Origin of the sequence: Hymenobacter cyanobacteriorum (assembly GCF_022631375.1) — a bacterium.
In the GTDB taxonomy this organism is placed as follows: Bacteria; Bacteroidota; Bacteroidia; order Cytophagales; family Hymenobacteraceae; genus Hymenobacter; species Hymenobacter cyanobacteriorum.
This window is the reverse complement of record NZ_JALBGC010000004.1, coordinates 115,343-229,033: the sequence shown is the minus strand read 5'-3', so window position 1 is coordinate 229,033 and position 113,691 is coordinate 115,343. Positions and strand designations below refer to the sequence as shown.

Here is a 113,691-nt window from a genome sequence, read left to right as displayed (position 1 = left end):
GAAAAACGAGTTGGCCGTGTAGCCCACGTATTGCAGCCACGGAAAGCCCTGCCAGGTGTGAGCCGTCGGATTTACGGCCCAGTACAGCAGTGTCACCAGCACCCCGGTGAGGGCCATGCTACCCACTGCTACCAACAGGTTGCCCAGCAGCAGCCGGGGCAGCAGGGCCGCCAGCGGCAGACGCGTCCAGCCGCGCCGGCGCAGGTACAGCCGCAGCAGGTGGCTGCCCAGCAGCATCGCGCCCGCCACGATGATTTCGATGGGAATAACTATCGGCCGGAACTTGCCAAACACCGTCGACAGCACGCCGCCCAGCAGCCCATACGCTCCCCAGCCCCCCACCTGGAGTATCCAATACAAGCGCGGGCGGGCCGAAGAGCGGGGCATGACTTAGAATCGATAAAGCGGGAAGCGACGGCCAAAGGTCGCGCGACGGCGCTACTTTTTTGCCACCGCCGCCTGCTTCAAAAACGCGTCGGCCTGGGTCATAAACCAGGCGGTGTCGTCATACATCAGGAAATGGCGGCCGGCCTCCGACATTTCGATACGAACCTGCGGCAGCTTGGCGTACTGTTGCGCGAAAATAGCGCGGGTGCTTTCCTTGGTCGAGCCGTACTGGGCGTAGGCCGCCCAGGACCCGAGCACCAGCACCGGCTGCTGAAGGTGGCTGATGTCCTGGCGCAGGTCGATGGTGTACATGTCGTACATGGCCTGGGCCGTGGTGGCGAGGTCCGAAGCCGTGCCCCAACGCGCTATCTGGGTTTGCCGGGCGGTGTCGGCCACCATCCCGGCCACCATCTGGCGCTGAGCGGCGGGGGCCATGTGGCTTTGTCTCACCTGCTGGCGCAGGGCGGTGGCCTGGGGCTTCACCGTTTCCACGGTGGCGGCCGGGCTTTGAATGGCCGACAGGAAGGGCAGCGAATCCACAATCACGAGCGGACCCACCGCCTCGGGCTGGACTGCGCTCATCGCCAGGGCCATAAAGCCGCCCAGGCTGTGGCCCACCACCACGGGCTTGTGCAGCTTCTGGGTTTTGATGTAGGCCAGCAGCTGGTCGCGCACGGCCGGCAGCAGCGGGTCGGCCACGGCCACCGGTGCAGTGCCCCCAAAGCCGGCCAGCGAAATCACATGGCACTGGTACTGCTTCTGGTAGTGGGCCACGGTTTCATCCCACACCGCGCCCGGGCAGTTCAGCCCCGGAATCAGCAGCATGGGCTGGCCCTTGCCCACCACCCGCACCGTGAAGGCGGGGTGCAGGGCCGGGTTGTCGGCTACTATTTTGGTGGCCGAAGCAGCAGGACCGGCGGCAAATGCCGGCGCGGCGGCGCCCAGCAGCAACAGCGAAAAAGACAGGCGGCGGGCAAATGCAGAAGTTTTCATGCGGCAGCGGCGAAGTGGGTTGGTGATTGAATGGGCCAAACTTACCGGCCCGCCGCAGGCAGCAAAACCACTTTCCCGCGAACGGTAACTGGGCCGGCTGAATGGCATGGCCAGCGGCTGAATGGCAACCCCGCGCTGCCCCCGCCCGAAACTATTTGGCGGCCGGCGCATGTAACAGATTCGCCCGGCTGCCGTTGAGGAGCTGGTAGTCCGCCCCGGCGGCATGGCAACGCTGCTGGTTTTCCTTTCGCCCCTTCGCCCTCGTTTCTATGCGTATTCTACTTACTTCCCTTGCCGTGGTGCTGGCCTGCGCCGCCCGGCCCGCCGCCGCCCAGGGCACCCGCGCCACGGCCGCGGCCAACGCCCAGAACCGGCTGGCGCTGTCCGAAAGCCGCCCCGAAGCCAGCCCGCGCCGCATGCGCCTGGCCTGTGCGCCCCTCACGGGCCAGGTGTTCGAAGCCAACGGCCGCCCGCTGCTCGGAGCCACGCTGCTCGTAAAAGGCACCCACCAGGTGTACGTCACCGATGCCGAGGGCAAGTTTCGCATCACCGATGTGGTGTACCAGGGCCAGGAATTAACCATCGGGGCCGCCGGCTACGTCACGCAGGACGTCGCCCTCGAAGACTGTACCCTGCCCCGCTTGGTGCTGGCCAAAGACCCCACGGCCCACATTCGCCGCAACGGCAAGCGCGCCGGCCAGCTTATTCGCCTCGACGGCAAAAGCGTCGACATGAAGTAAGGTCTGTCATTCCAGGCAAAGCGCGGAATCTGGAGAAATCAGACGCGAGTAGTCGCTACGTTATTCGCGCGGCCTGAAATGACAGCCTGTTCATATGAAATTTTATTCATACATTTGCTGCCGTAATGAGTACCTCCCCCGCCGCGCCACTGGTTGACATGGGCCTTTCCATCGAGAAGATGGAAAAGGTGGCCTTCATCCTCAAAACCACGGCGCATCCTACGCGCATTGCCATCGTGCAGCTACTGGCTGCCCACGACAGCCTGTCGGTGTCCGATATCAGCGAGCGGCTCAACGTGGAACAAAGCCTGCTTTCGCACCACCTCGCCGGCATGCGGCTCAAGGGCATCCTCAGCAGCACGCGCGACGGCAAAAACATCAACTACGCCCTGAAAATGCGCGAAGTCATCGACGTAATTCAGTGCCTGGCCGGGTGCACGTTTCTGTAGCGGCGCGGCTTTTTTTTGACCAGATACATGAACAACCCTTCATAAATTCATACGTTTCATGCTGCACTACCTGGGCTATTTCGCGGCCATTTTCATTGGGCTCTCGCTGGGGATTATGGGCGGGGGCGGCTCCATCCTCACGGTGCCCGTGCTGGTGTACCTGATGGGCGTGAGCCCGGTGCTGAGCACGGCCTACTCGCTGTTTGTGGTGGGCAGCACGTCGCTGGTGGGCGCATCGGGCTACTTCCGCAAGGGGCTGGTTTCGCTGAAAACCGCCCTTGTGTTTCTACTGCCGTCGCTGCTGGCCGTGTTTGCGGTGCGCAAGGTGGTGCTGCCGGCCATTCCGCACGAAGTGCTGCGCGTGGGCGCGGTGGTCGTCACCAAGGATTTGCTGGTGCTGGTGGCCTTCGCGGTGCTGATGGTGGCGGCCGCCACTTCGATGATTCGCAGCCGGCAAGCCGATGCGACGCTCGATGCGGAATTGCACGCCCCGCACGCCTGCAACTACCCGCTGGTGCTGGCCATCGGGCTGGTGGTGGGCACGCTCACGGGCTTCGTGGGCGCGGGCGGGGGGTTTCTCATCATTCCGGCGCTGGTGCTGGGCGCCCGCCTGCCCATGAAGCTGGCCGTGGGCACCTCCCTGGCCATTATTGCGCTAAACTCCCTCATCGGTTTTAGCGGCGATTTGAGCGCGGGCACGCCCATTGCGTGGCCGTTTCTGCTGGGGTTTCTGGCGTTTGCGCTCGGCGGCATTGTGCTGGGCACCTACCTGGCGCGCTTCATTCCGGGGGCGCGGCTGAAGCCCGCGTTTGGCTGGTTCACGCTGGCCATGGGCACGTTTATTCTCGTGAAAGAACTGCTATTTCACCACGCCTAGCGCGTGGGCCGGGCTTTTCTGCCTACCGTTTTTCCATCCGTTTTCCTGTTGATTGCCATGAAAATAGAACAGTTTGAAGACAAGGGCCTGGCCCATTTCTCCTACGCCATTCTCAGCGAGTGCGCCCGCGAAATCGTGCTCATCGACCCGGCCCGCAACCCACAGCCCTACTACGACTACGCGGCCGCCCACGAGGCCCACATCGTGGCCGTTATCGAAACGCACCCGCACGCCGATTTTGTGTCGTCGCACCTTGAAATTGCGCAAAGCACCGGGGCCGTTATCCGGGTAAGCAAGCTGCTCGGGGCCGATTATGCCCACCAGAGCTTCGACGAGGGCGATGCCTTTGCCGTGGGCAAGCTCACCTTTCGGGCTCTGAACACGCCGGGCCATTCGCCCGATTCCATCAGCATTGTGCTGGCGCGCGAAGGCCAGGACGTGGCCGTTTTCACCGGCGACACGCTCTTCATCGGCGATGTGGGCCGGCCCGACCTGCGCGAGAATGCCGGTAATATTCAGGCCCGGCGCGAGGAATTGGCCGCCCAGCTGTACCATTCGTTGCGCACGAAACTCATGCTGCTGGCCGACGCCGTGCGGGTATACCCGGCCCACGGCGCGGGCAGCCTCTGCGGCAAGGCCCTGAGCGGGGCCAACAGCAGCACCATCGGCGCCGAGCGCGCCGGCAACCCCATGCTGCGGCAGATGAGCGAGGCCGATTTCGTGCGCGAGCTGCTGGCCGACCAGCCCTTCATCCCCAAATACTTCGGCTACGATGTGGCCCTCAACAAAGCCGGCGCGCCCGCCGTGCGGCAGGTGCCGCGCCTGGCGGCCGGCGCGGCGCTGGCCTCCGGCGTGCTGGTGGTGGATGCGCGGCCCGAAGCCGAGTTCAAGAAGGGCCACGTGGCGGGCGCGCTCAACATCCAACAGGGTGGCAAGTTCGAAACCTGGCTGGGCTCGGTGGTGGGACCTACGGAGCGGTTTTACCTCATTGCAGCCGATGAAAAGACGCGGGAAGACCTCATTCAAAAAACCGCCAAAATTGGCTACGAGCCGCTGGTGCTGGGCGCGCTGGTGGGCGCGCCGGCTGCCACCGCCACCCTGCCGGGGCTGGACGTGGCCCGGTTCCGCCAGCACCCGCACGCCTACACCATCGTGGACATCCGCAACCCGGTGGAGCATCGCGACGAGCCGCTGTTCGCCGGGTCGCTCAACATTCCGCTGCCCGAGCTGCGCGAGCGCGCCGGTGAAATCCCGACCGATAAGCCGGTGGTGGTGCATTGCGCCGGCGGCTACCGCTCGGCGGCGGGCAGCAGCATTGCGGCGGCAGCACTGCCCGGCACGCCGGTGTTCGATTTGGGCGAGGCCGTGAAGACGTTTCAACCGGCGGCAGCGGCGGTTCAGTAAGCACTTTTTCCAGCGTTAGTATTCTCCTTTTTCTCATCATTTCTGATTAATCCGCTTTTTATGGCTGCTTTGCCCAAATCCACCTCCACTTACCAGAACCTCACTTCCGAGCAGTTTGCCGAAGGCCTGCAGGATGGCCGCGCCGTGCTGCTCGACGTGCGCCGCCCCACCGAGTTTGCCCAGGGCCACCTGCCCGGCGCCCGCAACATCGACGTGCAGGCCCCTGATTTTGCCCGCCGCGTCATCAACCTCGACTCGACCCGGCCCACCTACGTGTACTGCCGGAGCGGGGCGCGCTCGGCTGTGGCGGCCACGCAGCTCAAAGCAGCGGGCTTCGGCCACGTCTTCAACCTGGGCGGCGGCATCCTCGACTGGCCCTTCTCGGTAACGCGCTAACCAGAAATGCCCGGTGTTTTTCTGAACCTCAATCTGGTGCTTGATTTTTTGCGCCAGCCCTGGCCCTGGTACGTGGCGGGGCCACTCATTGGCCTCACGGTGCCTGCGCTGCTGCTTATTGGCAATAAAGCCTTGGGCATCAGCAGCTCGCTGCGGCACATGTGCGCGGCCTGCCTGCCCGCCGGCATTCCGTTTCTGCGCTACAACTGGCGGGCCGAAAGCTGGAACCTGTTCTTTGTGCTGGGCATCACCATCGGCGGCTTTCTGGGCTACCGGGTGTTGGGCCACCCCGCAGCCATTGCCATTTCCGCCGCCACGGTGCACGACCTCAAAACCCAGCTGCACCTCACCGATTTCACGGGCCTGCTGCCGCGCGAGCTGTTTGCGCTCGATAACCTGGGCAGCTGGCGGGGCTGGGTGTTTCTGGTGCTGGGCGGGTTTCTGGTGGGGTTTGGCACGCGCTACGCGGGCGGCTGCACGTCGGGGCACGCCATTTCGGGCCTGTCGAACCTGCAATGGGTGTCGCTGGTGGCCGTCATCGGCTTTTTTGTGGGTGGGCTGGTGATGACCTGGCTGGTGTACCCGCTGCTGTTTTAATCGGGCTTTCGAATTATGAAAAACTTCAAATACCTGGTGCTGGGCGTGCTGTTCGGCATCATCCTCACCAAAAGCGAAGTCGTGAGCTGGTTCCGGATTCAGGAGATGTTTCGGTTCCAGAGCTTTCATATGTACGGCATCATCGGTTCGGCCATCGCAGTGGGGCTGGTGTCGATTCAGTTCATCAAGCGCACCCACCTGCGCACCTTCAATGGCGAGCCCATTGCCATCGCCGACAAGAAATTCAACCACGGCGTGTGGATTGGCGGGCTAATTTTCGGTCTCGGCTGGGCCCTCACCGGGGCCTGCCCGGGGCCCATGTTTGCGCAGCTGGGCAGTGGCAGCAATGCAGCCGTGGTGCTGATTCTGGCCGCGCTGGCCGGCACCTGGACGTATAGCGCCCTGCGCGAAAAGCTGCCACACTGAATAGTAGAGAAAGTCCGTCGTGCTGCGCTGGTCGAAGCATCTCTACTGCTGAAGTAAATACTTAGTATTGCGGCCGAGATGCTTCGACCAGCGCAGCACGACGTTCTCAACGACTGATACTCCCCACCACCTCATTCCATGAAAACCCCGGAAGAACGGGTGCGGCAGCTGCCGCAACTAATGCGTCTGCTGGCGCTACTGGCGGTGGCCGTGGCGTTGTGGGCCGTGGTGGTACTGGTGCAACTATACGGCCCGCCGGCCCCGGCGCCGGTGGTGGCGGCCGACGAAGCCCACGAAGGGCCGCCGCCGCCCGGCAGCTACCACCGCCCCGCTACTCCGGCCCCCGACACGGCCACAATTCCGCGCACGGCGGCGGGCCGCGAAATCCGCTACGGGCGCGAGTTGGTGGCCCGCACCGCCGCCTACCTGGGCCCGCAGGGCCGCGTGGGCCACTACACCAACGGCATGAATTGTCAGAACTGCCACCTGCAGGCCGGCACCCAGGGCTTCGCCAACAACTACTTGGCAGTAGCCGCCACTTACCCCAAGCTGCGTGCCCGCTCGGGCACGGTGGAGGGCATTGAAAAACGCGTGGCCGACTGCATGGAGCGCAGCCTGAACGGGCGCGCCGTGCCGGCCAGCAGCCGCGAGATGCGCGCCATTGTGGCCTACATCCGGTGGCTGGGCACGGGCATTCCGAAGGGGAAAAAGGTGTATGGCACTGGCTTCGTGAAGCTGCCTTATCTGGCCCGGGCCGCCGACCCGCGAATTGGCCAAGCTGTATTTGCTACCAAATGCCAAAGCTGCCACGGCCCCGAAGGACAAGGCCAGGCGCTGGCCGACGGGCGCGGCTACCAGTACCCGCCGCTGTGGGGCCCGGCCAGCTACAACGACGGCGCGGGCCTGTTTCGGGTATCGAGCTTTGCCCGCTACGTGAAGGCTGCCATGCCTTTCGGCGCCAGCTTCGACCATCCGCAGCTCACCGATGCGCAGGCCTGGGACGTGGCGGCCTTCGTGAACTCGCAGCCGCGACCGCACCTGCCCACCCCGCATGACTGGCCCGACATCAGCAAGAAGCCAGTCGACCACCCGTTTGGGCCCTATGCGGACAATTTCCCGGCTACGCAGCATAAGTTCGGCCCTTTTCAGCCGATTGAGGATGCGCACCCGCAACTGAGGCCGCGCTAGTTTTTGGTTATTTTTTCTGTTTTTCTCCCTTCTTCAATGACTTTATTTCGCCCCTGCCTGACCGCACTGCTTCTCGGAACTGCCCTCGCTGCTTCCGCCCAAACCACTCCAGCGGCTACACCTACCCCGGTTGCGGCTGCCACGCCACTCACGCCGCCCAACGCGGCGTATGCCGCTAAAGCGGCCTCTTTCCAAGGCGCGCCGGCCACCAAAAGCCACTACCGGGCCGTGTATCAGCTCGACAGCGACGACCCCAAGCTTATCAACCAGACGCTGCACAACATGAAAAATGCCCTCGAAGACCCGCGACTAAAAGGCAAACTGGAGTTGGAACTGGTCGTGTTCAGCCGGGGCACGACCGTATTCAAAAAAGACCAGCCCTACGAGGCCGACGTCCTGGCCCTGCAACAAGCCGGCGTGGTGCTGGCACAGTGCGCCAACTCGATGAAAGCGTTTAAGCTGACCAAAGACGACATGCTGCCCTACATCTCCATCGTGCCCACCGGAAACGGCGAGTTGATTTTACGCCAGGCCGAAGGCTGGGCCATTGTGCATCCATAATTTCCCGCTTCTCCCTACCTGGCCCGGCATAAAGTCCGCGCTATTGTCTGGTTATCTTGTCATTCATGCCACGCTGAAGCAATGCGTGAGCACAGCCCATCCTTACCTCTTCTACTCTTGGCCCGTATGGCCTGAAAACAAAGAAACCCGCCGGTTATCGGCGGGTTTCTTTCGTTGTAGCGCTCCCTCCTGAGACCGCCATACCCCTTAAATAACTCCCTAAAGGCATTTTAGGCGTCGAATTGTCCCGGTTTATGTCCCGGTATCAGCGTGTGTCCCGGTTTTGTGCTCTCCCGAAATTTAAATCACGTCAGCGTAAAAAATTCTCACTACGCGCCACATGAAGCGGATATCTTCAGCGGCTACCGGCAAGCTACCGGCATTTGGATTATCGGCGTGCAGCATCAGAATACCCCGCTCCAGAATGTCATTGCTCTTCACCCGCTTAATGGTAAGCTGGTTGCCAAAGGCCACCACATACACCCCGCTAGTGGCATACTTTACATCGGCCAGCGCCACCCGCACTCCAACCACCTTCATGCCTGAGCGCAGCTGCGGTTCCATCGAGTCGCCGTCAATCTCAAAGCCCTTCGTACCCGGCTTGCGCATCTCCGGCGTCGGGTCGTAGATGCGCACGATTTCCGGACTCTCGAACTGGCTCACTTCCCCGCCATCGTCCATCAGGTCTAGGAAGCTGCCGCGCACTTTGCAGCCGATGAACTCTATGTCCAGGTAGTCGCCCTCTTCCAGGCCAGCCAACACTTTTACGTTGCCGCCCAACGGGCTGAACTCCTCCATCGGCCCGCTGCCAAACCATAGCCAGTTGCGGCTGATGCCCAGCTTGGCCACGATGGTTTCCAGCGCCTCATTGCTCGGCTGATGCCGGCCAGCTTCCAGTTGCGCAATAGAGGGGCGCGAGGTTCCTATCAAATCGGCCATCTCCTGTTGCGTCATGTCGCGGGATTGGCGCACCACTTTCAGCCGCTCATTCATTTTCAGCGACGGCAGCGGAGTCGTCTCGCTGAGTTTTTTCCGTTCAAGCGTTTTCATTTTGCAACTTTTGGTAACTTTTACCTACATTTGAGCGTCATATCGTTTTCAAAGGTAACAAATATTTGACCAAATGCAACAATCTGAAACCACGCCTACGCCGAAAGACCTGCGGATGTTACTTCCGCACGGAGCCATTTCGGACATCGCCCGCTCATTGAAACTGTCCCACGCGGCTGTTTCCAAGGCCTTGCAGAAGGCCCGTCCGGCCCACCCTGCCGTGGCCGAGGCTATCCGCCTCATCAAGGAAACCGGCAGCCAGGCCGTGCAGCACGACCTCAACCTTCTCAATCATTAAGTCCACTCACGCTAACGCGCCCCCTGATTATGATGCTCCTTATTAAAGCCGACCAGCACTATCCCCGCCGCCCCCTGCCGCCAGGTCCTTACCTGCTCGAAGAGCCCCGCGCAGCTACCGCAGCCTTGGAAGCCGCCATCCGGGCTTGCCCCAAAAACGACTTCACTTCCGGCTACCCCCGCCCGTCGTATGCCCAACGCTACGATTTGGGCGAGACTATCGACAGTCCCTATCTAACCTACCGCGAAGCCGTGTGGGTGGAACTGTGGCGCTACGAGTTCGACACTGCCACCGCCGCCCAGGCACTTACGCAGCTGCAGCTCATCATTACCCACCGCAAGGCATCCGGCGTGGCCCCAATGCCCTACAAGGGCGGCTGCTTCTTCCCTGAACTGCCCCCGCAGCTATGACCGAGCTAACCACTACCACCGCCGACGGCCTGCAAATCACCGTGCGGATGCCCGACAACCACGCCTGGGTGCGCGAGTCGCTGGAGAAGGCCTGCGCCGCCGAAGCCCGCCGCCAGCTGGCCGACACCCCTACTCCCGACCCGGCCTACGCCGTGCCCCGCGCCGCCGACCTGCTCGACCTGCACCCCGAAACATTGCGCGACTATATGCGCCTGCCCGACCACCACCCGCGCCGCCTGCACTACATGCCCGGCGAGTCCAGCCGTGGCGACCGGGTGTTGCTTTCCCAGATTAACGACTGGCAGCGCCGCAACCGCACCGATGCGGCCCTGATAGCCCCGGCCGGCCCCCGCACGCGGGGCCGCCGCCCACCGGCTCAATAGCGCCCCCAAGCCTCGCGCCATCGGCCGCCGCTTCCCATTGCACCTGTCTTAATCCGCTACCCGAAACGGTGGCCCCACCCGCTGCCGGTACAGGCGGCTCAATTCCCCGTTCCCCAATGTCCCAGCTACTCCCAATTGTGGGCCCGGATAGTCCGGAGGCCATTACTTCCATCATCACCATTCAGAAAGTCAAAGTCAAAGACCAGCACCTGACCTGCGAATTCACCGAGCAGCGCACGCAGGAGGCCCCACCCCGCGCCTTCGCTTTAACATGCGCCGAGCAGGTTCACCCCGACCTGACCCACGCCCTGAACCGTCTAGTCCCGCACCTCTGCCTATTGGCTGAGCAGTTGACCGAGACGCCCGATTTCTGGCCCGACGAGTCCGAGGAGCTGCCCGCGCTGTTCGAGCCCTTTACCGTCACCGGCTTCTCGATGGGCCGCAGTCAAAGCGGCGTCACGCTCATCGGCCAGCGCGAGCTAACCGGCGGTCGGGTGCTCAACCTGACCACGCCCTACCAGTCGTTCGACGACGAGCAGGCCAGCTACCCCTACACCGGCCTGCTGGAAACCACCCTGGCCACAGCCCTCACCGAAGTCGAAGCCGCCCTGCGCGGCAAATGCACCGACTACCGCCAGCTTGATTTATTCGAGCAGCCCGCCACCACCAACGCCCTTCTGGTGCCCACGCCACCGCGCGCATGAAACTCCCGGCCATCCAATTCTACCCCGGCGACTGGCACAAGGACCAGGGCGTCCAGGCCCTCGACCTCGCGCAGCGCGGGGCTTGGTTCGAGCTGCTGCTGATGATGCACGACAGCGACGAACGCGGCGTGCTCCTCGTCAACGGCCAGCCCATGCCAGATGCTGTCATTGCCCGCCGCCTCGGTTTGGATAACCAAACGGCCAACCAAATTCTAACCACCCTCCTAACCTACGGCGTGGCCAGCCGCCGCGAGTCCGACGGCGCGCTGTTTTGCCGCCGCATGGTCAAAGATGAGAACCTGCGCCGGGTACGCACGGAAGCGGGTAAAAAGGGCGGTAACCCCAATTTACTTAACCAAAAGCCCAAGCAAAAAGCAACCACCCGGGTTAAGCAAATTCCAACCCCTTCATTTTCATCTTCAATTACAACTTCGGTAATAGAGAGAGAGGCGGCTGACACCGCCCCACCCGCGCCCGCCGCCGAAAAGAAAGTTGAAAAGCCGGCCGGCAAGCGTCCCAAGGGTAGCGTGCCGCCCACGCTGGCCGAAGTCCAGGACTACGCCGCCGCGCAGTACCCCGCCAGCGCCGACGCCCAGACCGAGGCCGCCACCTTCCACGACCACTACGAAAGCAACGGCTGGCGCGTCAGCGGCAAAACCCTGATGGTCGACTGGCGTGCCTCCTTCCGCAACTGGATGCGCCGCCGCCCACAATTCCAGGCCACGGCCGCCACCCGAACCGGCACCGGCCCGCCAGCCCCGGCCCGCGCCCGCACCGCCCCCAAATCCACCGACCCTGCCCGCTGGAGCTAACCCAAACCCACCATGCCCGAAGACCGCCCCAAACCCTACTCCGCCCGCCGCCCCGGCATTTCCGCCCCCACCACCGGCCAGCTGCCCCCGCAGGCCCTGGACCTCGAAGCCGCCGTACTCGGCGCCGCTCTCCTCGAAGCCGACGCCCAGCGCGCCCTGCTCGTCACCCTGCCCACGGAGGAAGTATTCTACTCCACCGCCCACCAGCAGGTCTACCTGGCTATCCGCGACCTGGTAACCCGCGGTGACCACGCCGACCAACTCACCGTGGTGCAGCAGCTGCGTCACCGGGGCACCCTGCAGCGCATCGGTGGCCCCGTCTTCGTGGCCCAGCTGACCATGCGCATCAACTCGGCCGCGCACTTCGACACTCACTGCCGCATTCTGCAGGAGCAGCACGCCCGCCGCGTCGTTATCCGCGCCGGCACCGAGCTGGCCGCCCACGGCTACGACGACACCCGCGACCCGCTGGAACTGCTGGCCACCGCCCAAACTCACCTCACCAGCCTCAACCGAACGCTCGAAACCCGCCCCGGCCAAACCGCCGCCGCCGCTTTCAGCCCCACGTTCGACCGCCTTGCCCAGGCCGTGCAGCAACGCGGCCTCACGGGTGTCCCCACCGGCCTCACCCAACTCGACGGCCTCACCGGCGGCTGGCAGCCCGGCGACCTGGTTATCCTGGCCGCCCGCCCCGCGATGGGCAAAACGGCCGCCCTGCTGCACTTCGCCCGCACCGCTGCTCTCGACCATAGCCACCACACCGCCATTTTCAGCCTCGAAATGCCTACGCTGCAACTCATGCAACGCATGGTGGCCAGCGAAGTCCCCGGCTACAGCAATTCCGACCTGCGCCGCGGCAACCTTCCCGGCGGCCTGGAGCAAGTGGCCCACATCCGCCACCAAGCCCAGCGCCTGAGCACCCACGGCCACCGCCTCCACCTCGACGACACGCCCGGCCTCAGCATCCAGCAGCTACGCGCCAAGTGCGCCCGCCTTCACGCCCAGTATCCGCTGAGCCTGGTCCTGGTCGACTACATCCAGCTCATGCGTGGCGACACCAAAGGCAACCGGGAGCAGGAGGTGGGTAGCATCAGCCGCGGCCTCAAGGAACTGGCCAAGGAGCTCAACGCCCCCGTCATTGCCCTTTCCCAACTCTCCCGCGACGTGGAAAAACGCGGCGGCGACAAACGCCCCATGCTCTCCGACCTGCGCGAGTCCGGCAGCCTGGAGCAGGACGCCGACTGCATCGTCTTCCTCTGGCGCGGCGAATACTACAACATCGCCGAGTACGAAGATGGCACCGCTACCGCCGATACCATCCTGTTCGACATGGCCAAACACCGCAACGGCGCCACCGACGAGGTAATAGCTGCCTGCAACCTCCGCCGCGGCACTTTTCAGGACCTGACAGCAACACCCGTCAGCTTCTGAATACCCTAGTGGAAGCGGCCCAAATTCCGAAACCCATTCCGAAATCCAATGCACGCTAAACCAATGTTTTGGCGCACGTTTCAAGAAATCAATTCCGATACCATTTCCGCCATCCTTCATGCCTACCCCCATCGTCATCAGCTGCTTCGACCTCACCACCACCCTGGTACAGCCATGGGCCGATGCCGGCTACCTCTGCTACTGCGTCGACCTGCAGCACCCGCCCGGCGAAACCCGCGAGGGCAACATCATTCGCGTTGGCATCGACGTGCACGAGTGGCTGCCGCCCTACGGCCCCGTAGCCTTCGCCGCCTTCTTCCCGCCATGCACCGACACCGCTATTTCCGGACGCGCCCACTTCCGCCGCAAGGGCCTCGGCAGCGTCATCAAGGCCCTGCAGCTGTTCGAATGGTCTGCCCGCCTCGCCGCCTGGTGCCAGTGTCCCTACTTTATCGAGAACCCGGTGAGCACCGTCAGTACCTATTGGCGCCCCCCAGACTTCCGTTTCGACCCCTGCGACTATGCTGGCTACCTGCCCGCGGAGCGCCAGCTCAGCGAAGCTTACACCAAACGCACCTGCCTGTGGACCGGCGGCGGATTCCAGCTACCTGAGCACAAGGCCGTAGTCCCTATCCTCGGCTCCAAAATGCACAACCTGCCCGACTCAAAGAACCGCGCCAATCTGCGCTCTGCCACGCCCGCCGGCTTCGCCCGCGCCGTGTTTGAGGCTAACCAAAAGTCAGCTAATATTTTCGACGTAGTTCCATAAGGTCCTTGGAGCCCCAAATTTCTCGGGGTGAGAGACATTGCGAGCATCATCTAATGCTCTCCGACCTACACAAATCTGGCAGCCTGGAGCAGGACGCCGACTGCATAGTCTTCCTCTAGCGCGGTGAATACTATACTATCACCAATTATGAGGACGGCACCCCACCGCTGATACCATCCTTTTCGACGTAGCCAAGCACCGTAATAGCGCCACCAATGAGGTAATTGTAGCTTGCTCTATGCACCGTGGCAGCTTTCAGGACCTCGCTGCCGGCCCAGTCCACGCACTTCCCACCTCAACCTTCGAGCACCCCACTTTCTAACCCGCTGCCATTCCCGTAGCCGCCCGGCGTCATCAAATCCCGCGACCAGCTACGCCGAGCAAAGGCAGTTTCTCGATGAGTTAAAAGCCGGGGGCGGCTTTGCATTAATAGCCCACGGCTTCGCGCAACTTCAGCAGCCGTCTGAAGGCCGCCAATTAAGCCATTTGTCAGATAAAAAGGCTTTATGATTGTTTCTGAGCCATTTTTGGCCCGAAACCGTACATACGAGAAGTTTCTCCAAAATTCCCGACATTTGTGGCAATTCCTGACAAATGTTCGCTAAGAACTTGACTTCGTTGCGTAAAGAGCGTAAGCTCACACAAGAAGCAGCCGCTAGTGCGCTAGGGCTGAAAAGGTCTACTTACGCCTACTATGAAAATGGAAAATCGGAACCATCGGCTAGCATCCTGTTAAAGCTGGCGGACTTTTTTCAGGTGAGTGCCGAAATGCTAGTTCGTGGCCAACTAGCTGCACCACCACTTTTCCGGCAGTCACCGGAGCCCCAACCTGCGTTGCAGAAAGATGTGCGCGTGTTGGCCATCACGGTAGGAGAAGAACAACAGGAAAATATTCAGTACGTGCCAGTAGCAGCTGTAGCAGGTTATGCCAGTGAGTTTAACCAAGCGGAGTTCATCGAGCGGCTGCCCCATTTTCGCTTGCCTAAGTTAGGGCCGGGTACCTACCGCGCCTTCGATGTGCAGGGTGACTCGATGCCACCCATCCACGATGGATACATTCTAATTGGTCGCTTTGTGGAATATGCCCGCAACCTACAGGATGGCAACCGATACATACTCGTGACTAAAAATGCCGGAGTCGTATTCAAACGCATCACCCGTGATGCCGCCCGCCCGGCCCGCCTCATTCTGACATCTGATAACCCCACCTTTTCCCCGTACAGCTTGGACTTGGCCGAAGTGCTGGAGGCATGGGAGATGGCAGCTTTCGTAGGATTTCCCACCGTGTACCAAGACAGTTTTCCGCTACTCAACGAGCGTCTGCAAGGCATTGAGCAACGATTAGACCGTTTAATTCCTAAGTCATGACCACCTACTTCTCCGTTGTTGACCAACTAGGTTTCAAGGATGGCCTCATCGACCGACGCAACGACCGGGCCAACCTAACGGCCTTACAACGCCACTACCTCAAGCAGGCCGACCGGTTCAGCGCCGATGCGACCGGCGCGGACGGCGTTGATAAAATCTACTTTTCAGGAGAACAGCCCGCTATCTACTTTAAAGCTGTTACCGACTTTTTGCCCGAAACGATAAAGGCGGTGGTTAGGCTCCAGCGCAAGGTATGGAACCAAGGCAAGGTACCGTTTCTCTATGTGGAGAGCCCTACCGAAGTGCGGGTATACAACTGCTACGAAACGCCAAAAAGCCCCACCGACACCCAAGCAGAAAAAGAATTACAATTGTTTCATGCTTCTGTGGAAGCACAGGCAGCCTTAAAAGAGCTGTCCGAGGTATTCGGTAAGATTGCTATTGAGTCGGGGGCATTTTGGGAAGAGGAGAAGTTTGCCAAGCAGGTACAGTCCAAAACCCGCGTCAATGAGCAGCTCGCCGCTAACCTCAAAACCACTCGTCAGCTCCTGCGCATGGCGGGCTTGGATGTGTCCATCATTCACGACCTGTTGCTACGCTCACTTTTCATTTTGTATCTGGAAGACCGTAAAGCCACGACCCCAGAGTTTTATCGGCAGTATCATCCCGCAGCAGACTCGTACTTCAAAGTCCTGACTGATAAGAATGCTACTTACGCGCTGTTTGAAAAGCTGGAAACGGTTTTCAATGGTAATCTGTGCCCGGTAGCGCCCAATGAACGGGAAATGGTTACCCCCGAGCATCTGACTGCTCTGCGAGCCTGCTTCTATACCGAATTGCCCACCGCCCAGCAGGTTTTGTTTCCCGATTGGCGCATTTTCGACTTTGAAGTAATTCCTATTCAGCTCATTAGCGAAATCTACGAAGATTTCCTGCGGCAGGAAGATGGGGCCGAGCATATGAAGGAAATAGGGGCTTTCTACACCCCGCATGCCCTAGCCGAGTTTGTGCTGAATGAGGTGTTGCCCTACCCCTCAAGCGGCAATGCTCGCTACGACATCCGCACCTTGGACCCGACTTGTGGGTCGGGTATCTTTTTGGTGGATGCCCTCAACCGTTTGCTTGACCGCTGGGAGTTCACTCATCCGTCAAAAACCCTGTCCTTTGACACCGTACAGCAGTTGGTGCTAGATAACATCTTTGGGATTGAGATTAAAGCGGAAGCCATCAAAGTGGCCGCTTTCAGCATCTACCTCGCTATGCTAGACCGGCTGAACCCCAAAACGCTGTGGCACGAGGTTCACTTTCCTTATCTGATTTACCGCCCAGGCAACACTGACACCAAACGGCAGGGCCGGAACCTGTTTCTGATGAGCAGCTTGGAAGCAGGGCCGTTCGAGAAACTACCCTTCGACCTAGTGGTGGGAAACCCGCCATTCACAAACAAGCCCTCAGCAGATGTCAAAGCATATCTGAAGCCATTGAAGTTTGCGAGTGAAATGGTCCTGGCTTTCCTGCACCGCGCCACCGTGCTGTGCCCTGATGGTCAGATTGCACTTATTGCTACCAGCAAGATTCTATTCAATAACCACAGCACTTCCAAAAATTTCCGTCGATTTCTGTTCAATGACACCTACGTCGAGAAGGTGTATAACTTTTCGGCGTTACGGCGCGTGGCGAAGAAGACAGGGGGACGCAACTTATTCGCCTCTGCTCAACGACCGGTGTGCGTTTTAGTGTATCGCAAGCAGCAACCAGCTGCTGTTTCGTCACAATTAGTCTATTACACACCCACCACAACGGTTAAAAATCGTCTTATCGATGGCATTGCAATTGACCCAATTGATGTAAAACACTTGCCTCGCACCGAATGCCAGAACCCCGCAACTAACATTTGGAAAATTGCTATGTGGGGGACTGAGCGCGACTTTCGATTGATTAAGCAACTGACAAGCAGACCCTCATTGGACACTTACTTAACCAGCGAAGGGTATGTAAAAGCTGTGGGTTTTGAAACCTCTAAAACGAAAGCTAAGAACAAGTACCCGAGCGACATACTAGCCTCAATGCCTTTTATTGATGCCCAAGGATTAGACCGTTATTATACTCCTAAAGCTTACACTGCTGATAATGCTCGTGACAGGGCAACAGGCTTACCGATTACAAAGGTCTTGTGGCCTATAACCAAGCCAGCGCTTTATCGTTCTCCTCATCTTTTAGTAAAAGAAGGACAGTCCGATAAAAATTTCTGTGCCTCTTACTTAGACTATGACTGTTCTTTCCGTCGCACCATTTACGGCATTTCTGCCCCCGGTAAAGATGATGAGTTGAAGCTACTCACGGCTTACCTCAATTCCTCACTTGCGGCCTACTTAATGTTCCTGACCGCTTCGGATTGGGGCGTGGAACGCGAACGGGTATCACCCGGTGAGATGCTTAATATACCGAGTCTTTGCTTTGACCTGCCAACTGCTACCAAGGAGCATATTGTTGCCTTAGTTGATGAGATAATTGCTTTAAGTAAGCATCTCCTAAAGCCCACGATTGAATTGAAACGGGCCGAGCAAGCCATTGAAACGCTGCTCCGTGACGGCTTGAACTTGTCAGCTACTGACCGTCTGCTCATCGACAGTGTACTAAAATACCGACTGGGTGCTTTCCGAGACCGCAGCAAGTCCGATGCCTTCGCTCCTTCCGTGGAGGCCGAGCGCCGCGAGTACGCCGCCCTGCTTTGCCAAACCATCAACCAATTCCTACAAGCTGAAGACCTGCAAGCCAGCGCTGCTTACTTCACGTTGGCTCCCAAAACGCCGCTGCAAGTAGTGGCGCTGTATTTGGACGGCCGCCCAGCTACTGACCCCGTTACCGAGCTGCCAGCAGGGGACTTGGGTGAGTTGCTACGCCGCATTGAAGCCCACACGTACCACGAAAAGGCCGAAAGCATTTACTACCGCCGTTTCATCAAGTACTACGTGGCTGACACGGTGTATTTGGTAAAGCCGAACGAAAAGCGCTTTTGGTCACCAGCTAGTGCGCTTAACGATGCCGACGAGGTGATTGCCGAGATTCTGGCTGAAATGGCATGAGCCAGGGAATCAGTTCCGCCCTTTTCGCCCGCTTTCGAGCCCGTTTCATCCAGCAGTGCTTGGAGGCAATATGCGTGGGCTATACTAAGATGCTTGCTGACAAACGATACCAGCTGTATTGGAAAGAAGACAACCTGACCAGCTGCTTGATAGATTCTATCGAACTCACGCGTGTACTGCACAACAGCCAAATTTCAGTCAACCCACAGGCCCTGATTATTAACGAGGAGATTACCTATGAAGGAGCTGATTTTTTGAGCGCACCTAAAGTTGATTTTAAGTTCTCTACTTGGCATGGTACACGCGAAACGCACTATTACGCCGAAGCTAAAAACCTTTCTGAGTTTGATTGGCAAAAGCCTGACGGAGCGCTGGTGAGGGCTTCTGAACAGCGAGGGCGTTACATCGATACCGGCATCGAGAACTTCCTGACCGAGCGCTACCCCCAGGGCTGCCTCGTAGGCTACGTTGTTAATGGCCAAGTCGCATCCATCGTATCGGGCATCAACCGCTTATTAGTGCTTCGGGGGGCGGGACCCAGGGTTGGAGCTATTGACAATACTCCCAACGCAGTGATGGCGACGCACTATCAGTCAACTAATCAATTGGCTCACGGGATGATGCAACTCGACCACCTGCTACTGCAGTTGGCCTGAAAGCGACCATGCCGTTTTTCACACCCACCCTCATCGTCATCAGCTGCTTCACCCTGACCCCACTACCGCTGATGCCCGCTAGCTCTCGGTCACCTTCGTGCCCGTGGCCGCCCTACCACGCCCGCTCCCTCTGGCCGAGTTGCGCACAGTTCCCGCCCTGGTAGGCCTAGGCCTGCTGCGCCAGCCTCGCTTGGCCGTCATGCCCCTCACCGAAACCGAGTACCTTGCCTTGCTGGCTCTGAGCGAGCAACCCATCGCCAATTCCTGATTCTCTGCTAACCGGCTCCAACAATATTTAGCGAGCAGAAGGCACAGTAAGCTTTATTATTATCCTCATGAGTGTCTTGCTTCGCGTCCGCATTCTGCATTCCGTTCCCACACACGTCCCAGTGCTCTTGCCAGGCGATGAGCCCACCCTATCAGCCAACGAGGCCAATCAATTGATTGCCGACGGCCTCGCCGAACTGGCCCCCTTACCCGACCCCGTACCCGCCAGCCGCGGCGACGAAGCCACTGCCACCGATACCACTCAGGCCGGGGTCGAGCAGGAAACCATCGAGTCGGACTCCCCGACCGACTCCACCGACCCGGCTGCCATTACCCAGCCCTTCGACCCGGCCAAGATTGACATCCAGACCCGCCAGGGCAGTATCGATACCATCCTCAAGCGCCTCAAGCACGGCGAAATCAACCTGCAAACGCCTTTCCAGCGCCAAGCCGACCTCTGGAAAGACCGGGAGCAGAGCCGCCTCATCGAGTCCATTCTCATCCGCTTCCCGCTCCCCGCCTTCTACTTCGACGGTTCCAACCCCGAGAAGTGGCTCGTTGTCGACGGCCTGCAGCGCCTCAGCTCGCTCCGCCGCTTCGTCATCGACAAAGACCTCAAGCTACGCGGACTAGAGTACCTTAAGCAGTTCGAGAACATGGGCTACGACGACTTGCCGCGCCCCTTGCAGCGCACCATTGAGGAGACTCAGATAACCCAGTACATCATTCAGGCCGGCACGCCTGAGCGTGTTAAATTCAACCTTTTCAAGCGCATCAACACTGGCGGCCTCACCCTCACCTCTCAGGAAATTCGTCACGCGCTCAACCAAGGTGTCCCGGCCGATTTCGTGGCCGAGCTGGCTGAGTCACCCGCCTTTCTCACCGCTACAGGTGGTTCCATCAGCCCCCGTCGCATGGACGACCGCGACTTCGTCATGCGCTTCATCGCCTTCTACCTGCGGCCCTACGAAAAGTACGTTCCCGAGCTCGACACCTACCTCAACGCCCAGATGGCCACCCTGGCCACGCTAGCCCCCGTCGAACGAGCCAGCCTCAAAGCAGATTTCGAGCATGCCATGCTCCTGGCGCACGATATCTTCGGTCGCCAGGCCTTCCGCAAGCTCACTACCCTCACGCCCAAAGGCGTCAACCCCATCAACAAGGCTTTATTCGAGGTGTGGAGTGTCTGCCTCAGCCGCCTCACCCCCGCGCAGGGCAAAGCTCTCATCGACCGGAAGCGCGAGGTACTTAAAGCCCTAGTGCGCCTCATCAAAAGCGACCAGTTCCTACGGGCCATTTCCGCCGCCACCGGCGACCGGCGCCGCGTTATAGAGCGCTTCAGCGCCGTTGAGCACCTGATAGTGGCAGAGTTGCGCGCCACTGACGTGGATGCTTTCGTGCCTGACTTTGTGATGGCTCCGACTACCTCTCAGCAACTACCTCCTTTCATTGATACCCTGTGATAACGCATCTTAAAATTCGCAATTTCAAAGCGCTTCAGGAAGCCGACGTAGACTTGCGCCCGCTCAGCCTATTCACAGGCCTTAACGGCATGGGCAAGTCCACGCTTATGCAGGCTATTCTGCTACTGCGCCAGTCGTATCAGCAGCAAACCATCGTTAGCCAGGGCCTGATGCTGAACGGGGACTTGGTGGAAGTTGGCACTGCTCAGGATGCGCTCAATGTAGGAGCAGAGGAGGATAATATCTCAATCGAAGTGAGAGTTGATAAAAGTAAAAGAATGTATTTCTGGCAATTCGATGCACGTAGTAAAGAAGCAGATATACTTCAGCTTATCGGCTATCATCCTGATAAAAAAGTAAGTGAAGTTCTCGACCCACTTAATTTTAGTGAGGTTGATTATTCAAACTACTCTTCTGAGGAATTCACCACCTTACCTCCTGAGAAACAGCGCCGGCTCTTACTCAATTCATCTAGTCGACTTCCATTTAATGGGCCGCTATTTCAGTATTTGAATGCCGAGCGAGCCGCCCCACAGACTGCATATCCGACTTCTGCTTCGGAAGTAATTCAACATCGTCATTTGGGCAAGCACGGTGAGTATACAGCCCATTTTCTGGCCGCCTTTGGCGACGAGCCAGTAAAATCCGAGAACCTGCTTTTTCCAGGTACCACGACCGAGGAATTAGACTTAGAAGATAAGAGCGATAAAACCAGCCTGCGAAATCAAATCAGTGCCTGGCTTGGCGAAATCAGTCCTGGCCTGCGAATCGATGCCACCGCTCATCCTGATTTCGGGCTGGCCCGTGTTGGGTACAAATTTCCGACTACGCTGGGTGCTACGCGCGCCTTTCGGCCCACAAATGTCGGTTTTGGCCTTTCATATATTCTGCCGGTACTCACCGCAATTCTATCAGCTAAGCCTGGCACACTGTTATTAATTGAGAATCCAGAATCACACATTCATCCACGTGGTCAATCGCGATTGGGCGAGTTGTTAGCTCTGGCTGCTCAAAACGATGTACAGCTGCTGGTCGAAACGCACTCAGACCACGTGCTCAACGGCATCCGAATAGCTGTAAAGAAATATAAGCTTGACCCCGCCAGTGTGGGTCTGTACTTCTTTGAGCGTGCCCCACTGGCGCAGGGTGGCCACCATTCTATTATCCGGCAACCCCAAATTGACCAGGATGGGCGTATTGATGACTGGCCCGAGGGATTCTTTGATGAATGGGATAAGAACCTTATCGATTTGTTATAAGCCCTTTACGCTTGCTCACTCGTGGACATTATATTAAACGAACTCTCAGTAAAAGAGCACTATCTGCCAGCTACTGCAGAAGATGCAAATAAGCTTCTTGACCAATGGCTTGAAATCGTCGAGAGTATTGTGAGGCAACATCGTACTACTCCTCAATTCCGACCTCCTTTTAAAACAGCAACTTCTTTCAGCAACTTGGTAGTTGCTGCTGATGGCCATGTTTTTAGCCAATGGGTAAAGAATATGCCAATCGAGCGACGAGCATTAGCCTTGTCGGCGACAAAAGCAGGATGGTTTATTCGAGAGAGTTATCCTGAATATCGTTTTGGGTCACCTGTCCCATCTCATTGCCAAGATTCGGAATGTGTAGGCTTTGCGTACGCTATTGAAAATAACTGTCTGACCTGGAGTCTAGATGCAAATCAAGAATGGACTGATTATCAGTACGATTTAGTTCGCTTAGTCATAGACGAAGATGGAGGAGATATTGATGAGGAAACGATTAGCGCTTGGCACATTCCTGCTTCTGGATTAAACGCTACTCATCAGCTCTATTTTGACAATCTTCTTTCTGCTGCGGAGAAACAAATAGCACAATCCTGCCGCTCAGGACAGGACTTATTAGATAATTGGGAAAATTGGTTTTCTGTGTTACGCCTTACCTCGGTCGCAGAATACGGTTTGCGAACCTTGCCCGGCGCAATGGTTCAACCAATTGCTGAGAGGCTCATAACACTGCAACGCTATTTCAAGCACTGGGACGGAGCTCCTGCTGACTATTCTTTCTTAGGGTTCCATACAACGCCTGAGTCCCCTCGACGCCAGAAAGAATTGATAAGTCTTACCCTTACCCTACCAGATAGGACTGATGTTCTAATGGATTGGCACATGCGTTACCCTTTAGGGCAGAGAGGAGCAGGACGTTTATTCTTTGTGCCTGATTCAACCACATTGACGTGTTATATCGGCTACATCGGTTCTAAAGACGGTGTGACCTAATACATAAACTAAGCTCCTCTTCCTATTTCAACGGTTACCAATAGTATAATTCTTACCACGCTCCTCCATGCCTAAGCCGCTCAATCTCCAGGGCCGTCCTCTTTACAAACTTTCCATGGGCACGTTTTCCCGTTCCCCAGGAGGACGCAAGCTTTTGCAAGAGCTAGAGAAACGCAGTTGGCTTTCGATAAACGAATACTGTGCTGGTGGACAAGGTGAATTATTGATGTCCGGCGTGCAAATCGGTGACTATATCTATGCCTGCGCTGCTTCTACCAAATTGCTGGGTATCTACCGAATTATAGGACCATGGAGTTATTTACCTGATGAGTTGGGCGACTTGATTGACAACGGAGATGAGTGGGGGTACCGGCCGGCCGAGTTAGTAGCTAGGCCTGTCCGTGAAGATATCTGGACCCTTAAAGATGAGAAGAGTTGGTGGGCTCCTAGCGGCTACCGCACCATCACCCGCATCCATGACTTGCGCACGGCCAACCGTGTGCTATTCGAGCCCTTTTTTGATATCACAATCATGTCAACTACCCCAGCCGAGCAGGCTCGTAAGGCTGCGGCATTTGCCGCTAAATTCCCCAACCCCAATATTATCCTCTACGGCCCACCCGGCACCGGCAAAACCCACCATACCCTGGAGTTAGCCTACGAGCTACTGACGACTGAGAAGCCAGCCTCGTATACCGTGGCGCAGCAGCTTTTTCAGGAAGAGCAGGGCAAGCGCATCGAATTTGTCACCTTCCACCAAAGTTTCTCCTATGAAGATTTTGTGCAGGGTATCAAGCCCGAAGTAAACGCCAACGACCAGTTAGTATTCAAGCCTCGCAACGGCATCTTCTACGAAATTGCCCGCCGGGCCCGCGAAGAATATCAGCGCGAGCATCCCGACCCAGAGACTCCCGCAACGGTTCCATTTGCCGACGTATTTAACTACCTGCTCGAACCCCTAATTGAGCAGCAGCTGCCAGCGCTTCAAATCAAGATGAAAGACCCTGGCTCGTCTTTTCCCATCACGGATATCGGTAATGGCTTTATTACGTTTCGCCGGGGCCAAGAAGGTCAGTCAATCAATGTGCAGAACACATTCCTGCAAAACCTGTACGAGGGAACTACTACGCTGGAAAAACCCACTGGCACCCAGATTTACTACCTGTACATTGTACAGCGCCTCTGGGCGTTGGCCCAGGAGTTAAGCACAAATTCTGGACCCGCCCACCCGCAGACGGACCTATTATTACACTCCGACCGGCGCAAAATCGGTGAAGCGGCTCCCGCCGCGCCCCAGGTCTCAGAAGCCCCGCGCAACTACGTCCTCATCATCGATGAAATCAATCGTGCAAACATCTCCAAAGTCTTCGGCGAGTTAATTACCCTCCTCGAAAAAGACAAGCGACTCGGCGGCGATAACCCCCTGTCCGTCACGCTGCCCTCTGGTGAGGCCAAGTTCAATGTGCCCGCAAACCTCTACATTATCGGCACCATGAATACCGCCGATAAGAGTATTGCCCTACTTGACATTGCCCTGCGCAGACGCTTCGATTTTCATGCACTTTATCCGATTTATGCCCAGGCCGATGGCACGCCCTTTCAGCATGCTACGGTGTTTAAGCAGCTCAACCTGAATATCAGTGAGCAAAAGTCGCGTGACTTCCAAATTGGCCATGCCTATTTCATGGACCGACCTAACAAGCCAACAGAGCCATTAGCTGATATTCTCAATAAAAAGGTGATTCCGTTGCTTTATGAGTACTTCTTGAATGATGCTAAGAAAGTACAAGCTGTTTTCAAAGACACCGGTGTAGAAGTCATGGAAGACTCCGCTACTGGCCTGTTGCGTTATAGCCCAGTTGCGTAACGCCCATGCAACATCACTACCTCTACGAGCACCGTACCCGTATAAAGTTGCTTGAGCTAGGTATCGACGTAGGTGCTCTCAATCAACACTTGCAACAGCTGTGGGATAATAGGCCGCGCACCCCATCCTTCTGGCGTGCCCCCGATGATGACAGCTCTACCGTCCAGCGCTTCCTGCGCTTCCATGCCGAAGACGGTACCGTGAGTGCCCGCAACTACGTGGGTCAGATTCATTTCGAAGGGCATATGCTGCATCTATTGCCCAAGGTGTTCTACCCCGGAGAGGAGTTACCCGACACCATCCCCGATGATGACCCGCGCTTGCAGGCCATGCACGCGCATCTGTTCTGGTGGTTGAGTTATGCCCACAAGTTGCGCTTCCCCCGCTCGCTGGCCACCTTCTCGGCGCTACCCACTAATCTGCTGGAGGTTCTAATCCTACTCTTTGCGCAGTATACCCACGAGCTGCTAAGTCGCACGCATTATCAGCACTACCAGGAAGTTAGCGAAGACCTCGGCACCCTGCGCGGCCACCTCAATTTCGGCACCTATGCCACTTATTATGCTACAGGCCAGGGCCACCGATTGCCTTGCACCTTCGATTCCTTCCAGCCTGACAACCGTTTCAATCGCATTCTCAAGTACGTCGCTTACCAGCTACTCAACCACACCAAGCAAACCCATACTCAGCAGCTACTTCAGGAAATCCATTTCCAGCTCGACGAAGTAGCCGACCAGCTAGCTGTCCTCAACGACTGCGACCAGGTCCAGCTTTCCCCGCTGTTCGACGACTTCCGCGTAGTGCTCGACTACTGCCGTCTCTTCCTTGCTGATAGCGGCCCCCTGGCTGCCCACACCGAAGAAGTACGGGTCTTCGCCATCCTGCTGCCTACTGAAGTCATCTTCGAAGAATTTATCGAAGGCTTCATTCGCACTCATCTTGCTGCTGCATTCCACGTAAGCGCCCAGACTCGCGACCTTTACCTAGCCACTGCTACTCCGCACCAAGGTAAGAAAACCAGGTATTTCCAGCTTCGCCACGATTTACTGCTGAGTCGCCTGCCCGCGCAAGAAAAGACCAAGCCGCTTGTCATCGATACCAAATACAAAACACTGCCTGTTACCGCCAGTGGTAGTATTACCCCCGGCAGTGTGGCTCAGGCGGACATGTACCAGTTGGTGAGCTACGCCCTCCGGCGCGGCACTCCCTACACTCATTTATTTTATCCCGATTCCCTACGTCACCCAGCCGCCGACATACCTTTTAACCGTCTTGACTATCTGGTGGAAGACAAACTAAGTGGTGTTAGCTCCTCAATATCAGTGTCAGCGCACCGGTTACCTGTCACAGCTCCAGAGGCTTTTGTGTATAATGCTATTACCACAACCAGTATTAGCAAGGCCATCCACACCCAGGAATCGATTCTTATGAGTCGATTAAACACGGTTCTATCAGCTCACTAGTCACGTCAATATATGGTGTGAGCCACGTTGAGCCGCCAGGTTCTCCGCCTTGGGCCACCACGCTCGCATCTTCGGCAGCCGCAGCGGTTGCCCATTGAACCGCTGCACGCCATACTCGTGCCCGCCCAGTTCTCCGAAGCCCTCGGCCACGCGTACCCGGTAGTCTTCATCAATCCAGAACAGGTGCCGGTCAAAGGCTCGGTGCAGGTTTGGGCATAGCGCCAGCCCGTTCCCAATCGTGTCATCTCGACTCACCGACCACGGCACAATGTGGCAGGCATCCAGCAGCGGCGCCGCCCCTGTGGTGCTCACCAGCTGCAGCCCCGACACCGCACACGTCGACTGGTAAGCACGCAGCACTTCCCGAACAAATACCCCACTGCGTTCCGCCAGGGTCGTTTCATCGGCTACTTCTACCGCGCGGTTGTACACTGCCGCCGGCTCCTCCAGCATCTGACGCCCCATTTCATCCAGCCGCTCCAGGCCCGCCCGCGGCCGGAAGTAGTGCCGAGTCAGCGGAAAGTAGCGGGCCAGCAACGCCTGCCTGATTTCTTCGCGGGCCACTGGTTGTAACAGCAGTTCCCACAGCGCCGCATCCAACGAAGCAAAGTCAATTACGTCCCGCAGATGCCCAAAGCTGCGCACCGACTTCGACGCCGTTAGCACAAGCTCTCGTCCTGGCCGGGCGTGCAGATGCCAAGACCCACTGCTCCGCAAATGGAAAAACGGCAGCTGGAACGGACACCCACCGTACTCCGGTCCCGGGCTCAGCAACTGGCAGTACGCCTTGAAGCCCGCAATCAATTCTGGTGTAATGGCAATGCGGTTATCTCGAATAGCTTGTTCCTCGATGCCTTCCAGCACGGCCAGCAGCAGTGCCGGCTTGTAAGGCGACTCCAGCCGTACCCCTGCCACCGTGCGGGCATCTACTTTGAGCTTGGTAAGCCGAGCCAGGTAGTAGGTTAATGTGCTCAAAGCGGTAATGGCGGCAAGGATGATGACAGATAACTATGGCCGCACAATACTACCACCTTTGGTAGAGTAGTCCGGGAACGTCACATTTATTGAGGGCGTGCCTACTTGTGCAAGTGCCGCTTGCACGAATTTGCAGGTCCTCCTCTCAATCCACCATTGTTATGCTAGGCCGGTGGTTGAGATTGCGCTGGAGCCGGCTCAGCTGCAGCAGCCGCCAGCTCCGCTTTCCGTGCCTCCCCCCTAACCCGTAATTCAGCTTCGTAGGCTTCCTTCTTGGCGGCTGCCTCTGCGCGCTTGGGCGCATACACTGCCTCCTTAAAGTCCCGCACGCTGACCACAAAATCAACGATAGCATCCAGCAGGTCCTTCTTTTCTGGCAGCCGCAGCCGGTCCAGGTAGGTAGTGGAAAGCCGGGGTTTATAATCACCGCTGACCATTGAGTAATAGCCCGGCGCGCCTTGGTTAACTTCAACCTCAAATTGAGGATTGGTGAAATACTCTGCCTTAAACTTCTCGAAAGCATCCGCTTCCGCCTCCGATACCACCCCCGAAACAGACAACCGGTTTGCCCCTTTGTCCAGGTGCAGGTAGAAGCTATTGCCCACCGACTGAATCTGCAGCTCATTGTTTTTGAAAAACACCCGCGAGCGGCTGTCGGTAGCCTCGGCCAGGTCGTTTTCCAGCACCACCGAAAACTTCTCCTTGCTCAAATAAAGGTCGTCTTCACTCGGCCGCTCCTTTTCCTCGAGCGGAATGATATACCGCTTCACGAAGTCCTTTAGCTCCTGTAGCTCTGCCTCCGTATCCAGCTTACAGCCAATTTCCAGCGAATTGGCGTTTGAACTGCTGAGCAGATTCAGCGAAGAAATCAGCCCACCCGTCTCGTTGAAATAAAACTTGGCGTGCAGATTCGCAATCAAGCGGGGCTTAATCCCGATGGCTTCCAACTCTTCCCAACTGCTAGCATTGTCCAGGTCATGGCGCACGAAAGCCTTGATATTAACTCCCCGCTTTTGCGCGCTGCTAAGTGCTGCAGTCAGGCGCACCCACTGCCCCATGCGCACGTAGGGCGACACCAAAACTAGGTACTCATTGGCAGAATGGATAAGGTTGAGCAGTTCGCTGCTGATGCTATCTGGTGGTAGAATTTTCATCGATGGTGGCAAGAAGGCGGATGCAATTAATCAGTTTGACAATTACCTGACAATAGCTGTGCTAAATATATCATCGACGAGGTCTGTCCTTGCATCTTGGATAGTCTTCGTTCGCAGTTCTTCATAGCTGCAGCCCTCATTTCATTTCTAAAAGATGTTATCTTTAACAACTTTTAGAAATGAACTACCTCGCCGTCCGTTCCCGCTTCGCCGCTCAGGGCCTCGTTTCCAGCCACGAGCTCCGCCAGGCCTTCCCCGATTTCGACAAGCGCCGCCTGGTCGAGTGGCAGGCCCGCGGCTACCTGCAGCGCATTGTCAACCGCTGGTACCGCTTCACCGAAACGCCCGTTGACGAGGCCCTGCTGTGGTTCACTGCCAACCGCATCTACCAGCCCGCCTATCTCTCCCTGGAAACGGCCTTTTCCTATCACGGCCTCATCCCCGAAGGCGTCTACACCCTCACCTCCGTGAGCCCGCGCAAAACCCAGGAGTACCACACGCCCATTGGCACGTTCCGCTACCAGCACCTGCTGCCCCGCCTGTACTTCGGCTACGAAGTGCTGCGGCCCGCCGGCAACCGGCCCGTGCTCATGGCCGACCTTGAAAAGGCCCTGCTTGACTACTGCTACCTGCACCCCGAGCTACGCACCGCCGACGACTTCGCCGGCCTGCGCCTCAACACCGACGTGCTGCGCGACAAGCTTAACCCCGCCCGCCTCGCCGACTACCAAACCCTGTTCGCCCAGCAGCGCCTCAACCAGCGCATCGAAGCGTTGCTTTCCCTCCTCCCTGTTCATGCTTAGCCTCGCCCAGATTCAGGCCCATTACCCGGCCGCACTCCGGCCTTTCAGCCGCTTCATCCTGCGCGAGTATCTCCAGCACAAGTTGCTCCAGCTCATCTACGATAGCCCGCTGGCCGACCGTTTTTTCTTCCTCGGCGGCACCTGCCTGCGCATCGTGCACGGCAACAGCCGCTTTTCCGAAGACCTCGATTTCGACAACACCGGCGTCACCGCCGCCGAGTTCGGCGAGTTGGCCAACATCGTAGCCCGCGGCATGGAGTTGGAAGGCTACGAAGTCGAAATGAAGATGGTGCTCAAGGATGCCTACCACTGCCACGTTCGTTTTCCCGAGTTACTGTTCAAAGAAGGCCTGAGCGGCTACCGCGAAGAGCGTATCCTCATCCAGCTCGATACCGAGCCCCAGCACTTCGCTTTCGAGCCGGTACCCTACCTGCTCAATCGCTTCGACGTCTTTACCCAAATCCAGACTACGCCCCCCGACCTGCTGCTGGCCCAGAAGTTCTACGCCATCCTCAACCGCGTCCGCAACAAGGGCCGTGACTTCTACGATGCCGTCTTCCTGCTCGGCCGCCAGGTCACGCCCAACTACGCCTACCTCGCCCAGAAGCGCGGCATCGAAACCCCCGCCGACCTCAAAGCCCAGCTGCTGGCTCACTGCCAGACCCTCGACATGCAAGCCATGGCCGACGACGTGCGCCCCTTCCTCTTCAACCCTCGCGAAGACCGCCTGGTCACCATGTTCCCCCAATACATCCAGCAGGTATTGAACTGAGACTTGCTACACTCCAAAAATGAGATAAGTGGCCCATCTAGCCTCCTAACTTCGTTTCATACAGTACGTGTGTAATCAGTCCTTATGCCGCATAATCAAACGGCACTCCTGAAACGGCCGCAACAGCCTTCTTAGTGCTTGCTTCGGCATTCTAGCCTAATAGAAGCAGAGAGTGGCATTCGTAGCAGTTAATTAAAGATGCAAATTTCGCCAGAAGGGAGTAACTAGTGCTCCTGCACCGGCTGGTTATAAAGTGCGGATGTAACTTCCCCAACTTTTATCCTTTACGCCTCAAGTCGTGCTATTAGCGCAGATTGATACCCTCCAGTCCAGCGCTTCAACAGCGCAGAACGCCACATCCGGCTTCTCACCAATTTACATTACCCTTCTGGTTGCGGGATTTGTCTTAGTAGCCTACTGGCTGTTTCGGTCCAAACCTGCCATATCAGAGCCAGCTCCGGTACCAGTCCGGCAATCCGCGCCCATAGCCAAGCCTGAAGCGGCTATTTCTCCTGAGGTTACCCGGTCCGAACCACGTCCTTACGCAAAGCCCACGGAGAGTAAGCCGCCGTTTGTAGTCTCGGAGCCAGCAGCCACGCTTAACCCAGTTCTTCCCCTCCGGGCAGTTGAGTCCATTGCACCAGCACCACGAGCCCCGGCAGTGGTCCGTACCGCTCCTATACCACCGACGGTAAGTACAGCAACCGCGCAACCACGACAGCCTGTAGCGTTGCCCAAGCAGGACACATCAGCCCCCGCAGTTCCGCGCCCGGCCCCCACGCGTCCGACTCCAGAGCAAGAACAGATACCTGGTGAAATCAAGTACATCGGCTACACCCCACTTCCAGTTCGGACTGCCAACCGCTACCCCTTGATGCGCATGCCAGCTGTTGGCAAACCTGTTCCCATTAAGTTTCCCCGCGCTGGTCGCTCCGCCCAGCGGGGTTACTGTGAGGACGTTTTTGTCGGGCATCTTCGCCGGTACTTTCCCAAGTCCGGCCCCATCAAAATATTCGACAACCACCACTTGCCCACCGGCAACGCAACCCGCCCTTATGAGCCGGACGTTGCCTTATTGCATGAGCGCAATGGCCTCAATCTCTTTCTGAACATTGAGATTGACGAGCCTTACGATGGGGTTTTCCGCCAGCCTACTCACTGCCAAGGCGACGACGACAGCCGTGACCTTTTCTTTACACGTCGCGGTTGGGTGGTGCTACGCTTCGCTGAAATCCAAGTTCACCAGCAGCCTGAGGCCTGTTGCGCTGTCATTGCCCACCTCATCGCCCGGCTCGACCCCACTTATCAGATTCCGGCTGACCTGCAAGCTGCAGGGACCCCCACGGGCCTTCCTGCGTGGAATGCTGTGCAGGCTCGGAAGTGGGAGAAGGCCCGCTACCGGGAATCATACCTTGGCATCGACAGCTTTGGCCGCTATGCCGAATCAGGTGTGTCGTCAGCTTCTGAGCAGTTGCCTGTTGAGGCTGAGATTGAAAAGCTTGTTGACCAGGTAGCCGCCCTGCCCAAGCTGCCCAGCACTGGTCCACTTTCTAAAACCAACCCCGACACCCGCCACCAGGCACTGCGCTTTGACGCTACTGCCCATCAATACTACATTAACGGCCAGCCTGCGACCGCCGTCAGCACTATTGTAAGCCGGTTCTTTCCGGAGTTTGATACAGCTTACTGGTCAGCCCGAAAAGCCTCCGAAAACGGCTGCACCGCTGAAGAGCTGGCCCAACAATGGGCCGATAAAGCGGCCGCCTCTTCCAGCGCTGGCACCGCCCTGCATCAGCAAATTGAGGAGTTCTATAACTATGGCACTTCAGGCACAGGCTCCGACTTCGTCCACTTCCTGAACTTCCATCATGCTCACTCTCATTTGGTGCCCCACCGTACAGAGTGGCAGGTTTATAACGAAGAGTTGATGCTGGCCGGCACGGTAGACTTTGTAGCCCGCAACAGCGATGGAAGCATGTCCATCTATGACTGGAAGCGCAGCCACAAAGTGGTGGACGCCAGTGGCCAAATTAAATCTAATTCCTATCAGCCCAAAGAGGGGCCACTCAAGGACCTTCCAGACTGTTCATTTAGTCACTATACCCTACAGCAGAACATCTACAAGTGGTTGCTGGAATCAAGCTATGGGTGCCGTGTCCGGGATATGAATCTGGTAGTGTTACACCCTGACTTGGACCGCTACCATGTAGTTCCGGTGCCGGAACGCCCGCAGCACGTTGCTCACATGCTCAATGCAGTTCGGGCGCAGCGCTAACCTTTTTGCTTTATCCCAGCACCAGTATGTCGACCATTTCCAACCAGCTCGTAGCACTGTCTCAGCAATTTCGCAGGTTTCACGAAGCTGAACACCAAGCTCAGCAAAAAGCCATACGTGAGGTGTGGGCCCTGCCACTCGCTGCCAGAGTGCGAAAGGGCAGTGCTATTGCCAATGTCAGCCTTCAACCTCCCACGATAAGCGAAAAAACAAAGGAGCAGATTAAGGAGCGTCTTCTAAATGCGAACATCGAGCCTACCGAGGAAAGAATTAGAAACAACTTTAATTCAATGCTGGCATTTTCCAACACAGTACCAGTGGAAGTGCCAGTCAATAACTCTAATTTCAAGGTTGGCTCCTACGTTCTACTGCACCAGGGTGACCCATTTGATGAAGCAAATGCCTTCCCCCTTGAGATTTCCCGAGATTCTGGCAGGTTTCTGACGCTTGACTACAGCTTTGGACGCAGTCCCCGAAGTCTTGCACCTAGCAAAAGCTTGGTCTTAGATGCTTACGCTCCTGATATGCGTAAGATTCTGGACAAAGCAATTGAGCGTTTAGCAGCGGCGCCCACCATTGGAGCTTTGGCAGATGTCTTCCTGCACAAAGGACCGCCTGATTTTGACGAAAGCCGCCGAGTTGAAGCCATGGCATTAGCCAACGGTCTGGATTTCAATCCACGTCAGCGCGAAGCCTTTATCAACGCCTTTTCAGCCCGTAATTATTACCTAGTACAAGGGCCGCCTGGTACAGGTAAAACGTGGGTGCTGGCGCACATAGCAACTGCTTTAGCACGTTCAGGCCAGCGGGTGCTTGTCACTTCTTCCAATCACCGGGGCATAAACAATGCCCTCCGGAAGATTCAGGAAACGACCAGCTATTCCCATTTGATTAAAGTTGGTGACCATGACGACGCTGACGGCCTCGGCCAAGTGCCCAACCACTACAACTGCCCTGATTTGAAGCCAATAGCTGGCGAAGCATTTATTGTTGGAGCCACTTGCTTTGCCCTATGGACAAGAAGACTGGAAGGTGTAAAATTCGATGTCATAATTGCTGATGAGGCCAGCCAGCTAACGCAGCTTCAGGGCGCCGCGGCTATGCTCACAGGAAGCAAGTATGTCTTCATCGGCGACCACCAGCAGATGCCTCCTATAATTACCGCTGAGCATACCAATCCGGAATACTGCAAGTCAGTTTTTGAGTATCTGTTCGACTTCGCGCCGGGCACTACCCTCAATACTACTTACCGCATGAACGCGGCTATTGCGGACTACTCCAGTCGTCGTTTCTACGGGGGTGACCTTCAGTCACACAGTTCGGCGGCTACTAGAACACTGGTACTGGCTAACCCGTCTGAGCAATACGCCGACGTACTTGACCCTGCACATCCCAGTGTATTCGTGGACCTGCGCCACACCAACCTAAAAAACTATGAGCGTAGCGAGGCCCACTACATCGCAGACATGATAGCTGAACTCTTGGCTAGCGGCGTGCCAGCTCATGAAATTGCTGTGGTCTCCCCTTACCGTGCCCAGGGCCGGGTCATCCAACGACAGCTCAACAAGCGTTGCTCCGATATTGCCCCCGACGAGTTGGCCAAAATTACTATTGACACTGTCGAGCGGATGCAGGGCCAGGAGCGCGACGTGGTATTTCTGTCTCTCACATCGGGCAAATTCGACACCGGCTTACAGCGGGCCAGCTTCTATTTCATGCCCAATCGCCTCAATGTGGCCATCACCCGTGCCCGCGTCAAGCGCATTGTCATTGGCAGTTCCCGCATCGGCCTCGCCCACTTTGAGTCATCTGAATTACAACAATGGGCCGACCATTTCCGTGAATTTATTGAATCGTGCCACCAAATAACTCGTCTCAAGCCATTGAAGAAAAATCACTGAACCTATTACTCAAATTCATTATAACGACCTTTATAGAAACCTATTCCCATTTTAACCATGTCAAACACTTTTTCTTACCTCGACTTCTTCCGTTTGGCAGAAATAATTGACGGTAGTCGCTCGCAATTAGAGATGAACCAGTTTACCCACCAACAGATTATTGCCGTGTCGGCAGGCATTAAAGGCACAGCAGGTCTAGCGACCCCAGCTAGTCTGAACAGTGTACCAGTCGTGCATATCGCTAATATGGCAGACGGTAACGTCCTAATCCGGTCAACTAACCCTAATTCAACATTTGACATAGAAGTCAACCTTTTCTAACAAGCTGCTAAAAAGGGCGAGCCGAATAGCTCGCCCTTTCTTTTCATACCTCAAAATGCGGCCGGTCCTTGAACCTCGGCCAGTCGCCGCCCCAATGCACCCGCGCATCGGCCGCCTTCATCAGCCGCGCAAATTTGCTCAGCAGCAGTCCCGACCACGAAACCTCGCCATCCGGCAGCAGAAATGCCACGTCTAGCGCCGGCGCCGGCAACTGATTGTGCTTCGATTCGCCGCCCCGCTTATACGTCACCACCGGCCCCGGCTTGCTGCGCCCCTGTTCATATAACTCATCCTGCCGCTCCGGGCTCCGATAGCACTCCGTAATAATCGGCCGCCCGGCCAGCCGCAACACCGGGTCCCCCAGCCACCGCGCCAACGCCTGCGCGTAAGCCGCCGCCAGACTCGGCACCGCCTGCCCCAGCCGGGCCGCCTGTACCTTCAGTTGAACGCCGCTCAGCTGTGGTGCAGCCTGCTCTACCACGTTGGCAACCCTATTCGGTGACATCGATTCCCGTACTAATAGTAGGCTCATCAACTGCAGCCGGGGCCGCCACTACCCCCACCACCGGGGCCTTCACCACGTTTTCAGGTTTCTGCAACGCCTTCCGAACCGTCGCCCAGATAGTGACGATAGCCACAAGCGCCTGAATAATAAGGTGCCCGTAATTCTCAATTTTGTCGGGGTCCGGCGGTACAAGTTCATTACTGGCCACCTGGCCAACAAGGGCCGTCGCGAGGATATGCGCAAGGTGCCCGGTTTTCGTGCTACTAAACATGATGAAGGAAATTGGTTACAAATGCAATACTTGTTACAAATTTACGTAACATTTTGCAACATAGTTATTAGCCGTCGATTCCCACAGTTTGCATTTTTTAGGGCAGCCCCTACGGGCCGGGCTATCCGCCACTCCGCTTCGCTGCGGCCCTGCGGGCAGCCTCCCGTTGGTCGGCTTGGCTTCTATCCCTGCTGCGGCCAGCACCGCCTGGATACTGATTGATTCCCCAGCTACACCCAGACACTCCGCCAACCCTCCGCCGGCCATGCCGCCCGCCTTTCAGGACGGGCCGCCCGTCCGTCCCCACCAAACCCACGCCCTGGCCCCGGTCGTCGTTTCGCTCCATCGCTACCTTGCTTCGCAGGGTTTTGGGCTCCGTACCTCCGCCCAAAACCCCACTACGCGGCGTCCGCTCCTCCGCTCCACGCCGCCCCGGCCCTCTCCCCACCGCACCGCCACAAAAGCTGCATCAGGCACCCCAGATACAGCCCCGACGCCAACCCACCGCACCACGGCCCCGCCGTGCAGGGCCTAAAACAGGCCCCGCACCGCGCGCCCGCCTCCCCAGATTAGGTGCAGGCCGCAGGCCAAAACGCCTGCCGCCCGCCAGAAAAGTTTGCGTTCAGGCCACGCAGGCAGAAGCAAGGCCCGCTTCGCGGAGGGTTTCATTGGGGAGCACCCCAAGCCCCCGCCATCATGCCCTGGCTGACGCCCGGTCATCCTCCTCGGCTTCCGCGGCCTCCCGCTGGTCGGCCACTACCGCCTCACAAGGCCGGCTTCGCCGAGCATTCATTGGGCGCTGGCCGCCCCAATCCCCGGCTAAAAGGCATTTAGGTTTTCAAAGCAAGGTGCGGGCGCTCCAATTTATTGCATTTTATATAGCCGGGCGCCTGGTCATGCAGGCCAATATTTGCCATATATTTTATTACCAAAAGTAACAACATGTTACATTATTTCGTATCTTTAGTATGTAGTCCGGGATAGGCCCGGACGCCCGCCCTACCCGGAGGCCTACGGCGCGGGGCACCCACGGCTAACATCTACAGCCATGCAACCCAACCAACTTTTGCAGCTTGCCGCTGCCGCCTGGAAAGGCCCCGCCCTCTGCTCGTTCTCGGGCATCTATGTTTCGCAGTCCGCCGCCACCTATAGCAAGGGCGGCACCTCGTGGCACGTCATGCTCAGCCTCGCCAGCCGGCCGGAGTGCCAGCCTTCGGGGGGCTTCGCCGGCTCGTCGCCCTGCCCGTTTGAGGCCTTGCGCCAGGCCTTCCGCGCCATGCGGGCCGCGCACCCCGGTTTTTCCTTCGCCGCCGTGTGGCAGGTTATTAAGGCCGAGGATGAATTTGCCGGCGTACCCGCTCATGCCTAGCGTTGCCATTGCCCCAGCCGCGCCCGTCGTGGGCGCGGCTGCCAGCAAGCTCGCCGCCTTGCGCGTTACCCTGGCCCGCCTGGAGGCTAAGTATCCGCCCCGCCCCCAGGTTGCCCCCAAGCCCGCGCCGGCTCCCGTCTCGCCGGCGGCCGTGGCCGCCACTGCCGCGCTGGCCCGTGCCCATTCGGCCTTTTTTGATGCCCGCGCCGCCAAGTACGCGCTGCGCGATGCATACGACTCCCGGCCCGGCCGCTTCGCCAAGCTACGCGCCTCCGTCCTACGCTGCCGCGAGGCCCAGGCCGCTTACGCCGCGGCTGCGGCAGCCTACCACGCCAGCCCGGCGGGCGCTGCCTTGCGGGCCGCCCGCGCCAAGTACCCAGGTTTCTAGCCTCCGGCCCGCGCCAGCTGTGGCGCGGGTCCCTTACCCATTCATTTCATGGATTACGAACCAACTGAGGCCGAATTAAACGGCCTGAGCGGCGATGAAATGGCCACTGATGAAGCCCAGGCCGCTTTCTACGAGCAGGAAGCTGCCGCCCGCGAAGAGTGGGAGCGCCAAGCCTATTACCACCACGAGCAAGAGCAGCAAGGGTGGGATGATGGCGAGTACGAACAGATGATGTTCGAGGTCGAAGGCCACTAGCCGCCTAGCAAAAACCAATTTTCTAACCAGGGGCCGCCAAGTTGGGCGGCCCCATAAAACCGCCCCATCATGGCCAAAACCGCCACTCCTTACCAGCCCCAATTGCTCGACCCGCATAGCGCCGAGCCTCAGCCCGTCAACCCCAAAAACGGCCGCAGCTTCAAGCTGGCCGAGCTATACCAGCTTCTCGATTGCCATACGGTCGAGGTGATACGCCTCACGTCCGAGCTGATTTTAATCGTCGACGAAGAAGGCAAGTTCCGCAACCCGGCCTACCTCAATCTGCTGGCTACCTACCTGTGGCACCAGCACCAGCCCGCCGCCCGTGGCGTCGATTCCATCGTGGGCCGCGCCATCCTGTGCCACGACAAGCAATTCCGCTAACCAAGCCAACGGCAATGGGGCCGGCCGCCAACAGGCCCCACCTTTTTCATTTCCACTCCCAACCATTTCCCGTTATGTCCACCAAAGCAAAAACCCAACGCAGCGCTGCCACCGAAGCCGTTGCCACACCCACCGCCATAGAGGCTCCCGTGCTCACGCTCAGCAAGCCCACCACTACAGCCGCGCCGGCTTACCTCATCGAGAAGGCCGACGAGGCCACGGGCGAAGTCGTGCAGGTGTCGCGCTTCCGCTACCTGCCCGGCCACCCGCGCCAAGTGCGTTTCGACGCCAAGGCCGGCCAGTTCAACATCGGCGGCATCACGCCGCTCGGCAATTCCCTTTCCTTCATTCCGCTGGCCTGGCGCGTGTTCCAAGACGACATTCTGAACATGGGCCGCAAGCTGTGGGCCGAACTGTTTTTTGCCGACGACAAGGGCGCTATCTGCGCCGTGCTCTTTCACGGCTACAGCGTCGAAAACCTGTACCGCCTCATCGAGCCGCTGTTTTACGACGACCTGACCCTAGCCGACGTGACGGTGAAAGTCACGGCCGAGAAGAAGCAGACCACCAAGGACGGCAAGACGGCCACCTACTACATTGCCCAATTCAGCTACGAAGCCGCCGACGCGGCCGAGGTAACCGCCCGCCGCGACTTCGCCCGCGACTTTCCCATCTGGCGGGCTGAAACCTACACCGGGGCCGCTGATATGCGCATCCAGCACGGCTACACTGTGCCCGCCGAGGACGACCCGCAAGACCCGGAACCGGCCGCCGCTGAGCCGGCCGCTTTGCCCCTGGCTGCCTAATACCCCGGCCCCACGGTGCCCGCCGTGGGGCCCTTTGGCTTCCAACTTATCCATCAACACTCCCGATGAATCACCCCATCGAATTTCCTCAGTTGTCCCTTGAGCAGCCGGCCCGCGACGACGCCGAAGCTGCCTTGCTGGCCCAACTGGCCGAGCATCTGGCCGATACTAACCCGCTGCCCGACCTGCGCGACTTCGCCCCTCAGGTGCGTCAACTCTTTCCCGAGCCCGCTTACTTGGTCGGCTGCGGCAGCGCCCACATCTGGCTGCACCGCGCCGCCGACCCGCAGCGCCTGGCCCTTATCCGCTAACCCTATTTTCTCAACGTCATGTTTCACGCCCTTACCCATCACCCCGACTTGACCCAGGCCCAGCACCGCGCCCTGCCCCAGGTTAGCAATACCGACTTGAGCACCCTCAAGCAGGAGCTACTTGGCCAACCCCGCCAGCCCAACCCCGTGGCCCTGGCCTACGGCAGCCACTTCCACACCGCCGTGCTGGAGCCCACCACCTACGCCCGCACCGAGGAGCGCGGCATCAAGTGGGCCGACCTGGAGCAGCTGGCCCGCCAGGTGCGCCGGCAGCGCTATTGCCGCGACCTGCTTTATCGGGGCCAGGCTGAGCAGTCCTATACCGCCATCCACACCGCCACCGGCATTGGGGTGAAGCTTCGCCCCGACCTCTTGGTGCGCAGCCGTGCCGGCCGCCAGCTCACGCTCATCGACTTCAAAACGACCAGCAGCCCCGACTTAGCCCACTTTCTGGCTACCATCGAGAAGTATGATTACGACCGGCAAGCCGCCCTGTATCTGGATATACTCGGCGCCACCCGCTTCCTCATTATCGGCGTGCAGAAGAAGGCTGCACAAGAAGTATGGCGCGTTGAGCTAACAGCCATACCCGCCCTCATTGGACAGGGCCGCAAGAAGTACGCGGTACTGCTGCGCCACCACGCCCGCAAAGCCGCCGGCTTGCCCTCTCCTCATGCCCTGCCAGCGCCATCGACACTGGCTGCCTAACTTGCTGTTATTCGTTTCACGCACAGCCTTCTTACCACCATGACAACCTTCCAGATTTCCTATACCAGCGGCCAGTATTGGTACCACCTCCGCGCCGACAACGGCGAAATTGTCCAGTCTGGTGAAGGCTATACCACTAAAGCTAGTTGCCAGAACGGCATCCGGTCTGTACAGGCCAATTGCCAGCCGCAACGCTTCGAGTCATTCTTCAACGCCGGCCAGTACGGTTTCAACCACGTCGCGGCCAACGGCGAGATAATCGGCCGCAGTGAGAAGTATACCACGGCCCAATCCCGCGACCACGGCATCCAGGTCGTGTTGCGTGAAGCCCCCACAGCCCGAGTTGAGGACCTGAGTTAATTGTGGTTTCCCTGAAAGTAGAAATGCTCCGCTGGCAGTTGGCCATCGGAGCATTTTCATTTGACGAGAATAAGACAGGAGGTTAATTGTGCAACAAGCTGTTGCACAATTAACCTCCTGCCATTTGCTTCTGTATTGTTCTAGAAACGTGGCACCAGCCAGGAACCGCCACCTCACAAACAGCAGAAGCCCCCGCACCACCTACGACGACTCTCGCGTGCAACGCAAGGCTTCAGTGGATACAAAGGCTTCTTTCTGTGAACACGTTTGACAACGTGCCTTAATCAACTTTAAAATGTCGTCAGCGACGAGTAACAGCAGACGGAGTCTAGCCCTTAACCTCAGCCCCCGCGTTTTGCAGCAGTTGTATTGGGTTGACTACAGGCAGAAATGCGCGGCTTAAAATTGTGCCTGCGCCAAGTGCCAGCAATTGCCCTCGCGTGGTAGAATAGGCTAACCCAATCATAGTCCCGCCAATAGGAGCCGGCATTGCAGGCGCTTCATCCAAGCTATTGGTCAACAGTTTGGGTAGTTGCATTACTTTGAAAACAGTTTCGGTACGTATCTCCCCAACTTCTATTTTCTCAGCAGCGTCTTTTAGCGTGGCTTGGATAATGACCCCAATCCGAACCCGCACGATGCACTTCTTGGCATCCATGTCCTGCTCAGTTGTGATTCGATAGTCGAACCCACTCAACTGTTTGCCGGCAATGACCGGGTCCAGTTGATTATCCATGCGAAATAAAACGACCCGGCTTTCCAGAAACTTAATCTGGTCAACTTTAAATGTGGCCGAGGAAACAGATTTGGCGCTCAACAGAAAAGAGAAGAGAAGCGTGAATGATTTTTTTAGTAAAGGTCACAGACCTCGGATAACTCAGCTAATACAGAAAAAGCTGCCGGTTGGCCGGCAGCTTTTTCAGATTGGTTTCCGGCGGTGCGATTGCTCGCTCGCGGCTGCTTTTCTTCGGGGGCAACGAACATCACCATCTTATGCCAATCGGCACTGGTAAAATCGTCCGTTGCTACTGAATCGTGTAGCGTAACGGCAACTGCCTTGCTCTGTACTTCCTGCGGCGTAGTTACCAGCCGCGTCCCCAATGCTTGCTCCAAACGGATAAGCATTTTGAGGGTAAAGTTGTGGGTGCCAGTCAGCATCCGGCTTACTTCGGGCTCTTTCTTACCAAGCCGTTCGGCCAGGTCCTTTTGCGTGAGCCCTTGCGTGCGCAATGAATGTTTGATTTGGTCGGCGATAAGGAACGAGCGTTCCACGAATTGCCGGGCCTCGGGGGCGATTTCGATGTGGCCGAAATACTTGCTAGCCATGATGGGAGGAATTGATTTTTTATATTAGCCCGGTAGGTTCATCTGATGATACGCGCCGTGCAGCTGTTGGTTTTCAATCCAAACAGTCTGATTTTTCAGGCGGTGCTTCAAGATTTCCGCTACCTGGTTCATCATACGAAACGCGGGCCGAGTGTCGCCGTCCTGCGCTTTTTTGGTGGTCTTGCGGCCACCACCGCCAAGGACCATTATATCGTCCGAGCAGATGAATCCATACAAGCGCAGCAGGTTGCCGTAGGCTTGCGGGGGAGGAAGCGCCACCGCATCCCTTTCGGGCCGGAAAAAAGTGGCATCGCCGGGAGGAAGTGCCCCGCGTCTTGCCCCAATTTCCTCCAGCGCCGCGAGGATAACCTCAAGGTCCGGCCGGTACTCGTGACTGGCAATGAAACGGGAAATGAATCGGTCAGTTTCACTATCTTCTTCATTTTCAAGCCGCACGGTGTAGAAGTTCACCTTCGGCATTTGGCGGTATTCTTCGATGTAAACGACCAACTTACCTTAAAAGTTAAGTCAAAGGTAGATTATTTTTCTGCCTTCGCAAGTGCCACGAAAAAAATAACAGTGCCAACGCGTCAGGCCGGCTACTGGAAAGGGCGACGAAGTTACGCGCTTTTTTAGCAGTTGTAACGGCTCAAACTAACGTGATTGGTGTATCATGCCAAAGGACTTAGACTTGCTTGTTTAAGAGCCTACTTTCCTGCTTATTAGCCGCAAAGGTGCGTGGCACGGCCTACCCCACGGCCATCTTCCCCGCCTCATGCCATAGGAACCCCGGCAACGGCGTCGCCAGCTCCCAGGTAATGGCCATGGGCCGGTTCCCCTTGTGGCTCACGTACCGCACGGGCCCCAGGAACACATACGGCATGGTTAGGCCCGCGGCATCCTGATTCTGCTCACGCACAAACAGCAGCAAATGCTTCCCTTGCGCCTGGTGCTGGATATAGCTGATGCCCTTCGGCGTGTCCTCGGCTGTGCTATTCTGCGACTCCCAATGAAATAGCGTGTCGCTTATAGCATAGTCGTGGTAGAGGGTGGTAGGCGAGTAGTTGCGGCTAGACTTTTCGAGCGTGACAAACAGCAGTTCCGTGTTCAGGGGCGCGATGTAGCAGACGCCTTCGCGCACGGACGGATTGCGCTCAAACGTCCACACGCCAAACGCGCACAGGATTTCGTCGCGACTGTAGCGGCTGTGCAGTTGCAGCGCGCACTGGTAGGGCAACGCCACGGCCAGGGGCGGAATGCTGATTTGAGCCTCGCAAACGTCCACTACCTCCAGCACCTCCGCCGTCAGGGTTGGCATGGCCCGCAGCATGGCCAGGCTATCCAGCAACGAATCCAGGTCCAGCTTCGGCCCCGGCTTCTGGTACAGCAGGTAGTGCAGCATCAGTCCCATTTCCGGGCCCAGCGGGAGCTTCAGCAGCTGTGGCAATTCTTCCACCGCCTCGAACACCCGCCGCACAAAGGCCAGAAAAGCGGGCCCGTTGGCTTGCGCCAACCGCCAAACGCTGCCCACCAGCTGCTTTTCCGTGGCCGCCAGCTCCGGCGGGACCAGCACGCCCGCCCGGACTTTCAAGGCCGTCCAGCCCCGGTCACCGCGCGAGCGGTAAATGTCCACCAGCGCAAAATGCGTGTGCGCCAGAAAGGTGGCCAGTGTGAGCGGCAGCGCGCTTTCCAGGGCGAAGCCGCGTATCCGCCGTTCCAGCACCCGCACGCTCTCACCAGTGGCCGCCTTGATGTTGTCGAGAATGAACTTCATGGCCTCGCGCTCCATCTGAATGCTGCACCCCACCGGCAGCCGCGGAAATCCTGCTTCCGCTTCGCTCAGCACCGAGCCACCGGTGCGCCCCAGCAGTGCCCGGAATTTCTGCTCGTAGCTGTATTCCTGCCGGGCCTGCCCCACAAAGTCCAGCACCGTCAAGCACTCCTTGCTCTCGTGCAGGCGCAGCCCCCGACCCAGCTGCTGCAGGAACACCGTCAGGCTTTCCGTGGGCCGCAAAAACAGCAGCGTATCCACTTCGGGAATGTCCACGCCCTCGTTGAAAATATCCACCACGAACAGGTAGTTCAGCTCCCCGCGCCGCAGCTGCGCAACCGCCGCCCGGCGCTGCTCCGCCGTGGTATCGCCGCTGGCCAGGTAGCTGGCATTCAAGCCCGCCGCCTGGAACTTGGCCGCCATCAGCCGCGCATGCTGCCGCGTGGCACAGAAGCCCAGGGCCCGCGCTTGGTGGGGCGCCAGCAAATAGCGTTGCAGGGCGCCCACAATGGCACTCACCCGCACATCGTTGCTGGTGTACACGTTGGTCAGGTCTTCGGCGGCGTAGCGCCCGTTGGTCCACCGCACGTTGCGGTAGTCCACGGGGTCGGTGATGCAGAAATATTGAAACGGCACCAGCAGCCCCCGCGCAATGGCTTCGGGCAGCCGGATTTCCGCCGCAATGGTGTTATCGAAGTCCGGCAAGATGCTTTCCCCATCGGCCCGCTCCGGGGTAGCCGTCAGCCCCAGCAAAATGGTGGGCTGAAACCACGCTAAAATGGGCCGGTACGAAGCCGCCGCCAAGTGGTGCACTTCGTCAATCACTAGGTATTGGTAATAGTCCCGCGGGATGGTTTGCTGAAAGAAATCCAGCCGCGACGCGAAGGTTTGCACCGACACGAATAGGTACTCAAACTGCAGGGGCTGCTCAGTGCCCATCCACAGTTCCCCAAAGTTGGCCTCCCCCAGAATGTGCCGAAACGTGGCGCGGGCCTGCCGCAGAATCTCCTCCCGGTGGGCTACAAACAGCAGCCGCGGCAGCGTGGTAAACTGCTTGGCAAAGCGGGCATAGTCAAATGCCGATACCACCGTTTTGCCCGTACCCGTCGCCGCCACCACCAGGTTGCGGAAGTGTCCCCGCAAGCTGCGCTCCACCGCCAGTCGGTCCAAGATTTCTTGTTGGTACGGAAACAGCCGGATGCGAAAGTTGGGCAAAGAATCGGGCTCGGCTGTGCCGCTATTCTCCTGGCGCAGGGCTCGGGCCAGCTTCAGCCGCTGTTCGGGCGAGCTGCTGTAAGCCTCAAATTCCGGCGAGTTCCAGTAGGTCTCAAACGTGCCCCGGAACTTGTTCAATATCGCCGCATTGTCCTGCGCCGTCACTTTCACGTTCCACTCCAACCCGCTGGTCAGCGCCGAGCGGCTCATGTTGCTCGACCCAATGTAGGCCGTATCAAACCCCGAGTTGCGGCTGAACAGGTAGGCTTTGGCGTGCAGCCGCTCATGCGCCGTGTTGTAGCTGATGCGCAACTCGGCCCCCGGCAGCGCGGCCAGCGCATCCACCGCCTTCTGGTCAGTGGCGCCCATGTAAGTAGTCGTGAGCAACCGCAGCGGCTTGCCTTGCTCGGCAAACGCCTGGAGCGAGGGCAACAGTAACCGCAGTCCGCTCCATTTCACGAAGCTCACGATGAAGTCAATTCTGTCCGCCGTCGCAATTTCCTTCTTCAACTCAGCTTCCAACGACAGCTCCGAATTGCCCCCGCTGAACAGGTCACTTTGCGAAAACCGCAACGCCGGCTCTACCCCATCCAAGTGCTTGCCCAAATCGTGCTGCGCCGCCAGCGGCAGTTGCAGCCGCGGCAGCACCGCCCGTAGCAGTTGCCCTTCCGGCGCCAAGTGGCTGCCCGCCGCCAACACGTCCGAGTTTTCCTGCAGGTAGGCAATTACCCCATTGGCCAGCGCCAGTTGCTCGCCTACCTCCTCGTTCTTCGCCAACTGACCCAACACGCTGCCCAGCAACTGCGCCAGGTGCCGCGTAATAAACACCGCAGCATCGTCCGCGCCTAGCTTCTTTTCTGCAATGGCATAAACCGCCGTCTCTAGAGTAGCAAGCTGGCCCCGCAGCTGTTGCGTGACGAGGGTTTCGTAGTGGCCGGTTTCCAAAAGGTAGATTGTTTAGGCGGTTGAACACGCAAAGTCGCCACCGCCGCACAAGGAAGGGCTGATTTTGTCGCTGACTTCAAAACTACTCTCACAAGTCCCCTCCACCGCCCTTTCAGTCAACCCAATTGTTGCGACAGTGTCGCGAGAATCTCTGCACAGCCATGGCCAAGTTCCGCCAAAGATTCTCCAGACATTGTCTGGAGAATCAGTATTCCAGTCTTCTGTAGCTCCTGCCAATGCAAAAGGCCGGCCCCTAATGAGTAGGAGCCGGCCTTACCGGTTATTGATGGACAGTTGCTAACCCAGGGACTCCGATGCCTGCGTATCCACCGGCGCGGCATCCTTCACTTGGCCCGAGGCCTTGGCGGCCTGCGCCGGCGGGGTAATCGGCGTACCCGCCACCAGCTCTCCAAACAGCGGATTAACCGGCAGCGGCTGCCCGCCATTGCCGTCCGGCACCTGGTTGAAGATTATGGCTTCCTCACCGGGCGCGCTCTGCGCCAGGTGGTCCACCAGCACTTCCTGCCCGCTGTTGGCGTGCAGCGCCTGCGTGAGCAGCGTGTAGGTGCTCACGTCCACGTTATAGAGTTGGTTGAGTTCGTTCATCTGCGTAGCCGCGTCCTCGGCCGCGCCGATGGCATCGGCCAGCAGTTGAGTGTAGCGCCGAGCCTTGCGGTCGGCTTTGGCCCGTAGGCTGATGGCGCGCTTCATGCGCCGCTTAAATTGGGTTTGATAGGCCGTAAGTGCCATAACGAGTAAAATTGAAAGAGTGGAAAAAAGGACGGCCAGCCGTTGATGGCCGGCCGCTCTGTACCAGGGTGCCTCAGGGCTATGCCACGTATTCAATCGCCAGCGGGTTCGTGCTGTTGTTATTGAGGGCGTAGAACTTGCCGTTAATCTGCTGGTAAAAGTTGATACCCACCACGCCCACAACCAGATTAGCCGCAGCGGGAGCAGCCGGGAAACTGGCCACCACCGACTGGTTAGCTAAGGCTGCGCTGTTGATGGGCAGGATGCCCAGCGGAGCCGCCACCACGCCGTTAGTGTAGGTTAGCGTCTCCATATCCAGGTCCGAAGCAGCAAACACCACCTCGAAGTGCGTAGCGCCCTGCGGAGCGGCAATATCCGAAGCCGGATTCAGCGCCGGAATGCTCATTGTTACATCAGCACCCGCGCCCGTCACCTCGTAAGGGAAGTACATGGTCTGGCCAATACCAGCACCCGCGTTGAAGTTGAAGCCGAGCAGCGGAGCCGAATTGCCCGAGTCGAACACGCGCTGGCCCCGGTCGTTCGTGTCGTCGAGCCCGATGACTTCCCGCATCACCTTCGTGAGGCGGGCCGCCAGCTGGCTGTCGCTGGCCGAAGCAATGGCCACGCGCAGCGAGTCGCGGAGCAGTTTGCTATACTTGGCGGCCAGGCCAAATTCGGCCGCGTTTTCGCGGGTACGCGCCCGGCTCGGGGCGTTGGCGAAGGCCGCCTTATCGCCTTGCGGCTTTTGGGAAATGTTCCCGTTTTTGCTGAACACCAAGCCACCTACGGTGCCCTGGATGCCAATAATGCCCGTTTGACGTGCCATAGTGGTAAGCTGCTAAAAGTTGGAAAAGTCGTTGAAAATGGCTGCTTGCACTCTGCGACCTTGCTACCAGGTGCAGCCCACCCCGTAACGCCGCTTGTTTTTGTAGTTGAATTGCCGCCACTGGCGCGGCGTGAGCACTCCAGGGGCTCCGCACTTCCAGAGCCCCCGCCGGGCCGCTACAGCCGCTGTTTGCTGCGCGCTACGGCCTGCTACCCGATGCTTCGGGTCCCAGGCCCACGCCCAGCCCCGCACCACCAGCAAAGAATCAAGCGCCAAGGCCGGTCCGCCGCCTACGGGCAGTCGCACTGATGCCAGCGTCCGCCCGTACAGGTCCACGCCCTGCTGCGTTAGCAGCACCAGTTGTTTAGCGCCCAACAGCCGCGCTACCGAGTCGGCCGCCTGGTGCCCAAATGGTTGGTCCTGCTCCGGCGCATCCACGCCCAGCAGCCGCACCCGGTAAATGGTGCTGCCGGTCAATACGTCGTAGGTGTCGCCATCCACCACCCGCACCACCCGGCTCACTTCCTCTTTCGGCGCTGCGCTTGCACGGCTGACCGGCGCCAAGCTTTCAACAGCCGCTTCACCCAGGCCGAAACCAGCCGCAACCGTTAGCAACCACCCACTGAAATACAGCGCTTTATCTTTCATGGCACGAACCTACAGCCGGCTTTTAGCCGTTGTATATTCGTCTGTCCAAGTAGTCCCAATTCGCCCCCACATGCCCCAGGTTTGCCTCTATCCCAAAGACGTTGCCCAACTCACTGGCACCGGCTACGACGCCGGCAAGCGCCTATTACAACGCATTCGCATCCAACTGCGCAAGCCCACCCGTGCCTACGTCTCCGTCGCTGAATTCTGCCAGTACACCAGCCTCCCCGAGGCCGAAGTAACCGCCGCCCTCAACCGGAGCTGAAGGCAGGATGGAGGCAGTCTGCAGGCACTTCGCACCCACCGCTAGCGTATTGCGCCGCGACTACCTGAAAGGTCACTTGCAAGGTTTCAGGTAGTCTTTCAGGTAAGGTTTCAGGCAGTTCATAAACAAGCCTACTTGTAAGTCTACTTGTAAATGGCGCTTACAAGTAGACTTACAAGTAACAACTACCGCACCGGCACCCCATCGTACCACTCGCCCAATATCTTCTGCCAAGCCTCCAACACTGCCGGAGCCAGCAGCCGGGCCTTATCCTTCGCATACCGGTCCGTTACGTCCTCATCGGCGTGCCCCAGCACCATCTTGGCGAGGGCCTTATTACCGCCGCTAACTTGCTTGAGCAACGTGCCGGCCGTGTGCCGCGCCGTGTGAGTGCCGATGACCTGATGAATCGGCCGCCAGTTGTGCACCACCTTGCCGCCCGTAATCAGCCGGTCATCCCATTCCCGCGTCAGCCCGGCCTGCTTTGCAATTTCCTTAATCAAGTCCCCGCGCTGCTGCCAGGTACGCGCCGGGAAATGCCAATTCCAATGCTCGCCAATCTTCACGGCGATGGGTGGCAGCGGCACCGCTGCATCGTTCCCCGTCTTGCCCTGCGCGTGCAACAGCGCCGGCACGTTCGTGCCGTCCCCCAACGTCAGCATGATTCGCTCGCGCTTGTCGAACTTCTCCAGGTCTTCATACCGCCGCCCGCTGAACATCTGAAACAGCCACCGGTCTCGCTCCTCGGCCAGCGCCTCCGAAGTCGGCCGCCAGCTGATGAGCCGGCGAACTTCTTCCATCTCCAAATCCAGCTGCGGTGCGTTTTTGGCCGAGTATTGCAGCCAGGCCATATCAGCTTTCAGGTTCAGTTGCTCCAGGCATTTGCGGATGCCGGCAAAATGTATCTTGATAGTAGCATCAGACTTCTGCAGGTCCAGCAGGTGCTGCTGGTATTCTTTGGCCACTTTCTGTGTCACCTGCTCCGGCCGTAACTCAGGCCGCCATACCTCCATCATCGTGGCCAGTTGGTCATACTTGCGCAACGAATCCTTTGCCAGGTTACGGTTTTCCGCTTTCCATTCCTCCAGCACTTGCCGGAAGGTGCGAGTCACTCCCATTTTCACCGGAGCAGGCGCAGCCACCGACCGGACTTCGGCCGGCAGCAATTCAGCGAACATGGCAGCCTTGCTCACCTTCTCAAACGGCGCTGCATCCCAGAGCCGGTTAAAAGTATCTACTACCTGCTTGACCATCTTGGATAGCCGAGAGTTGATGTTGTAGTGAAAATCTGGATGAGTAGGTACTGTGCCTTCTTCTTTCGCTGTCAGCTTGCGTCCGCTCATCACGGTTTGGGATTCGCTATGCCACAGTAGCTCTATCTCACCATTCTTACCTTCCCGCTGAGGAAGGATGATTTCGCCCGTATCTACCTGTAATTCTTCTCCATGCCATCGCGCCGTTAGGCGGACGGGGCAAAACCCGCTTTGGTTGGTGGATGCTAGCCGCGGGTACAGCCGCACGCTGATTTTCCTTTTGTAGGGGGTAGGGCGAAGCATGATTCTCGGTTATGTCCCGGTTTCGTTCCCGGTTCCTGTCCCGGTTTACACTCAAAAATAACCGAACATGACCGAACTTCCAAGCCGCCGCTTTCTTCAAAAGCGCCTTAACGGCCTCAAAATGGCATAAACGCAAAAACACCCGCCAGTTATCGGCGGGTGTTCTCAGTATTAGCGCTCCCTCCTGGGCTCGAACCAGGGACCCTCTGATTAACAGTCAGATGCTCTAACCGGCTGAGCTAAGGAAGCTTTTTCTAGTCCGAAACCCGGTTGTTGTTGTTTCGGAGTGCAAATCTACAACGGGCTTTTGAAGATACACAAGCCCCACGTCATTTTTTTTCAAAAATTTCCGCCTCGCTTTAGTTCACAACACTGATTAGATTACCTTGCACGCTGACACTGTACTGCTTAAGTGGCAGCGGTGCCGGGCCGCCCGTCACCTGCCCTTTGAGGTCAAACTGCGAAGTGCAGCACGAATCGCGCATAAACAGCTTCGAATTGCGGTCGAGCGACACTGTCGCACAGGCGTCGTACGGACGGTACGGACAATTCCGTTCAAATGCTAGGAAGGTACCCGCACTCTGACGCACCACAATTACCCCCTTTACGCCCCCGTTGCCAGCCGGGCCTTTGGCCGGGATGGTCACAGCACCATTGTCGAAGCGCAGGGCAGCATATTCCTGAGCGCCCAGGCTCAGGCTTAGATTGACCGGGGCGTAGGGAATCTGGGGCTGCGTGTCGCTTTTGCTGCCGCAGGCAACTAGCAGGCCACCCACTACCAGCCCGGCTCCAACCCGACCAATCTGTGAACTGACAAACGGTAGGCGCATAACAAAAAAGTTAATAAGTGTAGAAACCGCGACCAGTTTTGCGGCCGTGGTGGCCGGCATCAACCTTCTGCTGCTGAATGCGGCTGGGCCGAAACTTGCCATCCTGATGAAACGAAGCGAACATGGCGCTGGTCACCGAGAAGTTGGTATCCACGCCAATCAGGTCCATCAACCGGAAAGGGCCCATTTTAAATCCGCTGGCTTCGAGCAACTCATCGACCACCTCGAAGGGGGCCACGTTTTCCTCCACCGCTTTCAGGCTTTCCACATAGTAGTGCCGGGCCACGCGGTTCACGATGAAGCCGGGGGCATCGGCGGCGCGCACGGGGGTTTTGCCAAGGCGCCGGGCCAGGGCTTCCACCGCGTCGGCCACTGCCGGGGCCGTAGCCACCCCGCTGATGACTTCGACCAGCGCCATCAGCGGGGCCGGGTTGAAGAAGTGCAGGCCCACTACGCGCTCGGGCACAGGCACCGGCGCCGCCAGTTGCGTAATGGGCAGCGACGAGGTATTGGAAGCCAGAATTGTGCTCGGTTGGTTGATAGCGGCTAGTTCCTGAAAAAGCTTGTGCTTCACGTCGAGCCGCTCCACCACGGCTTCGATGATGCAATCGGCGCGCACGTCGGCTAGCTCGGTGGTGAGGGTGAGGCGGGCCAGAGCAGCTTCGCGGGCGTCGGCCGTCAGCTTGTTTTTCTCCACCAGCTTGCCCAGGCCGGCGGCAATGGCGGCCTGCGCTTTTTCGAGCGCGGTTGTGCTCAGGTCGAACAGAATGGTGGGCAGGCCGTGCTGCACGCCGAGTTGGGCAATGCCCAGGCCCATGGTGCCGGCCCCAACGACGGCTAAGGTTTGAATCTCATTCATGGCACGAAGGTAAACGGCCCGCCCCGGCCGGTAGTATCCGGACAGGGCGGGCCGTTGCCTTGAGCAGCATTTACTTATTTCTTGAACAGCGAATTCACGAACGTGTGCCGGTCGAACAGCTGCAAATCGGTCATCTTCTCGCCCACCCCAATGTAGCGCACCGGAATGCTGAACTGGTCGGAAATGCCAATCACCACGCCGCCGCGGGCCGTGCCGTCGAGCTTGGTGATGGCTAGGGCCGTGACTTCGGTGGCTTTGGTGAACTCCTTGGCTTGCAGAAAGGCATTCTGGCCGGTGCTGCCATCAAGTACCAGCAGCACCTCGTGCGGCGCGTCGGGAATCATCTTCTGCATCACGCGCTTGATTTTGCTCAGCTCGTTCATCAGGTTCACCTTATTATGCAGGCGGCCGGCGGTATCGATGATGACCACATCGGCGCCCATTTCCACACCCTTTTTCACAGCGTCGAAAGCCACCGAGGCCGGGTCGGTATTCATGCCGTGGCTCACCACCGGCACGCCCACGCGCTGCCCCCAGATGATGAGCTGGTCAACCGCCGCGGCGCGGAAGGTATCGGCCGCACCCAGCACTACTTTCTTGCCGGCCGAGTGAAACCGGTGCGCGAGCTTGCCAATGGTGGTGGTTTTGCCCACACCGTTCACGCCCACCACCATAATCACGTAAGGCTGGCCGGAATTGCCGGCGCTGTCGAGCACGGCCGTAGAGCCGGACTTGTTATCCTCCAGCAGGCCGGCGATTTCCTCGCGCAGGATGCGGTCGAGCTCGCCGGTGCTCACGTACTTGTCGCGCGCCACCCGGGCCTCAATGCGGTCGATGACCTTCACGGTGGTTTCGATGCCCACGTCGGCGTGCACCAGCATGGTTTCCAGGTCGTCGAGCACGGCTTCGTCCACGGTGCTTTTGCCCACCACGGCCTTGCTCAGCTGCTCGAAAAAGTTGGTTTTGGTTTTTTCCAGGCCGGCATCAAGCGAGGCTTGCTGGGCAGGAGTTTCCTTGTCCTTTTTAAAAAAATCGAAGAGACCCATAGAGAGGGAAGAAATTGGAGCGGGGCAACACCCCTACACGCAAAAAGTCCCACGAAGGTGGGACTTTTTAAACTTTCAACGAAGCCGCAGCGGCCCGCAACTATTTGTTGCCGGTAGCCAGGTACTCCTGCACTTTGTCGAGCAGCACCATTTCCTCGCGGAAGGTGTAAGCACCGGTTTTCTCCGATTTCACGGCCCGAATCACCTTCGCCCAGTTCTTGGCGTTCTCGGTGGTTTTCAGCGTAGCAACTACTTTCTTAGCCATTGTTCAGGTTATTTAATTTCCTTGTGAACGGTCATTTTCTTGAGGATGGGGTTGAATTTCTTCAACTCGATGCGCTCGGGGGTGTTCTTGCGGTTCTTGGTGGTGATGTAGCGCGAGGTGCCCGGCATCCCCGAGGTTTTATGCTCGGTGCATTCCATGATAACCTGCACCCGGTTTCCTTTCTTGGCCATCTCGACGGGGGTGTGTGTTTTTAAATTTAGGACTGCAAAGGTACGGGGATTTTTGGAAACAGCAAAGCAACTCTACGCAACTTTCAGTCGGCGAAGCAGAACGGGCGGAATCGTGCGCTGTAAGAACGTCATGCAGAGCGTAGCGAAGCATCTTTGCCGCAATAGGTAAACCAATCGTTTTTGATTGCGTTGCGCGGTAAAGATGCTTCGCTACGCTCTGCATGACAGGCTGCTGTTGCGTTCAGTGGTTGCCAAACAGCTACTTCAACTCCGGCAGCTTAAAGTTTTCCAGCGCGCTGGGCTCAGCCATCAGCTTCTCAATATCGGCCACGGTGCGCGGGGCTTCGGCCGAGAGGTTCTCGTAGCCGGTGGCGGTAATCAGGGCGTCGTCTTCGATGCGCACGCCGATGTTCCACCACTTGGGGTCGCAGGGCGAGCCGGCGGGGATGTAAATGCCGGGCTCGACGGTGATGACGTTGCCGGCCTGGAGCGGGCCGTAGCTGCCACGGTCGTGCACATCGAGGCCCAGGTAGTGGCTGGCGCCGTGCGGGTAGTACTTGCGGAAATCTTCTTTCTTTTTGATGATGCCGAGCTTTTGCAGGCCGGCGGCCACTACTTCCTGGGTGGCTTTGTTGGGCGCATCGAAGGGCGCGCCGGGCTTGCAGGCGGCGAAACCGGCCTCCTGGGCAGCCAGCACCAGCTCGTAAATCTGGCGCTGGGCGGGGCTGAACGTGCCGGAGGGCGGGGCGGTGCGCGTCACATCGGCCGAGTAGCCGTGGTATTCGGCGCCGCAGTCCATCAGCACGAGGTCGTTGTCGAGGCGCTGGCGGTCGTTGGTTTCGTAATGCAGGATGCAGCCGTTGGCCCCGCCGCCCACGATGCTGGGGTAGCCCTGGAACTCGGCGCCGTAGCGGCGGTACACGTACTCGTGCAGGCCCTGCACCTCCATTTCGCCCATGTCGGGACGCATCAGCTTCAGCACCTCGCGCTGGGCCTGGGCGCTGATGCGGACGGCCCGGCGCAGCAGTGCCAGCTCCTCGGGCGTTTTGACGGCGCGCAGGCCGTCGAGCTTCTCGCCCAGCGTGGCATCGTCGAGGCGGCCGGGCGGGTGCGCGTCGATGGCGGCTTTGCGGGCCGCGTCGGTGGTGGCGGCAACGTAGTCGCGTATCAGCGGAGAATTGCCCAGCGCGGGGTTTTCCTTTATCTGGCTGGTCAGATACTCGGCAAAACCTTTGGAGCGCGTGAGGCCGAAGCGCCGGATGCCGGCTTCCCATTCGCTCACGGCCGGGTTGTAGTCGGCTGGCACGCTGGCCTGCTGCCGAAACGTGGCCACCAGGTTGTGCAGGTCGGCGGGGTTGCGGGCGTCGTCGCGGGTATCGGTGGGCAGGTTATCGAACAGCACTTTGTCGAAATCAGCCCACTTGAGGCCCGAGGCGGCAAAGTCGGTATCGTCGGCCGCGTACTGCACGGCCAGCTGGTTTTTGGCCCCGGCGGCGCCAAGGCGGCGGCCCGTCCATTGCTCGCGGGCGGGGTTGCGGGGCTGGGTGAACAGGGCTTCCGTCACGTCCGGCCGGCCGCCCACGGTGCGCGGCTCGGCGAAAAGCAGCAGCACCGCGTCGGGCTCCTCGTAGCCGGTGAGGTAGTGGAAATCGGGGTTCTGGTGGTACACAAAATCCACGTCGTTGGCGCGGTTGCGCACCGGGGCGGCAAACACCACGGCCACGCTGTGCGGCGGCAGCTGCGCCCGCAACAGCTCGCGCCGCTGCTTGTGGAAGGCCGGTGTGAGGAAATCGGTGGGCCGGGCCGGGGCCGGATATTCCACGATGGGCTCGGGAATGGAAGTGGGTGCTTGGGCCGCCACGGGCAGCGCGCCCAGACTCAGACAGCCGCTCAATAAAACGTAAGCCGCCCGTCGCGTGGGCAGGCCCAAAACCGCTTGGGCGTAGAATGGAAACCGCATAACAAGCTACTTGCTGATGAATGACTACCTCGAAGCAAGATAGCCGCCAACAGACAAAGCCAGCGCCGCTACAGTTGCCGGAGAGACAACTGTAGCGGCGCTGGCTTTGTACTTGCGTACTCGGTGGTGAGTAGTTGGTAGTCCGATTATCGAAGCAGTGCCGGCATCATTTCTGACCACCGGCTACTCAATATCGAGCACCAACAAATCAGCTAGTAAACGATGAAGCCCTGCTCCTTGGCCTTCTTCAGGACCGACATGATGCCGTTCTTGTTGATGGTGCGGATGGTGGAAGTCGCTACTTTCAGCGTCACCCAGGCGTCCTGCTCGGGGATGTAGAAGCGCTTTTTCTGCAGGTTCGGATAGAACTTGCGCTTGGTCTTGTTGTTAGCGTGCGAAACGTTGTTACCAACGCGGGTACGCTTGCCGGTCAAATCACAAACACGGGCCATGATATCGGAGGGTTAAATTTTATACAAAGCAGGGAAACGGGCCGCAAATATCGGCAAAAGTCTGGCATTCACCAAACACCCCGCGCTATTTCCGGTCGGATGCGCCCTCAGGGCCTGATTTGGGCCGAAATTTCCAGGGGCAATGGCGGCAGCCGCTCTGGCAGCAGCTGCCCCGGCGGCGGTGGTACTGCTCGGTGAAGACGAGGTAGCCTTCGGGCGTGTAGTAGAAATCGCCGGGCTGGAGCGGCTGGGGTTTGGGCGGAGGCATAAGGGAATCAAAGGTAAGCCGGTGGGTGTTGAACCAAGTTCAGGCCGTATATTGCTCCTGAAACCTCCTATTTATTCTATGAAAACGCCTAGCTACTTTGCGCTGCCGCTGTTAGCCCTTCTGGTTACGGGAAATGTAAAAACGGCCGCTGCGCAGGGTGTAGCGCCGGTGGTACTGACGGCGGCCACGGCCCCGGCGGGCGTGCGGCCGGCGCTGGCCCGCGAAGAAACGGCCCTGGCCGACCCGGTGCGCGAGGCGTTGCGCACGCTGCCGCAGGCGAAAAAGAAGTTTCTGGCCGGCCTGCCCGAGGGCGACCAGTTCCTGCTCTCGGTGCGGGTGGCGGCTTCGGATACGAGCTTCCGGCAGGCATTGGCGCGGGTGCTGGGCTGGCGCGGCAACACCGTGCAGGCCCTGCTGCTGCCCGAAGCGGCCGACTCAGCCACACCCGCCGAGCCCATGCCGGTGAGCTTCCCCGAAACGGCCGTGGTGGACTGGACGCTGCTGCGGGCCAGCGGCCGCGAGGAAGGCAACTACGTGGGCCGCTACAACGAGACGGCCGCGCAGGTAGAAGGCATGCGGCTGCGGTAGCAACTGAACGGGCGGGGCGAAAATCCGTAATTTCGGGCCTCACCAATTCCCGCCCCTGCAATGTCCGCCACCACCTCCTCCCCCACCGCCACCTCGGCCCGCGCCGCCGAGCTCATGCAGCTCGAAGACCAGTACGGCGCCCACAACTACCACCCGCTGCCCGTGGTACTGAATCGGGGCGAAGGTGTGCACTTGTGGGACGTGGACGGCAAGCAGTATTTTGACTTCCTCTCGGCCTATTCGGCCGTGAACCAGGGCCACTGCCACCCGCGCATCATTGCGGCGCTCACGAAGCAGGCGCAGCAGCTCACGCTTACGTCGCGGGCGTTTTTCAATGACCAACTGGGGGCGGCGGAGAAGCAGCTGTGCGAGCTGTTTGGCTACGACAAGGCCCTGATGATGAATTCCGGGGCCGAAGCCGTGGAAACGGCCTTGAAGCTGGCCCGCAAGTGGGGCTACCAGGAAAAGGGCATTGCCCCAAACATGGCCCAGATTGTGGTGGCCGAGCATAATTTTCACGGGCGCACCACGGGCATCATCTCCTTCAGCACCGATGGTGACAGCACGGGTGGCTTCGGGCCCTACATGCCGGGTTACCGGGTGGTGCCCTACAACGACGCCGAGGCGTTGGAAGAGGCCCTGCGCGACCCGCATGTATGCGGCTTTTTGATTGAGCCCATCCAGGGCGAGGCCGGCGTGATGGTGCCCGACGCAGGCTACCTGGCCAAAGCCGCCGCCAGCTGCAAAGCGCACAAGGTGCTGCTGATTACCGACGAAATTCAGACCGGGCTGGGCCGCACCGGCAAGCTGCTGGCCTGCGACCACGAGGGCGTGCGCGGAGATATTCTCATCTTGGGCAAGGCCTTGAGCGGCGGCGTGCTGCCGGTGTCGGCGGTGCTGGCCGATGACGAAATCATGCTTACGATTCAGCCCGGGCAGCACGGCTCCACGTTTGGCGGCAACCCGCTGGCCTGCGCTGTGATGCGCGCCGCGCTGGACGTGCTCATCGACGAGAAGCTCGCCGACAACGCTGCCCGGCTGGGCGAAATCTTCCGTGAGCGGATGCGCCAGGTGCAGGCCCAGCGCCCCGAAGTGGTGGACTTGGTGCGCGGCAAAGGCCTGCTGAATGCGGTTGTCATCGTGCCCGCCGCCGATGGCCGCACCGCCTGGGACGTGTGCGTGACGCTGATGGAGCGCGGCGTACTGGCCAAGCCCACGCACGGCGACATCATCCGCTTCGCCCCGCCGCTGGTGATTACCGAAGAACAATTGCACGCCGCCTGCGATGTGATTGCGGAAGTGATTCTGGCCTTCTAAACGCAAGGTTTCGCAAGGTTAGAAGAGGTTTCGCTAGGTTTGTTGTTTCGCTGATTTCATCCATCGGCTCACCTCGCGAAACCTCTTTTAACCTTGCGAAACCTTGCGCTATCGTACTGGGAACACCAGTCCTTCTTCGGCCCGGCCGATGTGGCCATTATCGGCGCGGGGCTGGTGGGGCTGACGGCGGCCCTGTACCTGAAGCAACTACGGCCGGCCTGGCGCGTGGTGGTGCTGGAGCGCGGGCCACTACCCAGCGGCGCCAGCACGAAAAATGCCGGCTTTGCCTGTTTTGGGTCGATTTCGGAATTGATTGAACAGGAAAAGCGCGGCGACTTGCAGGCCGTGGTGGCCGCGCGCTGGGCCGGGCTGGCCCGCCTGCGCGAGTTGCTGGGCGATGCCGCGCTCGACTACCAGCTGGTGGGCGGCTACGAGCTATTCCGGCACGAAGAAGCGGCATTGGCAGCCGAATGCCGCGACAAAATCGACTACTTCAATGCCTTGCTGGCCCCGGTGGTGGGCCACGCCCAAACCTTTCGGGATGCCAGTGCGCAGGCTGGGCAGTTTGGCTTTAGCGGCGTGGGCACGCTGCTGAAGAATGAGCACGAGGGCAGCCTCGATACCGGCCGCATGATGCGCGCCCTGCTGGCCCGCGCCTGGGCCGCCGACGTGCCGGTGCTGACCAACTGTGCGGTGGAAGCCATTGAGAATTCCGCCAATGGCCACCAACTGCACCTCGCCAACGGCGCGACCGTGACCGCCGGGCAGGTGCTGCTGGCCACCAACGCCTTCGCCACTGAGCTGCTGCCGGAGCTGGCCGTAACGCCCGGCCGCGGCCAAGTGCTGGTGACGGAGCCGCTGCCCGACATGCGACTGCTCGGCACGTTTCACTACGACCACGGCTACGCCTATTTCCGGCAGCTGCCCGACCACCGGATTCTGCTGGGCGGCGGCCGCAACCTCGATTTTGAAGCGGAGGCAACGACGGAGCCAGGCCTCACGCCTGCTGTGCAGACTTACCTCGAAAACCTGCTGGGCGAGGTGATTGTGCCCGGCCGGCAGCCGCGCATCGACTACCGCTGGAGTGGGGTAATGGGATTCGGGCCGGCGCTGGCACCCATCATCGATTGGGTGCGGCCGGGCGTGCTGGCCGCCGTGCGCTGCAACGGCATGGGCGTGGCGCTGGGGGCCGGCACCGGCTGGCAGGCAGCCACGAAACTGGTCGCCGGGTAGCGGAAACCGGCCAATCTTCGTACAGCCCAACGCCGACCATATTTCCGGCTTTCCCTTATGCTTTCTCTTACTTTTTCCCGCTTGTTCAACGTGCGCCTACTGGTAGTGCTGATGGCTTTTAGCGGCTTGGCCAGCGGCTGCCAGAGCAGCCGGCCAAGCTTTTCGTTTCAGCCCATTGGGCTGCGAGCGGCAACGCCGATTGCGCGGGCGACCATAGCCCCGCCCAGTGCTTCTAAAGCGGCTGTTGCGGCATCCGCACCTTCTGCGGCGGGGCTTCCATCGGTGGCATCCATTAGTGAGCAAAAGCCTGCCCGGCTCCTACCTGAAGCACTGGTAAAAGCACCAGCACCGGCCGCAGTTCAATCGCAACTTGTGCCGTCGGCGCCGCCCATGCCGTCGCAGCTTTCAGCATCAGTACCGGCTCAAGTAGCTGCAACTACCAACGCTACCCAAAGCCGGGCTTCCGCTCCATTCCGGCGGCATTTGCTGCACCGGGCGCACGCGCCGGCGCGGCAGGGGCTGGGCCTCACGGTGCTGGGGCTGCTGGGCATGGTGGCGCTGGTGGTGGCCCTGGTTGGGCTGGCCATCAGTGGCGGGGGCGTGGGCTGGATTATCACGGCGGCGGTGGCGGCGGGTGTCGTGTTGCTGGCCTACCTCGACCCGGGCGGGCATTAATTGGCCGGCCGGGCCGAACTTTGCGGGGCCGGGCGGCTTATTCAAGCTTCCCATTCATTTTCTCATTCGTACCGGCCGGGCTGAGGTCGGTTTTATGCCGCTTATGCTCCCTACTCACCGCCCCCGCCGCAACCGCAAGTCTGCCGTCATTCGTGACATGGTGCAGGAAACCCGCCTCACCGCGCACGATTTCATCTACCCCGTCTTCATCACCGAAGGCCATAACCAGACCGAGGAAATCAAGTCGATGCCCGGCATCTTCCGCTTCACGGCCGACCGCGTGATTGATGAAATCGGGCAGTGCGTGGAGCTGGGCGTGAAAGCCTTCGCGCCCTTCCCCAACATCAACGAAGTGCTGAAGGACCCGATGGCCCGCGAAAGCACCAACCTCGAAGGCCTCTACCTGAAAACAGTGGCCGACATCAAGCGCCAGTTCCCCGAAGTGGTGCTGATGACCGACGTGGCCATGGACCCCTACAGCTCCGATGGCCACGACGGCGTGGTAGACCCCGATTCGGGCGAAATCCTCAACGACCCCAGCCTCGAAGTGCTGGGCCAGATGGCCCTGGCCCAAGCCCGCGCCGGCGCCGACATCATCGGCCCGAGCGACATGATGGACGGCCGCGTGGCCTGGATTCGGCGGGTGCTGGACGAGAACGGCTTTTCGCACGTCAGCATCATGAGCTACACAGCCAAGTATGCGTCGGCGTTTTATGGCCCGTTCCGCGATGCGCTGTCGTCGGCGCCCAAGAAGGGCGACAAGAAAAGCTACCAGATGAACCCCGCCAACCGCCTCGAAGCCCTGCGCGAGCTGGCTTTGGACGAGGCCGAAGGCGCCGATATGGTGATGATTAAGCCCGCGTTGAGCTACCTCGACATCATTCGGGAGGTGAAAAACCACACCCACCTGCCCGTGACGGCCTACAACGTGAGCGGCGAGTACGCCATGATAAAAGCCGCCGCCCAGAACGGCTGGGTCGACGGCGAGCGCACCATGATGGAGGTGCTCATGAGCATCAAGCGTGCCGGGGCCGATGCCATTCTGACTTACTTCGCCAAGGAAGCTGCTGCCGTGCTGCGGCGGGGGTAGGCGGAGATTCTCGGCCACAAAAATGGGCAAATTCGGGCGGCAATGCCACCGAATTTGCCCATTTTTGTGGCCTGGCTTTCTTCTGCTAACTTGCTTATTGCGATGCCTGTGTCATTCTGCCGTTTTCCGATATTGGCACTGGCGGGCTGGGCTTGCTTGGCGCAAACCGCCTGGGCGCAACCGGGCAGGCCCAAGCCCGCGCACTTGTTGCCGCTATACCGGGCCGTGGATGCCCGCATGCGGCAGGTACCCGATTCGGCGGCCCGCACGGTGGGTGGGCTGACGCGCTTTATTGCCACGGCCTTTCAATCGGAGGACGAGCGGGCGCGGGCGGCCTTCGTATGGGTGGCCCGCAACATCCGCTACGACGTGGACAACCGATACGTGCTGGACTCGCGCCCCGAACACGCCACAACGGTGCAGGAAACAATGGACCAACGGCGTGGCGTGTGCCAGCACTACGCCGAGCTGTATAGCGCACTGGCCAACCAGGCGGGCGTGCTTACCTACGTGGTGCCCGGCTACACCAGCTTGCGCGACCCGCTGGGCCACGCTTGGTGTGCCAGCCGCATTGCGGGCCAGTGGTGGCTGATGGACCCGACCTGGGCCGCCGGACACCTGGCGAACGAGACGTTTATTCCGGAATTCAACGACGCGTATTTTCGGGTGGCACCGGCCGTTTTCATCGCCACCCACATGCCCTTCGACCCGCTGTGGCAGCTGCTGCCGGCGCCACGCACGCCGCAACAGTTTCAGCTGGGCACGCAGCCGCCCGCACCGGACGAGCCCTTTGCCTTTGCCGATTCGGTGGCCGCCTACGCCCGCCAGAGTCCTGAGCAGCAGTTGCGGAACATCGCCCGGCGCGTGGAGCAAAACGGCGTGAAGAATGACCTCACGTTTAATTTCCTGCTTCACAACCGCCAAGCGTTATCCAACCAGTTTGTCAGCACGTTCAATGCGGCCGTTGATGCCTCCAACGCGGGCATCAGGGATTTCAACGCGTTCATCGTTTTTTTTAATCACCGGTTTTTGCCGCACCGGTCCGACGAAGAACTGCAGCAGCTGCTCGTGCCCGTGGCAGCGCACTTGGCCAAAGCGCGCCGCCTGCTGGCCACGGCCCACCCCGCTACGCCCGACCAACAGGTTGCGCTGGCCGAGTATCTGACCTCTTTGCAGCGGCTCGAAACCAGGCTGCACGATAGCCAGGCTTTTACCGAGCGGTACCGGCATACCACCAAAATTATGCGGCTCATGCTCTTCAGTAATTCCGCCGCCACGGGGTCGCTGACACAGTCCAACGATTAACTCGTCACCACTTAATACTTGCTTGCCCCGTGCCCATAACCCGCCGCGCTACCCTAGCCGACCTACCCGCTATTCTTGCCCTGGTGCGCCGCGTGGTGCCGCTGATGCAGGCCAGCGGCAACTTCCAATGGTCGGTCGACTATCCGAATGAGGCCGTTTTTCGGGCCGACATCGAGCACAACCACCTTTGGGTGGCCGAACTGGACGGAGCAATAGCTGGCGTGGCTGCCCTCACGCAGGACCAGGACGAGGAATATGCCCAAGCCGACTGGGACGTAACCCAGCCTGCCCTCGTGACGCACCGCCTGGCCGTGGACCCGGCTGCGCATGGCCGCGGCGTGGCGCTGGCGCTGATGGAGCAAGCCGAAAAACAGGCTACAGCGGAAGGATTGCACGTTTTGCGCGTCGACACCAACTCCGAAAATGCCGCCACGCAACGGCTTTTCCCTAAGCTGGGCTACCGGTTTGCGGGCGAGATTACGCTGGCGTTTCGGCCGGGGCTGCGGTTTTTCTGCTACGAGAAACGACTTGGGTAATGGAATTGATTCGGTTCGGTCTGGTGGTTCTTCTGCTGGGGGCGGGCATGTTCTACAGCGTACGGGCCGGCAAGCTGACTATGGCTGCTGCCTGCACTGGCGGCGTGCTGGGCCTGTTGATTTACCTCGGCAGTGGCTTTGCCGGCTTGGCACTGCTGGCGCTGTTTTTCGCATTGGGCACGGCCGCCTCCGGCTGGCGCGTGGCCGACAAGCGCCGCCTCGGCCTGGCCGAGGAAAACAAGGGCCGCCGCACGGCCGGCCAGGTGGTGGCCAATGCCGGTGTGGCCGGCCTGCTGGGCTTACTGGCCTGGCAATACCCGCCCGCCGCACCGCTGGCCGGCCTGATGCTGGCTGGCAGCTTCGCCGCCGCCACGGCCGACACGCTTTCGTCCGAGCTGGGCAATGTGTACGGGCGGCGCTACTACAATATCCTCACGCTGCGGCCCGATGCGCGCGGCCTTAATGGCGTGGTAAGCCTGGAAGGCACGGCGCTGGGGCTGGCGGGCTCGGCGGTGCTGGCGGCGGCCTATTGTAGTAGCTTCGGCTGGAACGGAACCTTTGGCTGGCTGCTGGTGGCGGGCACGGCCGGCAACCTGATGGATTCGGTGCTGGGCGCGACGCTGGAGCGGCGCGGGTGGCTGAGCAACAATGCGGTGAATTTCATCAATACCCTGACCGGCGCGCTGCTGGCAGGCGGGCTGGGGTGGTGGCTGGGCTAGTGTGGGGCGTTTTTCAGCTGTTAATTAGCTGCTACAGCCCAAACGGCCAGCGTTTCTGGCTTCGGCTCCAGAGCAGGAAAGCGCCGGTGCCCAGCGCCATCATGCCCAGCGCGGCTACCTGGAAATACAGTTTGAAGTGTACGCCGCCCCACGTCACCTCGGCCGGCGCAATGCCCACGAACACGAACAGCCACACGATGATGGCCAGAATGACGGGCAGCGGGTAGAGCGGCATTTTGAAGGGCAGCGCGCTGGTGCCGCGCCGCTTCCGCAGCAGCATCAGGCCCACGGCCTGGCCCACGAACTGCACCAGAATGCGCATGGCCAAGATGGCCGAAATCACCTCGCCCAGCCGGAACAGCAGGCTGAACACGAAGCCCACGCCGCCCAGCAGCAGCAGCGACACGTACGGGAACTGCTTGGTGGGGTGCAGCTTGCCGAAGATGGGCAGAAACTCGCCGTCGGCCGCCGCCGCGTAGGGAATGCGCGAGTAGCCCAGCAGCACCGCAAACAGCGAGGCAAACGCCACCAGCAGCACCATGGCCGTGGCAATGGTAGCCGCCGTGGGCCCGTAGAGCCGCTCCATAAACACGCTGATGATGAACTGCGACTTGTCGCCGGCGCTGGCCTGCCAGCTCTGTACTTCCTGCCAGCCGATGACCGTGCCCACGCTCCAGTTCAGCAGCAGGTACAGCGCCGCGATGCCCAGAATGCTCAGAAAAATGCTGCGCGGAATTACCTTTTCCGGGCCTTTGATTTCGGCGCCGAGGTGGCACACGTTGTAGTAGCCGAGGTAGGAATAGATGGTTTTGACGGCCGCCTGGCCCATAGCGGCCGAAATGAGCAGTCCCGGCAAGGCCGAGAACCCGCCGCTCGGGAAAATATCGACGTGGTGGTTGGGGTGCGTGACGCCGCCGAAAATCAGCCAGCCCATCAGGCTCAGCACGCCCACCCACAGGGCCACGCCCAGCTTGCCAATGTCCTCGATGCGGCGGTAGAGCAGTACAATCAGCAGCAGCACCACGGCGCCGGCCACGGCTTTGGGCTGCCACCACTCGGTCATCGGCACGAGGTAGCCGAAGTATTGGGCGAAGCCAATGGCCCCCGAGGCCAGTACCAGCGGCGACTGAATGAGCGTTTGCCACACGTAGAGAAACGACATGTAGCGGCCCCACTTCTGCTCGCCGTAGGCCAGCTTGAGGAAGCGGTAGCTGCCGCCGGCTTCGGGGTAGGCCGCGCCCAGCTCGCTCCAGATGAGGCCATCGACCGAGGCCAGGGCCGCGCCCACCAGCCAGGCCAGCAGGAAATTCGGCCCCATGAAGCCCATCACGAGCGGCAGGGTGACAAAGGGGCCAATGCCCACCATGTCAATCATATTTAGCGCGGTGGCTTGAACCAGGCCGAGGCGGCGCTGCAAAGTAGGTGCGGACATGGGGGCGAAAGTAGCGCGGACTTTTAGTCCGCGCCGGATAACGGCCGGACTCGCGGACTACAAAGTCTGCGCTACATCTCACCAACCCTGCCGCTACGGCCCCGTAAGCCCGACCAGTAATTCATCGAACCTTCATCAACTTTTCATGGCGGGCAGCTCTTCTAAAATTGTCGTGTACGGGGCCATTGGGGCCAACCTGGCCATTGCCGTTTCCAAGTTTGTGGCGGCGGGCTTCACCGGCAGCGCGGCCATGATGTCGGAAGGCATTCATTCGCTCGTCGACAGCGGCAACGGCTTGCTCATTCTGCTGGGCATGAACCGCAGCGCCCGGCCCGCCGATGCCCGCCATCCCTTCGGCTACAGCAAGGAAATCTACTTCTGGACGGTGATTGTGGCGGTTTTAATCTTTGCCGTGGGCGGCGGCATGTCGCTCTACAAAGGCTACCAGTACATCCGCAACCCCGCCCCGCTCACCGACCCGACGTGGAACTACTGGGTGCTCGGGCTGGCCATCGTGTTCGAGGGCGTGGCCTGCACGCTGGCCTACCGCGAGTTCCGCAAAACGCAGGGCGAGCAGGGCTTCTGGCAGGCCCTGCGCACCAGCCGCGACCCGGCCGTGTTCGCCATTCTGCTCGAAGACCTGGCCGCGCTGGTGGGCCTCGTCATTGCGCTGGCCGGCATTTTCTTCGGGCATTTGCTCAATAATCTGTACTTCGACGGCGCCGCCTCTATGACCATTGGGGCGCTGCTGGTAGGCATGGCCGTGTTCATGCTGAAGGAATCGAAGGGCCTGCTGGTGGGCGAAGGCGCCAGCCCCGAGGTGCTGCGCAACCTGGAAACCCTGGCCCGCCAGGATGCCGCCGTGAGCCAGCTGCGCGCCCCGCTCACGATGTACCTCGGCCCCGCCGACGGCATTCTGGCCCTCGACATTGCCTTCCACGACCACCTCACGGCCGTGGAAGTGGAGGAAGCCGTGCAGCGCCTGCAAACGGCCGTTAAAGCCCGGTACCCCGAGTTCCGGCAGATTTTTATCGAAGCTTCGTCGCTCGTCGGGCATGCGGAAAGGGCTGGAAATGCCGCGCGGACTTTGTAGGCCGCGCTGCGTTTCATCCATTCGCGGGCCACAAAGTCTGCGCTACTTTCCAACACCTCCCCAGCCTCCCGCGTAAAGCCCCGCCATGAGTTCGCCCAACAGTTCCAAGTTTGCCATTTACGGGGCCATCGCGGCCAACGTCGCCATTGCCATCAGCAAGTTTGTGGCGGCGTATTTCACCGGCTCGTCGGCCATGCTCTCGGAGGGCATCCACTCGCTCGTCGACAGCGGCAACGGCATCCTTATTCTCTACGGCGTGCACCAGGCTGGGAAGCCGGCCGATGCCCGCCACCCCTTCGGCCGCAGCAAGGAGCTGTATTTCTGGGCCCTGATTGTGGCCATTCTGGTGTTTTCGGTGGGCGGCGGCATGTCGTTCTACGAAGGCATCGAACACCTCAAGCACCCCGCGCCCATCACCGACCCCACCTGGAACTACGTGGTGCTGGGCCTGTCGCTGGTGTTCGAGGGCATTTCCTGCTTCCTGGCTTTCAAAGCCTTCAATGCCGACCGGGGCGACACGGGCTTCTGGGAAACCCTGCGCCGCAGCAAAGACCCGTCAGTATTCGCCATTCTGCTCGAAGACCTGGCCGCCCTGCTGGGCCTGACCATTGCGCTGCTGGGCGTGTATTTCGGCCACTTGCTGAACAACCCCTACCTCGACGGCTCGGCTTCCATTGCCATTGGCCTGCTGCTGGTGTGCGTGGCCCTGTTTCTCATCTACAAAACCAAGCGCCTGCTGGTGGGCACCGGCGTCGACGACGAAACCATCGACGACATCGAGAAAATCGTGAAATCCCAGCCCAACATCGAGCAGCTGGGCCCGCCGCTCACCTCCTACCTCGGCCCGGCCGACGTCATTCTGGCCCTCGACGTGGAGTTTTCGTCGAAGCTGTCGGCCAATGAGATAGAGCTGGCCATCGATAAAATCCAGGACGACATCCGGGCCAAATACCCGGAAATGAAACGGATTTTCGTGGAAGCCAAGTCGCTGTCGAGCCGGCCCACAGCAGCATAGACCGATACCAGAACGTCATGCAGAGCGCAGCGAAGCATCTTGCGTGTGGCAGTAATTCTCTCCCTTGCGATTGGATTACCACCACAAGCGAGATGCTTCGCTGCGCTCTGCATGACGTTCTTTGAATTCTTTACGACCGATAGTACACAATCCTACCCCCGCCGCATGGCCAACGCTAACGCTTCCAAACTTTCCCTCTACGGCGGCATTGCCGCCAACATCGCCATTGCCATCAGCAAGTTTGTGGCGGCGTATTTCACCGGCTCGTCGGCCATGCTCTCGGAGGGCATCCACTCGCTCGTGGATACCGGCAACAGCGGCTTGCTGCTCTACGGCACCGCCCAAAGCCAGCGCCCACCCGATGCCGAGCACCCCTTCGGCCACAGCAAGGAACTGTATTTCTGGGGCCTGATTGTGGCCGTGCTCATTTTTGCCATTGGCGGCGGCATGTCGTTCTATGAGGGCATCAAGCACATTCAGCACCCCGAGCCCATTGAAGACGCGGGCTGGAACTACGTGGTGCTGGGCCTGTCGTTTCTGTTCGAGGGCATTGCGTTTTACCTCTCCGTGAAGGCCCTGCTGGCCCAGTCGACGGGCAACATCGGCTTCGTGAAGATGCTGCGCACCAGCCGCGACCCGGCCGTGTTTGCCTCCGTGATGGAAAACCTAGCCGCGCTCGTTGGCCTGGCCATTGCCGGCCTGGGCGTGTTTTTGGGCCATTTGCTGAACAATCCGTACTTCGACGGGGGCGCTTCCATTGCCATTGGCCTACTGCTGATGCTGGTGGCCATTTTTCTGGTGGGCCGCACCAAGGGCCTGCTGGTGGGCGCGGGCGTGGATGCGCCCACCCTGGCCAACCTCGAACGCATTGCCCGCGACCAGCCGCAGGTGCGCGAAATCCGCTCGCCCCTCACCATGTACCTCGGCCCGAACGATGTCATCATGGCCCTCGACGTGGACTTTGCCGACAACCTGAGCTCAAACCAGGTGGCCGCGGCCGTGGAGGAGCTGCAGGATGCCATCCGCCGGGAGCACCCCGAGGTGCAGCGCATTTTCATCGAGGCGAAGAACCTGGTGCCGGCAGCAGAGAAATAGTGCATGCCCTACAAAATAGAACGTCATGCAGAGCGCAGCGAAGCATCTCGCGTGTGGCAGTAACTCAATCTTCATTGGTTAGTGGTGGCACGCAAGATGCTTCGCTGCGCTCTGCATGACGTTCTGGTGACGTTCTGCGAAGCTCAACCTTAACCTCAGCTGCCTTTTTTCGGTTTAAGCTATACCTTGCCCGCGTCGGCCTCACCAGCCGGCGCGGGCATTCGCACTCCTACGACCTTCCTGCTATGGCCAACTTTTCCCCCGAAACCAGCCCCTTCAAGTCCTTTTGGTGGGGCGGCTACGAATGCACCGACCAGCTCAACGCCTTCGGCAACCGCGTCGATTTTCTGCCCCTCACCGGCCACCTGCAGCTGATTGACGAAGACTACGCCGCCCAAAAGCCGTTCAATATTGGAACCGTGCGCGAGGGCATTCGCTGGGCGATGATTGAGAAAACGCCCTACCACTACGATTTCAGCACCGTGCAACTGATGCTGGACGCCGGCCAGCGCCACGGCGTGCAGCAAATCTGGGACCTGTGCCACTTCGGCTACCCCGATGACCTCACGCCGCTGCACCCCATGTTTGCCCGGCGCTTTGCCGCGCTCTGCCGCGCTTTCGTGGATTTCTACCGCTCGCAGCGGCCCGACGACGTTCTCATCGTCACGCCCATCAACGAGGTGAGCTTCATTTCGTGGCTGGGCGGCGATGCCAACGGCACCGCCCCCTACTGCCACGGCCAGGGCTGGCGCGTGAAGTACGGCCTGATGCGCGCCTACATTGAGGGCAGCTACGCCCTGCGCGAGGCCGACCCCAGCATCCGCCTGCTCACCACCGAGCCGCTCATCAGCATCAGCCCGCCGCCCAACGCCTGGCCCCAGCACCGCCGCGAGGCCCGCGAGGCGCACCACAACCAGTTCCAGGCCACCGATATCCTCTGCGGCCGGCTGTGCCCCGAGCTCGGCGGCAGCCCCGAGCTGCTCGACATCGTGGGCTTCAACTACTACTACGACAACCAGTGGCAGCTCCACCCCTACCAGAAGCTGGGCTGGAACGACACCGTGATGGACCCGCGCTGGGTGCCGCTGCACAAGCTGCTGCGCAAGGCTTACCAGCGCTACGGCCGCCCCTTCGCTATTACCGAAACCAGCCACCCCGGCGTGGACCGCCCCCTCTGGTGGCGCATGATTGCCGACGAGTGCGCCCAGGTACTGCGCAAGGGCCTGCCCCTGCAGGGCGTGTGCATCTACCCGCTCATCGACCGCCCCGACTGGGACCATACCGACCAATGGCACCAGTCCGGCCTCTGGGATGCCGACCTTTCGCAGCCCGGCCCGGCTCGCGTGCTGCACCAGCCCAGCGCCGAAGCCCTGCTGCAGGCCCAGGCCGTGGTGAGCGCGGCCAAGGCTCCTCGCCGCCGGCTGCTGCTGCCCCAGTTGCCAGAGCTGTTGTAGAGACGCACTACTTTGCGTCTCGTTATTCGCGCCGCGTGGCTGTCGCTCAACAGTATTCGCTCTTCGCAAGTCGTTCAGCGAAGAGACGCAAAATGCTGCGCCTCTACTTTTGCTAACATGACGAATCCCGCCACTGCCACGCTGCTCACGCCCCTCGGCTCGCTGGCCCTTACCGGCTCCGAGGCGGGCCTGAGCGCCGTCACGTTTCTCGATGAAGCGGCCGAGGCTACTGCTGCCGGCAACGTCCCGGCCTGCCTGCGCCCGGCCCACGAGCAGCTGCAGGCTTACTTCAACCGCGAGTTGCGGGAGTTCAACCTTACTTACGCCCCCACTTTCGGCACCGACTTCCAGCGGCAGGTGTGGCAGGCGCTCACCGGCATCGGCTACGGCCGCACCGCCTCCTACTTCGACGTGGCCAAGCTGCTGAATAATCCGAAATCGGTGCGGGCTGTGGGTGCGGCCAACGGCCAGAACCCGCTGGCCATCGTGTGGCCCTGCCACCGCGTCATCGGGGCCGATGGCAGCCTGACGGGCTACGCCGGCGGCATGCACCGCAAAAAGTGGCTGCTGGAATTTGAGCAGCCAACGCGCCAGGGCGGGCTGTTTGGGTGAGAAAGAGAAAGAAGAACGTCATGCTGAGCGCAGCGAAGCATCTTGCCCGCCAACACTAATCCAATCGAACGGATTACTGCCAGCACGCGAGATGCTTCGCTGCGCTCTGCATGACGTTCTTTTTCCCGTTTATCCGGCAGCCCCCACCAGCTTCAGCAGGCCCTGGTAGATGATGTTGTGCTGCCAATAGAGCTGCAGCACCATCGGCACGTGGTGCCGGCCGGGCAGCACGGTGTAGGCCGGGGCCTGCCCGGTGGCCTTCAGCCGGTCCCGAAACCGCGCCGAACTGCCGCTGATGCCCGGGTAGGTTTCGCCGCCGATGTAGAAGATGAACGGCGGCAGGTTGGGCTTAATCTTGTAAATGGCTGACACTTCCTTCCACACCGCCGGGTCGGTGCCGAAGGGAATTTTGTACTTGGCATCGCCCTCGTACTTCGATTCTTTAAGGTAGTTATACATGTCGAGCCCGGCCGGGTCGTCCATAATGGCCCCGCGCACCGGGTTTCGCGGCAGGCCGTTGCGGGCCAGCAATTCATCATCCGTAGCCAGCAGGGCCGCCAGGCCGCCGCCGGCCGAGTGCCCCATCACGAACACGCGTTGCGGGTCGCCGGCGTATTTTTTGATATTGGCCACAGTCCAGGCCAGGGCGCGGGCGCAGTCGGCGGCCTGCTCGGGCACGTGCACGGCGGGCGCGAGGCGGTAGTTCATCACCACGGCTACTACGCCCTGCTTGGCCAGCCGCCGACCCACAAAGCTGTAGAAGTTCTTGTTGCCGCTCGTCCAGCTGCCGCCGTGAATGAACAGCACCACCGGGTAGCCCGCCGCATTCGGGGACGCCTTTTTGGGCGAATACACGTCGAGCAGGTGGCGTTCCTTATCAAAATCGGGAGCCGAGGCGGGCACGTAGGCCACGTCTTTGGCGCGGTGGCTGGGGCGGGCCGCCACGTATTCGGTAGCCAGCACGACTACTACAATTGCCAGCAGCAATGCCACCGGAGTAAGCAACAGGAAACGACGCATTACAAGAACAAAACAGGGATAGCTGCCGCCGAAAGCCGGCGCAGTGGCCTCACCTACGCCCGGCAGCAGACAACAGTTTGCCCACCTTGCTGCCCGTGCCGCCCCTGATGCTTGGCGGCGTTGGCTTTATCTTTGTCAGAACCAGCCAGGGGGATTAATTCCCCCGGCCGCATCCTTCGTTCTTTATTTCCAATCCGTGTTGATTTCCGCTTCGCTAAAATCTGTTTCGCAGGCTCTGGGCGCTTTGCTGGTGCTGGGGCTGCTTGGGGCCGCACCTGCCCACGCTCAGCGTAAGAACCGTACCAGCGCTGCCAACCCCGATGGCAGCCTGGCGCCTGCTGCTGCCCCTTCGCCCCGTTCTGCCCGCCTGCAGCCGCTGTTCGGCGGCCTCACGCCGGCACAGGCCACCCAGGTTATCGGCGAAGCCCAGCTTAAAGCCATTACCGCCAGCTTTGCTTCGCCGGCCGAAGCCAGCGCCTTTTTCGCCACCAAGGGCTTCGAGTACCTGGGCGAAAACAAGCCCGATACCGCCACTTACCGGTTCAACCTGGCTTGGCTGCTCGACCCCAAAAATGCCGATGCCTACCGCGGTTTGGGCATCGTGGCCAGCAACCAGCCAACACCTGATGCGGCAATTAATCTGCTTACCACTGGCCTGGCCCTGGCCCCTGCCAATAGCCTGCTGCTGAGCGACCTGGGCACTAGCCACCTTATCCGTTACGGCCAAACCAAGAAGAAAAAGGACCTCACCGCCGGCCTCGACCTGCTGCAGCGCGCCACAACCGTCGCGCCAACCAATGCCAACGCCTGGCAGGAATTGGCGCGGGGCTACTACTACCAGGAGAAATACGCCGAAGCCTGGGCCGCTGTGCACAAAGGGCAGGCCATCAGCCCCGGCAGCCTCGACATTAACTTTATTTCTGACCTGCTGGCCAAGCTCCCCGACCCGCAAGGCACCTTCAAATAGGCCAGGCTACGTACCGGTTTCGGCCCGGCCCGCGTTAGCGCCGTATAGGCGGCCTTATTCACCAACAACCTCGCGTATGCGCTTTCGAGCATTTGTTTTGGGCCTGATGGCCACCAGCGCCCTGGCGGCTCGCCCGGCGGCTGCCCAGCACCAGCGGCAGGTGCGCCACTACAACTCCCAGGGCCGCCCCTATTACCAGGGGCCCCTGCACGTTACCCTGGCCGGGGGCACCGGCCTCTACAACGGCGACCTGGGCAACAGCCCCGGCGACAACTTCTTCGGCCTGGCCGGCAGCCTGGGGGTGCTCTACCGCCTCACGCCGCACCTGCACCTGGGCAGCGAGTTCACCTACGCACAGCTCGGTGCGCGCGACCACCTGCGCGAGCGCGGCCTGGCTTTCACCAGCAACAACGGCCTGGGCACGGTTTTTCTGCGCTACGATTTGCTGGCCGACGAGTCGGTCTTTGCCGCTTCCAACGGCGAGGCCCCCATCTTTCAGGTTTACGTGCAGGGCGGGGCGGGCCTGCTGCTCTACGACCCGCAGTCGTACCTGGGTACCAGCCGCTCGGGCAGCAGCACCGCGTTTTTTGCGCCCGAGCGCAACGATTACCCGGCCCTGGCCGGCGCCTTTCCGGTGGGCGCGGGCTTTAGTGTGCACCTGTTCGACCGCTGGCGCGCCGGCATCGAAGGCAACTACTATTTCACCACCACCGACCAGCTCGACGACATCAGCAACAAGCGCCTGGGCGGCGCTTCGGCCAATACCGACGGCTTCGGCACCCTCATGCTGAAGCTCGATTATTCGCTGGAATAGCCTGCCGCATACGCGCCGCCACCTAAGCCAAAAGGCCCGCCAGCAATGCTGACGGGCCTTTTTCGTTAACGCAACCCAGGTTCGGCTATTCCTTCACGAAGCGCTGACGGAAGGTCTGGCTGCCGTCGCTCACGTTGAGGAGGTACATGCCCTTGGCCAGGTTGCTCACGTCGAGCGTGCCATTGCCGTCGTAGCGGGCCGTCGTCACCGTCGCGCCGCGCAGGTCGCTCACGCGCACACTCACGATTTGGCTGTTGCCTTCGAGCAACATATGCAACTCGTTGGAAGCCGGCACGGGGTACAGGCTCAGCGCGTGGCTGTCGCTTGCGGTAAGCGAATTCACTTTGCTAGCCGCGGGGGCCGTGGTAGTCGTTTGGGCCACGAGTGCCGCGCCGGTGGTTACGCCCACGGCGTTCCAGGCGTTGGTGACGGCAGTTACCTGGGCCGAGCCGGCCCCGTACAGGTCCGTAGCGGCCTGGATGGAATAAGTGCGGGCCTGCGCGTAGGTCGAGCTGGCCACCATGTACACATCTTCCATGCGGAAGGTGATTTTCGCGGCGGCATCGAGGCCGAGGCCGGCAACCGAGAAGGCCACGCCTTTCTCGTTGGTCCCGGTTTTACCGTTGGCAATCAGGTAGTACCAGTAGTTGAGCACGCCTGAGTTGGTGTGCACGCCGCCGTTGTCGGAAGTGCCGGTGTACCAGTTAATACCCTTATAATAGTCGGGCTGGCCCTGCGACTTTGGGTCGCTCATCGAGCGCAGCGCAGCCTGCTGCTTGTCGATTTCCTCGCCAATCAACCAGGTCGACTTCGCTTTTACGCCGCCCGAGGTGAAACCCAGATTAGCCACGGCATACGCTTCAATCGACGCGCCCCAGATGTCGGACAAGCCTTCGTTCATGGCGCCCGACTCGCCGGAATAAGTCAGGTTGGCCGTGTTTTCGCACACGGCGTGGCCGATTTCGTGGCCGCACACGTCCAGCGCCGTCAGCGGGCGGAAACGGGTGGCCCCGTCGCCGTAGGTCATGCGCGTGCCGTCCCAGTAGGCATTCTCGTAGCTGCGGCTGTAGTGCACATAGCTCTTGATGATGGCCCCGGCGTTATCGTAGGAGTTGCGGCCGTGCACGTTTTTCCAGTAGTCATACGTCGCCTCAGCCCCCACATGGGCGTCGCCGGCCACGTTGTCGAAGGTGCTGTTGTTGTATTCGGCGGCCGTCCAGTTGTTGTCGGCGTCGATGAAGTCAACTGCGCGGGCATACTGGGTGCCCTTCTTCATGTTAAAAGTCTGAATGCCTAATCCGCGGCCGGTTTCGCGCAGGAAATAGCCGCCGGTGGTAGTGCCATCGGCAATCGAGCGGGTGCCGCTGTAGGCCGTGGCAAAGCTGCCGGTCGCGCTGGTGTGCTTGATGATATTATCCTGTTGCACCACCTCACCGGTGTGGGCATCAACGTAGATATAGGCGCGGCTCACCGGCTCCTGGGCATACACGTCGAATTTCCAGGCCAGGGTCAGTTGGTTTTTGCTTTCGGCGCGGGTGGCGCGGGCGTTGCGCACAATCACCAGTTCGCCCTGCGGGTAGTAGCTGGCCGACGACTTGCCGGTTTCCTGCTTCAGCAGGGTTTCCTCGCCCAAGTCCTGCCACATGTATTTGGTGGCGCCTACGTGGGCCATCGCGCGGGCCAAAGCGGCCGAAGCGCTCAGCGAAGGGCTGGTGCTGAGGCCGGAAATCTTCTCGATATCACCGCTGATGGATTCAATTGCGCCGCCTTTGCGGTGGGCCGTGTACTCGGCGTGCTCGACGCGCACGCCCTGGTAGTATTGGGCAAATTTTTCGTGGGTGAAACCCAACTGGTCGGTTTCGACGCGGGCGGCGCGCAGCTGGTCGCTGGTGCCTAGGGCCAGTTGCTGGCGCAGCACCTGCTCGGCGGCCACGCCACGGTAAGCGGCTTTGCCTTCGGCATTGAATTGAACCAGTACGGGTTGGCCGTCTTCACCCAATATTTTGTTGGCAACGCGGCGGGCATCCTGGGCCTGAGCTACTTGAGCCGTGAGCGAGGCGAGCAACAACAACGTTGCGGCAGAGTACTTGTTAATCATGTAGAGAAAGATTAAAAATGATTTTTTCAATTGTCACGCTATTTAGCCGACAATTATTTGACAAATTACCCAAAATTTTTAAATATTCAATAACAAATCACTAATACTAAAGCAATTTCCTGAATCAAGTCTTTTTATGGTGTGAAATTCCCTGACTTTCAGCTTGGTAATGCCAAAAACGCAAAAGAGCCACTGGCAGTGCCAGTGGCTCTTTTGCGTTTCAAGCTCAGATAAGACCTATTCCTTCACGAAGCGCTGGTGGTACACTTTCTCGCCGTCGCTCACGGTGAGGGTGTACATGCCCTTGGCGAGGCTGCCGATGCGCAGCGTGCCGTCGGCGAAGGTGGCACCTTCGACGCGGGCCCCGCGCAGGTCGTACACCGCTACGCTGCTGATGGTGGCGTTGTCGCTCAGCGTCAGGTTCAGCACATCGGTGGCGGGGTTCGGGTACAGGCTCAGGCTGCGAACTTCGGCGCGGGCCGTGGTGCCGGTGAGCGTAGTCGGCTCGCCCGTCAGCGGCGTAGCGCCGGTGATGTTCACGGTGTAGTCTTCGGTTTCGCCGTAGCTATAGCTGCCGCAGCTGGTGGTGGCCGAGTTGTCGCTCAGCACCACGCGCATGCGGGTGGTGCCGTTTTTGGCCGAGGTGGGCACCGTGAAGGCAAACGAGCGGTTGGTGGCGACCGAGCTGGCGGCCGCATTTACCACGAGTTCGCCGGCATCGGTGAACACGCCGTTCTTGTTGTAGTCGATGTACACTTTCACGTACTCCGAGTAAGCGGTACCCACGAAGCCAGCCGAAACGGTCACCGTCTGCGACGTGCCACCGGTGATGGTGGGCGCCGTCAGGGCCGTGCCATTGTAGTAGCCGGCATCGGCACCCGAGGTACGGGCCAACGTGCCCAGGGCCACGTAGTCGAGGTACTCATACGCTACGCTGGTGCCTTTGCTGGTGCAGTACGTAACCGTACCGCCGCCGCCACCACCGGCCGCAGCGCCCACGCCCACGGCAAACCAGGCGTTGGTCACGGCCGTCACCTGGGCCGAGCCCGCGCCGTACAGGTCCGTAGCGGCCTGGATGGCGTAGGTACGGGCCTGCGAGTAGGTCGAACTGGCCGTCATGTACACGCTCTCCATGCGGTAGGTGATTTTAGCCGCCGCATCGAGGCCCACGCCGGTTACGGTATAAGCACCGCCGCCTTCGTTGGTGCCCGACTTGCCCACGGCCAGAATGTAGTACCAGTGGTTGAGCACGCCCGAGTTGGTGTGCACGCCGCCGTTATCGGCCGTGCCGGTGTACCAGTACTGGCCTTTGTAGTAAGCCGGCTGGCCCAGCGACTTGGGGTCGCTCATCGAGCGCAGGGCGGCCTGCTGCTTGTCGATTTCCTCGCCAATCAGCCAAGTCGACTTCGCTTTCACGCCGCCCGAGGTGAAGCCCAGCGTGCCCACCGCGTAGGCCTCAATCGAAGCGCCCCAGATGTCGGACAGGCCTTCGTTCATGGCGCCCGACTCGTTCGAGTAGGTCAGGTTGGCGGTTTTTTCGCACACGGCGTGGCCGATTTCGTGGCCGCACACGTCCAGCGCCGTCAGTGGGCGGAAGCGGGTGGCCCCGTCGCCGTAGGTCATGCGCACACCATCCCAGTAGGCGTTTTCGTAGCCGGCACCGCCGGGCACGTCATCAAAGTGCACGTAGCTTTTGATGATGGCGCCGGCGTTGTCGAAGCTGTTGCGGCCGTGCACGTTCTTCCAGTAGTCGTAGGTGGCCTGGGCGCCCACGTGGGCGTCGCCGGCCACGTTGTCGAAGTTGGCGTTGTTGTATTCGGTCCAGCTGTTGTCGGCGTCGATGAAGTCGGTGGCCGAGGTATAGCTGTTGCTCTTTTTGCAGTTGAAGGTCTGGATACCCAGGCCGCGGGTGGTTTCGCGCAGGTAGTAGCCGCCGGTGGTAGTGCCGTCGGCGAAGGAGCGGGTGCCACTGTAGGCCGTGGCAAAGGTGCCGGTAGCGGCCGCGTGCTTGATGATGTTATCCGTCAGCACCACGTCGCCGGTGTGGGCGTTCACATACACGTAGGCGCGGCTGATGGGCGCGGCGGCGTACACGTTGAATTTCCAGGCCAGCACCTGCGGGCCGTTCTCCACGCGGGCGTCGCGCACAATCACCAGCTCGCCGGTGGGGCGGTAGGCTTCGGCGTTGGCTTCGCCGGTCTGCCACATGTATTTCTTCGCGCCTACTTTGTTCAGCGCCTGGCCCAGGGCCGCCTTTTCGCTTACCGAGGGCGTGACGCTCAGGCCCGAGATTTTTTCGAAGTCCCCGTTGATGCTTTCCACCGTGCCGGCTTTGCTGTGCACCAGGTAGTCGGCGTGCTCCACGCGGATGCCCTGGTAGTACTGGGCGAAGCGCTGGTGCACCATGCCGAGCTGGTCGGTATCGGCGGCGCGCTGCACCATCTGGTCGGCATTGGAGAGGGTCAGGTGCTGGCGCAGCACCTGGTCGCCGCTCAGGCCGCGCAGGGCGGCTTTGCCTTCGGCCGAAAACTGCACCAGCTCGGGCTGGCCGTCTTTGCCGACAACTTTATTGGCAATTTTTGCCGCATCTTGCGCCTGCGCCGAAGCGAAGGATGCGAACAACAACAAGGCCGCAGCCGAGTACTTATTGGTCATAAAAGTGAGGTTATGTTGGGAGTTGGTGAAAATGAGTATTTGTCAAGCCAAGACGCGTATTCTTGCGAATCGTTCGGCAATATCCCCGAATAATTTGAACTTTTCGTATTTCCTCATTAAAAATTCATTAATTATTTATTAAATTCATCATTTTACATCAATAGTTATATTAATTTTATTTACTGTTGCTACATCGATAATCAGCTTGATTATTCCAAGCCGACACGCGCGCACCGGCAATTATTTCCCTGAATACTGCAGCCGCCCTGGGCTTATCCGCAAACGCAAAAAAGGGCCACCAGCAATGCCGGTGGCCCTCTTTCGTTGGTTCGGGAAAGGCTATTCCTTCACGAAGCGCTGGTGGAATACTTTCTGGCCGTCGCTCACGGTCAGGGTGTACATGCCTTTGGCCAGGGCGCTGATATTGAGCGCGTTCTCGTTCAACACCGCACCGGCTACGCGGGCACCGCGCACATCCGTCACCAGCACGCTGGCAATGGGCGAGGTGCTCGGCATCACCAGGTTGATGATGCTCGTGCCCGGGTTGGGGTACACTTCCAGGTTGCGGGCCACGGCGTTGCCCAGCGAGTTGCCGCTGAGGGTGGCCACACCCGAACCGGTGAGCGTGCCGCCGGTCACGGTGATGGAGTAATCTTCGGTTTCGCCTTCGGTGTAGCTACCGCAGGCGGCGGTGGCCGCGCCGTAGGTCATCACGATGCGCATGCGGGTTTTGCCGTTTTTGGCGGTGGTGGGTACCGTCCAGGTGCTGGTCAGGTTGCCGGCCGAAGCGGTGACCACGCCGTAGTCCATGCGCTCGGCGGTTTCGAAGGTGCCGTTCTGGTTCCAGTCAACGTAAATGCCCCAGTTCTCATCGTAGGCCGAGCCCGAGAAGCCGGCGCTCAGGGTCATCGTCTGGCTGCTGCCGGCGGCCACGCTGGTGTTCAGGGCCGTGCCGTCGTAGTAGCCGCCATCGGCCCCCGAGGTGCGGTTGATGCTGCCGAGCTGCACGAGGTCAATCCACTCGTAGGTGACGCTGCTGCCTTTGCTGGCGCAATAGGTGGGCGTGGTGGTGCCGCCGCTGGTGCTGAAGGAGCCGATGGCGCTGTAGGCGCTGCTGCCGCTGCTGCACACGCTCTGCACCTGGTACTGGTAGGTGGTGGCGGTGGTGAGGCCAGTGAGGGCTTTGCTGGTGGTGGTGCTGGTGGTGGTTGTCCAGGTGGTAGCGCCCGATACGCGGTACTGCACGTTGTAGGACGTAGCGCCCGAGATGGCCGCCCACGACAGCGTGGCCCCGGTGGTGGTGATGCTGCCGGCCGTCAGGCTGGTGGGAGTGCCGCAGCCGGTGGTGCCGCCGCTATACGCCGCGCCGATGCCCACGGCATACCAGGCGTTGGTAACCGACTGCTCCTGGGTTGAGCCCACGCCGTACAGGTCCTGCGCTGCTTTGATGGTGTAGGTGCGGGCGTTGGCGTAGTTCGACGAAGCCGTGAGGTACACGCTTTCGGCGCGGAAGGTGATTTTAGCCGCGGCGTCGAGGCCCAGGCCAGCTACCGAGAAGCTCTGGCTCTTCTCGTTGGTGCCGGTTTTGCCGTTGCTGATGAGGTAGTACCAGTAGTTGAGCACGCCCGAGTTGGTGTGCACGCCGCCGTTGTCGGCCGTGCCGGTATACCAGTAGGTGCCTTTGTAGTAGGCGGGCTGCTGGTAGGTGTTGGGGCTGCTCATCGAGCGCAGCGCGCCGCCGGCTTTCATGATTTCCTCGCCGATGAGGTAGGTTGACTTGCCAGTGAGGCTGTACTTGGATACGCCAAACGCCTCCACGCTGGCTCCCCAGATGTCGGAGAAGCCTTCGTTCATGGCGCCCGACTCGTTCGAGTAGGTCAGGTTGGCGGTTTTTTCGCACACGGCGTGGCCGATTTCGTGGCCGCACACGTCCAGCGCCGTCAGGGGCTTGAAGGTGCTGGCGCCGTCGCCGTAAGTCATTTCGGTGCCGTCCCAGTAGGCGTTTTCGTAGCCTACACCGTCGCCGGGCGTGTCATCGAAGTGCACGTAGCTCTTGATTTTAGCCCCGGCGTTGTCGTAGGAGTTACGGCCGAAAACGGCTTTCCAGTAATCGTAAGTGGTTTGGGCACCGAAGTGGGCGTCGCCGGCCACGTTGTCGAAATTGGCGTTGTTGTACTCGGTCCAGCTGTTGTCGGCGTCGATGAAATCGACGGCGGCGGTGTAGCTGCTGCCCTTCTTGCAGTTGTAGGTTTCGATGCCCAGGCCGCGGGTGTACTCGCGCAGGTGGTAGCCGCCGGTGGCGGTTTCGTCGGCCAGCGAGCGGGTGCCGCTGTAGGCCGTGGCAAACGTGGCCGTAGCCGGCGTGGCGTGCTTGATGATGTTATCGGTCAGCACCACGTCGCCGGTGTGCGCGTCCACATAGATGTAGGCGCGGCTCACGGGCTGGGCGGCGTACACGTTGAATTTCCAGGCCAGTACCTGCGGGCCATTTTCGGTGCGGTTGTCGCGCACAATCACCAGCTGGCCGGTGGGCTTGTAGGAAGCCGCATCGGCCTCGTTGGTCTGCCACTTGTAGAGGCGGGCCCCCACGCTGGCCATCGCACGACCCAGGGCCGTTTTTTCGCTCAGCGAAGGCGTGGTGTTCAGGTTCGTGATTTTCTCAAAGTCGCCGCTGATGCTTTCCACAGTGCCGCCTTTGCTGTGCACGGTGTAGCTGGCATGCTCTACCGGAATGCCCTGGTAGAGCTGGTTGAACTTCTGGTGCACCATGCCGAGCTGGTCGGCTTCGGCGGCGCGCTGCACCAACTGGTCGGCCTGGCCCAGGCCCAGCTGCTGGCGCAGCACCTGGTCGCCGCTCAGGCCGCGCAGGGCGGCTTTGCCTTCGGCGGAGAACTGCACCAGCTCGGGCTGGCCGTCCTTGCCGAGTACTTTATTCGCAATGCGCGAGGCATCCTGTGCCTGCGCGGTTGCCAGTGTGCCGAGCATCAGCAGAGCTGCGGCAGAGTACTGTTTTTTCATAAAAAAGTGTTGATGGTGGGATGGTGTTTGTTTTCCGCTTTTTGCAAATTATTGCTGTAAAGCGTCCGCAAACTATATAATTCAACCACCTCAAAGCCTGTTTTATTGAAAATATTGCCAGTAATCCCGAAATCTTATACGTTTGGTGAAGACTTGGTGAAGTGCAATTTGCACTTTGCCCAATTCCATTAAATTATTTTAATAATGTACTTTTCATGAAGCCATTTTCGGACTGGCTTTAGCGGGCCGGCGCGGTCAGATAATCCGCGGCCAGGGTAGCCAGGGTCTTCACGCCCAGCGTCAGCCCGCTCTCGTCGATGCGGAAGCCGGCGGTGTGGTGGTCGGCGGCGGTGGCGGGGTCCTGGCCTTTGCGCATGCCGCCCACGAACAGGAACACGCCCGGCACCTTTTCCTGGTAAAAGGAAAAGTCTTCAGCCCCGGTCACGGCCTTGATTTCGCGCACGTGCTCGGTGCCGGCCACGGCGCGCAGCGTGGGCAGCATGCGGGCCGTGAGGGCGGGGTCGTTGATGGTGACGGGCACGTAGGGCTCGATATTCACGTCGGCGGTGGCCCCGGCGCTTTCGGCAATGTTGGTGGCAATGCGCCGGATGGATGCCCAGATTTGCTTCTGCGTCTCCGGGTTCAGCGCCCGAATGGTGCCCGACAGCTCCACGTCGGGCGGGATGACGTTGTAGCGCACGCCGCCGTGGATGGTGCCCACCGTGACGACGGCCGCATCGTCGGTCAGCTTCATTTCGCGGCTCACGATGGTTTGCAGGCCCATAATTATCTGGGCGGAGGTCACGACTGGGTCGACGCTGTTCCACGGGTAGGCGCCGTGCGAGCCTTTGCCGTGTACTGTAATGGTGAACCGGTCGGAGCTGGCCATTTCGCCGCCAGGGCGGTACGAGAGGTTGCCTACCTCGGTCTGGGCCTGAATGTGCACGCCAAACACGGCATCAACTTTCGGCTTGTCGAGCACACCTTCCTTCACCATCAGCTTGGCCCCGCCCTCGGTGCCGGGCACCGAGCCTTCCTCGGCGGGCTGGAAGATGAACTTGACGGTGCCGGGCAGGTCGGCTTTCACCTGGCTCAGCACTTCGGCCGCGCCCATGAGCATGGCCACGTGAGTGTCGTGGCCGCAGGCATGCATCACCCCCACGGGCTGGCCCAGGTAGGTGGTTTTCACTTTGGAGGCGAAGGGCAGGTCGTTGTTTTCGGTGAGGGGCAGGCCGTCCATGTCGGCGCGCAGGGCCACCACGGGGCCGGGCTTGCCGCCGCGCAGAATGCCCACCACGCCGGTACGGGCCACGCCGGTCTGCACTTCGAGGCCCAGCTTTTTGAGGTGGGCGGCGATGAGGGCGGCGGTGCGGGTTTCCTGGTTGCCCAGCTCGGGGTGCTCGTGGATGTCGCGCCGCCAGGCAATCACCTTGCTTTCTTCCTGCGCGGCCAGCTGGGCAATGCGGGCATCGAGGGCGGCATTCTGGGCGGGGGCGGCAGTAGTAGCGGCCAGGGCCAGCCCAAAGCCGGCCGGCAAAACGCGGAGGAAAAAGCGCATGAGTCGAAAAAGCGAAATTCGGGGGAGAAACGCGGCACGTTCGGGCCGGCCGGCAATGTTACGTCAGCATTGCCCCTCAGCGCGCTACTGTTCAGGCAATGGCGTATTTTTGCCGGCTATTCCTTATCGGCGCATTATTTCGAACTACCGGTTTATTGTGGCTACTGTCCTGATTCCACCCGCGGCTCCTCTTGACATTCTAGTTCCCTCCCACTCTCCCCGGCAGCGCGCCTGGCCGGCGGCCTGGGCCCGCCGCGGCTTTCGGGTGCGGCTGGGTCTGGTAGTGGCGTTGCTGCTGGGGCTGCTGCCGGTGGTACCGGGCTTCTACCGATTTGTGCAGGCGCGGCCGGGCCAGCTGCTGGCCGACCCGCTGCTGGCGCTGCTACCGGTGCAGGACCACTCCACGCTCATTTTCGCCCTCATCTACGGAGCCATTGCGGCCACGCTGGTGTACCTGTTGCCGCGTCCGCAGCGGCTGTTGCAGGCATTCTGGGCCTACTACCTCCTGCAGCTGATGCGCATGGCCACGCTGTACCTGCTGCCGCTGGAGCCGCCCACTGCGCTGGTTATTCTGCACGACCCGGTGATGGACCGCATCTTCGAGGTAACCACCCAGCCCATCGTGCGCGACCTGTTCTTCTCGGGCCACACCGCCACCATGATGCTGCTGACGCTGGCCGGCCGGGGCCGCCGCTGGCGCCGGGCTATGGGCCTGGCGACTGTGGTGGTGGGCCTGCTGGTGCTGGTGCAGCGCGTGCATTATTCCTACGACGTGCTGGCCGCGCCCTTCTTCGCTTGGGCCGCCTATTGGCTGGCCGGGCGCATCTGCCGGAAGTAGCGGTAGCGTGCCCGTCATGCAGAGCGCAGCGAAGCATTTTTACTGCTCAGCGTAATCCAATCAATAAGATTAGTGGTGGCGGTAAAGATGCTTCGCTGCGCTCTGCATGACGGGCAGGCGGCATTTCATCAGTCTACAGGTACTTCTCGTAAATCCCGGCCGCTATTTTCTCCACGATGCCCTTGGGCACCACGCTGGTGAGGCCCGCCGAAACCTTGTTAAGCACGCCGGGGATTATTTCGGCTTCGCCAGCCAGCAGACCAGCCACGGCGGTTTCGGCCACTGCTTCGGCCGTCATCGATACTTTGTTGGCGGTGGCCTGCAGTTCGGCGCCCATGCCAGCGCGGTCGGCGAAGCTGGTGGTGGTAGCGCCGGGGCTCAGGCAGCTTACCGAGATGCCCGTGCCCTTCAACTCGTACCTCAGGCCGCGGCTGAAACTCAGCAAAAAGGCCTTACTGGCGGCATAGAGCGTGAGCGAGGGCACGGCCTGGTAGGCAGCAGTGCTGGCCACGTTCAGAATGTAGGCTTTAGACACCTTGCGCAAGGCCGGCAGCAGCGCGTGGGTGAGGGCCACGGGCAGGTGCATATTCAGCTGCAGCATGTTCTGCTGCTCGGGCAAGCTGAGCTGCTCGAAGCGGCCCCAGAGGCCGTAGCCGGCGTTGTTCACAAGCATGGTGAGCTGGTTGGTTTGCTGCGTAGCCCAGGCGGCTACGGTAGCGGCGGCATCGGGCGCGGCCAGGTCGGTGGCCAGCACTTTGGCCTGGTGCTGGTACTTCGTGCCGATTTCCTGGGCCAAAGTCGTGAGCTGGTCTTCGGACCGCGCCACGAGCAGCAGGTCGTAGCCGCGCTGGGCCAGTTGGAGGGCAATGGCCCGGCCAATGCCGCGCGAAGCGCCGGTAACGAGTGCGTACATAGTGGTTTGGTGGATTGGCGGTGTTACGGGGAATTATCTGTCATCCTGAGCGCAGCGAAGGACCTTATCACGGCTGAGCGAGCTATGCTAACGTGATAAGGTCCTTCGCTGCGCTCAGGATGACAAGCGTTGGAGCAGTTACGTTACTTCACCAAATGCAGAAAGCGCAGGTAGAAGGGCGTGGGGCTGTCCTCGCTTTTGGGCTGGTACTTGCCCGAAATGATGGGCACGTACATCACGCGACGGCGGCTTTCTTCGCCCACCAGCGGCGACTGGGCCACGCGGTGCCACATGCGGCCGTCGTGCACGGTCAGGTCGCCGGGCTCGGTTTCGATGGCCATTTCGTTGGGGTCGTAGTACACGTCCTTGTAGTACTTCTTGCGAAACAGCATCTTGTGCAGGCCCTGGCGGTGGGTGCCGGGAATCACGCGCAGGCCGCCATTGGTGGCCTTGGTGCCGTCGAGGTGCAGGCCCACGTTCAGCATGGGGCCGATGCGCTTGCCGTAGAACACGTCGCGCAGCGAGTCGGTGTGCCAGCCCATCTGGCTGAACTCGGAGCCGGGCACGTTCACGTAGTGGTTCACCACGAGGCCGTCCTTTTCGTTTTCGCCCACCCGGCCGCCTTCGGCTTCGAGCAGCGGAAACAGGGCCTTGAATCGGTCGTCCTGGAGCAATTCGTGCAGCACGGGGTGGTGCTGCGAGGCAAATGCGAAGCGCTGCACGATGCGCGAGCCGTCGACATCGTGGCCGTATTTGATGGGCACGCCGTTCACTTTTTCCACGCCCTCGGCCAGCCATTTAGCCTGCACTTCCTGAGTGGCTTGCAGAATCTGACGGACGTGCTCGGGCGAGGCGAAAGGACGAAAGTGAAGGAAACCGTATTTAGCAAAAAACGCCCTCTGCTCGGCCGTAAGAGCACTGCCGAGGGTGAAGCGTGGATAATCAGCGGATAAGGCCATAGCAGAATTGGGGTAGGCCGCCGGGGGTGCCCAGCGCCTCGCAAAGGTAATAGGTAGGGCGCGGCCCCTGCCCGGCACCGGCCGCGCCTGGAAGGCGCGGCGGCTATAACCGCGCCACGGCATAGGGGTTTTTATCGGGCCCAAAATTCGGCCGGGCCGGGTGAACGGCAGGTGAATTTGCGCCCCGCGCCGGCCCGCATACTGCCGCACCGGGCCAGCACGTTGCAGCCGTTGCGCGGGGGCCGCGCCTTACCTTGCCAGTGCCATGTTCCTACTACCTACTTTCAACGCCAGGCTCAATCCCTGCCCGGTCAGCCCGGCCGAATTCACGCCGCACGCGCAGGGAAATTTCTGTGGGCAGTGCCAGCGCGTGGTGCACGATTTCAGCCAGAGCACTAACCCGCGCGCCGACCTGGCCGCCGCCCGCGCCGCCGCGCCCGACGGGCGCGTGTGCGGCCGGTTTGGGGCCGCGCAGGTGCAGACTGCGCCCAAACTGTCGCGCCGGCTGCGCTGGTTTGTGTCGGCGCTGGTGCTGGTAGTAGCGCAGGGCCTGACGGCGCGGGAGGCGCTGGCGCAGGTTCGGGGCGGCGGTACGGGCGGGCCGGTGCCGGTTGCCGGGCAATCAGCGGCACAAGCATCCACTCCAGTCCTCACAGATTCCGCCGCTGTTGCTGACAGCACCTCGCATTTCATGTTAGGAATGGTGACGGAAACGATGCCCAGCTTCCGCGGTGGCGGCAGCCGCGAGGTGGTGCAATACATTCAGCAGCAAATAGTATGGCCGCGCAGCAATGGTAAAATAATTCTGAAACAGGGCCGGGTGTTCGCCTCTTTCACCGTTGGTACTACTGGCAGGGTGCACGATGCCAAAATCGTTAAAAGCCTGCACCCGCGCTTCGATGCGGAAGTGCTACGGGTGGTGCGTCTGCTGCCGAATTTTAAACCCGGTGAGCAATTTGGAAAACCAGTGGCGGTGAGCTTTACCGTACCCATTACTTTCAAGCTCAAATAATCGCGCCTGCCCCCATGCTTCACACCGATTCAGCAGCAACTATAGCGGCTTCCAGAAGCTGGCGGGCCGCATTGATGGCGACCTGGTGCTTGCTGCTGCCGACAGCGGCATCGGCACAAGAGTCCCAACGGGAAACTGAACCAGATTTATCGGAGCTTATCGCTCCAACTACCGAGCGGCCACCATTTGTACCGCCCCCAAGTTGTGCCCACGTTATCCGTACTCCCGAATATCGGGATGGCGGTTTTGCTGGCATGGTACGCACTATTTACCAACACACAAAGTGGCCTGCGTCGCCGATGCTTAACGCTCAATACATAGAGGAGGGTAAAGTGTGGGTGGAGTTTGATGTTGGCTCTGACGGCAAAGTGTACGATGCTCGGGTTGCCGTGAGCTTACGCCCCGATTTTGACAAAGAAGCATTAAAAGGCGTGAAGGCATTAGGGGAATTTATCCCTGGCGTTGATGCCACTGGCCGGCCAGCTACAATCACGATGGCCGTACCCGTTGAGTTTAAAATTCGATAATATTCCCCACCTTCACTTCTCAACGCACCTTATCCGTCCACCCTTCCCCTCCCACCGATACAATGGTCTTCACGCCCAGCCCCATGCTCCTCAAGCTGCTGTACACCCGCGGCAGCCTGCACAACCAGCCCGACAATGCGGGCGTCGCCTTCAGCCTCAAAAACCGGCTCGATACGGTGAAAGTGACCGGCTTCACGAAAGTGCAGATTGACGACGTGGAGGTGCCAGCCGACAAAATTCGGGTCGATTTGGGCAACGGCGAGCAGCGCGCCGCCACCGCCATCGACGCCGACGGCCAGGCCGTGGAGCTGCCCGTGGGCCGCGCCATCACGGTGCTGCTCGACACGCCGGCCCTGGCCGAGGGCATGCACCGCGTGCAGATGTGGTTTGCCACCGATGCCTTCGGCGACCTGCACGTGGAGGTGGAAGACGCCATCGTGGGCGTGGCCAGCTCGAAGCCCCGCATTCCGCGCTCCGAAGAAGACGACTATTCCGAAGCCGCCATTGCCGCCCGCCAGCGCTTCGCCGAGGAGTTTTCGCAGCAGGAATTCAAGCACCTCAAGCACTACTCTTTCGACGCGCACCAGCTGCAGGGCAACTGCGAGCATTTCATGGGCGTGGCCCAGATTCCGGTGGGCCTGGCCGGGCCGCTCACCGTGAACGGCGAGCACGCCCAAGGCGATTTCCTGATTCCGATGGCCACCACCGAGGGCACGCTCGTGGCCAGCTACAACCGCGGCATTCAGGTGCTGAACCTGTGCGGCGGCGTGAAGTGCACCGTGATTGGCGACGCCATGCAGCGCGCCCCGGTATTCGTATTCGATGATGCCCGTGGAGCCCGCGACTTTGGCAAGTGGGTTGAAGACAACATCGACCAGATTCGGCCGCAGGCCGAAAGCACGTCCAGCGTGGCCAAGCTGCAGTACATCGACACGTATTTGAGCAACAAGTTTGCCTATCTGCGCTTCAATTTCAGCACCGGCGACGCCGCCGGCCAGAACATGGTGGGCCGCGCCACTTTCGCCGCCTGTTCCTGGATTTTGGAGAACTACAAAGGCCCGAAAATCGAGCACTTCTACCTCGAATCGAACTTCGCCACCGACAAAAAAGCCTCGCAAATCAACGTGATGCGCACCCGCGGCAAGCGCGTGGTGGCCGAAGCCGTAGTAAAGCGCGACGTGCTGATGCAGCGCATGCGCGTGACGCCCGAGCAGCTGGCCTACCACGGACAGGTGAGCAACGTGGGCGCGTTTATATCCGGGGCCAACAACAACGGCGCGCATTCGGCCAACGGCATCACGGCCATGTTCATCGCCACCGGCCAGGACGTGGCCAACGTGAGCGAGTCCTCGGCCGGCATTCTGTATTCGGAGGTGAATAAGGACGGCGACCTCTACATCAGCATCACCATTCCGAGCCTGATTGTGGCCACCCACGGCGGCGGCACCGGCCTGGCCACCCAGAACGAGTGCCTGCGCATGCTGGGCTGCGTGGGCCGGGGCACGGTACGCAAGTTTGCCGAAATCGTGGCCGGCGTGGTGCTGGCCGGCGAGTTGAGCCTGGGCGCCGCCATCAGCAGCTCTGACTGGGTGAGCAGCCACGAGCAGTACGGCCGCAACCGCTAAGCCTCAGCGAAATGGCACGGTGTTGGAAAAGCGCGGGCAGTAACGTCATAATGCGGCATAATTTGTATTTTTGACACCCTGCTAGTTAGTCGTTTTTCTTTATTACCGTTTTTGTAGGACTATTCGTGAAAATTACTTTTCTGCTGATTTTGCTGGGGGTGGGCGCTTCCCTACGGCCGGCGCAGGCCCAGGCCAGCCACGACGTGGTGGAGGCTCGCACGCTCTACGCCCAGGCCAACCGCCCACCGCAGGAAACCGCGCTGCGCGCCAACCTCAAGGCCCAGGGCTCGGGTTTTTTCGGCGATGGCAGCCTGCAGCCGGGCGCCTTGCGCACCTTCGACGGGCGCTACCGGCCCGTGCCCGGCCTGCGCTACCACGCCGGCCTGCGCCTGCTCGAAGCGCAGGACTCGATTAACCTCGACTCGACCCACCTCTGGCCCGTGGGCAGCCTGCGCGGCTTCGACCTCGGCGAGCCCGGCGATGCCGCGGTACCCGTGCGCCGCTTCCGCCCGCGCCTGGTGAAGGAAGGCAGCGCCGGCCAGCGCCGCGAGTTCGTGGAAGTCCTCACGATGGTGGATGCCGGGCCGCTGCTATTGGCGTGGCTCTACACCTCGGGCGCCGATGCCGTGGCCGGCCGCCTCTCGATGGCGCCGCTGCTGCTGGTAGGTGCCGGCAACGACCCCAGCGAGCCCCTGCGCCCCTTGGAACTCAGCCGCTCCTCAGTGCAGCGCTTGTTTGGCAACCGCGCCGAGGCCGTGAATGCCTACGCCATGACCAAGCAGCTACTCTACGACAAGCCCACCGACGTGGCCCGCATGCTGGATTACTTCAACAAATTGGCCGTGGTGAAATAATCCCTTCAAACGCATATAAAAAGCCCTTTCTGGATACGCAGAAAGGGCTTTTTGTTGTATTAGCGCCAGCAGCTACAACGAGTTGGCCGTTACCTTGAAGCGAGTATCGGAACGAATGGTGAGCGAATCCCGGATAAAGTAATTGGGCCGCTGCCGGCTATACACCGTCAGCTCGTAGGTATCGGCTTTCAGGTAATCGTCGAGCCGTTCGGTCGTAGGCACCAGGGTCAGGGTTTTCACCCCTTTGGGTGGGTTATATAAATAAGCGAGTTGAATGCGGTTTTTTACGTTTGGCGTGTTGATGTACACGCGTAGCGTATCCAGAAAGTCGAAGTTGAGCGTGGCCGGACTCACTAGCGTCAGCTGCATCTGGTCGAGTAGCACGTTTTTGACCTTGTCGCGGGTGGTCTTGTTGTTACGAAACGAGGCTTCCGAGTTCGTGATAACGGAAACCGGCTTGGGCAGGCCCGTGTAGAAGATGCTGGGCGGTGGGATACGCGAATTCTGCGATACATCCACTGTAAAGGTCAGCAGCTCGTCGAGCACGTTTTTTTTGCAGCCAACCACCGTTAGCAGCAGCAGAGCCGGAGCAAGAAATAACAGCTTCTTCATAGATAGTCGGAATGGTGAATGAGTTTCGATATACGCAGCCCGGCCGCTAAAAAGTTCGCGAGCAGTGGCTAAGACACTTTCTAAAATTACACACAAACCTCGTAAAGCAGCTTCACTACGGCCCGAACAAGGGGGCGGGATGCAAACTAAAAGTTCGCGCGCCTCCTAATCCATCATATCGGCCGACTTGGGCGGGTCGGGCACGAAGCCGGGGTTCCAACTCATGGGGTAGCGGCCGTCGACGTAGGGCAGCGCGGCCTCGGTGAGGTAGAGCGGACGGAAAGTGTCCACCATCACGGCCAGCTCGTGGGTTTCCTTTTTGCCGATGCTGGCCTCCACGGTGCCGGGGTGCGGGCCGTGCGGCAGCCCGGTGGGGTGCCAGGTGAAGGAGGCCAAATCGACGCCCTTGCGCGACATGAAATTGCCGGCCACGTAGTACAGCACTTCGTCGGAATCGACGTTGGCGTGGTTGTAGGGGGCCGGAATGCTGAGCGGGTGGTAGTCGAACAGCCGCGGCACAAACGAGCAGATGACGTAGTTGTGCCCCTCGAACGTCTGATGCACGGGCGGCGGCTGGTGCAGGCGGCCGGTGATGGGCTCGAAATCGTGGATGCTGAAGGCGTAGGGGTAGAAATACCCGTCCCAACCCACCACATCAAAGGGGCAGTGGGCGTAGGTCAGTTCGTGCAGCAGGCCTTCCTTTTTGACATGCACCACGTAGTCGCCTTCGGGTTTATCCTCCAGAATCAGCTCGCTCGGCGGGCGGATGTCGCGCTCGCAATAGGGCGAGTGTTCCAGCAGCTGGCCGAAGTGGTTGCGGTAGCGCCGCACCGTTTCCACGGGGCTGAACGACTCCACAATCATCAGCCGCACCGGGCCTTCGTTGAAATGGAACTGGTGGATGACCGTGCGCGGCACCACCACGTAGTCGCCGGCCTCGAACACGACTTTGCCTAGTTGGCTCCAGAGTTCGCCGCTGCCTTCGTGCACGAAAATCACCTCGTCGGCCTGGGCGTTTTTGTAGTAGTAGTCCATCCGCTTGTCCGTGGGGTTGCAGATGCTCATCGTCACGTCGGCGTTGCCAAGCAGCGTTTGGCGGGCGGCCAGGTAGTCGCCGCCGGTGCTGGTCTGGGCGAGGGTGCGCAGGTGCTCGGGCTGCAGCGGGCGGTCCTTCAGCAGCTTGGGGGCATAGGGTTTGGGCGTGCCCACGTGCTTAATCTGGGTGGGCGGGTGCACGTGGTAGAGCAGCGACGACACGCCGTGGAAACCCTGCGTGCCCACCAGCTGCTCCGAATACAGGGAGCCGTCGGGCTGGCGAAACTGGGTGTGGCGCTTGCGCGGAATCTGGCCGAGGCGGTGGTAATAAGCCATAATCGTGGGGGTGGGATGGGACCGTGAAGGTACAAGCTGTTGCCAAATCCATTCTTATCGCCCCTGCCCCATCGCCGGGTGGGCACCTCCTTTCTCGGCTGCGTGCCTTCGGGGCCGCGGCGCACCGCTTTTAGTGAATAACCGTGGTAAAGCGGCCTTCCTCAAGGCGAATACCAAGCTGGTTTTCTTCGCCTTCAAATGTTCCCACAATCTTATTGGCCGCCTCGTCTTCACTGTAGGTGCCAAGCAGGTAATTTACGTGACTGGTAGAGGTGCCGATGCCCGTGATGCGATACGTAACGCCGTTTAAGACAAGCGTAGCCCGCACCGGCTTGTATGGCTTAGGCGACGGATAGGACGGCTGTTCTTCGTAGGTGATGCTGATGCCATCGCCTCCCTGCGGTTCTCCGCCCTCCATTGTGATGAAGCTACCGAACACGTCACGGATGCCCGCCCGACACGGCCAGGTATAGGGCCGGCCGTTGATTTTGAGCCGCATTTCACGCACTACCGGCGCGGGAGCAGCCACTTCTTTTTTGCAGCCCAGCACTATCGCCCCGACGGAAAGCACCAGGCTGATGATGAAGATATTGCGTTTCACAAACCAGAAACCTACGTAATCAGGCTACTCAGCAAAGGTAGCGCTTCGGGGGAAGCCTGCAGTGGCTATAGCTTGTGCACTCTAGCCAAAATTGCACCTTATGCTACTTGCCCAGCAGCGCCAGCTGTGCGGTGCTGTCGCCCACGGCGTGCAGGGCGCGCTGCAGCTCCAGGTCGTGCTCGCGCAGCACGGTGTAGTAGGGCACCAGGCCGTAGGCGCTGCGGGCAATGTAGGCCTTCATCTGGTTGCGGAGCAGGCCGGCACAGCGGCGCACGGCCCCGGGGTCAGCCACCACGCCGTCCTGGGCGGCCTGGGCGGCGAGGCTGGCCAATTGCGCGTCGCTGATGCGGAAAGTGGCATTGAATTGCTCGAAGCGCAGAGCCTCCAGTTCTTCCTTGTGGGTTTGGTAGAAGTTCAGGGCGAAGGCGCGGGGCACGCCGTGGGCCATCAGAGCAGTGTAGTAGGCCGAGTGGGCCAGCGAATCGCGCGGCACAAAAATGTCGGGCATGATGCCGCCGCCGCCGTACACCGTGCGGCCGTGGTCGGTGCGGAAGCGCAGCTCCTTGGCGAAGTGGATGCTGTCGGCCGATTGCAGCTCGCCGTGAGCGGCGCGCTTGGCCACGTCGGCGCTGTATTCGGCGTAGTTGGCACCGTAAGGTTTCTGAATGGAGCGGCCCACCGGCGTGTAGTAGCGGGCAATGGTGAGGCGCAGCTCGCCGCCGTCGCTAAGCGAAATGGGCTGCTGCACGAGGCCCTTGCCGAAGGTGCGGCGGCCCACAATAATGGCGCGGTCGTGGTCCTGCAGCGCGCCGGCCACCACTTCGGCGGCGCTGGCGCTGCCTTCGTCCACAAGCACCACCAGTGGGCCTTCTTCAAACTCGCCGGCCACGCGGGCGTAGGTTTGGGAGTCGTACTGGTCGCCCTTGCCGTCGGTGTACACGATTTTGCGCGAGCCGGCAATGAACTCATCGGCCAGGCGGGTGGCGCGGTCGAGGTAGCCGCCGGGGTTGCCGCGCAGGTCGAGCACGAGGCGCGTGAGGCCTTGTCGGCGCAAATCGGCCAGCGCAGTCTTGAACTCGTCGTAAGTGCCCGAGGCAAAGCGGCTTACTTTGATGTAGCCGGTTTGCGGGTCGACCAGATACGCCGCGTCGATGGAACTGTTGGGAATGCGGCTGCGGGCAATGCTCACGCTGAGGGGCCGCGGCAATTGGCGACGATGCAGCACCAGTGCCACGCTGCTGCCCCGGGGCCCGCGCAGCAGCTGCGAAAGCTGCGCCGTGGTGAGGCGCGCCCCCGATACCCGCTTGCCGCCAATGCTGAGCACCTGGTCGCCGGGCTGCACGCCGGCCTGCTCGGCGGGCCCGCCGCTGAGCGGGGCTACCACCGTCATGGTATCCCGGAAAAGGTTGAATTCGATGCCTACGCCGTCGAAGTCGCTTTGCAGAAAGGAGTCGGTGCGGTCGCGGTCGCGGGCCGGGATGTACACCGAGTGCGGGTCGAGCTTTTCCAGCATCTGCATCACGGCGTAATCGGCCAGCCCCTCGGTGTCCACCGTGTCGGCGTAGTCGCGGTCCACGTAGCTGAGAATCTCCTTGAAGCGCAGGTAGCCGCGCGCCGTAGCGTCGGGGTTTTCGGAAGAAGGCCGGAACGGATTGTTGGCCACCAGCACGCCGCAGCCCATGGCCAGCAGCAACAGCACACTCTGCCGCAACCAGCCGCGCCGCCGGGGGGCAGCCGGCCGGCCAAGCTCCTGATTAGCAGGCGTAGAAAGGGGCATAGTGAATTAGCGTAGCGTTATCGACAAATAGGATAGGATTGGATAGACTTCAAAATTATAGAAATTTTCCCAGTTGCAAGCGTCAATAGGTAGCCATTTCTGAATTTCCTGAATCAATACAATTGGTTACATTCAAAAGGCAAATAGGCGCCTATTGTACTGGCATATTACAATCAGGCGCAAGCCGTCGGTGCCTGGCCTAAGCGGCAGCAATATATCACTTTATTCAGAAAAGAATAACTTTGTTTCGCTCAGCAATGCGAAAAACGCGTTGGACTTCGGGTTTTTCGCCCCGAGCCCGAAGCCGGGTAGCTACGGATGCCGCCATCGGCCGGATTGACTGCCTGCCACCGGCCGTATCTTTGCAGCCGCCGGCGGTTGTCGGCCCTGCATTTCACTTCAGTTCTTCTTCGGCCCATGCCCCGCATCCTCGCCATCGACTACGGCAACAAGCGCGTGGGCCTCGCCGTGACCGACCCGCTGGGCATGATTGCCTCGCCGCTCGAAACCATCCATAGCAAAGACCTGCTGGCCTACGTGAAGGCCTACCACCTGCGCGAACCGCTGCGGGCCATTGTGGTGGGCATGCCCCGCACGCTGCTCAACGAGCCCACCGACGTGACCAGCGCCGTGGTGGGCCTGCTGCGCACGCTGCGCCGCGAGCTACCCGAACTGCCCATTCACGAGCTTGATGAGCGGTTTACCTCGCGCATGGCCCACGCCACCATGCTGGCCGGCGGCCTCGGCCAGAAGGCCCGCCGCGACAAAGCCACCGTCGACCGCATCAGTGCCGCCATTATCCTGCAATCCTTTCTCGAATCGCCGCTGATGCGGGAAATTTAATTTTTGTCACTATTGGGACGTCATGCTGAGCTTGTCGAAGCATCTCTACCGCAGTAGTAAACCAACTTGAATGAATTAGTTGTGCAGTAGAGATGCTTCGACAAGCTCAGCATGACGTTCCGTTTTATTACCCATTGCCATGATTTACCCCATTGTTGCCATCGGCGACCCCGTCCTCAAGACCAAAGCCAAGAACATAGCCGCCGACATGCCCGCCGCCGAGCTAAAGCAGCTGATTGCCGACATGTACGAAACCATGTATTCGGCCCACGGCGTGGGGCTGGCCGCGCCGCAGATTGGCAAGGCCGTGCGCCTGTTCGTGATGGACTCGGGCCCGATGGTGGAGCTCGACGAGGAGGACCTGGCTGAGTTGGAAGAGGGCGAAGTGCCCGAGGCCGGCATCAAGCGCGCGTTCATCAACCCGCAGATGGTGAGCGAAACCGGCGAGCAGTGGGCGTTTCAGGAAGGCTGCCTGAGCATTCCCGGCATTCGCGAGATGGTGACGCGCTGCGCCGACATCGTGCTGCGCTACGAGGACGAAAACCGCCAGGTGCACGAGGAGGCTTTCTCGGGCATGGCCGCCCGCGTGATTCAGCACGAGTACGACCACCTGGAGGGCATTCTGTTCACCGACAAGCTCTCCGGTTTCAAGAAGCAGCTGCTGAAGGGCAAGCTGGCTCGCATCAGCAAGGGCGACGTGAACCACGAGTACCGCATGAAGTTCGCGGGCGAAGGCCGACGGCGGTAAGAGTTATTTTTCTGTTATCCTGAGCAGCGCGAAGGACCTTATCACGTCTGAACGAGTTTGTTTGGGCGTGATAAGGTCCTTCGCGCTGCTCAGGATGACAGAAAATTGAAATATAACGCCGGAATCGTACCTTGTTAGCCGTGAAAAAATACGGATTCCTGCTGCTATTTATGCCCCTGCTCTTAGTGGCCCTGCGGGCGCAGGCCTGGGGCTTTTTCGGGCACCGCCTGCTGAACCGGCTGGCCGTGTACACGTTACCGCCGGGCATGATTGGTTTCTACAAGGCCAACATCGACTACCTGACAGTGAACGCCACCCGGCCCGACTCGCGCCGCCTGCTGGTGCCGGGCGAGGCCCCCAAGCACTTTCTCGACGTGGACCGCTACGGCGACAGTGCCGAGTTTAAGCTGCCCCGCAAGTACGCCGACGCCGTGGCCCGCTACGGCGAGGACTCGCTGCTGCGCCACGGCATTGTGCCCTGGAACGTGGTGAGCATGAAAAACCAGCTCACCGCCGCCTTCAAGGCCAAAGATACCGACCGGATTCTGCGCCTCTCGGCCGACATGGGCCACTACATTGCCGATGCCTGCGTGCCGCTGCACACCACCCGCAACTACAACGGCCAGCTCACGGGCCAGCGCGGCATTCACGGGCTGTGGGAATCGCGCCTGCCCGAACTGCTAAGCGCCGACTACGACCTGTTTTCGGGTAAGGCCACGTACTTGCCCAACGCCACCGATGCCATCTGGGCCGCCGTAATTCGCTCGCATGCGGCCGTCGATTCGGTGCTGCGCTTCGAGAAGCAGCTCACGGCCGAGGTAGGCGACGACCAGAAATTCGGCTACGAGCAGCGCGGCAGCCAAACCATTCGGACCTACTCGCGCGAGTTCAGCAAAGCCTACCACGCCCGCCTGAACGGGCAGGTGGAACGCCAGCTACGCTACGCCTCGGGCCTGATTGGCGACTTCTGGTACACCTGCTGGGTCGATGGCGGCTCGCCCGACCTGCGCCAACTGCAATACCAGCCCTCCGAAGCCGAGCAGCAGCGCCTGGAGCGCGAAGCTAAAGAAACGGCCGCCGCGCCGGTGTCGGGCACAGCCCCGGGGCACGATGAGTAAAATGGCAAATGAGTAAGTGAGTAAGTGAGTAAGTGAGTAAAGCGGTTTGTCTTACCCATTTACTCATTTACCATTTTACTCATTCACGGCAACGCCTCCGTCTGGTGCACCATGTCCAAATCGACTACGGCGATGCCGTCGTCGTCCACTTCGTAGGCGCGGAGGAAGCGGCGGTGCCACTGGATTTCGTCGTGGGTGTAGGAGTTGCGGGCGTGCACGTCCTGCGCAAAGGTGTCGTCGTAGGCTTTCAGCTGGATAATGATTTCGACATCGAGGCGCTCGTAATCGGCTGGTAGTAAATCAAAGAGCGGGCTTTCGGGGGTGATGTCGTGCACCAGCGTCCAGGTTAGCGGGAAGAAGCTGATGGTGTCGCGTTCGAGTGGCAGCAGGGCGTAGGTCTGGTCGTTGGTGGCGGGATTGGTGGTTTTGAGCAGCACGCGGGCCTGCAGGTCGATGAGGATGTTGTTGCGCTGGTTGGCAATGCGGAACTGCAGGCAGGGTGTGCCATCGGCGCGGCGGCTGATGATGGCCGTGCGGCTGAAATGGATGCGCGCCGTGGGCCGCGAAAACCGCCCATACAGCAAGCCCGTGGCCAGCGCGAAGGTGAGCACGCCCACCAGCGCCTCCACGCTGCTGAGGAAACCGGTGGCGTTGGTGCCCGGGTACACGTGCCCGTAGCCCACGGATGTGAAAGTCTGGATGGAAAAGAACAGCGCGCTCAGGAAGTCCTGCACGCCGTCGTGCGGAGCGGCCACGCCGGGCAGGTCCTCCAGGCCCAGCGCCATGAAGGCGAGCGCAAAAGCCACATTCAGCACCGTAAAAAACACCACGACGAGCCCGATAAACGGCCACCAATCCATTTGGATAAGCCACTGGTACGGGTCGTGGCGGTGCGGGCCGCCGCGCCGCCGCACGTTGAAGGAGCCGTCGTGGTTGATGGCCCGGCGGGTGCGGCGCGAGAATTTTTCGCCGATGCCGGGGTCGAGGGTGGGCATGAGGTGGATTGGTGCGGTGGCGGATTGGTAGGACAAAAGAACGTCATGCTGAGCGCAGCTGAAGCATCTCTCCCGCCTTTGTGGCAACGATTGGATTACTTCAACAGTAGAGATGCTTCGGCTGCGCTCAGCATGACGTTCAGAAATTCATCAACCCACCAACCCACCACATGAAAGGTGTTTATTCCCTGCTGCTCCTCACCATCTCCAACCTGTTCATGACGTTTGCCTGGTACGGGCACCTGCACTTGTTCAAAAAAATGGCTTGGTTTGCGAAAATGGGCCTGTTCGGCGTCATCATGGTGAGTTGGGGGCTGGCCTTGTTCGAGTACGTGTTTCAGGTGCCGGCCAACCGGCTGGGGTTCGAGGAGAACGGCGGGCCGTTCAGCCTGTTCCAGCTCAAGGTCATTCAAGAAGTGATTACGCTCACAGTGTTCACGCTGTGCGCGGTGTTCGTGTTCAAAACCGACAAGCTGGGCTGGAACCACGTGGTGGGCTTCGCGCTGCTGGTGGCGGCGGTGTATGTCATCTTCAAAAAGTGGTAAGCGGACGATTTCACTCCGTTTTCAGCACCCGCAGCACTTCGATGCGGCCTTCGCCGGCAAAGTGCAGGTGCAGCGTGTACACCCCCACGGGCAGGCCGGCCGTGGACATGTTAAGATGCCGCGCGCCCGCTGCCTGCGGCACGGCCGCTAGGCGCTGCACCTGGCGGCCCAGGGCATCGTACAGCGTCAGGCCCACCGGCTGCGGGCCGGCCAGGGTGAAAGCCACCTGGATTTCGGCGCCGAATGGATTTGGCAGCGCGGCCGTGGTGCTGGCCGGGCGGCTATCGCGCACGGGCAGCAGCTGGGCGAAAGTGGTGAGCTGGCCCCAGGTTTCGGAGCCTTTGCGGTAGCCAATGAGCGTGGTAGTCGTCGACGAAAAACTATTGAATTCCACCCACGTCTGGCCCAGCCCGGCAGCCACCGAGGCGGCATAGCTCGCATCAATGTTGAGTCCGCTGCGCAGCATCGAACTGTCGCCGATAGTGCATGCCAAGTAAGAAGCCTGGTTCCGGACGAGTCGCCGGTTGTAGTCGGGGGTGCGGGCGGCGGGTAAGTGCACCAGCCTAGCGGGTGCGCCGCCCGGCGGATACTGGGCGTACCCGGGTGGGTACTGCGCAAACCCGGTGGGTTGGTCGAGGTTATCGGTCGTGCGGGTGATGCGGACCACCCGGACCTGAGCCGCCGCCAGGCTTTGGCTGCTTCGGTTGCAAGCCTGGGTGAAGGACTGGCTGCGAATGCGGTACACGAGGGTATCGGCGGTGCGGCCGGGGGCACGGCTGAGCACGCTGTCGCGCGTCCAGATATTGACGCACGGCTGACTGCCGCCACGCGCATATGCTTTGCGCAAGAACACGTCGCCAGGTTGAAAATCGTAAACGGCGAAAGCATCCAGCTGCTTGGTGCCCAGGTTCAGCTCGGGCAGCGCCGTGAGGGTGAGCGCCGCCCCGGGCAGGCGGGCATTGAGGTAGTGCCCCAGCGCGGGGCCGCTCACCCAGCCAAAACGCCGGCTGAGCGTGATGGCCGCTCCGTCGGACAAGGTGATGACCACCAATGAGTCAGGCTGGCCCAGCACGCTGCCCAACGTCCGGGCCGTAACCTGCGCGGTGAGGCCCGCCGTAGTTGCCGCCCACACCTGCCCCGGCAAAGCGCGCGGGCGTAGCGTGAAGGTGCGGCCATTGGCGGCTGCAAGCACGTACTCGGCCCCGGGCCGCAGCCGCAACGACATTCCAAACAGGTTGTCGTTGCGCTCTATGTAATGGCCGCAATCGTCCTGCTGCGGCAGCACGCGCCCTTGGCTGGTGCGTTTATCGAACAAAAACACGGAGTCGCCCCCCTGCACCTGCCGGCCGGCCAGGCGTAGCAGGTGCGTGGTATCGCCGGGTGTGGCCTGGGCGCTGAGCTGGTAGCTGAGGCCGAAGCGAAACGGGCGGTAGTTCTGGGCTTGGGCAGCGGTGCACCACCAGCCGGTCGTAAGCAGGAAAAACAGCGTGCAGAAGTGTTTCATGGGCTTGTGGAGTGAAGGAATGGGCTTGCAGGAGCGCGGCAGTGCGCGGGTAAACAACTGTGTGCGAACGGGTATAAATATATTAACGGGAAATTGCTAACCGGTTTTTGGGCCGAAAGAGCCGCTGATTATCCACCTGAAGAAAAATTAATGTGACCTTCAGGCTGGCTTCAGGGCGCGATGGAAATTTTGTATCGTCGGAAGAGCAACCGGAGCTCGCCGACGCTGACCACTCAATTTTTCATCCTCCCATTTTTCGATAATCCCATGAACAAGCCCTTTTATTCGGTGGCCCTGCTGGCCGCCGCGCTGCTGGCCGGCACCATTCAGGCTGATGCCCAGACCGTAACCAAAATCAAAACCAAAACCTCGAAATCGGCCAAAGCCACCGCTGGCAACCTGGCCACCCCGCCCCCGCCGCCCGCCGAGGGCGAAGGCCCCGACGGCCCCCGCCCGCCCCGCGGCCCGCGTGGTGAGCACGGCCCCAAAGGCGAGCACGGCCCCGGTAAGGACGGCCCCGGCCGGCGCGGCGAGCACGGCGGCCTGCAAACCATCACCGATGTGCGCGGCACGCTGAGCAGCTACGTGGCCAACAACGACGACCAGGTGTACGATGCCTTTATCCTGAAGCCCGAAACCGGCGCGGCCGACACCGTACGCTTCCCGCGCCACCTGGGTCAGCAGCTGCAAGCCGCCGCCAAAGCCGGCAGCACCGTGACGGTGAGCGGCGTGCGCCACACCGGCCCCGACGGCCGCAGCCACTTCCGCTTCGTGAGCCTCAGCAGCGGCAGCCAGACCGTGAACGACGTGCCGCCCGTGCGCCCCACCACCCCGCCCACGCCGGAAACCGCCACCGCCAAAGGCAGCATCAAGGAACTGCGGCGCGACCCCAAAGGCCGCATCCGCGGCGTGGTGCTGAGCGACCAGACCGTGGTGCAGCTGCCGCCCCACGCCCTGGAGCAGCTCGGCGACAAGCTGGCCGTGGGCACCACGCTGGAAGCCACCGGCAACCTGCGCACCGCCCAGCCCGGCGAGGCCCGCGTGGCCGGCACCACTACTCCCCGCGTGGTGCACGCCCAGACGCTGGCGCTGGGCGGCGTGAAGTACCTGGTGCGGTAGGGTCAACCATAACCAAGGCTAGCGCCTGAACGTCATGCTGACAATGAGAACGTCATGCAGAGTGTAGCGAAGCATCTTTACTGCGAAGAGTAATTCATTTACTGCTGCGGTAGAGATGCTTCGACAAGCTCAGCATGACGTTATTTCTATTCGCTTTTTCCGCTTCCCATTATCCCTCTTCATGCGCATTCTCATCGTCGAAGACGAGGCCCGGCTGGCGGGCTTCATTCAGCAGGGCCTCACCCAGGCCGGGCACGTGGCCGATGTGGCCGCCACCGGCCCCGAGGGCCTAGAGCAGGCCGCCACCACGCCCTACGATGCCGTGCTGCTCGACCTGATGTTGCCCGGCCAGAGCGGCCTCGACGTGCTGCGCAACCTGCGCGAGTTCGGCATTCAGACGCCCGTACTCATCCTTAGCGCCCTCACCGATACCCAGCATGTAGTGAAGGGCTTGGAGGCCGGGGCCGTGGACTACCTGCGCAAGCCCTTTGCCTTTGATGAGCTGCTGGCCCGCCTGCACATCATCGGCCGCAAAACCGCCGGCCCGGCCGGGGCCGAAGCCCTGCGTCTGGCCGACCTCGTGCTCGACCCGCTGGGCCGCGTGGTGACGCGCGCCGGCAAAACGCTGAATCTCACCAACCGCGAATTTGCCATTATGGAGTTGCTGCTGCGCAATGCCGGCCGCGTGGTGAGCAAAACCCGACTCGCCGAAAAAGTGTGGGACGTGGACTACGACATGGGCTCGAACGTGATTGAAGTACACATCTCACAGCTGCGCCGCAAGCTGGACCGGGATTTTGCGCCCGCGCCAGCCCTGCTGGAAACGGTAGTTGGGCAGGGATATAGGCTACGGGAGCCCGGGGCGGCTGGGTGATTGTAATGGTTGAAGCCTGTCATCCTGAGCGGAGCGAAGGACCTTATCAAGATTGAACGGCCTGCAGTAATTCTATCGGTGCGAACGTGATAAGGTCCTTCGCTATGCTCAGGATGACAAGCGTACCCCTAATTCAAACTCAAACCCCATGCCCTCCTCCCCCACCCCCAAAACCCGCCGTTTCCGCCTGGGCCTGCGCGGGCAGTTGCTGCTGGTGTTCGGGCTGGTGTTTGGGCTGGCCACGCTGGCGGCGGGCGGCTACCAGTACCGCAGCCTGGGCCGCCTGCTGGCCCGCGCCGACGACGACCGCCTGCGCCTGCGGGCTAGCCAGCTGCTGGCCCGCGTCAGCCTCGACCCCGAGCCCACCCTGCTCCTACCCGACCAAACCGGCGAAACCATGCGCCTGGTATTTGAGGAGCCCGGCCAGCCGGTCCGCGAGCTGTTTCGCTCGGCCCGGTGGCCGGCCGGCGACACCGCCGGGCTGCCCCGGCCCGGGAATCCCGGCCACAAGCTGAAGCACGGGCGCGTGGTGGCCGTGGCCCGGCTGGCCGCGCCGCCCGGCCCGGGCGCCGACTACGCCGAACCCACCGGCCGCCTCACGCTGTGGCTGGCCCACCCCGCCGCGCCCCTCGAAAAAGCCCTGGCCCGGGTGCGCCGCACGCTGGCGCTGGGCCTGCTGGGCAGCGCAGCGCTGGCCGGTGCGCTGGCGCTGCTGGTGGCGGGCGTGGTGCTGCGGCCGTTGCGGCGCATGGCGGCGCAGGCGCGCCGTATTCAGCAGGCCACCGATATTGCGCCCCTGCCCGTGCCCAATACCGGCGACGAAGTGCAGGAGCTGGCCGAAACCCTCAACCAGCTGCTGGCCCGCCTGCGCGGCCAGGCCACTGCCCAGGCCAACTTTCTGGCCGCCGCCGCCCACGAGCTGCGCACGCCCCTGGCCACTTTGCAAACCGGCCTCGACGTGAGCGGGCGCGACCCCAGTCTGCCGCCCGCCACCCGCGCCGCCCTGGCCGGCCACGATGCCGAGCTGGCCCGCCTGGGCCGCCTCGTGGATGATTTCCTGCTGGTGGGCCGCTTGGGCAATGGGGCCGAGTTGCCGGTAAACCGCCGCCCCGTGGCGCTTGATGAGCTGCTGCTGGCGCTGGCCGACCGGGAGCTGCCGCGCTTCCGGGCGGCGGGCCGCACGCTCACCATCGCGCTGCCCGATGATGCACCTACGGCCGCGCTCACCGCCGCAACCGATGCCGACCAGCTCACCACCTTGCTGCTGAACCTGCTCGACAATGCCCGCAAGCATGCTAGGCCCGGCACCGGCGTAGCACTGCGACTGCAAGCCGCTGCCACGGCCCACGGCCCCGTTATCAGCATTGAAAACGAGCTGGCGGCCCCGCTGGGCGAGCATCTGGCCCAGCTCACTACCGCCTGGTACCAGGCCGACCCGCTGGCTCCCGGCACCGGCCTGGGCCTCTGGATTGCCGGGCGGCTGGCCCACGGCCTGGGCTTAAAACTTGAGTTTCGGGAGGAGCAGGAGCGGCTGGTAGTGACGGTGGGGTTGTAGGGGCGGGGCCTGCCCCCGCCCTATCGCCTGCACTATGGCAACGATTCCGTTCAACGGACGGGCGGGGGCAGGCCCCGCCCCTACATGCCGGTATTTGCGCGGGATTACCTTCGCTCCATGAACATTCTGCTGGTTGAAGACGACCCCCGGCTTTCGGCCCTCATCAAGCGCGGTTTGGAAGAAGAGCAGCTGACCGTGACGGTGGCCGCCGACGGCGAGCGCGGCCAGGAGCTGGCCCTCGCCCAGCCGTTCGACCTGATTATTCTCGACGTGATTCTGCCCCATCGCAGCGGGCTGGAGGTGCTGGCTGCCATTCGGGCGCAGGATGCACGGGTGCCGGTGCTGCTGCTCACGGCCCTGGGCACCACTACCGACAAGCTCCAGGGCTTCGGTAATGGGGCCGATGATTACCTGGTCAAGCCCTTCGATTTTGCCGAGCTGGTGGCGCGGGTGGGGGCCCTCACGCGGCGCGGCAGCGGGCAGGCCCATAGCCCGCGTCTGGCTTTTGCCGATGTGCTGATGGACACCGCCAGCCGCACCGTGACGCGGGCCGGCCAGCCGCTGCGCCTTACCACCCGCGAGTTCAACCTGCTGGAATTGCTGCTGCGCCACCCCGGCCGCGTGCTAAGCCGGGGCGAAATCGCGGAGCACGGCTGGGATGAGTCGTTCGACGCGGGCAGCAACGTGATTGACGTGTACGTGAGCTACTTGCGCAAGAAAGTGGACCATGGTTTTCCGACCAAGCTCATCCATACCGTGACGGGGGCGGGCTACGTGCTGCGGCAGGAATGAAGAAGGGTTGAGTGTTGAATGTTGAGGGTTGAATGATTCTCCCTTCCGGGTGAATCAAACCGAACACGCATATGCTGCTCAAGCCAGTTATTCAACCAGTTCAAAACAAATTCCGCCAATATGTAAAGTAGAAAATCACTCAACCCTCAACATTTAAAACTCAACCCTTCACATGACCATCCGCAACCGCCTCACTTGGCTCTTCGTGGGCGTGGTGGCATTCATTCTGCTGGGGGTGCTCACCACGGCGTTTTTGCTGCAGGCCGATTATAGCCGGCGCGAATTCCGGCAGCGGCTGCGCGACCGGGCCGAGGTGGCGGCCTACATCTTTCTGGAAAAGGACGAACTGCGTAGCTCCGCGTTTCAGGAGTTTCAGAAGCGCTACCAGCGCACGCTCACCGAGGAAATTATTCAGCTTTACGATGCCAAGGGGGAGGTGCGCTTCGTGCGCGAGGATGCCCGGCTGGAGGTGCCGCCCGACGTGCTGGCCCGCATCAAGGAAGGCCATGAAGAGTACTTTGAGGACGGCCCGCGCGAGGCGGTGGGCATTTTTTACCGCGACAACCAGGGCCAGTACGTGGTGGTGGCTGGGGCCGAAAACCAGTACGGCAATGCTCGTCTGCGCTACCTGGCCACCATTCTGGTCACGATTTTCGTGCTGAGCCTGCTGCTGATTTACGGGGCCGGGCGGCTGTTTGCAGGCCGGGCGCTGGCCCCCATTGCGGCCCTCAACGACCAGATGGATAGCATCTCGGCCCACGACCTGCACCGGCGCGTGGCCGAAAACCTCTCGGGCCGCGAGCGCGACGAGCTGTCGCGCCTCGCCCACACCTTCAACCGCCTGCTCGACCGCCTCGAAAGCAGCTTCGACGGCCAGCGCGCCTTCGTGCGCAACGCCTCGCACGAGCTGCGCACGCCGCTGGCCGCCAGCATCGGCGAGGCCCAGCTGGCCCTGGCCCGCGAGCGGGAGCCCGCCGCCTACCGCGCCGCCCTGCACGCCCTGCTCACCGACCTCACCCAGCTCAACGCCCTACTCAACCACCTGCTGGAGCTGGCCCAGGCCGAAACCCCGCTGCCCGAGCACGACACCCGCATTCGCGTGGATGAGCTGCTGGCCGAAGCCTGCGCGGCCATCGACCCGGCCCAGCGCCCGCGCCTGCACCTGCACACCGGCCGCCTGCCCGCCGAGCCCGAGCAGCTGGAGCTCACCGGCAACCGCGCCCTGCTGAGCCGCGCCCTCATCAACCTGCTCGAAAACGCCCTGAAATATTCGGAACCGAAGCCTGTAGCTGTCGACCTCGAATATGAGCCCGGCGGCGTGCGCCTGCGCATTGAGGACCAAGGCATCGGCATTGCGGAAGCGGATATGTCGCAGGTGTTTCAGCCGTTTTTCCGGGCCGGCAATGCGCGGCCGGTGGCGGGCCACGGCGTGGGTTTGCCGCTAGCCCGCAAAATTATTGAGCAGCACGGCGGGGCGTTGGAGCTGGCTTCGCAGCTGGGCCAGGGGACGACGGTGCTGGTGCGCCTGCCCACGGCGTAGTCGCGTAGCGCGGACTTTGTAGTCCGCGAATCGGTGGTAACGATTGAACTCGCGGACTACAAAGTCCGCGCTACCATTTTCTAATCGTATTCTAATGACCTGCCGGTAGCCTTGCAGCAGATTCACCAACTGCCGCCCTACCATGAACCTACCAAACCAGTCCCGCCGCCGCCAAAGCGCCCTCGCTTTACCGGCCGTATTAGGGCTACTGTTCTTCACCGCCTGCACGCCTTCCGATGCCGATGCGTTGGATGAGCCCGCGCCCCAGGCCATCGTAATCCAATCAAAAGCTGCCCCCGAAGCTGCCCCGGAAACCCTGGTATTGAGCGGCGAAATCGCGGCCGATGCCAACCGCACGGCGCGGGTGTTTCCGCGGGTGGGCGGCCAAGTGCTGCGCGTGGGCGTCGATTTGGGCGATGAAGTAAAACAAAGCCAGGTGCTGGCCGTGCTGCAAAGCCGCGAAATCGCGGAGCTGCAAAACCAAAGCACCGCCGGCACCGCCGAGCTGGCCGTGGCCCGCAAGAACCTGGCCGTGGCCGAAGAGTTGTTCGACAACGGCCTCGCGGCCGGGCAGGACGTGTTCAAGGCCCGCGCCGAGCTGGCCCGCGCCACCGGCACCGCCACCCGCAACCACCGCCAGCTCGACACCTACGGCATGGCCAGGGGCGGGCAATACGAGTTGAAAGCACCTGTGTCGGGCTACGTCATCGAGAAAAACGTGGCGGCGGGCCTGCGCTTCAACGCGGCCGACATGCCGGCCGCCTTCACCGTGGCCAACCTGGATAGCGTGTGGGTGATGGCCAACGTGTTCGAGGCGGACCTGACGCTGGTGCACCGGGGCCAGGCCGTCGAAATCACCACCCTAAGCTACCCCGACCAGCCGCTGCAAGGCCGCATCAACCAGGTTTTCCACGTGCTCGACCACGACAGCAAGGTGATGAAGGTGCGCTGCACGCTGCCCAACCCCGGCCACCTGCTCAAACCCGGCATGCACGCCCAGGTGCGCGTGCTGGCAGCTTCCACCAAGTAGACGCGGCATGGCTATTCTCATCATCGAAGCCGACGAAAAGCGCCGGGCGGCCGCGCAGCGGTTTTTGCAGCGCGCCGGCTACGTCACCGACCTCGCCCCTACCCTGGCCGCCGCCACTGCCCGGCTGGCCGCCCGGTCCTACGAATTCGTGCTGCTGGCGCAGTTGCTGCCCGACGGCGACGGCCTCACGCTGCTCTACGAAGCCCAGCGGCGCGGCTCCCGGGCGGCCTTTGTGCTGCTGATGGCCACCGATGCGGTGCAGGACCGCCTGCACGGCTTCGCGGCCGGGGCCGACGACTGCGTGGCCCGCTCCACCACACTGCTGGAGCTGGAGCGGCGGCTGCGCAGCATTGCCCGGCAGCGGTTTGGGCGGCCCCGGCCGCGCATCCGCTTCGGGGCGGGGTTTGAGCTGGACCTGGCCGGCCGGCAGTTGCGGCACGGCCGGAATGCAGTGGATTTGAGCCGCTCGCAGTTCGACCTGCTGCACCACCTGCTGCGGCACCGAGGCCGGCCGCTCACCCGCGAGCAGCTGGGCGCGCACATCGGCCGGGGCCACGAGGGCTCCAACTTCATCGACGTCCACATCATGAACGTGCGCAAGGCGCTGGCGCGCTTCGCCCCGCCCGATTTCCTGCAAACCGTGCGCGGCATCGGCTATCAGGCAGCGTAAAATTGTCATTCCGACGCAGGAGGAATCTGAGATAAGTCGTTTGCACGGTTTGCCTCAGATTCCTCCTGCGTCGGAATGACATTCTTGCCAATCCAGACGCAAAACAGCTGGCCAAAACCCCACGGGCCGGGCCGGCGTACCAGCGGCAGCAGCGCACTTCCCGGCGCTGGTTGTTACTTGCCTCTATGCGTCACTTCTGCACTCGTTTACCGCTGGCTTTGCTGCTCGCGGCCTTTTCTGTTTTCACGGTTTCGGCCCAGAAAGTGGGCCTCGTGCTCAGCGGCGGCGGGGCCAAAGGGCTGGCCCACGTGGGCGTGCTCAAGCAGCTTGAAAAAAACCACATTCCCATCGATTACATCGTGGGCACGAGCATGGGCGCCGTCATTGGCGGCATGTATTCGGCCGGCTACTCGCCCGATGAGATTGAGCAGATTGTGCTCAGCCCCGAGTTTCAGCGCTGGACGTCGGGCAAGCCGCTTGAGAGCAAAACCTTCAACTTCCTCACGGCCGAGCCCTCGCCCTCGGCCCTGCGCCTGGGCATTGCCATCGATTCCACGTTTCAGGCCCGCGTGAGCACCAACCTGGTAAACGACCTGAACCTGAACCTGGCCCTGACGCGCCTGCTGGCCCCGGCTTCGGCCTCGGCCAACTACGACTTCGACAAGCTGTTTGTGCCCTTCCGCTGCATGGCGTCGGAGGTGTTTACGCGCCAGGTGGTGGAGCAGAAGTCGGGCGCGTTGTCGGATGCCATTCGCAACTCGATGTCGTTTCCGCTGGCTTTCCGGCCCATTCGCAACCTCGACGGCAAGTACTACTACGACGGCGCGGTGTACGACAACTTCCCCACCAAAACCATGAAGAAAACTTTCGCCCCGGACATTATCATCGGGGTGAACGTGGGCGACGTGGCCATGCGTAAATACCCCAAAAACGACGACGCGCTGCTCGGCAGCACCGTGGCTTTCCTGGGCACGAGCGTGGCCGATACGCTGAGCGTGGGCCCCAACGGCATCTACATTCAGCCCGACCTCGACAACATGGGCGTGGGCGACTTTGACCTCGTGAAGAGCTTCATTGCCAAAGGCGACACCGCCGCCCAGCGCAACATGGCCAAAATCAAGGCCCGCATCGGCCGCCGCGTCGATTCGACGGACTTGCAGAAGCGCCGCATGGCTTTCCAGAGCAAGGCCCCGACCCCGCGCTTCATCGACGTGAAAGTGCGCGGCCTGCGGCCCGACCAGAACGAATACGCGGCACGCTTCTTCCGCAAAACGGGCCGCGAATACTCGCTCGACGACATTGAGGAAGGCTACTACCGCCTGGCTTCGGACGATTATTTCAAGAACATCTACCCGCGCATTCGCTACGATGAGGCCCGCAAGGGCTACGTGTTCAGCGTGGATGCGCAGCGCAACAACAACGTAAGCGCCGAGGCCGGCTTCGTGTTGTCGAACCGCCCCATCGACAACCTCTACGTGGGACTGGAGTACCGCTACCTGCGCAGCCTGCTCTACACCGCTTCGGCCGACGTGAGCCTGGGCCGCTTCTACAACGGTGCGCACGGCTCGTTCCGCATCAACGTGCCGGCCAAGTACGCGTACTTCATCGAGCCCGAAATCACTTACAACCAGTGGGATTTCCAGAACACCGGCGGCGTGCTCGGGCGCGATGTCATCAACACCCAGGTGAAGCAGCAGGACACCAAGCTCGGCGGGCAGTTCGGCGTGAGCCCCACCTACCGCAGCCGCATCCTGCTCGATTTGGCCACCTTCGTGACCAAGGACGAGTACACCAATTCCAAGGAAATTAAGTCGGCCGACGTGCTCGATGCGACCGTGTTTCGCGGGGCTACCGCCGCCATCCGCCTGGCCCGCAACACCCTCAACCGCAAGCAGTACGCCTACACCGGCCACCGCTACGTGTACACGCTGCGCGGCGTAACGGGCGCGGCCACCTACACGCCCGGCTCCACGTCGGTGCTTGAGGGCAGCTCGCGCCACCATGAGTGGCTGCAGTTCCGGGCCACAGTGGAGCGCTACTTTGCGATGAAGAAGGAACGCCAGGCCTGGGGCTATTTCGGCGAACTGATGGCCAGCGGCCAGGGTACGTTCTCGAACTACCGCTCGTCGCAAACCACCGCGCCGGTGTTTGCGCCGCTGCCCGACTCGCGCACGCTGTTTCTCGACAGCTACCGCTCGGCCCGCTACGTGGCGGCCGGCCTGCGCTACACCCAGCCCTTCCTGAAAAAGCTCGATTGGCGCACCGAAGTCTACGTGCATGTGAACGGCCAGCCCCTGGTGCAGGGCGACCAGCAGCAGGCCATCCGCAAGTCGGGCTTCGACCGGCCCCGCGTGACGGCCAGCACTGGCCTCATTTTCCAGACGCCCGTCGGCCCGTTGGCTCTGCACGCCCGCTTCTACGACGACCCTGCCGAGCGTTTCAGCGTGTACGGCCACCTAGGCTTCCTGCTCTTCCGCAGCCGCGCGCTGGAATAGGGTCTTTCGTGATGGCTGTCATTGCGAGTAGAGCGCAGCGCAACGCGGCAATCTGTCCTATCTAAGCGACCATCCTTGAGTTGTGACAAGTCCTTTTTGAAACGAAAAAAGCCCCGGCGCTACAGAGTGCTGGGGCTTTTCGCGGGAGCTACATCGCGGGCGAAAAGACTTGTCACAGTTCGGGGCTTTCTGCATCGAGGGGAAGGATTGCCACGGCCTGCGGCCTCGCAATGACAGTCAAAACTCCAACGCCGCTGCCACCGCCGTCGGCACCTCCAGCGGCAGCAGGTGCCCGGCTTCCGGCACTTCGGTAAAGCTGCTGCCGGCCGGCAAGTGCGGCAGCGTGAGGCGGCGCTGCGTGGCAGGCGTGACGGCCTTGTCGTGCGCGCCCACCAGTAGGTGGCAGGGCACGGCCAGCGTGGCCAGCTCGGCGGTGATGTCGGTGCGGGTGCCGTGTTCCAGCCACTGGTCCCAGGCTGGGCGTTGGGTGCGCAGGTTGTCGGCCACCACGGTGGCGTGCGCGGCGGTCGGTAGCGGCTGGAACGTGATTTTGCGGGCCGTTTTTTCGGCTTCTGCGGGTTGGCCGTAGGCGGCGAGAGCAGCGGCGCGGTCATGGTCGCTCATGGGCTCGTGCGATGGCGGCGAGGGCGACAACAGCACCAGCCGGCGCAGCCCGGCGGGCCGGCGCGCGGCCAATAGCAGCGCAATTTTGCCACCCATGCTGTGGCCCAGCAGCGTGAAATTGTTCACCCGATGCTCGGCCAGATACGCAGCGACCCAGTCGGCGTAAGCCCGCACCGAATAATCAAAATGCAGCGGCGCGGGCTGCTGCCCGAAGCCCGGCAGGTCGGGAGCCAACAGTTGAGTATCGGGTGACAGCAAGGGGCGCAGCGAATCAAATTCGTGGCCAGCCCCGGCCCAGTAATGCAAAGCAACAACGGTGTGCGGCATAAAAAATACAGTGGTCAGACAGCTGCTCTACGGCAAAACGACGCCAGCCGCCGCCCCAAGCCGCCCCGCGTGCCCACGCCGCCCGATGGCTTTATGCCAACCAAAATTTCTGGCTTAGGCGCAATCCGACCACGACGGGCCGCCGTAGGTTCCGCCACAGCTGCTATCTAAGCTGCTCATAATTATATTTTTTATTACTGTTTATCAACCCTTTTTCCCCGCGCTACCTACCGCTACTCCGCTACTATTCTTCGTTCGCCTATCCAATTCCACCCTCCCTGCGTAATAGCCCTCTGTTATGATGGCACGCCGGTTCCGTCCTCTTTCCTTCTATGAATCCAACTACGGCGTTGCTCTCGGCAACGGAAGAAGCGGCGCTCGTCGAGCGTTTGCTGGCTCGTGATGAGCAGGCCCTCCGCCTGCTGCACGACCGCTACTCGCGCAGTCTGCTCACGGTTATCGTGCGGCTGGTGCACAACCAGGAACTGGCCCAGGACGTGCTGCAGGAAGGCCTGCTTAAGGTTTGGCTCAGCATCGACCGCTACGACCCCGAGCGCGGCCGCCTCTTCACCTGGATGGTGCGGGTGTGCTGCAACCAGGCCATCGACGCCATGCGCAGCCCGCGCCATCGCTTCCACAACGAGGCCCGCTCGCTGGAGGTAGGCGGCGCCCAGCGCGCTTCCGCGCCCTCGTCGTTCAACCCTGAACACATCGGCCTGCGCGAACTCACGCTCAAGCTCAAGCCCCGCCAGCGCGAAGTAATTGAGTTGCTCTACTTCGGCGGCTGCACCCAGGCCGAAACCGCCGAACAGCTCGGCATTCCCCTGGCTACGGTGAAAACCCGGGCACGCACCGCCATTCAGGTGCTGGCCCAGCTGGTGCGGTAGCGAGTAGATGAGCGAATTGGCCTGCGGCCTGTCATCCTGAGCGGAGCGAAGGACCTTATCACATTCGGTGATTTTTTTCTGACGTAATGAGGTCCTTCGCTCCGCTCAGGATGACAATGGCTCTTCCCAACGCCTGTTCCACCACTCACCGCGGGCATTCCTCGCGCGTCAGGCTTTCGTTGATGACAATGGCGGCACGGTTGCCATCGGCGGCGGCCAGCAGGGCCTGCTGGGTACCGGGCTTGGTATCGCCGGCCGCGTAGAGGCCGGGCAGCGAAGTCTGCAAACTCGAATCGACCCACACCGCCCCTTTACTGGTAAGGCGCGCCCCAATATCGGTGGCCAGCGTGGTGCGCTGGTGTTGCGGCGCGTGCAGAAACAGCGCCGCCCGCTCCAGCTCGCTGCCATCGGCAAACTGCAGGCAGCGCAGCTCGCCGGTTTTCGTGCCGATGAGCCGGGCCAGCGGCTCCTCCCGAACACCGATTTTCTCGCGGCGCAGGCGGCGGCGGGCATTCGGCGTGAGGTGGCCCGGTCCGTCGGTCACCACAATCACATCGCGGCTCCAGCGGCTCACCAGTAGCGCCAGACCCGTTACGGTGCGGCCCTGCCCGTACACGGCCAGGGGTTGGTCGCGCACTTCCCAGCCGTGGCAGTACGGGCAGTGCAACACGCCCCGCCCCCACAGTTCGCGGAAGCCCGGCAGCGGCGGCAAAATGTCGCTCACGCCGGTGGCCAGCAGCACGCGGCGGGCCGTCACGGTAGTGGGCGCGTCGTCGGCGGTGCCGTGGCCGGTGGCGCGGAAGCCCTTGCCCACGCGCACCAGTTCATCGATGTGCAGGCATTGGGTCGTCACGGTTTCGTAGGGGGCCAGCTGCTCATGGCCCAGGCGCAGCAGTTCGGCCGGCCGGATGCCGTCGCGCGTGAGGAAGCCGTGCACGCCCGGCGATGCGGCGTTGCGGGGGGGGCCGCCGTCGGCCACCAGCACGCGGCGCAGGCAGCGCCCCAGCGTGAGGGCCGCCGACAGCCCGGCGCTGCCCGCGCCAATCACTAATACATCATAGTCAAAATCCATAGCTCAGGCAAAAAGTAGCGCGTTGGCTGGCTTAACCGGCTAAACCGGGCCGGGGTTGTGGCACGGCCACATTCCGCGCATAAAAAAAGCCCTCCCCGATTGGGGAGGGCTTTTTCAACAACCAAGGAAACCCGCGGGCTATTCCTTGATGAGGCGCTTGGTCAGGTTCACTACCTGGCCGCCGTTGGTGCCGCGCACCAGCAGCGTGTAGCTGCCGCTGGCGATGGTATTCAGGTCGAGGGCGTGGGCCAGGCCCGCGTCCAGCGTCGTGTTCAGCACCGTGCGGCCCGCGGCGTCCAGCACGCTCACCTGGTACGAACCGGCGGGCAGAGCCGTCAGGTCGAGGTTGGTGGCGGTGGTGGCCGGGTTCGGGAACAGGGCGATGGCGGGCACCACTTTGCCGAAGCGCACGCTGCGCACGGGCGAGTAGCTGCTGGTGCCATCGGTGTCGACCTGCTTCAGGCGGTAGTACACTAAGCCGTTAGCTTTAGCCCCGATGCCGGCATCGGTGCGGGCGTAGTCGGTGGCGCTGGTGCTCGTGCCCTGGCCTTTCACTTCGTCAATTTTCACGAAGTCGGTACCGTTCAGGCTGCGTTCCACGTCGAAGTGGTCGCTGTTCTTCTCCGAAGCCGTGTTCCAGGCCAGCAGCGCGTCCAGGTTCTTGGCCGTGGCCGTGAAAGCGGTCAGCTCAACCGGCAGCGGGTTCACCCCCGTTACCAGCGTCACGGAATTGGTGTTCACGCCGCCGTTCTGGTCGATGCTCGTTACCGTGAAGGGGCCGAACGAGGCACCGTTACGGGGCAGCTTGGTAGGGTCCAAAACCGTGAACAAACCGGTGCTGCGGGTGAACAGAATGCCGGAAGCAGCCAGCGTAGTTGAGTCGGCCGGGCTAATTTTAGCAACAGCTAAGCCGTTGCTCGTACCCGCAGCCGGCGCACCGGTTGCCGTGTTGTAAACAATGCCGGCGCTGTTGTACACCGCAGTGTTCGGGTCGATACCGTAGGCCAGCACATCGCCAGCAGCGTATATATTAGCATTGCCTCCTTTGGTAACCGTCGGCCGGGCGTACACCGAGCTCTGGTCCTGCGCCACCATGATGGTGTAAGCAGCCAGCGGGGAGGTCAAGGCATTGCCAGGCGTACCGTTACCATTGTCCGTTGTGGTGTACAGGAAGGTCACGTCGCCGGCGTAACCAGCTACGGGAGCAAAGGTCAGTGTAGCCGCCTGAGCCGGGGTGACCGGTTGACCGGCCACCAGCGCCGTGCCGGTGCCACCGAAGTATAGCGAGCCTTCCGTGCTCGGGTTGGGCACCGTTACCAGCGTGTACGCGGCAATGGTGGCCGCCCCGTTCGCATCGGTGGCGTTAAGGCCCGTAATGGGCAGGCCCTTGGCATATGCCGTGTTGGCGGTGTTGCCGCGGGGGCTGCGCAGGGCGTTCCACACGTTCTGAGCCACCGGGGCAATGTTGGCTGGCGCAGTGGTGAGTGTGGCTGTGTTGGTCAGCGTATTCACGGTTTCGCCAGCCGAAGACACGTTCGCCGTCAGCATTACGTTGCCCGAAGCGGGCATGGCCAGGCTGAACGAGTGCACTACTGCGTTGGCGGTGCCGGCCGGCAGGCTAGCTACTGCGGCTAGGGTCAGGGTGCCGGTGCCGGTATCGTAGGTAGCTACCGTGGTTGCACCGCTGGTGTAAGTGATGGTTGTGCCCGACAGCGTACCGGTCAGGCCGTCCACTTTCAGGTCAGCAATGCCCAGGTTGGTAGGCAGGCCGGTCACGGTTTGCGTGGTCGAAGTCGAAGCGGTCGAAGGACCGGCGTTGAGCGTGGTTACGGTGTAGCTGGCGGCGGTGCCCGGCTGGGCAGTGGCCGGGCCGGCCAGGGTTGTCGTCACGTCATACACCGTGTTGATGGTGAGAGGCGTGAAGGCGGCGTTGTTCGTCAGCAGGTTGTCGCTCGTGGAAGACGACACCTGGGCACCCACCACCAGCGAGCCGCTGCCCACCGGGGCTGCGAACGTGGCCTGGTAGCTGGCCGTGGAGGAGGTGCTGGGCACAGCAGGGGCGCTGGCAATGGTCGGGAACGTCAGCACCCCGGTCGTCACGTTATAAGTAGCACCGCTGGCGGGGCCGCTGTTGAAGGAAATAACGTTGTTAGAGAGCGAGCCGGTTACGCCGCCCACTTTCAGGTCGGTGGCCGACAGGCCGGCGGGCAGGCTGGCCGTGGGCACTACGTTAACGGCCGTGGCACCGGCACCAGCCGCTTCGCTGGCGTTGCGGTAGCCGAAGGTGTACGTCACCTGCGTGCCGGCTGGCACCGAAGCGGGCGAACCGGTGGGGGTGGTCAGGCTCACGCTGGCGCGCAGGTCGGCCACGCCGCCGCTGGCCTGGTTGATGCTGGTTGTGAGGCCGGCCGCGTTGTTGCTGGCCACCAGGTCGGTGGTTGCGCTGTTCACCGTAGCCAGGGCGTTTATCTGGCCGCCGGTGGCGTTAGGCATCGTGAAGGTGAGGTAGCTGGTAACGCTGCCGCCCGGTATCAGC

The 113,691-nt window shown here is 60.9% G+C and carries 113 protein-coding genes and 1 tRNA gene (2 of these 114 only partly in view); 73 read left to right on the top strand and 41 right to left on the bottom strand.

From position 1 onward, the window contains the following. On the bottom strand, nt 1-387 hold the beginning of the coding sequence (locus tag MON38_RS15155) for a sensor histidine kinase (RefSeq protein WP_241937025.1). Its footprint begins 696 nt before the window's first position; 387 of the gene's 1,083 nt are visible here — the first part of the coding sequence; the start codon lies at nt 385-387; its stop codon lies beyond the left edge, outside the window. A gap of 51 nt (nt 388-438) precedes the next feature. Continuing rightward, entirely contained in the window at nt 439-1,380 is a 942-nt protein-coding gene (locus tag MON38_RS15150; RefSeq protein WP_241937024.1) for an alpha/beta fold hydrolase, read from the bottom strand. 269 nt (nt 1,381-1,649) lie between these two features. Between MON38_RS15150 and MON38_RS15145 the strand changes: the two genes are divergently transcribed. The 9 genes from MON38_RS15145 (at nt 1,650) to MON38_RS15105 (ending at nt 8,018) form a co-directional block, all read left to right on the top strand. After that, nucleotides 1,650-2,120 (top strand): carboxypeptidase-like regulatory domain-containing protein, encoded by a 471-nt coding sequence (locus MON38_RS15145; RefSeq protein ID WP_241937023.1) that lies wholly within the window; start codon nt 1,650-1,652, stop codon nt 2,118-2,120. A gap of 125 nt (nt 2,121-2,245) precedes the next feature. Continuing rightward, nucleotides 2,246-2,569 (top strand): ArsR/SmtB family transcription factor, encoded by a 324-nt coding sequence (locus MON38_RS15140; protein ID WP_241937022.1) that lies wholly within the window; start codon nt 2,246-2,248, stop codon nt 2,567-2,569. 58 nt (nt 2,570-2,627) lie between these two features. Then, nucleotides 2,628-3,446, top strand: a complete 819-nt coding sequence (locus MON38_RS15135) for a sulfite exporter TauE/SafE family protein (RefSeq protein ID WP_241937021.1) — start codon at nt 2,628-2,630, stop codon at nt 3,444-3,446. 57 nt (nt 3,447-3,503) lie between these two features. Further along, entirely contained in the window at nt 3,504-4,850 is a 1,347-nt protein-coding gene (locus tag MON38_RS15130; protein WP_241937020.1) for an MBL fold metallo-hydrolase, read from the top strand. A gap of 60 nt (nt 4,851-4,910) precedes the next feature. Next, nucleotides 4,911-5,246: a rhodanese-like domain-containing protein gene (locus tag MON38_RS15125; protein ID WP_241937019.1), complete on the top strand. Its 336-nt coding sequence runs from the start codon at nt 4,911-4,913 to the stop codon at nt 5,244-5,246. Between the two features lie 6 nt (nt 5,247-5,252). After that, nucleotides 5,253-5,843, top strand: coding sequence for a YeeE/YedE family protein (locus tag MON38_RS15120; RefSeq protein WP_241937018.1), 591 nt, complete (start codon nt 5,253-5,255; stop codon nt 5,841-5,843). Between the two features lie 15 nt (nt 5,844-5,858). Beyond that, nucleotides 5,859-6,269 carry a DUF6691 family protein gene (locus MON38_RS15115; protein WP_241937017.1) on the top strand — a complete coding sequence of 137 codons (411 nt, stop codon included), beginning with the start codon at nt 5,859-5,861 and terminating at the stop codon, nt 6,267-6,269. Nucleotides 6,270-6,407: 138 nt separating this feature from the next. Next, nucleotides 6,408-7,457, top strand: coding sequence for a c-type cytochrome (locus MON38_RS15110; protein ID WP_241937016.1), 1,050 nt, complete (start codon nt 6,408-6,410; stop codon nt 7,455-7,457). Between the two features lie 36 nt (nt 7,458-7,493). Beyond that, nucleotides 7,494-8,018, top strand: a complete 525-nt coding sequence (locus MON38_RS15105) for a DsrE family protein (RefSeq protein WP_241937015.1) — start codon at nt 7,494-7,496, stop codon at nt 8,016-8,018. 300 nt (nt 8,019-8,318) lie between these two features. Here MON38_RS15105 and MON38_RS15100 read toward each other — a convergent pair whose 3' ends face one another. Continuing rightward, nucleotides 8,319-9,068, bottom strand: coding sequence for an XRE family transcriptional regulator (locus MON38_RS15100; protein ID WP_241937014.1), 750 nt, complete (start codon nt 9,066-9,068; stop codon nt 8,319-8,321). Nucleotides 9,069-9,141: 73 nt separating this feature from the next. Here MON38_RS15100 and MON38_RS15095 point away from each other — a divergent pair, with 73 nt between their 5' ends. From MON38_RS15095 to MON38_RS15020, 17 genes are all read left to right on the top strand, one after another. After that, nucleotides 9,142-9,366 carry a helix-turn-helix domain-containing protein gene (locus tag MON38_RS15095; protein ID WP_241937013.1) on the top strand — a complete coding sequence of 75 codons (225 nt, stop codon included), beginning with the start codon at nt 9,142-9,144 and terminating at the stop codon, nt 9,364-9,366. A gap of 29 nt (nt 9,367-9,395) precedes the next feature. After that, nucleotides 9,396-9,776: a hypothetical protein gene (locus tag MON38_RS15090; RefSeq protein WP_241937012.1), complete on the top strand. Its 381-nt coding sequence runs from the start codon at nt 9,396-9,398 to the stop codon at nt 9,774-9,776. Further along, nucleotides 9,773-10,159, top strand: a complete 387-nt coding sequence (locus MON38_RS15085; RefSeq protein WP_241937011.1) for a hypothetical protein — start codon at nt 9,773-9,775, stop codon at nt 10,157-10,159. Before MON38_RS15090 ends, MON38_RS15085 begins: the two co-directional genes overlap by 4 nt. Nucleotides 10,160-10,275: 116 nt before the next feature. Continuing rightward, nucleotides 10,276-10,863, top strand: coding sequence for a hypothetical protein (locus MON38_RS15080; protein ID WP_241937010.1), 588 nt, complete (start codon nt 10,276-10,278; stop codon nt 10,861-10,863). Continuing rightward, entirely contained in the window at nt 10,860-11,675 is an 816-nt protein-coding gene (locus MON38_RS15075; protein WP_241937009.1) for a hypothetical protein, read from the top strand. Before MON38_RS15080 ends, MON38_RS15075 begins: the two co-directional genes overlap by 4 nt. Before the next feature lie 12 nt (nt 11,676-11,687). Next, nucleotides 11,688-13,106 carry a replicative DNA helicase gene (dnaB, locus tag MON38_RS15070; RefSeq protein WP_277881519.1) on the top strand — a complete coding sequence of 473 codons (1,419 nt, stop codon included), beginning with the start codon at nt 11,688-11,690 and terminating at the stop codon, nt 13,104-13,106. A 118-nt stretch (nt 13,107-13,224) separates the two neighbouring features. Continuing rightward, the gene (locus MON38_RS15065) at nt 13,225-13,875 is read left to right on the top strand and encodes a hypothetical protein (RefSeq protein ID WP_241937008.1); all 651 of its coding nucleotides are present in this window, start codon (nt 13,225-13,227) and stop codon (nt 13,873-13,875) included. A 5-nt stretch (nt 13,876-13,880) separates the two neighbouring features. Next, complete coding sequence (locus MON38_RS22975) at nt 13,881-13,994, top strand: DnaB-like helicase C-terminal domain-containing protein (protein WP_422388746.1); 114 nt, start codon at nt 13,881-13,883, stop codon at nt 13,992-13,994. 475 nt (nt 13,995-14,469) lie between these two features. Continuing rightward, on the top strand, nt 14,470-15,243 hold the full coding sequence (locus tag MON38_RS15060; RefSeq protein ID WP_241937007.1) for an XRE family transcriptional regulator: 774 nt from the start codon (nt 14,470-14,472) through the stop codon (nt 15,241-15,243). After that, nucleotides 15,240-18,329, top strand: coding sequence for an HsdM family class I SAM-dependent methyltransferase (locus tag MON38_RS15055; RefSeq protein ID WP_241937006.1), 3,090 nt, complete (start codon nt 15,240-15,242; stop codon nt 18,327-18,329). Before MON38_RS15060 ends, MON38_RS15055 begins: the two co-directional genes overlap by 4 nt. Nucleotides 18,330-18,418: 89 nt before the next feature. Beyond that, nucleotides 18,419-18,985, top strand: a complete 567-nt coding sequence (locus MON38_RS15050; RefSeq protein WP_241937005.1) for a hypothetical protein — start codon at nt 18,419-18,421, stop codon at nt 18,983-18,985. A 97-nt stretch (nt 18,986-19,082) separates the two neighbouring features. Then, the gene (locus tag MON38_RS15045) at nt 19,083-19,253 is read left to right on the top strand and encodes an EVE domain-containing protein (RefSeq protein ID WP_338423777.1); all 171 of its coding nucleotides are present in this window, start codon (nt 19,083-19,085) and stop codon (nt 19,251-19,253) included. Nucleotides 19,254-19,320: 67 nt separating this feature from the next. Next, the gene (locus MON38_RS15040; RefSeq protein WP_241937003.1) at nt 19,321-20,715 is read left to right on the top strand and encodes a DUF262 domain-containing protein; all 1,395 of its coding nucleotides are present in this window, start codon (nt 19,321-19,323) and stop codon (nt 20,713-20,715) included. Continuing rightward, on the top strand, nt 20,712-21,974 hold the full coding sequence (locus MON38_RS15035) for an AAA family ATPase (protein WP_241937002.1): 1,263 nt from the start codon (nt 20,712-20,714) through the stop codon (nt 21,972-21,974). The genes MON38_RS15040 and MON38_RS15035 overlap by 4 nt, the downstream gene beginning before the upstream one ends. Before the next feature lie 21 nt (nt 21,975-21,995). Beyond that, complete coding sequence (locus MON38_RS15030) at nt 21,996-22,973, top strand: hypothetical protein (protein WP_241937001.1); 978 nt, start codon at nt 21,996-21,998, stop codon at nt 22,971-22,973. Nucleotides 22,974-23,040: 67 nt separating this feature from the next. Then, nucleotides 23,041-24,840: an McrB family protein gene (locus MON38_RS15025; RefSeq protein WP_241937000.1), complete on the top strand. Its 1,800-nt coding sequence runs from the start codon at nt 23,041-23,043 to the stop codon at nt 24,838-24,840. A 5-nt stretch (nt 24,841-24,845) separates the two neighbouring features. Continuing rightward, complete coding sequence (locus MON38_RS15020) at nt 24,846-26,303, top strand: McrC family protein (protein ID WP_241936999.1); 1,458 nt, start codon at nt 24,846-24,848, stop codon at nt 26,301-26,303. Here MON38_RS15020 and MON38_RS15015 read toward each other — a convergent pair whose 3' ends face one another. Continuing rightward, the gene (locus MON38_RS15015) at nt 26,304-27,278 is read right to left on the bottom strand and encodes an HNH endonuclease (RefSeq protein WP_241936998.1); all 975 of its coding nucleotides are present in this window, start codon (nt 27,276-27,278) and stop codon (nt 26,304-26,306) included. It abuts the gene before it with no gap. Between the two features lie 164 nt (nt 27,279-27,442). Continuing rightward, nucleotides 27,443-28,432: a phospholipase D-like domain-containing protein gene (locus tag MON38_RS15010; RefSeq protein ID WP_241936997.1), complete on the bottom strand. Its 990-nt coding sequence runs from the start codon at nt 28,430-28,432 to the stop codon at nt 27,443-27,445. A gap of 179 nt (nt 28,433-28,611) precedes the next feature. Between MON38_RS15010 and MON38_RS15005 the strand changes: the two genes are divergently transcribed. The 5 genes from MON38_RS15005 (at nt 28,612) to MON38_RS14985 (ending at nt 34,504) form a co-directional block, all read left to right on the top strand. Further along, nucleotides 28,612-29,235, top strand: a complete 624-nt coding sequence (locus tag MON38_RS15005; protein ID WP_241936996.1) for a type IV toxin-antitoxin system AbiEi family antitoxin domain-containing protein — start codon at nt 28,612-28,614, stop codon at nt 29,233-29,235. Further along, complete coding sequence (locus MON38_RS15000; protein ID WP_241936995.1) at nt 29,228-30,007, top strand: nucleotidyl transferase AbiEii/AbiGii toxin family protein; 780 nt, start codon at nt 29,228-29,230, stop codon at nt 30,005-30,007. Before MON38_RS15005 ends, MON38_RS15000 begins: the two co-directional genes overlap by 8 nt. Nucleotides 30,008-30,878: 871 nt before the next feature. Further along, nucleotides 30,879-32,282, top strand: a complete 1,404-nt coding sequence (locus tag MON38_RS14995; RefSeq protein ID WP_241936994.1) for an endonuclease domain-containing protein — start codon at nt 30,879-30,881, stop codon at nt 32,280-32,282. A 26-nt stretch (nt 32,283-32,308) separates the two neighbouring features. Then, nucleotides 32,309-34,183 (top strand): DEAD/DEAH box helicase, encoded by a 1,875-nt coding sequence (locus MON38_RS14990; protein ID WP_241936993.1) that lies wholly within the window; start codon nt 32,309-32,311, stop codon nt 34,181-34,183. 57 nt (nt 34,184-34,240) lie between these two features. After that, the gene (locus tag MON38_RS14985; protein ID WP_241936992.1) at nt 34,241-34,504 is read left to right on the top strand and encodes a hypothetical protein; all 264 of its coding nucleotides are present in this window, start codon (nt 34,241-34,243) and stop codon (nt 34,502-34,504) included. Between the two features lie 43 nt (nt 34,505-34,547). Here MON38_RS14985 and MON38_RS14980 read toward each other — a convergent pair whose 3' ends face one another. Together MON38_RS14980 and MON38_RS14975 are read right to left on the bottom strand one after the other, a co-directional pair. Further along, nucleotides 34,548-35,009, bottom strand: coding sequence for a M15 family metallopeptidase (locus MON38_RS14980; protein WP_241936991.1), 462 nt, complete (start codon nt 35,007-35,009; stop codon nt 34,548-34,550). After that, nucleotides 34,996-35,280, bottom strand: a complete 285-nt coding sequence (locus tag MON38_RS14975) for a hypothetical protein (protein ID WP_241936990.1) — start codon at nt 35,278-35,280, stop codon at nt 34,996-34,998. The genes MON38_RS14980 and MON38_RS14975 overlap by 14 nt, the downstream gene beginning before the upstream one ends. A 1,048-nt stretch (nt 35,281-36,328) precedes the next feature. Between MON38_RS14975 and MON38_RS14970 the strand changes: the two genes are divergently transcribed. From MON38_RS14970 to MON38_RS14935, 8 genes are all read left to right on the top strand, one after another. Further along, nucleotides 36,329-36,649, top strand: coding sequence for a hypothetical protein (locus MON38_RS14970; protein WP_241936989.1), 321 nt, complete (start codon nt 36,329-36,331; stop codon nt 36,647-36,649). After that, entirely contained in the window at nt 36,642-37,037 is a 396-nt protein-coding gene (locus tag MON38_RS14965) for a hypothetical protein (protein WP_241936988.1), read from the top strand. The genes MON38_RS14970 and MON38_RS14965 overlap by 8 nt, the downstream gene beginning before the upstream one ends. A 48-nt stretch (nt 37,038-37,085) precedes the next feature. Continuing rightward, nucleotides 37,086-37,292, top strand: a complete 207-nt coding sequence (locus tag MON38_RS14960) for a hypothetical protein (protein WP_241936987.1) — start codon at nt 37,086-37,088, stop codon at nt 37,290-37,292. A 69-nt stretch (nt 37,293-37,361) separates the two neighbouring features. Continuing rightward, entirely contained in the window at nt 37,362-37,676 is a 315-nt protein-coding gene (locus tag MON38_RS14955; RefSeq protein WP_241936986.1) for a DUF3846 domain-containing protein, read from the top strand. A gap of 74 nt (nt 37,677-37,750) precedes the next feature. Further along, on the top strand, nt 37,751-38,482 hold the full coding sequence (locus MON38_RS14950) for a hypothetical protein (protein WP_241936985.1): 732 nt from the start codon (nt 37,751-37,753) through the stop codon (nt 38,480-38,482). A 65-nt stretch (nt 38,483-38,547) separates the two neighbouring features. Further along, complete coding sequence (locus tag MON38_RS14945; RefSeq protein ID WP_241936984.1) at nt 38,548-38,793, top strand: hypothetical protein; 246 nt, start codon at nt 38,548-38,550, stop codon at nt 38,791-38,793. 18 nt (nt 38,794-38,811) lie between these two features. Beyond that, the gene (locus MON38_RS14940; protein ID WP_241936983.1) at nt 38,812-39,501 is read left to right on the top strand and encodes a PD-(D/E)XK nuclease-like domain-containing protein; all 690 of its coding nucleotides are present in this window, start codon (nt 38,812-38,814) and stop codon (nt 39,499-39,501) included. Nucleotides 39,502-39,540: 39 nt separating this feature from the next. Further along, nucleotides 39,541-39,861, top strand: coding sequence for a YegP family protein (locus MON38_RS14935; RefSeq protein WP_241936982.1), 321 nt, complete (start codon nt 39,541-39,543; stop codon nt 39,859-39,861). Between the two features lie 328 nt (nt 39,862-40,189). Here MON38_RS14935 and MON38_RS14930 read toward each other — a convergent pair whose 3' ends face one another. The 7 genes from MON38_RS14930 to MON38_RS14900 form a co-directional block, all read right to left on the bottom strand. Further along, a complete protein-coding gene (locus MON38_RS14930) occupies nt 40,190-40,678 on the bottom strand; it encodes a hypothetical protein (protein WP_241936981.1) in 489 nt (162 codons plus the stop codon). A gap of 32 nt (nt 40,679-40,710) precedes the next feature. Beyond that, the gene (locus MON38_RS14925) at nt 40,711-41,187 is read right to left on the bottom strand and encodes a helix-turn-helix domain-containing protein (protein WP_241936980.1); all 477 of its coding nucleotides are present in this window, start codon (nt 41,185-41,187) and stop codon (nt 40,711-40,713) included. A gap of 24 nt (nt 41,188-41,211) precedes the next feature. Further along, on the bottom strand, nt 41,212-41,697 hold the full coding sequence (locus MON38_RS14920; RefSeq protein WP_241936979.1) for a hypothetical protein: 486 nt from the start codon (nt 41,695-41,697) through the stop codon (nt 41,212-41,214). A gap of 238 nt (nt 41,698-41,935) precedes the next feature. After that, the gene (locus MON38_RS14915) at nt 41,936-45,118 is read right to left on the bottom strand and encodes a DEAD/DEAH box helicase (protein WP_241936978.1); all 3,183 of its coding nucleotides are present in this window, start codon (nt 45,116-45,118) and stop codon (nt 41,936-41,938) included. Nucleotides 45,119-45,415: 297 nt separating this feature from the next. After that, on the bottom strand, nt 45,416-45,868 hold the full coding sequence (locus MON38_RS14910; protein ID WP_241936977.1) for a hypothetical protein: 453 nt from the start codon (nt 45,866-45,868) through the stop codon (nt 45,416-45,418). Nucleotides 45,869-45,947: 79 nt separating this feature from the next. Further along, complete coding sequence (locus MON38_RS14905; RefSeq protein WP_241936976.1) at nt 45,948-46,694, bottom strand: hypothetical protein; 747 nt, start codon at nt 46,692-46,694, stop codon at nt 45,948-45,950. A 63-nt stretch (nt 46,695-46,757) separates the two neighbouring features. Continuing rightward, complete coding sequence (locus tag MON38_RS14900) at nt 46,758-47,342, bottom strand: thermonuclease family protein (RefSeq protein ID WP_241936975.1); 585 nt, start codon at nt 47,340-47,342, stop codon at nt 46,758-46,760. A gap of 70 nt (nt 47,343-47,412) precedes the next feature. Here MON38_RS14900 and MON38_RS14895 point away from each other — a divergent pair, with 70 nt between their 5' ends. Further along, the gene (locus MON38_RS14895) at nt 47,413-47,607 is read left to right on the top strand and encodes a hypothetical protein (RefSeq protein ID WP_241936974.1); all 195 of its coding nucleotides are present in this window, start codon (nt 47,413-47,415) and stop codon (nt 47,605-47,607) included. A gap of 185 nt (nt 47,608-47,792) precedes the next feature. Here MON38_RS14895 and MON38_RS14890 read toward each other — a convergent pair whose 3' ends face one another. The 10 genes from MON38_RS14890 to MON38_RS14845 all read right to left on the bottom strand — a co-directional run bounded on the left by MON38_RS14890 (nt 47,793) and on the right by MON38_RS14845 (nt 55,034). After that, entirely contained in the window at nt 47,793-49,163 is a 1,371-nt protein-coding gene (locus MON38_RS14890; protein ID WP_241936973.1) for a site-specific integrase, read from the bottom strand. A gap of 175 nt (nt 49,164-49,338) precedes the next feature. After that, nucleotides 49,339-49,412, bottom strand: a tRNA-Asn gene (locus MON38_RS14885). Nucleotides 49,413-49,522: 110 nt separating this feature from the next. Then, nucleotides 49,523-49,993 carry a Rieske (2Fe-2S) protein gene (locus MON38_RS14880; RefSeq protein WP_241936972.1) on the bottom strand — a complete coding sequence of 157 codons (471 nt, stop codon included), beginning with the start codon at nt 49,991-49,993 and terminating at the stop codon, nt 49,523-49,525. A 10-nt stretch (nt 49,994-50,003) separates the two neighbouring features. Beyond that, nucleotides 50,004-50,852 carry a 3-hydroxyacyl-CoA dehydrogenase NAD-binding domain-containing protein gene (locus MON38_RS14875; RefSeq protein WP_241936971.1) on the bottom strand — a complete coding sequence of 283 codons (849 nt, stop codon included), beginning with the start codon at nt 50,850-50,852 and terminating at the stop codon, nt 50,004-50,006. Nucleotides 50,853-50,926: 74 nt separating this feature from the next. Beyond that, nucleotides 50,927-51,898 carry a signal recognition particle-docking protein FtsY gene (gene ftsY / locus MON38_RS14870; protein WP_241936970.1) on the bottom strand — a complete coding sequence of 324 codons (972 nt, stop codon included), beginning with the start codon at nt 51,896-51,898 and terminating at the stop codon, nt 50,927-50,929. Nucleotides 51,899-51,998: 100 nt separating this feature from the next. Then, the gene (locus MON38_RS14865; RefSeq protein ID WP_083322258.1) at nt 51,999-52,163 is read right to left on the bottom strand and encodes a DUF4295 domain-containing protein; all 165 of its coding nucleotides are present in this window, start codon (nt 52,161-52,163) and stop codon (nt 51,999-52,001) included. A gap of 8 nt (nt 52,164-52,171) precedes the next feature. Beyond that, nucleotides 52,172-52,354 carry a 50S ribosomal protein L33 gene (gene rpmG / locus MON38_RS14860; protein ID WP_035567317.1) on the bottom strand — a complete coding sequence of 61 codons (183 nt, stop codon included), beginning with the start codon at nt 52,352-52,354 and terminating at the stop codon, nt 52,172-52,174. 259 nt (nt 52,355-52,613) lie between these two features. Then, a complete protein-coding gene (locus tag MON38_RS14855; protein WP_241936969.1) occupies nt 52,614-54,314 on the bottom strand; it encodes an aminopeptidase P N-terminal domain-containing protein in 1,701 nt (566 codons plus the stop codon). Nucleotides 54,315-54,526: 212 nt separating this feature from the next. After that, on the bottom strand, nt 54,527-54,766 hold the full coding sequence (gene rpmB, locus MON38_RS14850) for a 50S ribosomal protein L28 (protein ID WP_044003635.1): 240 nt from the start codon (nt 54,764-54,766) through the stop codon (nt 54,527-54,529). Nucleotides 54,767-54,851: 85 nt separating this feature from the next. After that, nucleotides 54,852-55,034: a C1orf53 family protein gene (locus tag MON38_RS14845; protein ID WP_241936968.1), complete on the bottom strand. Its 183-nt coding sequence runs from the start codon at nt 55,032-55,034 to the stop codon at nt 54,852-54,854. 78 nt (nt 55,035-55,112) lie between these two features. Here MON38_RS14845 and MON38_RS14840 point away from each other — a divergent pair, with 78 nt between their 5' ends. The 8 genes from MON38_RS14840 to MON38_RS14805 all read left to right on the top strand — a co-directional run bounded on the left by MON38_RS14840 (nt 55,113) and on the right by MON38_RS14805 (nt 62,497). Beyond that, on the top strand, nt 55,113-55,622 hold the full coding sequence (locus MON38_RS14840; RefSeq protein ID WP_241936967.1) for a hypothetical protein: 510 nt from the start codon (nt 55,113-55,115) through the stop codon (nt 55,620-55,622). A gap of 60 nt (nt 55,623-55,682) precedes the next feature. Further along, nucleotides 55,683-56,939 (top strand): ornithine--oxo-acid transaminase, encoded by a 1,257-nt coding sequence (gene rocD, locus MON38_RS14835; RefSeq protein ID WP_241936966.1) that lies wholly within the window; start codon nt 55,683-55,685, stop codon nt 56,937-56,939. A 93-nt stretch (nt 56,940-57,032) separates the two neighbouring features. Then, the gene (locus tag MON38_RS14830; protein ID WP_241936965.1) at nt 57,033-58,172 is read left to right on the top strand and encodes an NAD(P)/FAD-dependent oxidoreductase; all 1,140 of its coding nucleotides are present in this window, start codon (nt 57,033-57,035) and stop codon (nt 58,170-58,172) included. 483 nt (nt 58,173-58,655) lie between these two features. Continuing rightward, entirely contained in the window at nt 58,656-58,847 is a 192-nt protein-coding gene (locus MON38_RS14825; RefSeq protein ID WP_241936964.1) for a hypothetical protein, read from the top strand. A gap of 103 nt (nt 58,848-58,950) precedes the next feature. Next, the gene (gene hemB, locus MON38_RS14820; protein WP_241936963.1) at nt 58,951-59,937 is read left to right on the top strand and encodes a porphobilinogen synthase; all 987 of its coding nucleotides are present in this window, start codon (nt 58,951-58,953) and stop codon (nt 59,935-59,937) included. Nucleotides 59,938-60,141: 204 nt separating this feature from the next. Then, a complete protein-coding gene (locus tag MON38_RS14815; protein ID WP_241936962.1) occupies nt 60,142-61,242 on the top strand; it encodes a transglutaminase domain-containing protein in 1,101 nt (366 codons plus the stop codon). A gap of 29 nt (nt 61,243-61,271) precedes the next feature. Next, nucleotides 61,272-61,778 (top strand): GNAT family N-acetyltransferase, encoded by a 507-nt coding sequence (locus MON38_RS14810; protein WP_241936961.1) that lies wholly within the window; start codon nt 61,272-61,274, stop codon nt 61,776-61,778. A gap of 23 nt (nt 61,779-61,801) precedes the next feature. Continuing rightward, on the top strand, nt 61,802-62,497 hold the full coding sequence (locus MON38_RS14805; RefSeq protein WP_241936960.1) for a DUF92 domain-containing protein: 696 nt from the start codon (nt 61,802-61,804) through the stop codon (nt 62,495-62,497). A gap of 31 nt (nt 62,498-62,528) precedes the next feature. Here the strand turns inward: MON38_RS14805 and MON38_RS14800 are convergent, their stop codons facing one another. Continuing rightward, entirely contained in the window at nt 62,529-63,929 is a 1,401-nt protein-coding gene (locus MON38_RS14800) for an APC family permease (RefSeq protein ID WP_241936959.1), read from the bottom strand. A gap of 145 nt (nt 63,930-64,074) precedes the next feature. Here MON38_RS14800 and MON38_RS14795 point away from each other — a divergent pair, with 145 nt between their 5' ends. From MON38_RS14795 to MON38_RS14775, 5 genes are all read left to right on the top strand, one after another. Then, nucleotides 64,075-65,022 carry a cation diffusion facilitator family transporter gene (locus MON38_RS14795; RefSeq protein WP_241936958.1) on the top strand — a complete coding sequence of 316 codons (948 nt, stop codon included), beginning with the start codon at nt 64,075-64,077 and terminating at the stop codon, nt 65,020-65,022. A gap of 85 nt (nt 65,023-65,107) precedes the next feature. Continuing rightward, the gene (locus tag MON38_RS14790; protein ID WP_241936957.1) at nt 65,108-66,037 is read left to right on the top strand and encodes a cation diffusion facilitator family transporter; all 930 of its coding nucleotides are present in this window, start codon (nt 65,108-65,110) and stop codon (nt 66,035-66,037) included. A 165-nt stretch (nt 66,038-66,202) separates the two neighbouring features. Beyond that, a complete protein-coding gene (locus tag MON38_RS14785) occupies nt 66,203-67,132 on the top strand; it encodes a cation diffusion facilitator family transporter (protein ID WP_241936956.1) in 930 nt (309 codons plus the stop codon). Between the two features lie 245 nt (nt 67,133-67,377). Beyond that, a complete protein-coding gene (locus MON38_RS14780) occupies nt 67,378-68,586 on the top strand; it encodes an amine oxidase (RefSeq protein ID WP_241936955.1) in 1,209 nt (402 codons plus the stop codon). A gap of 117 nt (nt 68,587-68,703) precedes the next feature. Then, nucleotides 68,704-69,198 carry a methylated-DNA--[protein]-cysteine S-methyltransferase gene (locus tag MON38_RS14775; protein ID WP_241936954.1) on the top strand — a complete coding sequence of 165 codons (495 nt, stop codon included), beginning with the start codon at nt 68,704-68,706 and terminating at the stop codon, nt 69,196-69,198. 129 nt (nt 69,199-69,327) lie between these two features. On the opposite strand, the gene MON38_RS14770 is transcribed toward MON38_RS14775, so the two are convergent. Next, nucleotides 69,328-70,218: an alpha/beta hydrolase gene (locus MON38_RS14770; protein WP_241936953.1), complete on the bottom strand. Its 891-nt coding sequence runs from the start codon at nt 70,216-70,218 to the stop codon at nt 69,328-69,330. A gap of 196 nt (nt 70,219-70,414) precedes the next feature. Here MON38_RS14770 and MON38_RS14765 point away from each other — a divergent pair, with 196 nt between their 5' ends. Next, complete coding sequence (locus MON38_RS14765) at nt 70,415-71,185, top strand: tetratricopeptide repeat protein (RefSeq protein ID WP_241936952.1); 771 nt, start codon at nt 70,415-70,417, stop codon at nt 71,183-71,185. A gap of 76 nt (nt 71,186-71,261) precedes the next feature. Beyond that, nucleotides 71,262-71,999 carry a hypothetical protein gene (locus MON38_RS14760; protein ID WP_241936951.1) on the top strand — a complete coding sequence of 246 codons (738 nt, stop codon included), beginning with the start codon at nt 71,262-71,264 and terminating at the stop codon, nt 71,997-71,999. Nucleotides 72,000-72,084: 85 nt separating this feature from the next. Here the strand turns inward: MON38_RS14760 and MON38_RS14755 are convergent, their stop codons facing one another. From MON38_RS14755 to MON38_RS14740, 4 genes are all read right to left on the bottom strand, one after another. Beyond that, entirely contained in the window at nt 72,085-74,097 is a 2,013-nt protein-coding gene (locus tag MON38_RS14755) for a M4 family metallopeptidase (protein WP_241936950.1), read from the bottom strand. Nucleotides 74,098-74,334: 237 nt separating this feature from the next. Continuing rightward, nucleotides 74,335-76,752, bottom strand: a complete 2,418-nt coding sequence (locus MON38_RS14750) for a M4 family metallopeptidase (RefSeq protein WP_241936949.1) — start codon at nt 76,750-76,752, stop codon at nt 74,335-74,337. Between the two features lie 339 nt (nt 76,753-77,091). Further along, nucleotides 77,092-79,770 carry a M4 family metallopeptidase gene (locus MON38_RS14745; protein WP_241936948.1) on the bottom strand — a complete coding sequence of 893 codons (2,679 nt, stop codon included), beginning with the start codon at nt 79,768-79,770 and terminating at the stop codon, nt 77,092-77,094. A 238-nt stretch (nt 79,771-80,008) separates the two neighbouring features. After that, nucleotides 80,009-81,328: an amidohydrolase gene (locus MON38_RS14740; RefSeq protein ID WP_241936947.1), complete on the bottom strand. Its 1,320-nt coding sequence runs from the start codon at nt 81,326-81,328 to the stop codon at nt 80,009-80,011. Between the two features lie 157 nt (nt 81,329-81,485). On the opposite strand from MON38_RS14740, the gene MON38_RS22895 reads away from it, so the two are divergent. Then, nucleotides 81,486-82,166, top strand: coding sequence for a phosphatase PAP2-related protein (locus MON38_RS22895; RefSeq protein ID WP_241936946.1), 681 nt, complete (start codon nt 81,486-81,488; stop codon nt 82,164-82,166). A gap of 133 nt (nt 82,167-82,299) precedes the next feature. Here the strand turns inward: MON38_RS22895 and MON38_RS14730 are convergent, their stop codons facing one another. Together MON38_RS14730 and MON38_RS14725 are read right to left on the bottom strand one after the other, a co-directional pair. Continuing rightward, complete coding sequence (locus MON38_RS14730; RefSeq protein WP_241936945.1) at nt 82,300-83,079, bottom strand: SDR family NAD(P)-dependent oxidoreductase; 780 nt, start codon at nt 83,077-83,079, stop codon at nt 82,300-82,302. Between the two features lie 143 nt (nt 83,080-83,222). After that, entirely contained in the window at nt 83,223-84,038 is an 816-nt protein-coding gene (locus tag MON38_RS14725; protein WP_241936944.1) for a phytanoyl-CoA dioxygenase family protein, read from the bottom strand. A 265-nt stretch (nt 84,039-84,303) separates the two neighbouring features. Here MON38_RS14725 and MON38_RS14720 point away from each other — a divergent pair, with 265 nt between their 5' ends. The 4 genes from MON38_RS14720 (at nt 84,304) to MON38_RS14705 (ending at nt 88,056) form a co-directional block, all read left to right on the top strand. Beyond that, nucleotides 84,304-85,050, top strand: a complete 747-nt coding sequence (locus tag MON38_RS14720) for an energy transducer TonB (RefSeq protein ID WP_241936943.1) — start codon at nt 84,304-84,306, stop codon at nt 85,048-85,050. 14 nt (nt 85,051-85,064) lie between these two features. Beyond that, nucleotides 85,065-85,577, top strand: coding sequence for an energy transducer TonB family protein (locus MON38_RS14715; protein ID WP_241936942.1), 513 nt, complete (start codon nt 85,065-85,067; stop codon nt 85,575-85,577). 62 nt (nt 85,578-85,639) lie between these two features. After that, nucleotides 85,640-87,202, top strand: coding sequence for a hydroxymethylglutaryl-CoA reductase (locus MON38_RS14710; RefSeq protein ID WP_241936941.1), 1,563 nt, complete (start codon nt 85,640-85,642; stop codon nt 87,200-87,202). A gap of 125 nt (nt 87,203-87,327) precedes the next feature. Next, nucleotides 87,328-88,056 carry a hypothetical protein gene (locus MON38_RS14705; protein ID WP_241936940.1) on the top strand — a complete coding sequence of 243 codons (729 nt, stop codon included), beginning with the start codon at nt 87,328-87,330 and terminating at the stop codon, nt 88,054-88,056. Nucleotides 88,057-88,128: 72 nt separating this feature from the next. Here MON38_RS14705 and MON38_RS14700 read toward each other — a convergent pair whose 3' ends face one another. From MON38_RS14700 to MON38_RS14685, 4 genes are all read right to left on the bottom strand, one after another. Next, a complete protein-coding gene (locus MON38_RS14700) occupies nt 88,129-88,668 on the bottom strand; it encodes a hypothetical protein (RefSeq protein WP_241936939.1) in 540 nt (179 codons plus the stop codon). Between the two features lie 165 nt (nt 88,669-88,833). After that, entirely contained in the window at nt 88,834-90,039 is a 1,206-nt protein-coding gene (locus tag MON38_RS14695) for a homogentisate 1,2-dioxygenase (RefSeq protein ID WP_241936938.1), read from the bottom strand. 130 nt (nt 90,040-90,169) lie between these two features. Next, nucleotides 90,170-90,640: a hypothetical protein gene (locus MON38_RS14690; protein WP_241936937.1), complete on the bottom strand. Its 471-nt coding sequence runs from the start codon at nt 90,638-90,640 to the stop codon at nt 90,170-90,172. A gap of 103 nt (nt 90,641-90,743) precedes the next feature. Then, complete coding sequence (locus MON38_RS14685) at nt 90,744-92,417, bottom strand: S41 family peptidase (protein WP_241936936.1); 1,674 nt, start codon at nt 92,415-92,417, stop codon at nt 90,744-90,746. A gap of 417 nt (nt 92,418-92,834) precedes the next feature. On the opposite strand from MON38_RS14685, the gene ruvX reads away from it, so the two are divergent. From ruvX to MON38_RS14670, 3 genes are all read left to right on the top strand, one after another. Then, nucleotides 92,835-93,260 carry a Holliday junction resolvase RuvX gene (gene ruvX, locus MON38_RS14680; RefSeq protein WP_241936935.1) on the top strand — a complete coding sequence of 142 codons (426 nt, stop codon included), beginning with the start codon at nt 92,835-92,837 and terminating at the stop codon, nt 93,258-93,260. A 139-nt stretch (nt 93,261-93,399) separates the two neighbouring features. Next, nucleotides 93,400-94,008, top strand: coding sequence for a peptide deformylase (gene def / locus MON38_RS14675; RefSeq protein ID WP_241936934.1), 609 nt, complete (start codon nt 93,400-93,402; stop codon nt 94,006-94,008). A 170-nt stretch (nt 94,009-94,178) separates the two neighbouring features. After that, nucleotides 94,179-95,126, top strand: a complete 948-nt coding sequence (locus tag MON38_RS14670; protein WP_241936933.1) for a zinc dependent phospholipase C family protein — start codon at nt 94,179-94,181, stop codon at nt 95,124-95,126. Between the two features lie 83 nt (nt 95,127-95,209). Here the strand turns inward: MON38_RS14670 and MON38_RS14665 are convergent, their stop codons facing one another. Then, entirely contained in the window at nt 95,210-96,121 is a 912-nt protein-coding gene (locus MON38_RS14665; protein ID WP_241936932.1) for an ion channel, read from the bottom strand. Between the two features lie 170 nt (nt 96,122-96,291). Between MON38_RS14665 and MON38_RS14660 the strand changes: the two genes are divergently transcribed. Then, entirely contained in the window at nt 96,292-96,666 is a 375-nt protein-coding gene (locus MON38_RS14660) for a DMT family protein (protein WP_241936931.1), read from the top strand. 10 nt (nt 96,667-96,676) lie between these two features. Here MON38_RS14660 and MON38_RS14655 read toward each other — a convergent pair whose 3' ends face one another. Further along, complete coding sequence (locus MON38_RS14655) at nt 96,677-98,170, bottom strand: T9SS type A sorting domain-containing protein (protein ID WP_241936930.1); 1,494 nt, start codon at nt 98,168-98,170, stop codon at nt 96,677-96,679. A gap of 267 nt (nt 98,171-98,437) precedes the next feature. Between MON38_RS14655 and MON38_RS14650 the strand changes: the two genes are divergently transcribed. From MON38_RS14650 to MON38_RS14615, 8 genes are all read left to right on the top strand, one after another. Next, entirely contained in the window at nt 98,438-99,289 is an 852-nt protein-coding gene (locus tag MON38_RS14650; RefSeq protein ID WP_241936929.1) for a hypothetical protein, read from the top strand. 181 nt (nt 99,290-99,470) lie between these two features. Next, complete coding sequence (locus MON38_RS14645) at nt 99,471-100,163, top strand: response regulator transcription factor (protein WP_241936928.1); 693 nt, start codon at nt 99,471-99,473, stop codon at nt 100,161-100,163. 148 nt (nt 100,164-100,311) lie between these two features. Continuing rightward, nucleotides 100,312-101,718, top strand: coding sequence for a HAMP domain-containing sensor histidine kinase (locus MON38_RS22720; RefSeq protein ID WP_277881513.1), 1,407 nt, complete (start codon nt 100,312-100,314; stop codon nt 101,716-101,718). 117 nt (nt 101,719-101,835) lie between these two features. Continuing rightward, nucleotides 101,836-102,510 (top strand): response regulator transcription factor, encoded by a 675-nt coding sequence (locus MON38_RS14635; protein WP_241936927.1) that lies wholly within the window; start codon nt 101,836-101,838, stop codon nt 102,508-102,510. A 172-nt stretch (nt 102,511-102,682) separates the two neighbouring features. After that, nucleotides 102,683-104,050 carry a sensor histidine kinase gene (locus tag MON38_RS14630; protein ID WP_241936926.1) on the top strand — a complete coding sequence of 456 codons (1,368 nt, stop codon included), beginning with the start codon at nt 102,683-102,685 and terminating at the stop codon, nt 104,048-104,050. Between the two features lie 142 nt (nt 104,051-104,192). Next, nucleotides 104,193-105,080: an efflux RND transporter periplasmic adaptor subunit gene (locus MON38_RS14625; protein WP_241936925.1), complete on the top strand. Its 888-nt coding sequence runs from the start codon at nt 104,193-104,195 to the stop codon at nt 105,078-105,080. A 7-nt stretch (nt 105,081-105,087) separates the two neighbouring features. Then, on the top strand, nt 105,088-105,750 hold the full coding sequence (locus MON38_RS14620) for a response regulator transcription factor (RefSeq protein ID WP_241936924.1): 663 nt from the start codon (nt 105,088-105,090) through the stop codon (nt 105,748-105,750). A gap of 185 nt (nt 105,751-105,935) precedes the next feature. Beyond that, nucleotides 105,936-108,245, top strand: coding sequence for a patatin-like phospholipase family protein (locus tag MON38_RS14615; RefSeq protein ID WP_241936923.1), 2,310 nt, complete (start codon nt 105,936-105,938; stop codon nt 108,243-108,245). A gap of 237 nt (nt 108,246-108,482) precedes the next feature. Here MON38_RS14615 and MON38_RS14610 read toward each other — a convergent pair whose 3' ends face one another. Beyond that, complete coding sequence (locus MON38_RS14610; protein ID WP_241936922.1) at nt 108,483-109,196, bottom strand: alpha/beta fold hydrolase; 714 nt, start codon at nt 109,194-109,196, stop codon at nt 108,483-108,485. Between the two features lie 332 nt (nt 109,197-109,528). On the opposite strand from MON38_RS14610, the gene MON38_RS14605 reads away from it, so the two are divergent. Beyond that, the gene (locus MON38_RS14605; protein WP_241936921.1) at nt 109,529-110,083 is read left to right on the top strand and encodes an RNA polymerase sigma factor; all 555 of its coding nucleotides are present in this window, start codon (nt 109,529-109,531) and stop codon (nt 110,081-110,083) included. Nucleotides 110,084-110,228: 145 nt separating this feature from the next. Here MON38_RS14605 and MON38_RS14600 read toward each other — a convergent pair whose 3' ends face one another. Together MON38_RS14600 and MON38_RS14595 are read right to left on the bottom strand one after the other, a co-directional pair. Next, the gene (locus MON38_RS14600; protein WP_241936920.1) at nt 110,229-111,155 is read right to left on the bottom strand and encodes an NAD(P)/FAD-dependent oxidoreductase; all 927 of its coding nucleotides are present in this window, start codon (nt 111,153-111,155) and stop codon (nt 110,229-110,231) included. Between the two features lie 138 nt (nt 111,156-111,293). Then, nucleotides 111,294-113,691: the 3' portion of a T9SS type A sorting domain-containing protein gene (locus MON38_RS14595; RefSeq protein WP_241936919.1), read on the bottom strand. Its footprint extends 4,385 nt past the window's final position; only the last 2,398 of its 6,783 coding nucleotides appear in the window; its start codon lies beyond the right edge, outside the window; its stop codon occupies nt 111,294-111,296.

Bases quoted from the DNA above. Each gene is read 5' to 3' on its own strand.
- MON38_RS14940 (WP_241936983.1), top strand. From the start codon at position 38,812: ATGTTTCACGCCCTTACCCATCACCCCGACTTGACCCAGGCCCAGCAC.
- MON38_RS14800 (WP_241936959.1), bottom strand. From the start codon at position 63,929: ATGTCCGCACCTACTTTGCAGCGCCGCCTCGGCCTGGTTCAAGCCACC.
- MON38_RS14985 (WP_241936992.1), top strand. From the start codon at position 34,241: ATGTCAAACACTTTTTCTTACCTCGACTTCTTCCGTTTGGCAGAAATA.
- MON38_RS14670 (WP_241936933.1), top strand. From the start codon at position 94,179: ATGCCCCTGCTCTTAGTGGCCCTGCGGGCGCAGGCCTGGGGCTTTTTC.
- rpmB (WP_044003635.1), bottom strand. From the start codon at position 54,766: ATGGCCCGTGTTTGTGATTTGACCGGCAAGCGTACCCGCGTTGGTAAC.
- MON38_RS14855 (WP_241936969.1), bottom strand. From the start codon at position 54,314: ATGCGGTTTCCATTCTACGCCCAAGCGGTTTTGGGCCTGCCCACGCGA.
- MON38_RS14630 (WP_241936926.1), top strand. From the start codon at position 102,683: ATGACCATCCGCAACCGCCTCACTTGGCTCTTCGTGGGCGTGGTGGCA.
- MON38_RS14695 (WP_241936938.1), bottom strand. From the start codon at position 90,039: ATGGCTTATTACCACCGCCTCGGCCAGATTCCGCGCAAGCGCCACACC.
- MON38_RS14770 (WP_241936953.1), bottom strand. From the start codon at position 70,218: ATGCGTCGTTTCCTGTTGCTTACTCCGGTGGCATTGCTGCTGGCAATT.
- rocD (WP_241936966.1), top strand. From the start codon at position 55,683: ATGTCCGCCACCACCTCCTCCCCCACCGCCACCTCGGCCCGCGCCGCC.
- MON38_RS15130 (WP_241937020.1), top strand. From the start codon at position 3,504: ATGAAAATAGAACAGTTTGAAGACAAGGGCCTGGCCCATTTCTCCTAC.
- MON38_RS14935 (WP_241936982.1), top strand. From the start codon at position 39,541: ATGACAACCTTCCAGATTTCCTATACCAGCGGCCAGTATTGGTACCAC.
- MON38_RS22720 (WP_277881513.1), top strand. From the start codon at position 100,312: ATGCCCTCCTCCCCCACCCCCAAAACCCGCCGTTTCCGCCTGGGCCTG.
- MON38_RS14955 (WP_241936986.1), top strand. From the start codon at position 37,362: ATGGCCAAAACCGCCACTCCTTACCAGCCCCAATTGCTCGACCCGCAT.
- MON38_RS14900 (WP_241936975.1), bottom strand. From the start codon at position 47,342: ATGAAAGATAAAGCGCTGTATTTCAGTGGGTGGTTGCTAACGGTTGCG.
- dnaB (WP_277881519.1), top strand. From the start codon at position 11,688: ATGCCCGAAGACCGCCCCAAACCCTACTCCGCCCGCCGCCCCGGCATT.
- MON38_RS15120 (WP_241937018.1), top strand. From the start codon at position 5,253: ATGCCCGGTGTTTTTCTGAACCTCAATCTGGTGCTTGATTTTTTGCGC.
- MON38_RS14840 (WP_241936967.1), top strand. From the start codon at position 55,113: ATGAAAACGCCTAGCTACTTTGCGCTGCCGCTGTTAGCCCTTCTGGTT.
- MON38_RS15110 (WP_241937016.1), top strand. From the start codon at position 6,408: ATGAAAACCCCGGAAGAACGGGTGCGGCAGCTGCCGCAACTAATGCGT.
- MON38_RS14990 (WP_241936993.1), top strand. From the start codon at position 32,309: ATGTCGACCATTTCCAACCAGCTCGTAGCACTGTCTCAGCAATTTCGC.
- MON38_RS15085 (WP_241937011.1), top strand. From the start codon at position 9,773: ATGACCGAGCTAACCACTACCACCGCCGACGGCCTGCAAATCACCGTG.
- MON38_RS14865 (WP_083322258.1), bottom strand. From the start codon at position 52,163: ATGGCTAAGAAAGTAGTTGCTACGCTGAAAACCACCGAGAACGCCAAG.
- MON38_RS15115 (WP_241937017.1), top strand. From the start codon at position 5,859: ATGAAAAACTTCAAATACCTGGTGCTGGGCGTGCTGTTCGGCATCATC.
- MON38_RS14700 (WP_241936939.1), bottom strand. From the start codon at position 88,668: ATGAAGAAGCTGTTATTTCTTGCTCCGGCTCTGCTGCTGCTAACGGTG.
- MON38_RS14795 (WP_241936958.1), top strand. From the start codon at position 64,075: ATGGCGGGCAGCTCTTCTAAAATTGTCGTGTACGGGGCCATTGGGGCC.
- MON38_RS15075 (WP_241937009.1), top strand. From the start codon at position 10,860: ATGAAACTCCCGGCCATCCAATTCTACCCCGGCGACTGGCACAAGGAC.
- MON38_RS15000 (WP_241936995.1), top strand. From the start codon at position 29,228: ATGCTTAGCCTCGCCCAGATTCAGGCCCATTACCCGGCCGCACTCCGG.
- MON38_RS14645 (WP_241936928.1), top strand. From the start codon at position 99,471: ATGCGCATTCTCATCGTCGAAGACGAGGCCCGGCTGGCGGGCTTCATT.
- MON38_RS14965 (WP_241936988.1), top strand. From the start codon at position 36,642: ATGCCTAGCGTTGCCATTGCCCCAGCCGCGCCCGTCGTGGGCGCGGCT.
- def (WP_241936934.1), top strand. From the start codon at position 93,400: ATGATTTACCCCATTGTTGCCATCGGCGACCCCGTCCTCAAGACCAAA.
- MON38_RS14715 (WP_241936942.1), top strand. From the start codon at position 85,065: ATGCTTCACACCGATTCAGCAGCAACTATAGCGGCTTCCAGAAGCTGG.
- MON38_RS14875 (WP_241936971.1), bottom strand. From the start codon at position 50,852: ATGAATGAGATTCAAACCTTAGCCGTCGTTGGGGCCGGCACCATGGGC.
- MON38_RS14975 (WP_241936990.1), bottom strand. From the start codon at position 35,280: ATGTTTAGTAGCACGAAAACCGGGCACCTTGCGCATATCCTCGCGACG.
- MON38_RS14890 (WP_241936973.1), bottom strand. From the start codon at position 49,163: ATGCTTCGCCCTACCCCCTACAAAAGGAAAATCAGCGTGCGGCTGTAC.
- MON38_RS14610 (WP_241936922.1), bottom strand. From the start codon at position 109,196: ATGCCGCACACCGTTGTTGCTTTGCATTACTGGGCCGGGGCTGGCCAC.
- MON38_RS15095 (WP_241937013.1), top strand. From the start codon at position 9,142: ATGCAACAATCTGAAACCACGCCTACGCCGAAAGACCTGCGGATGTTA.
- MON38_RS15125 (WP_241937019.1), top strand. From the start codon at position 4,911: ATGGCTGCTTTGCCCAAATCCACCTCCACTTACCAGAACCTCACTTCC.
- MON38_RS14745 (WP_241936948.1), bottom strand. From the start codon at position 79,770: ATGAAAAAACAGTACTCTGCCGCAGCTCTGCTGATGCTCGGCACACTG.
- MON38_RS14665 (WP_241936932.1), bottom strand. From the start codon at position 96,121: ATGCCCACCCTCGACCCCGGCATCGGCGAAAAATTCTCGCGCCGCACC.
- MON38_RS15080 (WP_241937010.1), top strand. From the start codon at position 10,276: ATGTCCCAGCTACTCCCAATTGTGGGCCCGGATAGTCCGGAGGCCATT.
- MON38_RS14620 (WP_241936924.1), top strand. From the start codon at position 105,088: ATGGCTATTCTCATCATCGAAGCCGACGAAAAGCGCCGGGCGGCCGCG.
- MON38_RS14720 (WP_241936943.1), top strand. From the start codon at position 84,304: ATGTTCCTACTACCTACTTTCAACGCCAGGCTCAATCCCTGCCCGGTC.
- MON38_RS14910 (WP_241936977.1), bottom strand. From the start codon at position 45,868: ATGGCACTTACGGCCTATCAAACCCAATTTAAGCGGCGCATGAAGCGC.
- MON38_RS14950 (WP_241936985.1), top strand. From the start codon at position 37,751: ATGTCCACCAAAGCAAAAACCCAACGCAGCGCTGCCACCGAAGCCGTT.
- MON38_RS14905 (WP_241936976.1), bottom strand. From the start codon at position 46,694: ATGGCACGTCAAACGGGCATTATTGGCATCCAGGGCACCGTAGGTGGC.
- MON38_RS15150 (WP_241937024.1), bottom strand. From the start codon at position 1,380: ATGAAAACTTCTGCATTTGCCCGCCGCCTGTCTTTTTCGCTGTTGCTG.
- MON38_RS14760 (WP_241936951.1), top strand. From the start codon at position 71,262: ATGCGCTTTCGAGCATTTGTTTTGGGCCTGATGGCCACCAGCGCCCTG.
- MON38_RS14650 (WP_241936929.1), top strand. From the start codon at position 98,438: ATGAACAAGCCCTTTTATTCGGTGGCCCTGCTGGCCGCCGCGCTGCTG.
- MON38_RS14895 (WP_241936974.1), top strand. From the start codon at position 47,413: ATGCCCCAGGTTTGCCTCTATCCCAAAGACGTTGCCCAACTCACTGGC.
- MON38_RS15040 (WP_241937003.1), top strand. From the start codon at position 19,321: ATGAGTGTCTTGCTTCGCGTCCGCATTCTGCATTCCGTTCCCACACAC.
- MON38_RS14960 (WP_241936987.1), top strand. From the start codon at position 37,086: ATGGATTACGAACCAACTGAGGCCGAATTAAACGGCCTGAGCGGCGAT.
- MON38_RS14710 (WP_241936941.1), top strand. From the start codon at position 85,640: ATGGTCTTCACGCCCAGCCCCATGCTCCTCAAGCTGCTGTACACCCGC.
- MON38_RS14755 (WP_241936950.1), bottom strand. From the start codon at position 74,097: ATGATTAACAAGTACTCTGCCGCAACGTTGTTGTTGCTCGCCTCGCTC.
- MON38_RS14740 (WP_241936947.1), bottom strand. From the start codon at position 81,328: ATGCGCTTTTTCCTCCGCGTTTTGCCGGCCGGCTTTGGGCTGGCCCTG.
- MON38_RS15100 (WP_241937014.1), bottom strand. From the start codon at position 9,068: ATGAAAACGCTTGAACGGAAAAAACTCAGCGAGACGACTCCGCTGCCG.
- MON38_RS14725 (WP_241936944.1), bottom strand. From the start codon at position 84,038: ATGGCCTTATCCGCTGATTATCCACGCTTCACCCTCGGCAGTGCTCTT.
- MON38_RS14730 (WP_241936945.1), bottom strand. From the start codon at position 83,079: ATGTACGCACTCGTTACCGGCGCTTCGCGCGGCATTGGCCGGGCCATT.
- MON38_RS14635 (WP_241936927.1), top strand. From the start codon at position 101,836: ATGAACATTCTGCTGGTTGAAGACGACCCCCGGCTTTCGGCCCTCATC.
- MON38_RS15050 (WP_241937005.1), top strand. From the start codon at position 18,419: ATGCTTGCTGACAAACGATACCAGCTGTATTGGAAAGAAGACAACCTG.
- MON38_RS14750 (WP_241936949.1), bottom strand. From the start codon at position 76,752: ATGACCAATAAGTACTCGGCTGCGGCCTTGTTGTTGTTCGCATCCTTC.
- MON38_RS15060 (WP_241937007.1), top strand. From the start codon at position 14,470: ATGTTCGCTAAGAACTTGACTTCGTTGCGTAAAGAGCGTAAGCTCACA.
- MON38_RS14625 (WP_241936925.1), top strand. From the start codon at position 104,193: ATGAACCTACCAAACCAGTCCCGCCGCCGCCAAAGCGCCCTCGCTTTA.
- MON38_RS14790 (WP_241936957.1), top strand. From the start codon at position 65,108: ATGAGTTCGCCCAACAGTTCCAAGTTTGCCATTTACGGGGCCATCGCG.
- MON38_RS14880 (WP_241936972.1), bottom strand. From the start codon at position 49,993: ATGCGCCTACCGTTTGTCAGTTCACAGATTGGTCGGGTTGGAGCCGGG.
- MON38_RS15020 (WP_241936999.1), top strand. From the start codon at position 24,846: ATGCAACATCACTACCTCTACGAGCACCGTACCCGTATAAAGTTGCTT.
- MON38_RS14600 (WP_241936920.1), bottom strand. From the start codon at position 111,155: ATGGATTTTGACTATGATGTATTAGTGATTGGCGCGGGCAGCGCCGGG.
- MON38_RS15065 (WP_241937008.1), top strand. From the start codon at position 13,225: ATGCCTACCCCCATCGTCATCAGCTGCTTCGACCTCACCACCACCCTG.
- MON38_RS14925 (WP_241936980.1), bottom strand. From the start codon at position 41,187: ATGGCTAGCAAGTATTTCGGCCACATCGAAATCGCCCCCGAGGCCCGG.
- MON38_RS14845 (WP_241936968.1), bottom strand. From the start codon at position 55,034: ATGCCTCCGCCCAAACCCCAGCCGCTCCAGCCCGGCGATTTCTACTAC.
- MON38_RS14655 (WP_241936930.1), bottom strand. From the start codon at position 98,170: ATGAAACACTTCTGCACGCTGTTTTTCCTGCTTACGACCGGCTGGTGG.
- MON38_RS15010 (WP_241936997.1), bottom strand. From the start codon at position 28,432: ATGAAAATTCTACCACCAGATAGCATCAGCAGCGAACTGCTCAACCTT.
- MON38_RS14775 (WP_241936954.1), top strand. From the start codon at position 68,704: ATGACGAATCCCGCCACTGCCACGCTGCTCACGCCCCTCGGCTCGCTG.
- hemB (WP_241936963.1), top strand. From the start codon at position 58,951: ATGCTCCCTACTCACCGCCCCCGCCGCAACCGCAAGTCTGCCGTCATT.
- MON38_RS15055 (WP_241937006.1), top strand. From the start codon at position 15,240: ATGACCACCTACTTCTCCGTTGTTGACCAACTAGGTTTCAAGGATGGC.
- MON38_RS14615 (WP_241936923.1), top strand. From the start codon at position 105,936: ATGCGTCACTTCTGCACTCGTTTACCGCTGGCTTTGCTGCTCGCGGCC.
- MON38_RS15145 (WP_241937023.1), top strand. From the start codon at position 1,650: ATGCGTATTCTACTTACTTCCCTTGCCGTGGTGCTGGCCTGCGCCGCC.
- MON38_RS15135 (WP_241937021.1), top strand. From the start codon at position 2,628: ATGCTGCACTACCTGGGCTATTTCGCGGCCATTTTCATTGGGCTCTCG.
- MON38_RS14970 (WP_241936989.1), top strand. From the start codon at position 36,329: ATGCAACCCAACCAACTTTTGCAGCTTGCCGCTGCCGCCTGGAAAGGC.
- MON38_RS15005 (WP_241936996.1), top strand. From the start codon at position 28,612: ATGAACTACCTCGCCGTCCGTTCCCGCTTCGCCGCTCAGGGCCTCGTT.
- MON38_RS14980 (WP_241936991.1), bottom strand. From the start codon at position 35,009: ATGTCACCGAATAGGGTTGCCAACGTGGTAGAGCAGGCTGCACCACAG.
- rpmG (WP_035567317.1), bottom strand. From the start codon at position 52,354: ATGGCCAAGAAAGGAAACCGGGTGCAGGTTATCATGGAATGCACCGAG.
- MON38_RS14945 (WP_241936984.1), top strand. From the start codon at position 38,548: ATGAATCACCCCATCGAATTTCCTCAGTTGTCCCTTGAGCAGCCGGCC.
- MON38_RS14685 (WP_241936936.1), bottom strand. From the start codon at position 92,417: ATGCCCCTTTCTACGCCTGCTAATCAGGAGCTTGGCCGGCCGGCTGCC.
- MON38_RS15105 (WP_241937015.1), top strand. From the start codon at position 7,494: ATGACTTTATTTCGCCCCTGCCTGACCGCACTGCTTCTCGGAACTGCC.
- MON38_RS14780 (WP_241936955.1), top strand. From the start codon at position 67,378: ATGGCCAACTTTTCCCCCGAAACCAGCCCCTTCAAGTCCTTTTGGTGG.
- MON38_RS15025 (WP_241937000.1), top strand. From the start codon at position 23,041: ATGCCTAAGCCGCTCAATCTCCAGGGCCGTCCTCTTTACAAACTTTCC.
- MON38_RS14660 (WP_241936931.1), top strand. From the start codon at position 96,292: ATGAAAGGTGTTTATTCCCTGCTGCTCCTCACCATCTCCAACCTGTTC.
- ftsY (WP_241936970.1), bottom strand. From the start codon at position 51,898: ATGGGTCTCTTCGATTTTTTTAAAAAGGACAAGGAAACTCCTGCCCAG.
- MON38_RS15140 (WP_241937022.1), top strand. From the start codon at position 2,246: ATGAGTACCTCCCCCGCCGCGCCACTGGTTGACATGGGCCTTTCCATC.
- ruvX (WP_241936935.1), top strand. From the start codon at position 92,835: ATGCCCCGCATCCTCGCCATCGACTACGGCAACAAGCGCGTGGGCCTC.
- MON38_RS15090 (WP_241937012.1), top strand. From the start codon at position 9,396: ATGATGCTCCTTATTAAAGCCGACCAGCACTATCCCCGCCGCCCCCTG.
- MON38_RS14785 (WP_241936956.1), top strand. From the start codon at position 66,203: ATGGCCAACGCTAACGCTTCCAAACTTTCCCTCTACGGCGGCATTGCC.
- MON38_RS14605 (WP_241936921.1), top strand. From the start codon at position 109,529: ATGAATCCAACTACGGCGTTGCTCTCGGCAACGGAAGAAGCGGCGCTC.